Here is a 115,343-nt window from a genome sequence, read left to right as displayed (position 1 = left end):
GGAGAAATCAGTTGCAGTGAATTGGAAGGCCACTTTACGCTTTCTCAACCTACCATTTCACACCACTCTAAAATACTGTTTGATTGCGGACTTATCCATGCAAAAAAGGATGGACAACATTCGCTTTTATCGGTAAATAAGAAGTTGTTAGAAAAATACCTCACATCCCTTAAAGAAGAATTGGTCAAGTAATTTTTTTTATTCAATATATAGATATATTTCAATATATCTTTTAATTTTGATTAAGTTTGTGAAAACATCTACCAACTAATTTAAAAACAAAAAATTATGATATTAATTACAGGAGCCAACGGGCATTTAGGGGCGGCCACTATCGAATCTTTATTGAAAAAAAATCCTAAAACCCCAATTAGGGCATTGGTAAGAACCGAAGAAAAAGGAGCTCCATTCAAAAAAAAAGGAGTGGATATTGCCATAGGAGATTACTTTAATTATGATTCATTGCTTGCGGCTATGCGGGGGGTAGATGTCCTTTTACTGGTTTCATCAAGTTCCATAACCGGACGTTATGAGCAGCATTCTAATGCCATAAAAGCGGCAAAAGAGAGTGGCATAAAGCATATCGTTTACACCAGTGTGCTGAAATCTTCCCCTGATTCCAAATTCAGTGGAGGTATGGATCACGTAAAAACAGAAGCAGAGATTAAAGCATCAGGAATTCCTTATACCATTATGGGAAATACCTATTATGCTGATTTTCTACCGATGTTGTTAGGAGATTTTACCAATACAGGAGCTATTTATTACAGTGCTGGTGATGCAAGGGTAAATTTTGCGTCACGAAATGATATGGCAGAGGCCAATGCAGTTGTACTTTCCAACCCTTCTGCCCATCAGAATAAAGTGTATAATATCACCGCATTAAAAGCATATACCTTTACAGAGATAGCTGTTATGCTTTCGGATATTGTAAATGCCCCTGTAAACTATGTAGATATTCCACTGGAAGATTTGAAAAAGGGCATGCTGCAACATGGTTTGCCGGAAAATGTTACGGGTATGATGGCAAGTATTGCCGAGACCATGAAAGCCGGGGAGTTTGATTATGCCGATGATACATTAAAGAAATTAATTGGTCATCCTCCTCTTGATTTAAAGGATTTTCTAAAAAGTGTATATGGCACAAAATCCTTGTAGGATAAATAAAACCTTAAATAGTAGAAATTCATAAATGAAACCAATATGGGAAAATTAGAAAACAAAGTTGCAATCATTACAGGTGGTGCCGGCAGTATCGGCCTGATTACCGCCAAACTTTTTTTACAAAACGGTGCGAAAATAATGCTTGTTGACGTAAATGAGGATTCGTTGAAAAATGCTGCAACAGAATTACAATCACCAAATGTTGATTATTGCGTAGCAGATGTTACCCAAAGTTCTGATGTTGAAAAATATGCACAGAAAACAGTAGATAAATTTGGCAAAATAGATGTGTTCTTCAATAATGCAGGGATCGAAGGGGTGGTAAAGCCAATTACAGAATACCCGGAGGAAAATTTTGATAAAGTTATTGCTGTCAATGTGAAAGGGGTTTGGTTGGGCATGAAGCATGTGTTACCAAGAATGAATGACGGAGGAAGTGTTATCATTACATCTTCCGTAGCAGGGCTTATTGGCATCTCAGGAATGACCGCCTATAATGCAAGTAAACACGCCACCATTGGTATTATGCGAGCCACAGCACAGGAGGCTGCCCCACGAAAAATCAGGGTAAATACAGTTAATCCGGGGACCGTTGATAACCGGATGATGCGTTCTCTGGAAGAAGGAATGGCTCCAGGACATGCAGAGGCAATAAAAGCGGAATTTATAAAAGGTATTCCCTTGGGAAGGTATGTTCAGCCCGAAGAAGTAGCCAATGTAGTTTTGTATTTAGCTTCTGACGATAGCCAATTTATAACTGCAACCATTAATGTGGTAGATGGAGGAATGGCGGCATATTAGATTCTCTGTTTATTCAACATCGGCACTTACATAGTTATCTGCTCTAAAACCGAATTTATTTATACACGAAAAAATATCAAACCATGAACATCAAAGAAAAAATCGAAGACCTAATCAAGCTAATGCTGTCGGGCAAACAAATGGATGCTTTTGAAAAGTATTATCATGAAGATGTAGTAATGCAGGAAAACTCCAAACCCCCAATGGTTGGCAAATCAGCCAACAGGGAAAGGGAAATTCAAGGGATGCAGATGATTGAAACGTTTCACGGAGCAGAAGTAAAAGCAGTTGCCGTGGGCGACAATGTGACTATGGTAGAATGGGAATTTGATGTCACCTACAAAGGCGCGCCCCGCATGAAAATGTGCCAGGTGGCCGTGCAAAAATGGAAGGACGGCCAAATTATTCATGAACGTTTTTATTATTCAACTAACTAAAATCAAAACAAGAGCAATTTCACTCGATCAAGCCATTGCCTTTATGTCATCGTTTAATGAAAATAATGGAAGCAACCCTTCCAATGAAAAATATATTCCCGGAACCTGCAATATGGGGAGAGAGGAAATCAAAAGGCGAAAAGCAAGTGGATGGACAGGGTTGGTACTAACGGTAATTACCATTTCTCTCTTATTATGGTTCAGTGCACCTCACTGGATGCGACTTGTAGTTTTCATTCCGGCAGTAATGGGAGCAACAGGATTCATACAGGCGTACAATAAGTTCTGCGTGTATTTCGGATTTGGGCACATGTTCAATTTAGGAGAGGTGGGGAAAACAGATACCATCGATCAAAAAGAATTCAGGGTGAAAGACAGAGCAAGAGCCTGGCAATTGCTTGCCTATGCTTTTGGTACAGGATTGATTATTACTGTAATCGTTTATCTCCTGCCCTGATTTTGATCGGATATAAACCAGGTAAGTGAACTACTTGGCAGTTCTTGCTTGAGCATCATGCTTAAGTATAGAATTTATGGAAATGAAATTCATTTAGTAAACAAAACCATCATGGAAAAGCAAACAAAGAGTAAAACAAGAAAAATTGCCGCATGGGTGATAATTGGACTAGTGGGTGCGTTGGTTATTATGAGCGCCACCATGAAACTGACACACGCTGAAGAATTGGTAACTAATTTCACTAAATGGGGATTGATTGATAACCTCACGTTTATAGGAATTGGCGAATTGATTTTCATCATTTTATTTATTATTCCCAGAACATCCTCCCTTGGGTTTCTTTTGTTAACCGCCCACTTTGGTGGAGCCATTGCCACTCATCTACAACATGAGGAATCGTTTATAATGCCTGCCATTATTTTGACTGTGATCTGGATTGGTAATTACCTGCGCAATCCCGAAATGCTGGCAAGTTTTACGAAAAAATAATGGACATAAAAGCAATAGCCGTATTAGGCGCCAATGGCCGAACTGGAATTGAAATTGTAAAACAAGCCCTGGAAAAAGGTTGGGTTGTAAAAGCATTGGTTCGCGACAAACAAAAAATCAAACTTGCAAATCCCAATCTACAAGTCATTGAAGGAAATCCTATGCGTATAGATGATGTGAGGAAAGTTATCAAGGAAACACATGCCATCTTTGTTGCGCTCAACATTGGAAGGAAATCTGACCTGCCTTGGGCAAAAGTGACTTCGCCACTTGATTTATTGTATACAAGTATGAAAAATATAATTTTCGCAATGAATGAAAACGGTGTAAAGCGGGTGATAACTGTTTCAGCCTGGGGAACAGGCGATAGCTACAAAGAAACAAATTGGATATTTAAATTTCTTATCAAAAAGACCAACGTTGGTGTAGCCTACGCAGGTCATGAAGATCAGGAAAGAGTACTTCGTACAAGCGGACTGAAATGGACATCTGTTCGACCGGTTGGCCTTAGCAGCAGTGAAAAGCAGAAGCAAGTTCGGGTAAGCATTAAAGGCGATAAAAAACTAAACATGACCATCAGCCGAAAAGATGTTGCCCGCTTTATGCTGGACATTGTTGATGATGAAAAGTATTACCAGCAAGAACTTTCTATTTCATCAGAATGACTTTATCCGGTAGCGGAGTAACGTGCGTCCGATTTAAATTCCCTTTTGAATTGTAAAATGAACCGATCAGACTTTATAAAAATAATGGGAGCAGCAACAATAGGTTTTGGGACTTCAAATGTAAAGAGCTGGGCCAATTCGATAACCGGCTTACCCGAACAGGAAGTAACCCTTCCGGTTCTTTTTACTTCGCACGGAAACCCAATGGACATACACCTTCCTCATAAAGCGAATCCTTTTTTAACTTATCTTTTTGATTTAGGTGTTGACTTACGAAAAAAATATCCAAAAGAAATTAAAGCCATATTGGTAGTATCAGCACACTGGTGTACCAAAGGCACATACGTAAATGTTTCTCCGTGGCCGGAAACGATTTACGATTTTTACGGTTTCCCTCCCGAATATTACACTATAAAATACATGGCTCCAGGTGCTCCGGAATTTGCCAAAAATGTAGCAGAAGCCATCCCTGCAATTAGAACTACAACCGAATGGGGTTTCGATCATGGCAATTGGCCCATGCTTCGTCATCTTTTCCCAGATGCCAATGTACCGGTTTTTCAGATGAGCATTGATTATTATCAATCTCCTCAATACCACTATGAGTTAGCAGTTCAACTGAAGAAATTAAGAACGAAGGGTGTTTTGATTATCGGCAGCGGTTCCGTTGTTCATAATCTTCAATTGGCAAGTTCCAGACTTTTCAAAGGCGATAAAACCTTGTATGGATGGGATAAGGAATTTGATGAATGGATAAAACAGAGAGTGGTGGACCGCGACATAAAAAGTTTGATGAATTATGAAAAAACAAAATTTGGAAAAATGGCTGCCCCGACTCCCGATCATTATGTGCCGCTAATTTATTCTATGGCTATGCTGAATACCAACGATACTATAGAGCACACCTATGAAAGTCTTTTGCCTGCATTTAGCGACCGTAGTTTCATCATTGAATCAACCCATTAAACAATAGTATAACATGACCTTACATTATGATTTTGAGCTTCCAAAAAGAACAGGAGCCAAACCAACTACCACACCGAGCAATCCTCACATGCAATTGGATCAACAACCAAAAGACAGAAAGCTGGTGGATGAACTCATTGGTTGGGCATTCTCGCTTCCTGATATTTCAAAGGAGTATAGCAAAATCTCTGTACCCGGAGCACAGGCCATGTGTATGTCAGAAGAAAAAATGTGCACACATTGTAATGCTTTTATGGTTGAAACGGAATTTGCGCATTTTCATCCTGCTCCGGATGGCAGTATGCACTTAGGCCTCCCGCAGCGTGATGTAAAAAAAGTAATTGAACTGGGTTGGGGCGAATTGCATCCTGTAGTGCATAAAGGATGGTTGCCGCCAAACTTCATAATGGTTTACGCGCCCAGAAACGAAGAGGAGGCCGATGAGATTAAAAAAATTATTTTTCGCTCCTACCAATTTGCAATAGGTGAAATAAGCGATTAATGAGGCGAAGTTTGGGTCAGTAAAAATAAATTCTACTAAAAAAAAATTAACCATGCACGAAAATGATTTTCAAATATTGAAGCACGCCATCGAAAACATGATGCCTGCTAACAAAATACTCGGTTTAAAAATAGTTGAGATTACAGCAGGCTCGGTTCATATTCATGTTCCATTCAAAGAAGAGTTTATTGGTGATTTTATACAAGGCCGCTGGCATGGAGGTATTCTGGCCGCCATTGCCGATACTGCCGGAGGAGTGGCCGGGGCAACGGCTTTACATTCACCCAATGACAGGCTGAACACCATTGATATGCGCATTGATTATTTACATGCAGCCGTTAAGGCGGATGTACAAGCAAAAGCACGAATAATTAAACAAGGGAAGACAATCATTAAGGTTGATGTAGAATTGTTTCAGCCCGATAATAAAGAACCGGTCGCCCTCGCAAGATGTGTGTATAGCGCATTAAGGAGTGAATCTTAACATGAGCCGCTCAAATTTATGCAAAAATCAGCTTGTTTGAGCTAAACTCCCCAACCGAAAGAATTCTTAAAAGAGTGGGTTTAAAAAAAATGTATATCTTTGCACTCGACCAAAAAACTAATTTGGTCGATAAATAGTTTGGGAAGAAACAATGGAAACAACAATGGACATTAAAGACGATGTAAGTGAGGTCATCCTAAATTCCGCTAAAACCATCTTTGCCAGATATGGTTTTAAGAAAACCACAATGGATGAAATAGCTCATGCTTCAAGAAAAGGCAAAAGTTCCATCTATCATTACTTCAAAAGCAAAGAAGATATTTTCAAGGCAATCGTTGAAAAGGAATCGGATGTGTTAAGTGCTGCCATAGCAAAAGCAATCAATGCAGAAACTACCTCTGAAAAAAAAATACGGGCTTATGTTTTAACAAGAATGAAAGTTATTAACAAATTAACCAATCTATACAGTGCTTTAAAAGATGAATATCTGGAGCATTACAGTTTCATTGAAAATGTCAGAGTGAAGTATGACACCGAAGAGGTTAACACCATCAAAGGAATATTGAAGACGGGTGTTGAAGAAGGTGATTTTAAAATAGAAGACATCAACCTCACCGCCTTTGCCCTGGTCACAGCACTGAAGGGTTTAGAATATCCTTTATTCATTAAAAACAATTATGCAAAAACAGAAAATCGGTTTGAAGGATTGCTGAACGTGCTTTTTTATGGAATCATAGCGAGGTAATTTTTTTTTAACCCATTATCGACCAAAAAACTAAAATAGTCTAATTGTAATTAATAGAACTAACAATGAATATGAAAGTCAATAAACTGCACATCGCTCTTTGGTTTTCCGTTATCCTGGCCGGATGCTCGTCAGGAGAGAATACATCATCGGAAAGTGCGAAGCACATTTCCCTTAATGTTAAAACAGAAGAAGTAATTCAATTTAAAGGAAGCCATACAGTTGGGTATTCCGGGGTTGTGGTGCCAAAGAAAAATACACCACTCAGTTTCTCGGTGCCGGGAACCGTTTCGAAAATAGCAGTAGAAGAAGGACAGCAGGTAAACAAAGGCCAGTTGCTGGCACAACTAAATCCATCGACTATGGAGAACACCTACCAGATGGCATTTCAAAAATTACAACAGGCACAGGATGCGTATAACCGGTTAATGCCGATGCATGAAAATGGTACCCTGTCTGAAATAAAATGGGTGGAGGTAGAAACAGGATTAAGTCAGGCAAAATCGGCTACAGCCATTGCAAAAAAAGGACTTGACGATACAAAACTATATGCTTTTACAGCGGGTGTGATAGGTAAAAAATCGATTCAGGAGGGAGAGAATGTATTTCCAAATATTACAGTTTTTGAATTATTCGACATCAGTAAAGTATATGTAAAAATTCCCGTACCAGAAGATGAGATCAGTTCGTTCAAAAAGGGAGATCAGGCCATCATTACTGTTGGAGCTATCTCTAAAACAATCACCGGTATTGTAAGAGAAATTGGTGTTTCGGCTGATATATTTTCACACTCCTATCCGGTAAGACTTGAAGTTGACAATTCTGATTTAGCCATTAAGCCGGGTATGGTTTGTACAGTCAACTTTGCAACCCAAAACAAGGCGACCGGTGTTCTTATCTCTAACAAAGCAATGCAGCAGGATTTACAAGGGACGCAGTTTGTATATGTGATAGAAAATAACACGGCTCAAAAGCGAGCGGTGAAAACCATTGCTTTAATCGACCAAAAAATTCTGGTCAGCGGAAATTTGAAAGAAGGTGATAAAATCATTGTGGCAGGGCAAGACAAACTTCGCCAGGGCTCACAGGTAAACATTATAAAATAGCATCATGACGACACATAAGTTTAATGTCATAGAATTGGCTATGAGGTATAAGCAAATAGCCATTACCATAACAAGTCTGTTGGTGTTGTTTGGTATATTTTCTCTTTGGGTAATGCCCCGAAATGAATTTCCTGAGTTCATCATTCGACAGGGATTGATCATCGGTGTATTTCCGGGGGCTACTTCCGAACAGGTGGAAGACCAATTAGCCACCAAAGTGGAAAGTTTTCTTTACGGTTTTAAAGAAGTAAACCGGGAGAAAACGTATTCCATATCCAGAGAAGGAATGTTGGTTGTGTTTGTGGAAGTAAACAACAACGTAAAAGACCCTGATGGCTTTTGGGATAAAATAAAATTCGGCCTCAGCGAATTAAAATTACAGTTGCCACCGCAGGTACTTGCGCTGATTGCCAACAATGATTTTGGCGATACAGCCGCTTTGCTACTTACCATACAATCAGAAAGCAAAACCTATAAAGAGCTGGAGAAAGAATTGAAAATTATCGAAACGGAATTGCGAAAAATAAAGGCCGTTTCTAAAGTAAAACACTACGGAATTCAACAGGAACAGATAGCCATTTATCTGGATAATGCTAAACTGGCTTATTACGGTGTGCGTCCTATTACGGTGCTTGCCGCCATGCAATTGGAGGGTGCTGTGTATTACGGTGGCGAACTCAATAATTCAGAATTGATTACACCGATACATATTCCAGCAAATTTCAAATCGGAAGAAGACATTAAAAACCAAATCGTGTATGCCGATCCTGCTGGTAACATCATCCGGATGAAAGATATTGCTACTGTAGTTAGAAAATATAAGGAACCTGACTCTTTCATAAAAAACAATGGGGCAAAAAGCTTGCTGGTGTCATTGGAAATGCAACCTGGCAACAACATTGTTGATTTTGGGAAACAGGTGGATCAATCCCTCGCTTCCATCCGGACTAAAATTTCTTCTGATGTAAATCTGGATAAGATTGCTGATATGCCAACAGCCGTAGATCGTTCCATTATTCATTTCCTGAAAGAATTTTTCATTGCTATTATCGCTGTGATCATCGTTACGATGTTGTTATTGCCTTTACGGGTAGCTGCGGTTGCCGGCGTAACGATCCCCATTACCATTTTTATAACCGTAGGCATTTTATATTTATTAGGTGTTGAACTACACACCGTTTCGCTTGCAGGATTAATCGTTGTATTAGGCATGGTGGTGGATAATGCCATTGTTGTTATTGATAGTCATGTAGAAAAATTAGATCATGGCGAAACGCCCTGGGATGCTGCCTGGAAAAGTGCGACAGAACTTTTTGTTCCGGTATTTTCTGCTACCCTTGCCATTATCGCTACCTATGTTCCTTTGGTATTTTTCTTATCTGGAATGACCGGTGATTTTGTTGGTTCTCTGCCTGTTACCATTGGTGTGGCCTTGTTTACGTCTATGCTGGTGGCCTACTTTCTGGTTCCTTACATGAGCTATGTATTTATCAAAAAAGGAGTCAGGAAAGGAGAAGCGGAAGAAGCAAAAGCCGATAAGAAGTCACTACTCGATTGGGTGCAACAGTTTTATAATAGCACACTCGAAAGTGCCTTCAGAGGACCAAAGCTGACCATGCTGGTAGGCTTACTCTCCATTTTATTAGGCGGAGCAATCATGGCACTGTTGCCACGACAGTTATTTCCAAAAGTGGAGAGGAATCAGTTTGCCGTAGAAATTTATCTACCGGAAGGATACACACTTGCCCAAACAGTTGCTGTTGCCGATAGTATGGAGGTATTGCTCATGAGTGATAGTCGGGTGGTTAATGTAGCCTCCTTCATGGGTACCAGCTCACCACGTTTCCACACTACCTACGCACCTAATTTCCCATCAAAAAATTATGCGCAGTTGGTAGTCAATACCATAACAGCCGACGATGCCGTGGCAATATTGGATGAATATGAAGCAAAACGCAATATTTTTCCAAATGCCTATGTGCGCATGAAACAATTGGATATGCTGAGCACAACCGCTCCGATTGAAGTACGGATTTCCGGTAACAACATTGATTCCATAAAAGCCATCGCTGAAAATGTAAAAAGTATAATGCAACAAAACGATGCTGTTATATGGGCGCGTACGGATTATCTTAATAAAAGGCAGGGTGTGCGTGTAGATGTGAATGATGAACTCGCCAACCGGTTAGGGTTGACCCGAGGACTAATCGCCTCTTCAATAGCATCTGGTTTCTCTGGGATACCTATAGGTACAGTTTGGGAAGGAGATTATCCGGTAGATGTGAAGGTCATTAATCCAATCGATAAAAGAGATGGTTTTGATGATATCGAAAATCAAAATGTAACATCCCTGTTTTTGAGTGCCACAGTTCCTGTGCGACAGGTAACTACCATAACCACCGACTGGAGCGAAGGGCAAATTATCCGCAGGAACGGTGTACGAACTATTACGGTGCGAGCGGATGTAAAAAGAGGGGTGCTACCTTATAAAATATTAGCTGAACTAAAGCCGGAACTCAAAAAAATAAAAACAGGTTCCGATGTTCAACTCACGTATGGCGGTGAGGAGGAAAGTGAATTGGAAAATTATACACCGCTGAGCAAAGCCATGCTGGCAGGCGTAATGTTGATTTATTTTATTTTGCTTTTCCAGTTTAAGCGATCGAGATTAGTCTTTTTAGTGATGCTGACCATGCCTTTAAGTTTTCTGGGTGCGGCTATGGGTTTAGTACTTACCGGTTATCCTTTTGGGCTTACCTCCTTCCTCGGAATAATGAGCCTTATGGGTATCGTCGTGCGCAATGGCATTATCCTGATTGATTATGCTGAAGAGCTCCGCAACAAGAACGGAATGTTATTGGCGGAAGCAGCGGTGGCTGCCGGTAAGCGTAGAATGCGCCCCATATTTCTCACTTCTTTTGCGGCTGCCGTTGGCGTGGTGCCGATGATTGTAAGTGGCTCATCTCTTTGGGGGCCTTTAGGTGCTGTAGTTTGCTTTGGACTGCTGATATCCATGATACTTACCTTGTATGTGCTGCCTGTGATGTATCATCAATCACTTAAGAAATCAATTGCTTAAAATTCTTTAGAATGAAAAAGATAATTATCATAGCTGCCACTTTATTTCTCATAACAGAAGGATACAGCCAGACAACGCTGAGCCTACAAGAAAGTAAAGACTTGGCGATTAAAAATAATGTACACATTAAAAACAGTGCATTGGAAATGGAGATGGCTCAGGAGGTAAAGAAAAATGCTTTTACCAACTACTTTCCTAAAGTAAGTGCAACAGCATTTGCTATGCGTGCGATGGACCCCATCATTAAATTCAATATGCCGGGAGGAAATTTGCCGGTATATGACGGCAATCCGGCTAACCTCGCAACGGCAACAGAGTTTGCTTATTTTCCAGGTTTAAACCTCCAGCTTTTAGATAGAGCAACGGTTGGATTACTCAATATAACCCAACCCATTTTTGTTGGTGGAAAAATCAGCAACGGAAATAAACTCGCCCAATTGGGAGTTGACGTAAAAGAGAAGCAACAACAATTAAGTTTAAATGAAACGCTATTAAAAACAGAACAACAATACTGGCAGATTGTAGTGCTTCAGGAAAAAGAAAAGACCATCGCACAATATGAAGCGTTGTTAAACGATGTAAGCAAGCAAGTAAAGGATGCCTTCAAATCAGGGTTAATTATTAAAAACGATGCGTTGAAAGTACAGATAAAGCAAAGTGAACTTAGAACCAATAAAAGCAAACTGCAAAGCGGCAAGCAGTTAGCGATTAGGCAGTTCTGTCAAACCATCGGTATAGTGTATGACTCAGCGCTGGTATTGCAGGAAGATTTGCAAAACATACAATTGCCAAACACTTATTACACCGATATCGAAGCTGCATTACCAAACCGGGCAGAATATCAGTTGTTGCAGCAATCGGTAAAAGCAGAGCAGTTACAAACTAAAATGAAAAGGGGCGATTATATGCCTCAGTTAGCTGTAGGTGCTGCTGGTTATTCCTTCAACAGCTATTACGAAGGAACTAATACTACTACCAATGGTTTGGTTTATGGAACAGTGTCTATACCCATTTCCGATTGGTGGGGAGGCTCGCACGCCATCAAGGAACATAAAATCAAGGAACAAATTGCCGAGAACACTTTCAATGATACCAAAGGTTTATTAAAGCTTCAGATGGAAAAAGCCTGGACTGATGTAAACGAATCTTATCGTCAAATTATAATGATGGAAGAAACTGTAAAGCAAACCGATGAGAATCTGAAAGTAATGCAGACCAGTTATAACAGTGGTGTTGTCACCCTTTCGGACTTACTGGAAGCACAAGCACTGCAAACAGAAACTGCTGATAAATTGATTGAAGCCAAAACTCAATATCAACTGGCAATATCAACCTATTTACAAGTTACCGGTACCAGTAGAGAGGTTAAGAACATGCGTTAAAGCAATGCTATTTGTACTCAAAAGTAGAAATGGCTAACCATCTGGATTAAATGATAGAATAGAAATTAATGAATGAATTTTAAAAGATGAAAAGGAAAGTATCATTAGTATTATCAAGTGGCGGCTCAAGAGGGCTGGCTCATATTGGTGCTATTAATGAATTGGAGAAACAAGGGTTTGAAATATCCTCTATTTCGGGATCTTCTATAGGCGCTGTTATTGGCGGACTCCACGCGATGGGTAAATTACCCGAATACACCGATTGGGTAAAAACAATAAACCGACAGGTAATCTGGGGACTTTTGGATTTTGCTTTGTCAACCTCCGGGTTACTGAAAGGGGATAAAGTATTTGACAAAATGAAAACAATTATCCCCGACATGAACATTGAGGAGATGCGTATTCCTTTTGCGGCTGTAGCTACTGATCTGCTGAACGAACGCGAAATGATTTTTAAATCGGGTAGTTTTTATGAGGCCATTCGGGCATCGGTAGCAATTCCAACCGTTTTTATACCGGTTATGTATAAGAACTTATTGCTGGTAGACGGGGGGGTGTTAAATCCGGTTCCCATTGAGTATGTAGAACGTAAACAGGATTACATTCTTGTTGTGGTAAATCTATACGGAGATAAAAAAAATGAATTAAACAAAAATGTTTTGCCAAATAACAATTCGAACGATAACCAGCTTAATGGCCTCATGAAAAATATGGCCAAACTGGTTTCATCAGGAGATAAAGGAAGTTTAGGTTATTATTCTATGTTAACCACAACCACTGCTGCTATGATACATAAAATTGCCAGGCAGCATATTGAAAGGTACAAACCGGATATCTTAATCAATATCCCTAATGATTCGGCCAATACCTTCGACTTTCATAAAGCAGATGAACTGATAAAAATAGGGGAAATGGTTGCCAGTGAACAAATAACAAAGTATAGAATATTATAATTATTAAGAGATGGGAAGCTATTCTAAACTCCGTAAAATTATTCATGTTTTTCATCTCTATGGGATCAATTTATTGGGAAAAAGAAAATATGACAACTTCTATCAAGAGCTAAAAATGGATAAGGTTTTTGTATTAGGGCTAATCTTCGAGTTGGAACTTGTTACCAAAAATCAACTTAATGATGAAGATGCGTATTCAGCCCAGGTTCCAGCTTATATTATAGAAAAATTGATTAAATAATTAAAACACATTGACATGAGTGCACAAAAGAAATACAAAATGTATGAAAATCCGATAATGGAATTTCTATCGATCGAGTGTGTAATCTTAACTCTGTCTAAAGCTTTGAATTTTAAGATAGAGCAGTATGAAAGAACAAGAATCAGCATTCAAGAAAAAAGTATTAAAACAGTTTTTATCAGGTGACAACCTGTTCCGAAAGGACGGAGCCTTAGCGCCGATACTCAAAGAGTTTTTGGAAGAGGCGCTCCACGCAGAGATGGAAGAGCATCTTCGGGATGAAGAAAATGGTTGGTCATCGGGCAACAAGCGAAACGGCACGGGCAACAAGATTGTCAAGAGTAACCTGGGAGAAGTAACGATCGAGACCCCACAGGACCGAAAAAGTGGCTTTGAGCCTAAAATAGTGAAAAAAAGGCAGCGCATATTAGCCGACAGTCTGGAAGACCAGATCCGCCCTGTATGGCATGGGAGGCAGTATGTGGGATATATCAGCCCATATCCGGGAGATGTATATACAGAGGTCTCCACCGAAGTGATCAGCGGGATTACAGACCGGGTGGTCCCAAAGGTGAAAGAATGGCAGAGCCGTCCTTTAGAGGATGTATATTGTATCGTATGGCTTGATGCGATGCACTTCAAGGTGCGGGAAGATGGTAAGGTGAGGCATAAGGCCCTGTACAATGTTTTGGGTATCAACAAATAAGGGAAGAAAGAGCTGTTGGGCATGTTTCTTTCTGAAAGTGAGGGGGCCAACTTCTGGCTCCAGGTCCTAAGTGACCTGCAGCACCGTGGGGTAAAGGATATCCTGATCGCCTGTACAGATAACCTGACGGGATTCCCTGAAGCAATCCATTCTATTTTCCCTAAGGCTGAGGTACAGCTCTGTATCGTCCACCAGATCCGCAACAGCCTGAAGTATGTAGCTAGTAAGGAGCAGAAGGAGCTTGCCGCTGACCTGAAACTTATCTATGGGGCAGATACCAAAGACGGGGCAGAGTCTGCCCTGTTGGACCTGGAAGAAAAGTGGGGGAAGAAATACCCTGTGGTGGTCCGTTCATGGAACAGCAACTGGGAACGTCTTAGTGCCTATTTTGCCTATACCAAACCCAACAGAAAGATCATTTATACCACCAACGCGGTTGAAGGCTATCACCGGCAGGTTAGGAAAGTCACCAAAATAAAAGGGGCTTTCACAAGTGATATGGCACTGCTGAAACTGGTGTATCTTGCTGCAAAGAGGATCGAACGGAAATGGACGGCCCCTATCCATAACTGGGGGTTGACAGTCCAACAGTTTGCCATTAGATTTGAGGGGAGGTTAGTTTTGGACGCGGAATAAAATAATTATTTAGTTCCCTTCTCTTGGGTTACCCCAAGAGAAGGGAAGGACAGAGTTCGGCTAACACTCCCCTCCCACATTGTATAAACGTAATTAGGGCTGAAGTGCTTGATTAGCCTTTTTCTACAAATTAATTTTTTACATGTGCGTGTCTTTGTTCAAAAAACCGTATTAAAATCAAGCAAAACGTAAAGTCTTTCATAAGAAACAAAGCCATCCTTTCAGGTGGCTTTAATTGTGCAAAAAGGAGTAACCTTTTCCTAAATCCCATAATGCTTAGCAACCGCCGTCAGAATCATATCTCTCATTGAAGCCTTGGTTTCCCTACCTATCTCATATTTTAACTTATCGAACATATCAGTTGGAATCCGGAGTGAGTAGATTTTCACATCTTCTGTGTCAAACTCTTTGCTTGATGATTTTTCTTTTTGTTGTATCTCAGATTCAGGGTTGATCAGCATTCCGAGACCTCTTTGTTTTGCGCCAAGGTTTTTGTTTCCCTTGCTAGGATCGTTCAGTTTCTTCGCCATATTTTTATCAGTTTAACTTGCTTAAAATTTCATCGACCAGCAGTTCATAATCCTTAGCTCCGTTCGAGTCTGGTGCATAGTCAAATATGCTTTGTCCCTGCAGCTGTGCTTCGGCCAATGCTACGTTGATTCGGATTTTGGTGTCGAACACTTTATCCTGGAGATCCTCGGTGAGTTTCTCCACAATGGTTTTGGTCAGGATTCGGTTTGGGTTGATTTGGGTAATAAACACTCCACCGATTTCCAATTTATCGTTTAGGTTGTCCCGGACTTCTTTCACTATGCCCAAAAGCCGGTCCACTCCTTTGTAAGCAAAGTACTCTCCTTGTAATGGTAGCAAAATGGTGTCACTCGCTACCATGGCATTGACGGTCAATAACCCAACCGAAGGAGGGCAGTCAATGATGATGTAGTCGTATTCTGAGCGGATAGGCTTTAGGAGTTTATGGAGGATTTGCTCTCTTCCAATTTTGGATACAATCTCCATTTCAGCTCCCAACAGATCGATGGAGGAGGGAACCAAGTCCAGGTTTTCGGAGACATTAAGGATCGGTAACTTTTTATTCTCCCGAATGGAATCATAAACAGATAATTCAGGATCACCTTTTCCCAGTCCCTCAGTCAGGTTTGCTTGGGAATCGATATCCAACAACAAAACTTTGAAACCTTTTTTGGCAAGCCCAGCACCGATGTTTATGGAGGAGGTGGTTTTACCAGTTCCTCCCTTGTGATTCATGATGGAGATTGTTTTCATGGCTCTTTGGTTTTAACTAAAGATATGAAAACATTTTTCCATAAAAAAGTATTTATATAAATATGTATTTACTTTTGATTAATTCTGGTTTCCAAGTTCTCGATGATCAGGTTCTTTGATCGCACCAATTCACTGTATGAGTTATTCTCAGCAGCTAGGCGTTTCACTTCATTTTGAAGTCTTTCGATTTCTGCTTGGAGCCGGTCAAAAAAGTTTTGCTCGCTCCCTAGTTTGTCCGAGTCCATTTCACTATCCTCGATGGTGGTAATAAACATTTCTCCCTCACCCGTAGCTAACCAACTTAGGTTGATGTTATGTTCTCGCTTTAGGAGGATCTTAATCTTTCCAGAAACGTTGTTCTTGCCTCGTTCTATGTCTGAATATCCTGCCTGAGTCAAGCCCAAAGAAGCCCCGAAATCTGCTTGGGTTTCTTTTAAGAATTTCCGGATGATTTTTAGGCGTTGATTTTCAGTCATTTATGAGTGATTCTTATTTTTAAACGATAAATTTTTTTAATAATATAGCAAAACCATATATTTTTAAAAATAGATATATTCAAAAGGAATTATCCGTTGGTCTTTTCGGATTGTTCGATTGGGATGATCTTCCAGACCTTTTCATTAGTTGATATCTTAAGTTCAGAGCCTAAATCAAGAAAGTGTTATCTGTGAAATTGAATATAGTCCTTTTTCTGTTTTGCAGATCATAACTTGATCCTCTAAGGCAAATATATACATACAAATGTATTTTGTGAGGCAATTATTGGTTTTCTGAATATATACATATCTGTATATCTATATATAGATATGTACAGATATAGGAATATTTCGATGTCTTTTTTCAAGTGATAAAAGCATCATTCTGGTTTTGAAAAATGGGCTTGATTTAATCTCAGGCCATGAATTTTAGCACCTTTTTTTCCTCGCGGGAAAGTGGTGGGTTTGAGGAATGTTGAAGAAATATCTTTGCTTTTTTCAGCATGTAAAATTGAAAGAGCGTGTTGAGGAACCTTTTGCGTGTTCCTTGCAAGTTGTGTATTTGTGACACAAATTCTGCCGAATTTTTTTCACAAACACGCACTTGCCATTCCGATGTTTCTTTGCTGAATCATTCAAAATGGAGGGATTTAACCTCGCAACTCGGTAAAATTTAAATTGACTGAACCATGAGAAAATTCATTGAACAGGATCGAGAAAAAGTCATTACTATTTTAGTGAATTCTTTTGAAGGCAATAAATCGGTTGATTTTGTGGTTGGTAATTCGGCCACTTCCAGGAGAATTTTGATGGAGTACAGTTTGGCAAACTGTCTGGAAAACGGAGAGGTGTATATCTCCGAAAGTGGAAAATCATGCGTCTTGATCAAGTATTCTAACCGAAAGCGAAAGTCTTTTAATCTATGGATTTGGGACTTAAAACTGGCTCTCCAGGGAATTGGAATTTCAAAAATTTCGAAGGTGCTCAAAAGGGAATCAAGCATCGAAAGGGTCCAACCAAATGAGCCATTTCTTTACGTTTGGTTTATCGGTGTAGAGCCAGAGAACCAAGGTAAAGGAGAAGGATCTATGCTTCTCAAATCTGTACTCGAGTTGGCGAAGAAAAAGAACCTACCTGTCTGCCTGGAAACTTCCACCGAGCGAAATTTCAGATGGTATGAGAATTTCGGATTCTCAGTTTATGCATCTTCCGATGAATTTGGTTTTCCATTTTACTTCTACAAAAAGGATTTGCTATGACAGTGTTTGGAACTGACATGCATCTGGCGACATTTATTTTTGTCGTGTGCGAGGTGCTATTTTTTGTTTCTCAGTTGGTTTTATATCTCCAAAATCCTGCTGAAAAGAATCGACAATACTATTTGATCCTTTTGGGATTGTTGATCATCTACAATATTGCAGGTGGCTTGTTCCCAGATCCAGAGCTCCCTATTTCATTGAATCTTCAGATCAACTTGGCTTATGGAACCGGGTTTGTAATGGGAGCATATTTTCCATACTATTTTTATCGGGTTTTCGAACTGGATGATTTGAGGTGGAATGCGCGAATTGGGGTCTGGATATTCTTAATAGCTCCATTCCTGCTTTTCTTTTGTATTGGGCTTCCATTACTGGGTGATCTTCCCGCAACCATTTGGTATGGATTGGCGATCCCTTTGGTTTATGCGATTTATCTGATCGTGATCATTTTTCTGAGTATTAGAAAGAAATTTGAGGGGTCTCAAAATTCACTGGAAGCAATTTTGACTTATTCTGCGGCGGTGCCTTGGGTATTGCTGCCAGTTTTTAGCTATGTCGATGCTTCCCAATTTGTGGAAGTAATTTGCACAAATGGTGGCTTTATCATCATTACTTTTTTGTTTATCCGAAAGATGATCTTCGAAAACAGAAAGGTCTTCGCAAAACTCAATGATTCCGACCTGAGACTACCGGTTGATCCCAGTGAATTTTTTGGGCAAAGATGCGCTGAATTTGGTTTGACCAAGAGAGAGTGCGAAGTGGCTGAGAAGGTTGCCCAAGGCCTTACCAGCAAAGAAATAGCCCAGGTACTTTTTATTTCAGAAAGAACAGTCAACAAACACCTTCAGGCGATTTTTAAAAAAGCTGATAGCAAAAACCGAGTTGAGCTGATCAACGTCCTGAATTCCTACTCATAACCCTGATTTTCTAGGCTTTACCCTCTGACTAAGTATATCTGCGTATAGGGATTTCTTTATACGCAGATATACCAATTTATCCTAATTACGCAGTTTTAGGTATTTTTTTTCATCTGCGGAATCCAATCCTTTACCCCCATCAACATGTCGCCATGAAGGAGAAAAGAGAAAATCTCTCTTGGGTATCGGTCCGGTTAAAGCCGGATGTTTTTGCCCGATTGAAGGAGGAAAGTAGATCCCTTGGAGTGTCTTTGAGTCACTTGATCAGAATGAAGCTTAGCGCTGACACGATCAAGATTATTGACACCAAGGGAATCCTAAATGCGATTGATAAGGTGGTTGCCGAACAAGCTAGGGTCAATAATAATATTAACCAGCTGGCCAAGCACGCCAATACTTATCGAGACAAAATTTCCCCGGAGATTTTTCTGAATCATACCATTCAGATGGCCAAGCATCTTGAGCATCGGGATTTCATGAACAAATTTTTGAAACAGATCTACCAGGCAATCAAATGAGAGTAAAAATCCTTTCCAGCGCGAGTTCATTCAATGGGGTGACCTACAACACGAACAAAACCCAAAATGAAAAGGGAGAGCTGACCAGGCTCCGAAATTTTGGGTATTTGCAGGACTCCAAAGATGTGGGACCGAATGAGGTTAAAAATTACCTGATAGCTCATTCGAATCGAAATACCCTAGTCAAGGACAAGCAGTTTCATGCCATGATCAGCTGCAAAGGAAGGGAGTATTCCAAAGAAGAGCTGACGGATATAGCCCATGAGTGGATTGATAAAATGGGCTATGGAGACAATCCTTTTTTGATCGTTTTTCACAAGGATACGGCAAATAACCACGTCCACATTGTGTCATCGAGGATTGACCGGGAAGGCAAAAAGATCAGTGATTCTTTTGAGAAGCTCAGAGCACAAGAAGCAAGTAACGAGATCATGAGACTTAATCCCAAGCATGAAGCAGTGAAGGCTGCGGATAGCTTAATGGAGTTTCGCTTCAGTACCAAAGCCCAAGGATTCCTGTTCCTGGAAAACTTGGGATTCAAAGTACGGGAAAAGGGTCAGCAGATCGAATTGATTAAGTATGGTTCGGTGCAAGGTCAGATTCCTGTTTCAGAATTCAACCAAAAGATACAGTCCTATCAGTTGGATAAGGATCGGGCCAAACAGCTGAAAGCGATTTTGGATCGGTATTCCAAGGTTTACCAGACCCAACCCACCTGTCTTTTTGAACCTAAACCCGGCGGCAAAAAAGGAAACCAAACCGGGTATCGCTCGGATCTTGGTGATTTTATCCGGGAAAAATTTGGGCTTCAGCTCGTATTTCATGGCAAAGATGGAAAAAGACCCTATGGCTATTCCCTGATTGATCATGCCAACAAGATCATTTTTAAGGGAAGTGAGGTATTTCCGATTCAGCGATTTTTTGAGCAGAAAGGCGAACGCAAAACCTATCAAGCTCAGCAGCCTGGCAAGGATAAACCGACCGATTTGATCGAGGCAAAAGTAAAGCTCCAATCTGCCCTCAATGATTTTTCGACCGTTCGGCAAGGCTTGGAGCACCATGCTTTGAAGCTGGAGAATCGGGATGGGTATTCTTACCTGAAAACAGCCCAAGGAGATATCGCAGCCAGCGACATTCTTTCTGCTGAGCAACAGCTGGCATTACGGAAATACTTCCAAGAAAGCGAACCCCATAAGGAAGGACAAAGCCAAACGATTTTTGACCTCGCACCGGTACTCAATATCGCCGATGACATCGATGATGAGTCGGTTCACGGCAGGAAAAGAAGCAAAAAGCGCAAGGGAGAAAATGAAATCACCAGATAAAGAGAAGGCCATGATTATTCTATTCGCAAACCAAAAAGGCGGAGTGGGAAAAAGTACCCTCGCGGTGCTATTTTCAAATTTTGCCGTCCAGAAAAGGGAAAGAAAGGTGAAAGTCTTTGATATGGACTTTCAGCAGTCGCTTTACAACAAGTACCTCAATTCGGACCTCTTGGAAAATGAGAAGTTGTATGAAGTCGAGCTATCGAATATTCCAGGATTCAAATCCATTAAGAAGCGAGCTGCCCAAGATCCCAAAGTCCTCACTGTAATTGATCTGGCCGGGAAAATGGATGACGATAATCTGGTCCCGGTACTCAAGGAGTCTGAATTGATCATTTGTCCATTTTGCTACGATGAATACAGCGTCACGAGCACCTTTGAGTTTTGCTACGTGGTCAAAAAGGTGAATCCTGATAGCCGGATTATCCTGATTCCCAATAGAGTCAAAACATCGGTCAAGTACGAAACCATGGAGAGTGTCAATCAGGCACTTGGCCAATTCGGTGAGTTGACCTCCCCAGTATCGGATCGGATAGACTTCCAAAGACTGACTACCTCTTACACTCCGGAATCCCTCGTGCCTATCCTGGATCCCATTTTCAACAAATTATTTGATGACCATATAGAAGCAGACCAGCCATGGCAAACGGAGACTACATAAGCAAACTTGTCCAAGGAGTAAGGGCAGATTTGGTATTGCCCGAACATGAGGTAAAGCCTTTGAAGGAGTCTCAAAGTAAAGAGACCTTCAAAATCGGAAGCCAAGGAATCCAAGAGCTGATAGAGGCCATTAAGAATTTTGAAGTAAACGGAGAATCCAAAAGGCTGATTCGGATGGACGCTCGAACAGAGGAAGTCCTGAAGCTAATCAATCCCACTTTTGGAGTGGACGTGACCTCCTTCGTGAATTTCCTGTGTTGGGACTTTCTGGAAAACAATCCGGAACTGGTCCATGAAATCAAACAATCCATACAAAAACTATAGCTATGAGCTGGACAGACTTCTTTCTATACCTATCCCTTTTCTATGTGGTGTATTATGCGGTAAATGTCGTCATCGATGTTTTGCGCAAGCCACAGGTTTCAGAAGTGTCGGCAGGGAATGCCTACACATTCCAGACGGACCTCAATGAGTTTGACGAAAGTCCGACAGTGATTGAGGATAATGAACCGATGCTTGAACCTGTAAAGCCTAAAAAGGAATCGGCTTCAGAAGTATGGGTCCACAGCGAGGAGGATTCTGAGGACATCGAATTTGAAATCAACGATCCCAGCCCGGTCAAATCTACCGGAGGAGTGACCACACTCAATTCCCTCTTTGTACTCGCCAAGGAAGGCAGTATTGAAATGAAAAAGAAAGTCGTGTTCTCATGAAGCTTTCCTATCGCTTAATCCTATGCGCTATTTCCCTCCTTCTCTTTTTCTCGGCAACGGATACTTATGGCCAATCCCCTCCGGGAGTCTCAAAATTTCAGGAGGTGGAGACCGATATGAAAAGTTTCTATGTGGCTCTTTCCCGACTCTCATTTGTCGTGGGGGCAGTCTCGGGATTACTTGGAGGTCTTCGGGTTTACAACAACTGGCAAATGGGAAGACATCAGATCGATGTGCAGGTAGTCAGTTGGTTCGGAGCCTGTTTATTCTTGGCCACGATGGGCTTTTTTCTCAGCGGATTGTATGCTGTTCCACTGACTTGATACCCCAAAAAAAGCAAAATCAAAATCAATATTTTCTCAATAAACTATGAAAACCATGTTCAACAAAACCAAAAAAATGATCTCAAGCGCATTGCTTGTTACGCTTGCAACGACAACCTCCAGAGCCCAAGGTGTTCAGGGAATCACCGCAGCCGAATCCTCACTACTCGCCTATGTGGATCCCGTAGCCAGTCTTTGTCTGGTAATTGGAGCGGTAGTAGGGCTGATCGGAGGGGTAAGAGTTTATATTAAATGGAACTCCGGTGATCAGGACATCAATAAAGAATTGATGGGATGGGGCGGTTCCTGCCTGTTTTTGGTCTTGGTCAGCGTGATCATCAAAGCGTTTTTCGGTGTCTGATGGCTAAGCAATTTCCGATATATAAGGGGCTTCAAAAGCCTCTTATATATCGGGGCTTTCAGGGAAAATTCATTGGATGGGGAGTCGCTTCCTTAGTCATCGCGGTCGTCTTAGGAGGATTAATCGGAAGCTTAACCAGTATGGTTTTAGGTGGGGTGATTACCCTATCCGTCATGACAACCGGACTTTTCATCACCTCTCAGCAACAGAAAAAAGGCTTGCATAGCAAAACAAGGTACAAAGGGGTATTTCAGATCGCTACATCCTTAAAATCGAAGTAAACATGTTTGGGAAAAAACGGAATGAATTTAAGCTTCCCTATCTGGGGATTGAAAATCAGATCCATGGTTTTCATTGTCTATTCAATCTGAAGGGTGATTTTGGTGTCATCCTTAGATTGGATAATCCTGTCTTGCAATATTCAGCGGATTCTTCCAAGTACGACTCATTTCACCAGCTATACACCAACCTGATCAAAATATTGGGTGAAGGGCATTTGATCCAAAAGCAGGACATTTTTTCAAGAAAGACCTACAGCGAAAAATTCTCAACAGAATATCTACAGCGAAAGTATGATGACCATTTCCAGGGGCGGCCATACACTTCGCTGAAGACATTTTTGGTGATTACCAAACGGGTAAAAGGCAGATATAGTCAAAAGTCAGTGATGGATTTTATCCAGACCTTGGGGAAGGTATCCGACCTTTTTGAACGTGCGGGAATTAAGATTGAAGCACTGTCAAGAGTGGAGACTGACCGATATGTGAAACGGATTCTCAGTATGAATTTCCTTGAGGAAAAGATTGTACTGGACAACCTACTTGCCGAAGAAAGTCAAGTGGAAAGCGGAGAAAGAGCTTTTCGGTCGATCACCTTGGTGGATACCGATAAGGTTGAACTTCCTGAGAAGGTTACCACTCACTTGGAGCGTAACGACAAGGATAGCCTGAAAGGGTTTCCCGTGGATAATATGGCCTTCCTTTTCGATGTTCCTAATTTCCAGACGATAGTTTATAACCAAGTCATTGAAATCATTGAGCAGAAAGCAACGCTGAACAAGCTGGAATTGAAGCGAAAGCGCCATTCTGGGATACCTGATCCAGCCAATAACATCTGTGTTGAAGATATCGACAGGCTATTGGAAGACGTGGCCAGACACAATCAGCTTTTGGTTAATTGCCACTTCAATGTGGTTGTTTCTGCCAAGAAGGAGCATATCCAAGGAGCTTGCAATTATGTAGAATCCTCGCTTTTCCAACAGGGGATTGTGGCCAACAAAAATTCCTATAACCAACTGGAGCTTTTCAGGACACTGCTTCCCTGCAATACCGCTGAGTTGAAAGTTTACGATTACTTCCTAACCACCTCCGATGCGGCCTTATGTTTTTTCCTGAAGGAATCACTGAACAAGGATGAGATAAGCGGATTTCAGATTCGATTTACGGATAGGCAAGGAATCCCTTTGAAGATTGATCCGGCTGATTTGCCGATGCAAACCAATCGGATCAACAATCGAAACAAGTTTGTACTGGGGCCTTCCGGTTCGGGGAAATCATTCTTTATGAATGCCCTGATCGAACAGTACTGCATGTGGAATAAGCGGCCCAATCCGAAATGGCTGATGGATGTGGTCATAGTCGATACCGGCCATTCGTATTCCGGACTTTGCCAATACTACCAAGGGAAATACATCACTTACACCGAGGAAAAGCCTATAACCACCAACCCTTTTTCCATTACCGAGGAGGAGTACAACATCGAGAAGAAAGACTATCTCCTGACCCTAATTTCCCTTTTGTGGAAGACAGCGGAAGGAACAGTCTCTCAGGTCGAAGCGGATGTTATTTCCAGTACGATCTCGGCTTACTATTCCTCTTTTTTCTCCCAGGAAAGCACGATCGACCGACTTTGCTTCAACAGCTTTTATGAATTCGCTTTGGAGAAAATCCCCGAAATCAAAGAGAGTGAAAGCATCGGATTTGAACTTGAAGAGTTTCGCTTTGTGCTGAAGAAGTTTTACCAAGGAGGTGAGTTTGAGAACCTGCTCAATGAGGAGGTTGACCAGTCTTTGTTTACCGAATCTTTTGTGGTTTTCGAGATTGATAGCATCAAGGAACACAAAGTGCTTTTCCCGATTGTCACACTTATTATCATGGATGTTTTCATCCAGAAAATGAGGTTCCGAACCAAATACCGGAAAGCGCTCATCATCGAAGAGGCTTGGAAGGCCATAGCCTCTCCGCTAATGGCAGGCTATATTTTATACCTCTATAAGACCGTCCGGAAATTCTGGGGGGAAGCCATAGTGGTAACCCAAGAACTGGGAGATATCATCGGAAACGCGGTGGTCAAAGACAGTATCATCAATAATTCGGATACCATCTGTCTCTTGGATCAGACCAAGTTCAAAGACAATTATTCTCAAATCGCCTCCCTGCTTTCGATCAATGAAAATGAAAGGAAGAAGATTTTCACGATCAATCAGCTGGATAATCATGAGGGTCGGGGAAGATTCAAGGAAGTCTATATCCGAAGAGGATCCGCCGGTGAGGTGTATGGGGTGGAAGTGTCTTTGTATCAATACCTAACCTATACCACGGAAAAGCCAGAAAAGTCAGCTATCGAAATCTATATCCAAGCCTTCGGAGGATACCAAATGGGATTGGACGCTTTTGTCGAGGATTTCAAAGCTTCTGAGCTAACCCTACATGAGTTTTTCAGTGAAGTCAACAAGCAAGGGGCTCCGACAAGAGAAACACTAACTGCAACTTTTTAACCAAGACCATGATGAAAACATTGAACCTACTCGCATTTCTGATCCTCTCGGGATCTGCTTTTGGGCAGACTGTCTATGTGGATCCTGCGGTAGCAGGAGCAACGGCGGCACATTCTGCGGTGATCAATTCCCAGCTGAATGCCACCAATGAACGATTGACTTTGATTGAGCGGGGACAGCTCGCGATTACAGGAAACCTGACCATTGTCAATACGATGCAGGACAAAATCTACAAGGGACTTTCTGAGGTCAGTTCGATATTAACCAATCTTTCCAACGTTCAGGAAATCGCACGAATTGCTACTGGGATTTCCAGTGACCTCAGTCAGGTGATGGACTTGGCAGGGGAGAATCCCGCTTTACTCCTGTTTGCCGAACGGAATGCTACCCTATTTCAGCAAAGGGCAACTTCCTTGGCTTTGGAGGTCAGCTCTTTTGTGCTGAAGGGAGGAGAGAATAACCTCATGGATGCCGGAGAACGGTCTAAGCTGATCAATCAGATTTTGACTGAGATGGTCATTCTGCGATCCAATTCTTATGGAATGTATCGAGCCATGTATTTCGCTCAGATGAAAGGATTTGTAAGAGCCTTAAATCCTTTCCAAGGTTACATCAATGTGGATATCCAGCTTGCGCAGGATATAGCCAGAAAAGCCAAAACCCTGCAACCATGAAATCATTTTGGCTTTTACTCTTCGTTTTGTTTGCAAGCCTTGGGATGAGTGTTGCCCAAACCAATGTGGCTCTTCTCCACCAGCTAGTAGAGGAATCCAAGTCTGAATACAACCTTCAAAAAGAGGCGAAAGAAAATCAGGGAAGGAACGCGGTCAACGAGGAGGTCAATGCCAATTTGGTCAAGTCGGTAAAGGAGAAATACCGAGCCGTTCAAGACAGATTCGCCAAACTCTCGATAGTTATCGATGCTTTTGGAATTGGTGCTGCGGCTGAGCCCTTGGTCAACTCCATTATTGATAACCAACAGCAAATTGTTATCTACTGTAGCCAAAATCCGGAGTTAGTACTTTTTGCGGTAGAGTCTGAAAAGGTTTTCGTCGATAGATCCTATTCACTTTTGAATTACCTCTTTGGCCTATCGGCAAGTATCGGAGTGGTCAATCAGATGAAAGTTTCGGAAAGAAGAATCCTTTTCCAACACATTCTGGATGAGCTGAGGGAGATCAACGGACTTTCCTTCACCGTTTCCAAATCACTTCAACACTATCTGGAAAGGAAGCGAGGAGTCAATCCCTACCTACAGTATGTGGCAACGGAAATGGCTTTGGTAGAAGAAATCATTCAAAACGCCAAAACCCTAGCCCGATGAAAAATCTCCTTTGTCTTTTCATTTGTTTCATGGTGGTTGAATCTTATGGGCAGACCGTAGTATTTGACAGAGAGCATTTTTCGATAGTCAATGCCAATGCAGCAGTAAGAAATGCCAACGAAATAGGATATCACCAAACCTTGAATATCATCAGGCAAAACACCGATGATATCATTCTCAATTCATCAAGCCTGGCACTGGTTCAAACCATGATTGTCAACTCTCTGACCCAGATCAATGAGGGCCTCAAAGATGCAATTCAGGTAAGGATGATCGCTGAGACGGTCTTGGATATCAGTTCCATTTCCGCAGAGGCATTCCAGTTGGCGGGCGATAATCCCATCCTTTTTCTTTTTGTGGAAGAATACACGGCTCAGGCGAAAAAACGAAGTCTCAATCTGGCCACGGAAGTTTCTTCCCTGATTCTCAAAGAAGGCGATAACCTCCTGATGAATTACAATGTCCGGGATGAGCTACTTGATTCGGTTCAAAAGGAATTACAGGTAATTCTTGCCTTGGTACTGGCTGCAAAGAACAGCATCTACTGGGCCAAGACCAATGGGATAATCCGATCTCTCAATCCTTACCAGACCTATATCAATCGGGATTTAGGATTGATCAATGAAATCATCATCAAACAGAAAATTCTTAGCCGATGAAGCCAGTTCTCTCATTTTTGATCCTTTTTTCTGTTTGTATTCACAGCTATGGACAGACTCCCATCCATGATAGAGCGATTGTCGCTCAGCAGGAACGCATGGTCTTTAAGCAATGGGATGAAGATAAATTCTATCCCGAACCCAAAAGATTCCTTGGAATCCCAACGAATCCGATTTGGTATATCACCTGGGGCTTGCATCCCAATTACCCTGATCTCGACAGAAGGCCTTTGTCTTCAAGGGGAGAACAAACTCAAAGACTGGGATTGGCAGCGGCCATGCAGATTTCATCCAACTACTATAAGCAGCACTCAGATACGGTCAAAAACTTGGCAGCAGCGGAGATGGCCCGCATTTCAGGTGCTTTTTCATCAACAGATCCGCTTTACCAATTCTACTATAAGCGAGAGCTGAATCCTTTGGAAAATCCTGAAGCTTCAGCTTTTCAGGGCGTTTCGCCAGAAGTAATACAGTATATGACTGATCATGGGGCATACCAATGGTATTTAAACAACATGGCGTCGCTTTCAGAACGATATGAGTTTGCCAAGAGCTTGGACATGGAAAGAGGGCAACGGATTCTGATGTATCACAGAATCATGCTTGAAATGAGAGATGTCCTTAAAAAGTGGCAATACAAGCTAGACATGTCTTCCAATATGCTTGCCTTCCGAAAGCTCAATCAGCGAAAAATCAGCGGGGAAATTATCCTTTCAGATCCAAATAGCGAAGAGGAAAGAGCCAAGAAGATTGTTAACCAAACCCAAGTCCTAAAATGAAAAAGCTGATCACAGGACTTTCAATTTTCCTTGGGGTATCCATCTCCGGAATTGCACAATCGGCTAACCATGACCAGTACAAGGAGACCATAAGCTATTTGCAGGGAAACAGCATTTACGACAGGGGAGTGATGACCTTCTTTGAAGAAATGAGGGATTATGGCTTTGCTCACTCCGATCCTTTCATGAGAGATGCTCAGACCTTGGCCTGTATTTTTATGCTGATTTTTTTCAGTCTGAAATGCTACGAAATGATGGCTGGGGACAAGAAGCTTGAAATTATGCCCCTGCTGAGGCCATTTGCTTTGGTAATTCTTTTGATGTGGTGGCCAATTTTCTGTCAGATCATCGCTTTTCCTACCGATTTGATTGCCGCCAAAACAGAAGCGCTTTTTGGAACTCAAAATGACACCAACAATGCCTTGCGACTTGACCGGGCGGCTTACATGATCGAGATGGCCGATCAGCTGGTGGAATATCAGGCGGTGACCGAGATGGCTTCGGATCAGGCGCAGGAATCCGATAAGGATTTGGGGACAGTAATTGTTGATGGGGTGAAAGGATTTTTCTCCGATCAGATTTTAGCTCCTATTGTCCAAATGCGAATCAGGATGCAAACCAGCCTTCAACTGCTTGCTACCCAAATTATAGAATTGGTGGCCATCTGGATTCTGAGGGTGTGTGTCTATATCATTTTCATGTTACAAATCATCTACTCAACGGTGTTGGTGATACTCGGACCTTTTTCAGTGGTGGTGAGTATCCTTCCGGCTTTTCGGGATGCGTTCACGACTTGGATAGCCAGGTTTGTTTCTGTCAACCTTTATGTGGGAGTGGCCTATTTGATTCTCTACATCACAGGAAGACTCCAGCAATACGCCTTGGAGGTCGAAATTGACAAGTACGAGTACCTGCTTTCAACCGGTGGCGGAGCGGATCGACTTGAAAAAATGGCTTGGCTGGCATCCAATGGCTTTTTGAGTTTCGGGCTGGTGATAGTTGCATTTTTTGTCAGTGCCATTGCCATTACTACCGTGCCCTCCATTTCCACTTGGATCATTTCCACTTCAGGAATCTCCTCGGCAGCAACCACCGCCGGAAGGATGGGGTCTTCTGCTTCAAAATCAATTTCAAGAGCTAAACTAATCTAACCATGATCATCCAAAATATTGAGTCGAAAATCAGATTGGCTACGGTTCTTTCCTTGGGAAGCCTGCTTACCTCAATCATTATCTGTGGATTTGTTTCGGTTTACGCTTATAAACAGGTAGCCAATGCTAGGCAGTCCATTTATATCCTGGATAATGATATTCCCATTTTGGCCAAGCAGGCCAATATGCAAATGAATAGGCCAGCTGAGTACAAAGCAGCCGTGGACTTATTCCATAGCCTTTTTTTCAACCTGACTCCCGATGATAAGCACATCGAATATCAGATGAGCAGGGCCATGTATTTCGTGGATGAGACAGGAGTCGGCCAATACAATAACCTGAAAGAAAAGGGCTACTTCAATTCCATTCTTTCTTCAAGTTCTGTGCTTTCCATCCAGACGGATTCCATTGTCCTGGATCAGAATAGATTCCGGTATTACGGTAAGCAAAAGATAGATCGAAGGAGTGCCACAATCACCCGATCGATCATCACTGAAGGTGAATTGATCGATATCCCGAGAAGTGAAAATAACAGCCACGGGGTATTGATCACGAATTGGAAAACCATTGAAAATAAAGATCTGAGCAATGTTTCGAAAACCACCTTTTAAGGATCGGGAAACTACCATTTTCCAAGAGCTGAAAAATGAGCTTTATCCTCACCTGGTTGGGGTAAATGGCCAGATGAAAGGCTTGATGGATCGTCATGCCAAAATCATTTTTTGTGGCATGCTCCTTCTTATCGTAGCATCTTTCATCCTGACCTTTTTTGTGCTGAAGCCTGACTCGGAGAATCAGACTAACAATTTCAAAAAAGAGCTAAAGGCCATCCCGGGAGAGCTGTCAGGCGAATTTTCAGCATTGCAGGATTTGACCCTAAGGGCTGCGAAAATGGCAGAGTTAAAAGCTGAAATCGAACGGATTATCGCTCAGGATTCCATATCAAAAACGGATTCCGCCTATCTGGAAAAAGCAATTGAGCAACTGCAATACTTTAACAACCACTCTAATGAAAATTGACTTCAAACAACCCAAATACATCCTGCCAATAATCATGCTCCCGTTTTTGTGCTTGCTGTTTTACGGGTACAAATCCTTCAGTAAAGACAGTTCGGATGAGCCTGTTCAGGGGCTCAGTGGAATCCAATCCGAGATTGGCAAAGTGTCGGAACAGATCCAGAAAAAACCGCTTGATTCCAAATTGGATGCTTCCAGAGAAACCTATAAAAGGGCAAATGATGGATACACGGCAATCAAAGGCTTGGAACTCGAGGTGGAAGAATCCAGCCAAATCAAAACGCTGTATAACGAGGAAGAAAAAAGGCTGCTGGATTCCATAGACAACGCTTTAAAAGGTGCAGGTCTCTATTCGGGAAAACCCGATGTGCCAAATGTTTTTCCTTCTGTTATACCAACACCTTCCAGACAGCAAAGCTTTTCCAAGGAAGATGAAGAATTGCTGAATGCCATCAATCAGCTGGAAGGAAAAAAGACCCAAGTTCCCGCCAACAGATACGAAGATCCCATGGATCTATTCAAAGCTCAAATGGCTGTGATAGACTCCATTTCCAAAGCGAATGATCCGGCTTATCAAGAGCTACAGCAAAAAGAAAAGGAGAGTCAACCCGTAGCAAATGAGACCGAAAACGTGGTTTATCGAGTCCAGAAGTCAGAGGGGGCCGCAACCTTATTCAATACCGTCACTAGAGAAAAAAAAGGAAAGTTCATCGAGGCAATCATTGACCAGGATATCAAGAGTGGTACCCTAGGAGCTAGATTGAGAATCCGACTTTTAGATGATATCCTGATCGGAAATGCCATTGTGGGCAGAGGAACTTACCTCTATGCCTTGATTTCCGGATATGAAGCTCAGCGGGTGAAACTGACCATTTCTTCGGTCATGATCAATGATCGAATCTTCCCGATTAAACTCTCCATCTATGACGTTGATGGGATGGAGGGTCTGTATGTCCCGGCCAGTGCCTTTCGGGAATTCTCCAAAGAACTCGGAGGAAATACCACCGGGGGAATGAATCTGACCATGCAGCAAAACTCAGATGCTTTGAGTCAATTGTACATGTCAGCCCTTCAACGAATGTTCACCTCAACTTCCCAAGCCGTTTCCAAATCCATCAAAAAGAACAAGGCCAATATCAAGTATGGGACTTCTGTCTATCTGATCGATACCAACGAATTGCAGGAAAACGGAAAAATGATCCAAAACCAAAACTGACCTACCATGAGACAAAAGATTATAACCCTTATCCTTTGGGCGATATCCGTTTCGGCCTATGCCCAGCAGAATGGTACCTTATTGAAAAGCCAACTTCCCAAGATCTATATCGATGAGGAAATCTCGCTACACTTTCTTTCCCCCGAACCTATCCAATACGTGGATATCTCGACCGATAATATGATCGGGGATATTCCTTTGGAGAGTGTTTTTCGGGTAAAAGCCATCCAGGACAGTGTTTCCAACCTCAATGGATACAATAAGTCTTTGGGCGTAGTTACCATTATCGGGCAGAAGTTCATCGCTCAGTACGATTTATGGTATGCCCATGATGAGCGGCAGCTCAAGACTCAGATCGAAATTCTTCCTAGTCATACCAGTCCTTTGGAGGTCGGTAAAATCTCCTTGAGCGACCAAGAGCTTCGGTATTTTTCAATAGAGGCATTTAAAAGGAAAGAGAAGGACAACATCGCCAAGAGCAGTCAGTACGGGGTTTCCGGTCAGGTGAACAGTATCTACACGGTGGACGATTATATCTTTTTGGACATCTCCTTTACCAACAAGACCAATCTCAAATTTGATCTGGACCAGTTGAGGTTTAAGATCGAGGATAAACGAATTGTCAAAGCAACAAATGTCCAGTCCATTGAGATAGAACCGGAATACCAGCTTTTCGCCCCGAAGAGCTTTGAAAAGAAATACCGTAATATCTACGTGTTCAAAAAGTTCACCTTCCCCAATTCCAAGGTTTTTACCATCGAGCTTTCGGAATCCCAAATCAGTGGAAGAACGCTCTCATTAGAGATCAAGTACGCAGACCTTTTAGCGGCAGACACACTTTAAAAATGATTTTTCCCTTTAACTGAGCCTTTGCCATGAATGAGAAAAGAGAATTAAAAAGCCTTCATGCGACCTTTCAATTCATTGTTTACCTGATGGTGTTTATGGACATTCTGATGTATGTCTATGCCCCACAGTTGTTGGCCATGGATTGGATGGAAAGGTTTCTTTTTCCTCTTTTTGAAAAGCTGCAAAACCTGAAGATTTACAGTAATGTGCTTCTTGGAAAAGTAGCCATTTTGATAGCGATTTGCCTTTCAGCAATCGGGACGGTTGCCAGAAAGAACCTGGATTTAAATCCGAGAAATCAGATCATTTTTCCTTTGGCCATCGGGTTGATACTGTTCTTTGGCTCAATCTACTTCTACACGATGGAAGATTCATTTTTGGTGATGGACTTCACTTCCATTCAAGACCTCGGGTACAGCCTGTCACTATTTATTGGTTCTGTTTTGATCCATACTTCCTTGGACAATGTGTCGAAACTGATCAAATCGGGACTGGGAAAGGATGAATGGAATATCGAAGGAGAGTCCTTCATGCAAGACATTAAAAAAGTCGAAAACCCCTATTCGGTCAACATTCCCATGAAGTTCTATTATAGGGGAAAAGTCCGAAAAGGTTGGATCAATTTGGTCAATCCATTCAGAGGGACTTTTGTAATTGGAACCCCCGGTTCCGGTAAGTCTTTTGGGGTGATCAATCCCTTTATCCGACAGATGATTGGCAAGGGATTCACCATGTGCCTTTACGATTTTAAGTTTCCTGATTTGGCTCAGATTGCCTACTTCCACTATCTGAAAGCTCAGGACAAAAAGAAAAAACCAAATTTCAAATTCCATGTGATTAATCTGGATGAGGTTGAATATTCCAGAAGGATCAATCCGATCAACAGAAGGTATTTGAGGACAGTGGCCAATGCTTCTGAAACCGCAGAGGCTATTTTTCAATCCCTTCAAAAGTCCGATTCGACTGGAGGTGCAGACAAGTTTTTCGAGCAATCGGCCATCAACTTTCTCTCCGCCTGTATCTTTTTTGTGTCTCGATATGAGGAAGGCAAATATTCTACCTTCGCCCATGTGCTGGATTTTCTCAACAGAGACTACGAGGATATTTTCAACTGTCTGACCAAATATCCCGAACTCCGATCCATGGTGTCTCCTTTTCGAAGTGCCTTTGAAAAGAAGGTTTACAAACAGCTGGAAGGGCAGGTCGGTACCCTGAAGATTTTCCTTTCTAGACTGAATACCAAAGAAACCGCTTGGGTCTTCAGTGGGGATGATTTCGACCTTAAGATCTCGGATCCCAATTCTCCTTCCATTCTGGTTCTTGCCAATAGTACTGAAACGCAGAGCATCACAGGCACCTGCTATTCGGTGATCATCAACCGGCTGACTCGATTGATTAATACCAAAGGGAATTTGCCAACCGCTTTAATAGCGGACGAAGCGCCTACTTTTTACATCCATAAAATCGAAAACCTGATTTCTACTGCCCGGAGCAATAAAGTAGCGGTTTTGCTCGGCCTGCAGGAACTGCCCCAGTTAAACCAGCTTCAGGGAAAGGATACGGCATCGACAATGACCTCGGTGATCGGAAATGTCCTTTGTGGCTCAGTCCGCCATAAGGATACGCTGTCCTGGTTGGAGATGATGTTTGGAAAGCGAAAGCAATTGGGGCAGAGTGTTTCGATTGATCGGGACAAAACCTCGATTTCATATAGTGAGCGATATGATCCACTGATTCCTGCTGGAAAAATTGCGTCCATGCACACCGGGGAGATTGCTGGAATTATCGCCACGGAAGGGACTCAGTTTGACGGGAAATACAAAACATCCAATGTCCATTGCCGGGTTAATCTCGATATGAGAGAGATCAAGCAGGAGGAAATCTCCTATCGGACCACTCCGAAATTCTATGATTTCCAAGGCAGGAAAGAAGAGATCCTGACCAAGCACTTTGAAAAAATCCACCGACAGGTTACTGAGATTATTGAAAAGCACCGGGAAATGGCGACGATAGATTAATTCATTGAAATCATGCTAAAGAACCTATCGATTATACTTCTTTTTTTTGTCGGTCATCAGGCTTTTCCTCAATTCAATTCTATTGAATTTCGAAAGGAATTGGCTTCGGTAAACGTGATCAAGTCCGCTGAATTAAAGCAAGAAGCGAAGAGATCTGAAATTCCTCCTTTGGCCCAACAGGAACTAGCCGTGGAACATGGGGAGGAGCTATTGTTGGCATCCCTTCCCCTGGAGGATTTTTTTCTGACTTCAGCGTTTGGCTACCGATCCGATCCATTTTCCGGAGAAACGAAATTTCATCGGGGAATCGATCTTAAAACCAAGCGATCGAAGGTACTTTCTATGCTTCATGGAACTGTAGTTTCGGTGGGCAATGATCCGATATTGGGAATTTTTATCAAAGTCCAACACGGCAACTATGAATCGATCTACGGTCACCTTTCTCAGTCCCTCGTAGCAAAGGGCGATCGTGTCTTACCGGGAACTATCCTGGGGATTTCCGGAAGTACGGGAAGAGCTACCGGCGATCATCTGCACCTGAGTATCAAAAAGGGAAAAGAATATGTCAATCCTGTCTTATTCATTCAATTGATTTCAAGACTATCGACTAAAGAAGAGGCAATCACTTATTTATCAAAACCATAAAGCAAACATCATGCAAAGCCAAAATGGATTACCGATGAAGGATCTGGAGATTTTTGGAGTCATCAAAAACGGAAAATTCACCATACCTGAAAAAGAAGTCAACGCCCTGAAAAATGGAGGAATGACTGATATCGTGGAATTGACCGACCTGAAAGGGAAGGATATTTACATCGATAAATTACCGGCAAGACTTTCCATAGTCAGAGGAGAAGATGGGAATCCTGCCTTGCGGATTGATCCGGTTTATAGGGAACCTAACCAACATCCCAATTTGAATGAAACTGAAAGGAATCAGCTGGTCCGAAATGAATTGGCTAACATCAAGAAAAGCTATGTGGACAAAGAAGGGAACATTCAGACCGAAATCATCGAGTACGATCACCGAACTAGACAATTTCTTTCCTACAATCCCCGGGACATCAAAGCTCCTCAATCCGTCAATGGGCAAGAACTCGATCCACAGCAAAAGAAGAAATACAAAGAAGGGGAAACGGTGCTGTTGGCAGATGGGACAGCTTTTCAACTTTCGCCATCTGCTCCAAAAGGCCTCAGATCAAGTAAGTCAGGGTTAGTCCTTTCGGTTTTGCTGGATGGAGGGGTATCCTACTTACTGATTACCGGTGTTCAGAAATTGCTCGGAAAGCAAAGCAAGGAGGATAAGGCATATACCGAAGGATACCTTCAAGCCATCAAGGAGGTTCAAAAACAAGTAGAGCGCCGAATTGCTAGATACTCAAAAGACAGAGATGCAATTCGTGATTTGAACAACATCAAGGAGGAATACTCCAAAATTTCGGCTGATTCCTCACTCCCAAAAGGTATTAGGGATGAATTCGATATAAATGCCATCAAACGGCTAAACAGCATCGATACGGAGGAAGGGAAGAACCCAAGAAAACGTTCCGAACAAGACAATGGCTTTGATAGAGACCTTTGATATTTTGACTTATAAAGGGGTGAATAAGGCTATCCAAGGTCTGTTTTCCAAGTTTGCCCATCAGGATCAAACGGGCCAGATCATATTTGACTTCTTTGATGAGCAGGGCGAGAAAGTGGATTGTGAAATCCTGAGCCTTTACCGGAATAAACCGGCTTCCAGAGGGATTTCTGTCCTTAATCTTTCAGAACATTCTCGGTCAATTTTTGTCTCTGATTCCTATGCTTCCCTGATCTGCTTTGCCAATCAATTCAAAGCCAGAATTTCATTTGACGAAGCAGGCTTCTTGATCATCGGGGCTGAGTTTAACTTGAGCTTGTTGAACCAAGCATTCAAGAAACTTTCAAAAAAGGCCAAGATCAATACGGTTTTTAGCACCTCGATTTTGGGGAGGGTCATGGATTGTAAGGTTCAGGATCTGGTTTATGATCGGGACTGCCGGTATTATTTGTCTGATGATTGGGTTCAGCTTAAAAATCAAAAGAGGAATAAAGTCTCGAAGGAATCGATTTTTACCTTTTCACTTCGAACCTACTGCATCTCGCAAGCGATCACTCAAACCGTCCGAACATTTAAGCCTAAGCAAAAGGGGGTTGAGTCCTTTTATCAGCTAAATCAAATTTAATCATTTTGGGCCTTATGTATCTAGTTTAAAATCACATATAAACTCAACGGTTTACTTACAATAAGCTTTGAAATCAACCTACTAAAAACTCCATCCAAGCCCAATCCCAGCATGAACAGGTTGGAATGTTATATTTTCTTCAGAATTTCCTGTAAACTTAAAAAAAGGCGTGTACCCTAATCTAAAAAAAAAGCCTTGTTCTGGTTTTTGATATCGGTATCCAATTCTGAAGGGCAAAATGGCACCTAAGTCTCTAGATCCCTTCGTTTGAACTAATTCTCCTGATTCAAAAGATGAAATAATTTCTGCTTCCAGAAATGGAGTTATGCCAAAACCCAGTTCAAGGTGATGTCTATTCCTTCCTAACAATGAGGTTAATTCCAAAGGTAATGCAGGATTCCAAACTGTTGAGCCATCAATCTTTTCTGCCCATAAAGAAAATCCTGAAGTTGCTGTTAACTTAAAAGCCTCTTTTTGATAAAAAATTCTACCATAATTAAAAGCATATTGACCAGCATTTCCTCCAATCTCAATGAAAACTGTATTTCGAGCATTTGAGGATTGATTGACTTTTTGAGCAAGAAGTTGAAAAGGAAGTGCAAATAAAGAAACACTTGCAAAAAAAATAGCTAATTTATTATTTCGTTGAAACATGGTGTTTTGGATTAATTTGTAAAGACTCTTTATTGAACTAATATCTGTTCTCTTATAATTTCTTTATCATAAAAGATATGAAGAAAGTAAGAACCTGGCCTCAGTCCACTAATATTCAAATGGACCTTTCCACCTTTTGACTCACCAGAACTAACCACTTTTTCTGCATTGTCCAGTACCTCGACTCTAAATATTCTATATTCTATACGGTTTTCTTTTTCCCGATCATTAAATTCAATATTGTTAGTTAAATTGCCTTCCTCACTGAGGTATTCTATGTTGAGTTCTCCTTGAGTTGGGTTGGGATATACATTGAAGTTCCCTGAGGACACCATATAATTACAAGGGAAAACTGTTACTCCTGTAAAGGAGGAAGCTCCACAACTATTATTTACAGATACTCTTACAGTTCCGTAGGACGAGTTGTTCGAGGGAACATAAAGTCTTATTGTATTTAATGATGTAGATTCTACACTCCATCCTGACGGATAAGTCCAATTGTAGCTATAGCCGGTTTTATGTCCTCCAGGAATATTTGCTGTGTATGTGTATGAATTGCCATTACATACCGATAAAGTCCCAGTGACTGAAATTTGTGATGTAGAGAACGCTCCTATTTGTACAGTATAAGTTCTAGGTGTACTGTACCAATTGTTATTAAGAATTGGATTAGGTATTGAGCCTTGAACCGATATAGTATAGTTGCCAGCTGGTGTGTTTACCGGGGCCGAAATACTAATACTTTCGGAAGGAGTAAGAAGACTATTTCCTCCTCCATTAATCGACCATCCAGCAGGGGCATTCCATAGATAATCAAAATGATAATAGCATTCAGAGCCCACTGGATTTTGACTTGGCAAACCAGGACTTGTTGTGAAGGAATAGGATTGACCCGCGAAGCACATCACCGGGCCGGAAATTGGATTAGGTTGGATTACCCTTGAAACAACTGGAATTGTAGTACTCCCATTGAAGTATGGAGAACATTGGGATGCCACCACACTCAACTCGTAATTTCCAGTATCTTTAAAAGTATATGTTATGGACGTGCCGCGCACCTCATCAATTAAAATGCCATCCTTTCTAATTCCCCATAAATAATCCCCACAGGTATTTACATTCCATCCAAATGGAATTTGATAAGTATTAACAGTATAGGTGATCGGATTATTTGGACAAACAGTGGTTGAACCTGTGATAACCACATCAACCGCATTTGCATTAATAATCGAAAGAAACATAGATGTCAAAAAAATGGAAATTACTCTGGTTAACCGAAAGGAAAGAGTTTGGGGTATAAAATGGATAAATAATTTCATTTTGGTTTGTTTATCGGTTAAAAATCACTTGTAAACCAAGTTAATTGAAGTTTTTAAGACAAACAGAACTTTTGAGTGATTTTTCATTCCAATTTTTTAAAACCCAAGCTTGGCTTAATTTTTAGAATGTGTATACCTATGATTGTACGTTACCGGCTTAAATTAGGTTTTGAGGTTCCAAATAGGCGGATTTCCCTTTACCAAGGGGGTTAGGAGCTTGTCCCGGTGAATGACGGAGTATTTTTTATTACGGAAAATTCGCTATTCAGGATCTACGAGTATTGTTCTAGATACACATAAATTTTAATTACGAAAAAAGGGTTTCTTCAATTCTCACATTTCATCTTTTAAAATACGGTTTTGCTATATTTAAATGCTTGTCACTCAAAATTATGGAGAATAATAATCTTGAATTCCTCAAAAAGAACCTGAAATTCCTTGGCTTTGGTACTTCATTAAATGCTGCCCTGGAAGCTAAAGTTTCTGAGCGACAGGAGTCCTTTAAAATCGGAGTTTCAGCCGATTTTAGTGCCAGACAAAAGAATGGAAGCCTAGGAAAGGACAAGGTTAATTATGAGCTGAATTTCTCGAGATCTTCGAAGCCTTATAATTATTCTCTGGATAGCATAAAAGTCACCCTCAACGATCAGACCCATAACATATTTTCGTATGGAAAGGGAAATGACGTGACAGCAAAGGAAGCCTACAATTTGCTTAGAGGGGCATCTATCCATAAAAAAGCTATTCTAAATAGGCAAATGGATAATAGGGTATTGGCTTCGGGAGAAGTCGGTCAGATGAAGGAAGGCTCAGGAGAAAAGATTGATTCCATCTGGATCAAACTGGATTTTGAAAGGCGGAATGAGCAGGGGAATTTCTCCTACAAAAAGTTCTATCCTGATCATGGATTCCACCTGGAAACTGAACTGAGCAGATTCCCGATTAAGGAGCTTGAAAATTTTCAGGAAAAAGAAATGCTGCTCTCCAGCTTAGGACGGGGTAATACCCAAAATGCCACTTTGGAAAATGGTCAACCCGTATTTATCGAAGCAGATCCTGAATCAAAGAAAATCCAGTTTTATGACATGGATTTTAGGAAATTGGACGTTTTACCTACTCAGACGCAAGAAATGGGTAGGTGAATTTAAGTCTGCCAAATCATTTATTTTATTCATATCAAGTCTTTTACATTTGACTATTCCAAGTCTTTAAACTAAACCATTTTAATCCATGAGAAACCTGAATTACCTGTTTTTAATCGCAATTACCATTTTTTTTGTTAGCTGTTCTTCGGAGAATGAGGTGCCTAAATTGGTTGAGAAAATTGTCACCATTGAAGTAGAAATGGAGGGGAATTACACCGACTATCTGGTGACCTTTTCAGTTCATAGTATGCTCAGTGGCACCTCAACTTTTGTTGCTCCGGTGTTGGATCAGCCGAATGAACTCAACTGGACCCAAGTGATCGAACAAGGCAATTCCTATACGCTTTCTTTTGAGCCTGAAGTCCCGACTATTTCAGCCACTTCTTCAGCTCCGATTCATAGTTTAGGTCTAGTTTTTAATGCCGTTTATTTGGGAGGAGAAACCGATGATTCTTTCCAGCCACTTTCTGCGACCGTCAATGTTTTGGCTGATGGGGAGGTCTATCGACAATTTGAATATGAAGCCTTGGCTCCTGGAGAGGTTTCTGTGCCGCTGGCCGAGGAGATTACATTTTAATATAAGTAGGAACTCTTGTTTTAAACAATCGAAGGAAAGCTTGCCTAGTTTTTTTAACTGCAAAAAGAGAAAGTATGGTAAATCGACAAATTCAAATCAGGCTTAGAGCGCTAAAAATAGCTTTGGACGAAATCGATATTGCATTCCGTGAAACTAAAAAAGATGCATTTTTAGAGATAGGTTTTAAATACGATGTTCCTTATCCGGAAACGTCACAGAATAGAGCCCTTCATAAAAAGGTCGACTTAATTAGAAGGGAGCGTGAGGATATTTTGTACTACCGTATTTTTTGTTTCACACAAGTTGTTTACTCCTTAAAGGATTATTTGAAGAAAATTTATCCTTTAAAAAAACGGGAAATTGAAAGCTTTTTTTCAGATCAAATTGATGGATCAATTCCTAAGAAGGGCCTGGCTAATGATTTAAAGCATAATCCCGATAAGGATATGAAATTTGGGTTTGTGGAAAAGAGCAAAAAAACTGAAATCGTCAATCGATCAAAAATCACAACGATCAATTTTAATTTTAACTGGAAATATCAGGGCTTGGATACAATTGATCATTGTAAAACTGTTTTCAAAGAAATTCATCAATTTGTAAGAGATGAGATAGATTCTGTGTCCTAAGCGAATCAATGTGATCTCTTCAAAATTCTTGATTTCCCCTCTTGTTTTCTGATGATGCCCTATTCCGGTTTTATCCAATTGTATGCACAAAGGTCGGATAGCCTGTCAGTTTCAAAAAATTGGGGCTTGCAGCAGATTTCTAAAAACAGGGTTTCCTACGGACTGCCTCCCAGTTTTTAAATTCTAATTTTTTGGCACTTTCCCGGCCATCCTAAATGACCTGCATAAATTTTAACTAAAACCAAAATACAATGGCATTCTCAAAAAAGTACATCGGTAAAGGAAAGCAAGTCGAAAACATGGAAATTGTTGAAGTGAGCCTGAACATGGCAGAGCTTCAAAACCACACCTTCGAATATGAAGGAGAAACCTTCCTCAAGTTCAATGTCGCCAAGCTAAAGGAACCTGACCAGTACGGAAAAACCCACACGGTTTACGTTTCCGTCAAAGAACCGGATTCGGAAGAATCCTGAGAAAAGCCCGAAAGGGCTTTTTTCATTTTAATTCGAAATTAGCCAATTGCTTCATATAAGTATTTAGTCATTTTCGACTCTCTAGCTAGGTTCAGCCACTTTTTTTCGAGTGTCCAATATTTATCTCCGGGCTGGACATAAATCATATTTCTTATATCATTTTCATCATTCCCGTCTGCCTTCATCCATGAAACCATCATTTTTCTCAAATAGGCTGACCCAATAGCCGTGTAAAATTCAAACTGCTCCCAAGGGATGGCGTCATCGGAGTATTCTCCGAATTCCCTTTCGTTTAATTTGTGAATAAACCACTTTTTAAAATCAAGTAAATTCCGATTTCGATCTGAATATTTTATTAGGGCTCTTTTTACATCATTCTGGAGATTATTAAGGTCATTTAAGAAATTAGCCCATTCGCCAAAGTTTTTCCTTCTAATAGATGAAATTTCTTCAAGTTTTTCTTTAAAACTATTCGAGATCAAGCCTTCTTTTGGATGCTTTAGCAGGATTCTAATAAATGCAAAAGTCAAATTTGATTCTATATCGAATTCTCTTTCAAAATCCTTGTCAATTAGTGATTGAGCATGATCCCATGGGTAGTGTAAAATTATTTCTGGTTTAAGACTAAAAATCTTATTTATCGCAGCCTGAACCTCGGATAATTTGTTCAGATTATTAGGCGAAAATGCCAATTCCATTAAGGATAAATAAGTGCACACCAGCGTGTATTTGTTCGGGTCGGGAACTTGGAGATTATTTTTACTCAGCCCATACCAGATCATGGTATCACAGATTATTCTTGTCATTTAGGTGGTGGTTTTAGTATTTCAGATGGAATAAAATTAGCTTAATTCCTCCATCTCAGACTTCTACCGCCATTAAATGAATTAGAAATAGTTGACACTATTTGTCATTTCTTATGACTCAAATTGAATCATGTTTTTTCAATATCTAACTTTTGATCAGAATAGAATTTGAAGTATTTCTTAATTGTTTTATCTCAAAAAATGAGATAATCCATTTATTTTTCTATTTTTAGTTTCAGTCTTTTTCGGGAATGAACAGAATCAAAGAAGTGCTTGAGGAAAAAGGGATTACCCAAACTTGGCTTGCCGAACAACTCGGCAAAAGCTACAATATGGTCAATGGCTATGTTCAAAATCGGAACCAACCACGATTGGAAGTGCTTTTTGAAATTGCCAGAATCCTAGGTGTGGACCCTAAAGATTTAATCCAATCTAAACACTAATAATTTTTAATGAATGAAAATAGTCAGTTTAACAATCGAAAACTTCAGGAGTTACAGAAACCCAACTACCATCACTTTTAATGATTTGACGGTTTTAATAGGTAAGAATGATATCGGGAAATCCTCAATTCTAGAAGCCTTAGATATTTTTTTCGACAATAGGAAAATGGAATCTGATGATGTAAATATCATCGCTAGAAGAAATGGGGAGTCTGCAAAAATTTCAGTTGTTTTTTCTGGAATTCCGACTGAATTGGATATTGACTCTGGAGGGAAAACTAACTTGCACGAAGAATACCTACTAGATGTTGATGGCAATCTCCATATCAAGAAGGATTTTTCAAGTATTTCTAAGCCAAAAACATATATTCTCTGTAATCATCCTTCTAATGAAAATGCCAACGATCTTTTTTACCTAACAATCGCACAATTACAAAAGCGTGTAAAAGATCTGGGTGTGGAAGGTGATTTTAAGGCCAATACAAAAAATGAAATCCGAAAAGCTATTTGGAATTCTTTGGGGGACGCCATTGAATTATTGCCTGCTGAATTGGAAACTGGGAAGGATGGAGTGAAGGATATTTGGGAAAAACTGACTCCTCATTTACCATTGTATGCCTTATTTCAGGCCGATAGAAAGAATGATGAAAAAGACAAAGAGATTCAAGACCCTTTGAAAGTTGCAGCAGAGCAAGCTCTAAAAAAGCATCTTGTTAAACTTGATGAAATTAAAAAGGAGGTCGAAAAGGAAATTGAGGAAATAGCTAATCTCACCATAGAAAAGCTGAAGGAAATGAATGCTGAGGTTGCAGAGCAACTAAAACCGCATTTTGCTCCTGAATTGAAATGGGCAGATCTTTTCAAGCCAACACTTACCAGCGATGATATTCCAATGAATAAACGAGGAAGCGGTGTGCGGCGACTTTTGCTCATTAACTTTTTTAGGGCTGAAGCAGCTAGGAAACGAAAGGAAAAAGGTGTTCCAAATATTATTTACGCTATCGAAGAGCCTGAAACTTCCCAACATCCAGACTGGCAGATCAAATTAATGGATGCTTTGAAAACGCTTGCCAATGAAGAAGCTGCACAGATTATCACCACTACTCATAGTCCGGCACTTGCGGGATTGGTTGAAGTCGAGAATATTCGATTTATCTACAAAGAGATGGGCGAAAACATAATTGAAATAGGAACGGAAGAGAACGTCCAAAAAATTGCAAATACTCTTGGGGTATTGCCCAATATCCCTGACGAACTGGATAAATTAAAGGTAATTATCTGTTTGGAAGGACCTACGGACATCGCCTTTATGTTTAACATCTGTGGTCATTTTGGTATTGATCTTAAAAATGACAAAAGGATTCTTACCATATGCATGGGAGGAGGCACTTTGGCATATTGGGTGACGCACAACTATTTGAGTAAACTGAATCGACCTGAGATTCACATCTATGATAGTGATGTGAAAAAGTACCAGAAATTCATTGATATGGTCAATAAAAGAGGCAATAATAGCTGGGGAGTCCTGACAATGAAACGCGAGATAGAAAACTATGTCCATCCAGATATAATCACTTCTCTATTGCAGCTTGAAAAAGCCTTGCATGATACATCCATATCTGGATGGCAATCTAGCTGGGATGTACTTGATGTGGAAGTGGAATTAGTCAAGCACAAGAGAAATAATATAAAAGGCTCAATCTCAGAGCATGGGGCTTCGAGAATGACTATTGACCTATTTAAAGACCTTGACGCCTTCGATGAGGTAAATAAATGGTTTGAAGAGATAAAGAATAGACTAAACTAAGCAATGCCTACACTACACTGGATAGGAAAGGAAAAAGTAATCAATCACCACCTAGACGTGCCCTTTAAGGTACTGGAGCATAGCTATGGATTTGATAATGGAACACAGACCAGCACCGAAACACAAAGCGGGAACAAGATAATCCATGGGGACAACCTGGAAGCCCTTAAAGCGCTACTTCCAGAGTATGAAGGTAGGATAGACTGTATTTATATAGATCCCCCATATAACACAGGAGAAGAGAGTTGGATTTACAATGATAACGTCAGTCATCCTAAATTAGCTAAATGGATTGGACAGGTAGTTGGAAAGGAAAGCGAAGACTTAGGAAGGCATGATAAATGGCTATGTATGATATACCCGCGTCTTCAATTGCTTTCAAAATTGCTCAAGGATGCAGGTGTAATATTTATTTCAATTGATGACAATGAATTATTTAGCTTAAAAATACTACTTGACGAAATATTTGGCCGAAACGCATTTGTCACAAATTTCATCTGGGAGAAAAGAACAAATCGTGAAAATAGAAAAGTGATATCGTCCCGGCATGAATATATTTTATGCTATTCTAAGAACAACAGTGATCATAGTCAAAGTATTAACCAACTCTCTATGACACAAGAAGCTTTAGATAGATATAAAAATCCAGATAACGATAAAAACGGACCTTGGAAATCTGATCCCGCAACCGCACAGGCTGGACACGCGACAAAAAGTCAATTTTATGAATTGCTAGCACCAAACGGTAAAAAGCATTCGCCTCCTAGTGGTCGCTGTTGGTTGTTTACAGAGGACGTTATGCAAGAAAAAATAAGCAAAAATGAGATTTGGTTCGGAGAGCATGGGAATAACGTACCACGAGTTAAGACTTATTTAAATGCGAAAGAAAGAGGATTAACCCCTGAATCAATAATTTTTGCTGAGATAGGTTCGACAAATGAAGGAGCTAAAAAAGAAATAAAATCTATTTTTAATGGAAAGGCTTCTTTTGTAACACCTAAACCCAAAGATTTAATAAGTCATCTATTAACGATAGGAACATCAAAAAACTCGATTATCCTCGACTCCTTTGCTGGCTCAGGCACCACAGCACATGCAGTGCTTAATCTCAACAAACAAGATGGAGGTAACCGGAAATTTATCTGCATAGAAATGGAAGACTATGCTGAGACAATTACCGCAGAGCGGGTGAAGCGGGTCATCAATGGCTACGGCGAAGACAAAAAGGCGGTGGAAGGCACAAGAGGAAGTTTCGATTTCTATGAATTAGGCGAGTCACTATTTGATGAGAATGGAAATCTTAATGAATCTGTAGGGCTGCCAAAAATCCGAAATTATGTGTGGTACACTGAAACGAAAACTCCTTTGAAAGAAGAGAAGCACGAGGACAATGCCCATTTTCTTGGGAAGCATAACGATACCTCTTACTACTTCTATTACGAATCAGAGGCCATTACTACACTGGATCATAGCTTCCTGGCAAGCGTCAAGACTAAAGCGGAGCAATATGTGATCTACGCCGATAATTGTTTGCTTACCAAAGAGTTTATGGTAAAGCATCATATCATTTTTAAGAAGATACCTAGAGACATTACCAGATTCTGACCATGAGTGAACAACAAAATAATTTCCTACTCTATACCGCACCTTCTGGGGAAGTGCGCGTGCAGGTTTACCTTCAGGATGAAAGTGTTTGGTTGACACAAAAGGCAATGAGTTTGCTATTTGACACCACAACCCAAAACATTACCATTCACCTCAAAAACATTTTTGAAAGTGGTGAATTGGACGAAATGGCAACTTGTAAAGAAATTTTACAAGTTCAGCAGGAAGGTGATCGTCAGGTCTCAAGAAAACAGAAATTCTATAATCTGGACGCAATTATCTCAGTCGGGTATCGAGTCAATTCATCCAAAGCAACCCAATTCAGGATTTGGGCGACCCAAACCTTAAAAGAATTTATCATCAAAGGGTTTGTGTTGGATGATGAGCGATTAAAGCAGGGGACTACCGCTTTTGGTAAGGACTATTTTAAGGAGTTGCTCCGCAGGGTTCGATCCATCCGTGCCAGCGAACGAAGGATATACCAGCAGGTGACAGACATTTTTGCAGAATGCAGCATCGATTATGATCCTAAGTCGGAGATCACCAAGAATTTTTATGCGATGGTTCAGAATAAATTTCATTTTGCCATCACGGGTAAGACGGCCGCTGAAATTATTCATCTCTCAGCTAACGCCAAAAAAGAAAACATGGGCTTAACCACTTGGAAAAATAGCCCCGATGGCCGAGTGTTAAAGTCGGATGTGATCATCGCCAAGAATTACCTTCAGGAAAAAGAGATCCAACAATTGGAAAGAACCGTGACCGGATATTTCGATTACATCGAAGGGCTGATCGAGCGTGAAAACACCTTTACCATGGAAGGCTTGGCAGAAAGCGTCAACAAATTTTTGACTTTTAATGAATATAGAGTCCTTTCGGGTAAAGGCCGGATTTCTAAACTACAGGCAGACAAAAAAGCGGTGAAGGAATATGATGAGTTTAACAAAACGCAAAAAATCATCTCTGACTTTGACAAGGAAGTGAAAAAATTGAAGAAAAAGTAATGGAACTGAAGCCCTATCAACAAGAAGTCATCAATGATTTGTCTCTATTCCTGGAGAGCGTACAAGAAACCAAGGACACTGCCCTGGCATTTCATAATTTTTGGTCAGCCCATCCCAAAACGCCATTGATGCCTTTCCCCGGAACAGCCATTGAGCCTTACAAAAACAATGTGCCTCGGGTACCCCATATTTGTCTGAAGGTACCCACAGCAGGAGGAAAGACTTTTATTGCCTGCAATGCCATCAAGACTATTTTTGATGCCTTTAACTATGACAAGCCAAAAGCTGTGGTGTGGCTGGTTCCATCGATTACCATTCTTGAGCAAACCATCAAAAATCTTAAAGATCCATCTCACCCTTATCGGCAAAAAATCAATTCTCACTTTGGAAACAAAGTTGAGGTTTTTGATAAATCCACCCTGCTTCAGGGTAGTGGATTCAATGCCACCTCGGTGAAGGAGCAATTGAACATTATGGTGTTTAGCTTTGATAGTTTAAAGGCCAAAAACAAAGAAGACAGAAAGGTTTTTCAGGAAAATGGTAACCTCCAATCCTTTGAGAGCCTACTGGATAAGAATGAGGAAATCACGCTGGGGGCGGTCATAAAATACCTTAATCCGGTGGTGGTGGTAGATGAAAGTCACAACGCAGAAAGTGACCTGAGTGTGGATATGCTGAAGGAAATCAATCCATGCTTTATCCTGGACCTGACTGCCACACCTCGAAAAAACAGCAACATCATTAGCTTCATAGATGCACTGGATCTGAAAAAGGAGAACATGGTGAAACTTCCGGTGATTGTGTACAATCACCAAGATAAGACTGAAGTGATCAACTCTTCCTTGCAGCTACAAAGGCGACTTGAGAAACAGGCACTGGATGAAGAGAAAAACGGAGGGAAGTACATTCGTCCGATTGTGCTTTTTCAAGCCCAACCCCGAAATGCGGATGATAACACAACTTTCGAAAAATTGAAGGAGAAGCTCATCGAGTTAAAAATTCCGGAGGAGCAAATCAAAATCAAGACGGCCAATCTAAATGAATTAAAGAATATCGACTTGATGAGTCGGGACTGTGAAGTACGATTCATCATTACGGTAAATGCACTTAAGGAAGGGTGGGACTGTCCCTTTGCCTACATTCTGGCTTCTCTGGCAGACAAGAGTTCGGCGGTTGACGTGGAGCAGATTTTGGGTCGTGTTTTGAGACAGCCCTACGTAATGAAGCACAAATTCCCCTTGCTTAATGTAAGCTATGTTTTGACCGCATCTTCCAGATTTTTAGAGACGCTGGACAACATTGTAAAGGGGCTGAACAAGGCAGGATTTAGTGACAAAGATTATAAGTTGGCTGATTCTACTGCCGTCGAACCTGCTAGACCGGCAGATCCTTTACAACAGCTTACCTTAATTCCATCTCTTGGTGTGACTCAAAATCAGCCGGAATCAGACGAGGATATCACTTCAGATATTGATGTGTCAAGAATTTTAGTTTCTGACGATTATCCGGAAGTGGAATCGGTGTCTGAAATAGAAAACACGGCGATTGAACAAAATGAAGCTTTTGAAAAAGCAGTCACTGAAATGGAATCCAGTGGCATTCCAGTTCTGCCCAACGAAATCCAAAAATTGGTGAAAAGATATACGATAAAAGAGGTTTTTAAAGACGAGGTTGAGAAAGTAAATCTCCCTCAGTTCTATCTCAAGGTGCCTTCCAACGATTTATTCAGCTCAGGCTTAGAAGAGCTTCCTTTAGAAAAGGAAAACTTATTGGAAGGCTTTGCCTTGAGTAAAGCAGATACCAACATCGCTTTTGACACCATCACTTCGGAGCTTTACAAAGTAGATTTGGATGAGACTAAAAAAGAACATACCCCTACTTTTGTTCGCTTAGATGGAGTAGTCAAAGAAAGTGTGATGACCTATCTACTTGATCCAGCCAGAAAGCAGAGTAGGATTAAGAATTTTACAAGGAGGATCATGGATTTGATTGGGAACATGTATCCTATCGCTGACAAGGAAATAGAGAAATATATCAACCGGATCTTAGAGGACTTTACTGATGAGCAGTTTTCTGCTTTCGCAAACAATGAATACACCTATAAGGATAAGATAAAGCAAAAAATTACTGCGCTTTCTGAATCTTACGCTGAACAAAAGTTCAAAGATTTTTTGGATACCGATAAAGTCTTTATCAAATCATCCTACTCACTGCCCAAAAGCATTTCGCCTGGGGATACGGCCAAGGATATCACCAAATCCCTTTATGAGAAAGAAGGGAAGATGAATGGATTTGAAGAGCAGGTAATCAATGAAATCGGAAACATGAGCAATATCGCATTTTGGTCACGCAATATTGACAGAAAAGGCTTCCGGATTAATGGCTTTATAAACCACTATCCTGATTTTATCATCCAAACGAAGAGCGGCAAAACCGTTCTTTTGGAGACTAAAGGAGACCATTTGGATGCTGAACAAAAAATCCGATTAGGAGCATTTTGGGCAAGTAAAGCGGGAAATAATTTCCGGTATTTTATGGTATATGAAAGGCGTACGGTTGATGGGGCCTACAAGCTTGAGGACTTTCTAAAAATCATTAAGGATATATAGGCAAAGTCCCTAAAAGCCGAGTCCTAGACTTCGTGGACAAATTCCAATACCAGCGAATTTTCTAAGTATTGGTCGGACGGTTAAGTCGATGAAGGAGATTGATGGGGCGGGTAACGATTTGGTATAAAGTAGATATGAATAAATAGGGAAGCAATTATAAATAAATATGAAAAAGCTCATTTTCTTTTGGCTGTCATTTTCCTGTCTTTCAGCCCATGCCCAAGAAAGATTTTCAAACGTACAGTTTCAAGGCTCGAAGAAGCAGATTTTAGAAGCTTTTGAAAAAAATGTTTATGTCTCTGGGAAACTAACTTCAGGAGAAACAATAAAATCTACTTGCTCTGGAGGATCATGTTCTATAGTAATCGAATATAATGGTAAATCCATTGAACAACCCGTTGGGGATGATATTTCCCATTTAACAATTTACGAGTATGACTTTTCAGGTGATGGGGATTCTGAGATTGTTGTGGTGAACGATTTTATGGACACTTCTTTCCTTTTTGTATTTAGTTATTCAAAGGGGTTGATTCAGAAAACATTTCAATATGAATTATCATATTATAAAACGGAGATAGATAAGGATTATATTATCTATTACCTGCCGAGTGGACCTGAAAACATTTGGCACTATTATCAAGGAGGTTTCTGGGAATTGAATCCAATGGAAATTGAGTGGTAGCCTTTCAAGGTAATTAAGGCCCAAAGTCCGATGCCTCGATTTCAAAAACATCATTCATTATTAAATAATTATCAAAGCCATTACCGAGATGGATAGTACGTTGAAGGAAATTGATGGAGTTAAAAATTTACCAATATGAATAGAAATCAAATTCAAAGAATTTTAAAGAAAAATGGCCTTCAAGGAGATTCTTTGGTTGATGTTTGGTACTCAGATCATTCGAAAGCAAGAGATCTTTTGGATAGAATAATTCCTGGATATGGCCAAAAAATCGAGAAGCAGATTAGATGGGAGACTGAACCCGGGATAAAGGCGCTAGAAATAATCAAATCAAAAATTAATATTCTTCAAAAAGAAACAGCTGCTCAAAATTCTGAAAGAGTTCGAAGTGGAGATTATCAAATAGAAAAAACTATAATCGATTTTAATCAAATTTTAATTGATGGAATTTCCATAAGTCAATTTATGTATACCAACATTCCTCATACCTACAGTACTGGAGGTTGGATGGATTTATTAGGTATACCATTGAAATGGATTCGATTGCAAAATTGCATAATACGGAATGCTCAACTTTCTTGTGGGATATTTGATAATTCTGAATTTTATAATGTCGAGTTTCTGAACTGTAATCTTAATGATTGCTCATTTAAAAACTGTAGAATTGGCTTCATTAGATTTGGAGATCAATCTGGCTCTTTCACAAATGCTGATTTGAATAATGCTTTTGTAAATGCTATAGATTTTTCATCTAAGATGTGGGGAGGGGCAAAAATTAATGAGATCTCGTATTTTGGTTTATTGAAAATCTCAATTTTCGGAGAAAATAGTTTTAGTAAATACAATAACTATACTTCATTTTCTGCCTGTAATGTGTCAGTAGATAGCGAGCAAGAACCATATAAGGAATTATCCGAATATGTTATATGGTTTCAAAATACAATTAGTAAATTTTCAAAAATCTCAAGTGAACCTAGAATTTTTCCTCGGGAATTACACAGAATGAAAAATGTTTTACTGGCATTTTCAACAAAAAATTGGAGTTCTATTTCTGCTATTTTCTTTTCTGCTGCATTGATAGTTTTAACTTTTTCTTTTTCATTTCTTTTTTTGAAAGAAAATTTCTTGAATATTTCTAGTTTTGGCGATTCAATTAATTTTAGTGTCCAAATTTTTACTGGTCTAGGTTATGCTGATATTAAGCCTGATCTAACAAAAGGTTCCTTAGGGAACACAATTGTTTCAATAGAAAATATAGTTGGATATATTTGGATTTCACTTACTCTTGTGGTTATCGGAAGGAAGATTTTAAAATAGAGAGCTATATTAATAAGAAAAATTAAGATTGGATTTGGGATTTAATTTGGGAATCTTGAAGAAATGAAACTCTTTTTGGAAATCAGTTTCATTTTTCTTTCATTCTTAATTGAATCCCCTCCATTTGAAAGTATTTCGTTAGTCCGATACCTAGACCAATCCCGCCTAGAACCCCTAAAAATGTAAGACCTTTATTTAGAATATTATCTTCTTCAAGATTCATTTTTTCCTGAATCATTATTATAAGGCTGATTGAGAAAACAAAAATTGATATTCCAAAAAGCCATTTTGTCCAGAAAATTAGTGGTTGTATTCTCGAATTGAATATATTGTTCTCAGCAAGAGTTTTTGATTCATCATCAATATATTTTTTAGTGGTATCATATTTTAGATTGACTTTTCTCCAAAGAAAAGAAAATATAAGCGTACATAGAAACGATATTAAATAGCCCATTTTGAGAATATTATTTAGTAATGTAATTTCGATTAGTGGTTTTTGACCTATTATTAAATTAATAATACCCCTTTATCTTTTAAAATGCAATTCCTTATTCTTCCTTTTGCTTACGATTTCGAGGATGAAATCAACTTTGGATTAAATTCTTTTCTATTTCTGAAAAAAGAAGAAAAGTTTCAAAGTACTCGGTAATCTCTGTGAAGGGAGGCATTTGCTTTTGAATTTTTTCAAGAATTGTGCCTGAAATCCACCGTATCATTCTATTGCTAAATCTACAATTATTTCCAAGAAGAGAATTTACATTGCTTAAAAGCAGTCTAGGATAGCTCAATTCCCCCCGTTTCGCCCACTCCTTTCGTTCCGATTCATTCGTGCCATTTTCCAAATGACAGCTCTTTTCTCTCCACTCTAGGAAAGGGCTTTCACTCCCCACGGCTACCGCTTCATTCCACTTACCCTTCTCCCGAGTCCCGGCAAGCCTGGGACTCGGGAAGGCCGTTTTGTGAAGCCGTAGCATGAGCCTCCTCCCCAAGTGCAAGCGATTAACCAATAAAGCCGTCAAGTTATCGGACAGATAACTGCGCACCATCAAAACAACTGACTGTCACACAAGAACCTGGGAAAAATTCTACTCAGAAAATAAAGTTTTTATCATAAAAGATATGTGTTAGATCAGTCTAACTTATTACTTTTACCATTCTAATAATAAGAATGTGAAGAAGCTGATTCTGATACTACTAGGCTGTCTGGCCTTCGCCTGTGAAAATATCATTCCCGAGCCACCGGCAGTGGATGAAATTCTAGACGGCCCAATTGATGGGTTAAACTCAAGCGAGCAAGCCCGATTTCTGGCCGGGGATTTTGCCTTCAATGATGAGGTATTTTCCTCCGGAACAGGTCTGGGGCCTACATTTGTGGCTACTTCCTGTGGTAGTTGCCATGCTGGTGATGGAAAAGGCCATCCGTTTACTACACTGACACGCTTTGGTCAGACGGCTCCAAATACGCCTCCCAACCTGCTTATCGGAGGTCCTCAACTCCAAAATAGAGCTATACCAGGATACACACCGGAAATACTTCCGGAAGGAACACCATTTATGAAGCTAACCCCACCTGCCGTCACGGGCTTGGGTTTGCTGTCAGCCCTTACAGATGAGCAGATCCTGACTAATGCAGACCCTTATGATCTTGATGGAGACGGAATTTCCGGGGTGCCCAACTATGTAAATCCTCCCGCTTATTTTGTTCCTAAGTGGTTTCATCAAGATGCAAATGGGCGCTATATGGGGCGCTTTGGCAAAAAGGCAGCTACCATCGATCTGCTCCAGCAGACCGTATCAGCGTACAACCAGGACATGGGCATCACTTCTACATTTGAACCAGTTGACCCTTTTTCAGGATTGGAAGTGGATCAGGAAGTGAGCGACCAGACCGTCAGGGATGTGGTTTTTTACCTCCGTACACTAAAAGCACCTATCCAGCGCTCACAAAATGACCAACAAATAATTCAGGGTAAGACTTTGTTTTCCCAAATCCAATGTGGGGATTGCCACACCCCAGAATGGACCACCCCAACCTCTGATATTGTAGCTTTGTCCAATAAAACCTTTTTTCCCTATACAGACCTGTTGTTGCATGATATGGGGCCGGGATTGGATGACGGTGTAACCGAAGGCTCTGCTGAAACTTTCGAATGGCGGACACCTCCCCTTTGGGGTTTGGGTCTTTCTCCAAATTCCCAAGGAGGCAGCTACTTTCTCATGCACGATGGCCGGGCCAGCAGCATTGAGGAGGCAATTTTACTGCACGGAGGTGAGGCAAATAGCAGCCGTACCAAGTTTGAGTCGCTATCTGCCGAAGATAGAACTGCTTTGATCCGTTTTTTTGAATCCTTATAATCTTCCAAATCCATGAATAGAAATGAGTTTATCAAAACCTGTGGATGGGGGTGCTTTGGCATCATGACGGGAATTTCCGGCTTAACATCCTGTGCGGGCACCAGGTATTTTCAGGCTAGCCTTGAAGGGGATTATATGATTGTTCCGCTGGATGCATTCGTGAATTCGAAGGATGATCAATCCAGCTTCCGGCCAAGTGTGATAGCGCATCACGAATCACTTCAATATCCGATTGCGGTTTTCCGGCTGTCTGAAACAGAATACCAAGCCTTATGGATGCGGTGCACCCATCAAGGCACAGAACTTCAGGTTTTTGGCGACAGGCTCCAATGCCCGGCCCATGGTAGTGAATTCACCAATACCGGTATGGTGCAAAACGGCCCGGCAGACGACCCCTTGCGAACCTTTCCGGTTCGGATTGAAGCAAACACCTTGAAGATCGACTTGAAATGAAAAAATATTTATTCCTTCCAGTCTTCTTGTTTGCCTTGGTTGCAAATGCCCAGATTGACAGTACGCTGTTAAAAAGAGTACCAGTCGATACTTCATATACCAGAGCCATGAACATGGATGCAGTGTACAACCGTCCTTTTCTTCAGATAGGGAATTTACCGGCTTCCATTGGCGGGTACGTAGAGGCCGATTATCAATACATGGGCCAAGATGGGATCACTGAGGGCCACAGTTTTCGTATCCCCCGCTTTACGCTCTTTGTCGCCTCTTCGATTCACAGGAAAATCAAGTTCCTCTCTGAGATTGAGTTGGAGGAAGGTGGAAAACAAATATCCATCGAATTTGCTGCATTGGATTTAACTTTTCATCCACTACTAAACCTCCGAGGTGGAGTGGTAATGAATCCCATCGGGGCATTCAACCAAAATCATGACGGTCCAAAATGGGAATTTGTGGATCGGCCAATTGCCATGACAGAAATGCTGCCAGCCACCTGGAGCAATGTCGGATTTGGTCTGTATGGTAAATATTATTCAAAGGCCTGGGCTTTTGGGTATGAAGCTTACCTGACCAATGGCTTCGACAACAGCATCATCAGCAATAATCAAAACAAAACTTTCCTCCCGGCAGCAAAAGAAAATGCCCTGCGCTTTGAGGAAAGCAGTAATGGGCAACCCTTGTTTACGGGCAAAATAGCAGTCAGAAACAACAAGGTGGGAGAAATAGGACTTTCCTACATGGGGGGGATTTATAACCGATTTGAGGAAGATGGTCTCGTTTTGGATGCCAAAAGACGCCTGGACGTATTAGCGGTGGATTTCAATACTACCATTTCGGCAACAAAGACTTATTTGGTTGGCGAATGGGCCTGGGTACTGGTTGATGTACCGGAGACTTATAGTCAGCAATATGGTGAACGGCAAAAGGGAGGGTTCGTAGACATTGTACAACCTATCCTGAGAGGAAAACTGGCAGGTTTTGATAAAGCAGTGTTCAGTCTGGCCTGCCGACTGGAATATGTGGACTGGAACGTGGGAAGTTTCGAGGAAACCGGAGGAAATATTTCTGATGATTTGTGGGCAGTAGTTCCGGCAATCAGTTTCAGGCCGGTATCACAAACCGTCATCCGACTTAACTACCGGTACATGCAACAACAGGATATCTTGGGAAATCCACCGGCTAAAATCGGGGGAGTGCAATTTGGGTTATCAAGCTACTTTTAACTGCATTGTATTCCAAAGGGGTAATTTCAGTATTTAAGGCTTTGCTTAAATAAGTTCCACTCCATACCTTTGTTAAGCAAATGCTTAAATACAAAGTTATGAATACATGCATCCGTGTCTTTGCCGATAGCGACCAGATCAATAGGTGCAGGGAAGACTTGAAAAGCAAGGGGGAAGGTTTTTTAGAACTGGCAGATGTACTGAATCTTGCCGGTAATGCGGTTCGCCTCAAAATCCTGTACCTCCTGAATCAGGAAAATGAACTTTGTCCGTGCGACTTATCAGACATTTTGGGTATGACAGTTCCGGCCGTCTCCCAACATTTGAAAAAGCTGAAGGATGCAGGAGTCGTGACTACTAAAAAATCGGGGCAAACCATTTTTTATTCAGTAGAAGCGCAAAGTCAGCGAATCATTTCGTCAGTGCTCGATTTGTTTAACCTCCCAAATTCAATTGCTACGTTATGAAAAAATCCCTTTTAACCAGCGGCCTTATAGCCGCTTTAGTGAGTTCCCTTTGCTGTATCACCCCGGTGCTTGCTCTAGTGGCCGGTGCGAGCGGGATCGCGTCCACTTTCTCCTGGCTGGATCCAGCACGGCCTTTTTTTGTAAGTATCACCGTGATTGTGTTGGGATTTGCCTGGTACCAGAAGCTTAAAGCCAGGAAAGCAGAAGACATCGAATGTGCATGTGAAGATGATGAGAAACCAAGCTTTTGGCAGACAAAAAAGTTCTTATCAATAATCACGGTTTTTGCAGCCCTGATGTTAACATTTCCGCTCTATGCTCACATTTTCTACCCCAAAGCCGACAAGCAACTGGTCATCGTAGAGAAGTCCGATATACAGACCGTAAATTTTGAAATCAAAGGAATGACATGTCAGGGCTGTGCAACTCATGTCGAGCACGAAGTAAATAAGCTCGATGGTATACTAAGAGTAGCTGCTTCTTATGAATTGGGCAATGCCGTTGTAGAATTTGACAATACAAAAACAGGTATTCAGGAAATACAACAAGCCATCAACTCAACGGGATATTCCGTGACCAATAAAACAGAGAAATAAATGGAAATCATATTAGAATCAACCATCACCTGCCCTAATTGTGGCCATCAGAAGGAAGAAACCATGCCCACTGACGCCTGTCAGTATTTCTATGAATGTGAAAACTGCCACAAGGTGCTAAAACCAAAAGAAGGAGATTGTTGCGTGTATTGCAGTTATGGAACGGTCAAATGTCCGCCAATACAGGAAAATGGCGGTAGCTGTTGCTAAAATCTTGTTCGATTTGCAATACCCTTGCGTCCTATTATTGTGTTCCTTTGCAGGCAAATGAAATTCATTCTTTCCATATCGTTAGGTTTTCTGTTCCTGATCCAGGCATTGGGGCCTACTATGGATTTATGCTGTGAATTGCCAAAGCTTCCAGTACTTTTTGAACACTACGAGGAGCAGTCTGAACACGACGGAACTTCATTTCTGGAATTTCTTGATTTCCATTATGGAGACGGTCAAAATGAAGAAGACCACCACCATGATGACGAGCATGACAAGAACTTACCCTTCCATGACCAGCATCAGTGTTCCCATGGCTCCATTTTTATTACCCCTTTAATGGAAAAAGTGGAAATACCCACCCAATCCTTTTTCACACTTACTCAGACAGGTTTTTACAGCTTCTCACTCTGCTCTGAACACCCCGAATCCCCATTCCAGCCGCCCAAGGCCTGATTTTCCGGACATTTAAATTGAAGTAGTTATTACTTCCAAGCTGTTGCATGGAGGTGATCCTGCATTTTCAATTTACTCCCCCAGCTCAAAATTCAAGGGCTTTTTCTGCCCTGTCTATCCAAAAAATCAGATTCATAAATGCTAAAAAATGCTGGATAAAATCATTCAATTTTCAGTCAAAAACAAACTGATCATAGGCCTGCTCACGCTTGGTTTGATCATTTGGGGAGGCTACTCCCTTTCGAGACTTCCCATTGATGCCGTACCGGATATTACTAACAATCAGGTTCAGGTCATCACCTCCTCCCCATCTCTGGCAGCTGAGGAGGTAGAACGTTTAATTACATTCCCCATCGAAATTACCATGGCAACCATCCCGGAGTTGGAGGAGATTCGTTCCTTTTCCCGCTTTGGTTTGTCTGTGGTGACCATCGTGTTTAAAGAAGATGTGGATGTGTATTGGGCTCGTCAGCAGGTAAGTGAAAGGCTGACCGATGTACAAGCACAAATCCCTCCGGGTGTAGGTCAGCCGGGCATGGCTCCCATCACTACCGGACTCGGAGAAATCTATCAATATGTGGTGGGAACCGAGAAGGGTTATGAAGATCAATACGATGCCCGTGAACTTCGTACGATTCAGGACTGGATTGTCCGAAGGCAATTACTCGGTACTCCAGGGGTTGCGGATGTGAGCAGCTTTGGCGGTTACCTTAAACAATATGAAATCGCCATAGACCCGGATAGACTAAAGGCCATGAACGTTTCCATTGCCGATATTTTCCAGGCACTGGAAGAAAACAACGAGAATACCGGAGGGGCTTACATTGAAAAAAACCTCAGCGCCTATTTTATCCGAAGTGAAGGCCTGGTGAGCGACATGGACGACATCCGAAACATGCTCATCAAAAATAATCCGGATGGAATTCCGGTTCTCATAAAGGATGTGGCTGAGGTAAAGCTTGGTAATTCAGTGCGGTATGGAGCCACTACCCGAGACGGTGAGGGTGAGGTGGTGAGTGCCATTGTGATGATGCTAAAGGGAGAAAACTCCGCGGAAGTAATTGAGAATGTAAAGAGTCGAATTGCTGAGATACAAAAAACATTGCCGGAGGGAGTAACCATCGAGCCCTTCCTGGACCGAACAAAATTGGTAAACACTGCCATTGGTACGGTGAGCAAAAACCTGGCTGAAGGTGCCTTGATCGTGATCTTTGTTTTGTTGCTGCTCTTGGGAAATCTCCGTGCAGGTTTGATTGTAGCCTCGGTCATTCCCCTTGCGCTCCTTTTTGCTTTTGGAATGATGAACTTCTTTGGCGTGTCGGGTAACCTGATGAGCTTGGGCGCTATTGATTTTGGGTTGATCGTGGATGGGGCGGTCATCATTGTAGAGGCCACGTTGCATCATTTGGGCTTGTTGAAACTGGGAAGAAAGCTGACCCAGAATGAAATGGACGAGGAAGTGTACCAGTCGGCCAGCAAAATCCGGAATTCCGCCGCATTCGGAGAAATCATCATTTTAATCGTGTACCTCCCCATTCTTGCTTTAGTGGGGATTGAGGGAAAAATGTTTGGCCCTATGGCACAGACGGTGAGTTTTGCCATTCTGGGAGCATTTATCCTTTCGCTAACCTATGTGCCGATGATGTCAGCACTGGTTCTGAGCAAGAACACTGATTACAAGCCCAATATTTCGGACAAGCTCATGGCTTTTTTCCACAGATTGTACGATCCGGCTATCCGTTGGTCAATGCACAAAAGGCCGCTGATCTTAATCCTGACTGCGGGCTTGTTTCTGGCTTCCTTTTGGGTCTTTTCCAATATGGGTGGGGAATTTATTCCAACCCTAGAGGAAGGAGACTTTGCTGTAGAAACGAGGGTGATGACTGGCAGCTCGCTTGAAAACACCATCCAGGCAACGACTCAGGCAGAAAAAATTCTACTAGAACAGTTCCCGGAAGTAAAGCAGGTAGTATCTAAAATTGGTGCAGGAGAAATCCCAACTGATCCCATGCCGGTAGAAGCTGCTGACATGATGGTGATTCTGGAAAACAAAGATGAATGGGTCTCTGCCTCTAACAGGGAAGAATTAGCCAACAAAATGGCCGAAGCTCTGGAGGTCATTCCGGGAGTTACTTTCGGATTTCAGCAACCCATCCAGATGCGCTTTAACGAACTCATGACTGGGGTTCGGCAGGATGTAGCGGTTAAGATATACGGAGAGGATCTCAATGAGCTTTCGGAATATGCCGAACAGATAGGACGGCTGGCTTCCGGTGTGGAAGGTGCTCAAGATTTGTATATAGAAGAGGTAACCGGTGTTCCGCAGATTGTCATTAATTACAAACGGGATCAATTGGCCAAATACGGCCTGACCATCCGGGATGTAAACCGCTCGGTCCAGGCTGCCTTTGCCGGAGCGTCTGCAGGGCTGGTTTACGAAAACGAAAGACGCTTTGACCTGGTGGTCCGATTGGATAAGACCAATCGGGAGGATGTAGAGTCCGTTCAGAACCTTTACATCGCTAGGAAGGATGGACACCAAATACCGCTCTATCAGGTGGCCGAAGTGGAAATCCAGGAAGGTCCTTACCAAATCCAACGAGACGACACCCGCAGACGGATCATTGTAGCATTCAATGTACGTAACCGGGATGTGGAAAGCATAGTAACAGAGCTTCAGCAGAAAATTGAAGAGACGGTCGTATTTGCACCCGGCTACACCGTGTCTTACGGTGGGCAGTTTGAAAACCTGGTTGAAGCCCGTGAACGACTCTCCTTAGCTGTGCCTCTAGCCCTGCTATTGATATTTGTGTTACTCTATTTCACTTTCGGTTCCATTAAGCAGGGCATCCTCATTTTCACAGCCATCCCACTTTCTGCCATTGGGGGAATCTTCGCTTTATGGCTCAGGGATATGCCATTCAGTATTTCTGCAGGCGTTGGTTTCATTGCTTTATTTGGGGTAGCAGTGCTGAATGGCATTGTCCTCATTGGTGAATTCAATCACCTGAAAAAAGAAGGTGTATCTGATATTTTCGAACGGATTTACAAAGGCACGAGTGTACGTCTGCGACCGGTAATCATGACGGCTGCCGTGGCTTCCATGGGCTTTCTGCCGATGGCTCTGTCCCAGTCCGGTGGTGCAGAAGTCCAGCGTCCACTGGCCACTGTAGTGATTGGCGGTTTGATCACGGCTACCTTTCTGACATTGGTTGTGCTGCCTATCCTGTACTATTATTTTGAAAGAGGGATAAAGATGAAACCAGGGGCAATTGTTCCACTTTTGGCTATCGGCTTGCTTTGTGTTCAGATGCCTAAAGCCAAGGCGCAGGATTCTCTGGTCAGCTATCAGTCATTGGATGAAGCCATTCAAGTTGCGATCCAAAACAATCCAACCCTGAAAGCAGCAGACTTGCAAACCCAGCAGGAAAGGGAGCTGAAAGGGACCAGCTGGAATATGGCTAAAACCAATTTTAGCCTCACTCACGGACAGTACAACAGCATTTACAACAATGACAATCAGTTCAACATCTCCCAATCCATGGAATTTCCCACGGTTTATGCCAATCAAAAGAAATTGGCCAAAGCACGGATTGAAGCGAGTGAATGGATGCATTCGGCTACCCAAAACGAACTGGTTCAGCAAGTAAAGGTTTCCTGGTATTTGTTGTGGCTGGAAAAAAGCAAACAACAATTACTGCAGGAGCAAGATGAAATTTACGAGAGATTTGTCCAAGTGGCCAGTCTCCGCTATCAAACCGGGGAAACCAATTTGCTTGAAAAAGCAACTGCGGAGTCCCAAGTAGCAGAACTCAAGGCCATGCTTCAGCAAAACCAGTCGGATATCGAAATCCACAGGACACAGCTGCAAACCTTGCTTAATCTGGATAGTATTGGGGATATCGCCATGGGCTATCTGGAAGCAAGGGAGAGCAATGTACTTCTCGATACGCAAGGAATTGCCAACAATCCTACACTTGCCTGGTTTCGCCAACAAATGGAAGTAGCCGAAAAAGAGAAATCGGTGGAGAAGGCAAAGTTCTTACCCGACCTTTCGGCAGGGTATTTCAACCAGTCCCTCAATGGACCTAATCAGGATTTGGATGGTAACCCCGTCACTTTTACCTCCAGCGACCGGTTCACCGGATTTCAAGTGGGAATGGCCATCCCCATTTTTGGGGCGAAGTCCCAAGCATCGGCCATCAAAGCGGCCGAATTGAAAAAGCAGGAAAGCGAAGCACGGCTGCAAGCGGTGACAAACCAACTTCAAGGCAGGCTAAACTCACTCATTCAGCAGTACCAAAAATTTCAGACCAGCCTTGAGTATTATGAGCAAAACGCACTGCCTCAGGCAGAGCTAATTCTTAAACAGGCTCAAAAAGGATTTGAAAGCGGGGAAATCGGCTACGTGGAATACATTCAGGGACTTAACCGGGCATTGGCTGTCCGGTTTAATTACCTGGACATTCTCAACCAGTACAATCAGACTGTTATCCAGATCGAGTTCATTTCAGGCGTTCAATAAAAAGACATTCAACAATGAAAAATATATTCAAATACATCAGCAAAACTTCAATGGCTCTTCTCCTGGGGTTGACCATTTCCTCCTGCGGACCACAAGATGAGGAAGTCATTGAGGTGAATCATACAGAAAGTGAGAATACAGTGGAACTTACCAAAGCGCAGTTTGAGCAGGCAGGCATCAAATTCGGAAGCCTTGAGAAGCGGGTTATTGGTTCGGAACTCCGGGTCAACGGGGTGATTGACGTGCCCCCGCAAAGCAATATTTCCATCCATATGCCCTATGGAGGCTTTGTGAAATACACTGAAATGCTGCCTGGCACAAAGGTTAAAAAAGGTCAGTTATTGGTGGTAATTGAAAATCCGGAGTTCATCCAGTTTCAACAAGAATACCTGGAGAGTCTGGCCAAACAGGAATTTCTGAAAGCCGAATTTGACCGTCAGAAGGAGCTGTTTGATGAAAAAGTAGCTTCTGGTAAAACATTTCAGCAAGCCAAAAGTGACTTTCTGGCTAATGAAGCCCGGATTAAAACTATGGAAGAACGATTGAAGCTCATTGGCTTCAATCCGGCAAAAATCCGCGAAGGAAATATCTCGGCTTCTGTAAATATTTTCGCTCCGGTTAACGGTGCCGTTCGGGAGATTTATACCAATGTGGGCAAATACATCAACCCGCAAGATGTGATCATGGACATTACCAATGCCGAAGACCTGCATGTGGAACTTACCGTGTATGAAAACGACATCCCCAGAGTGCAGGAAGGACAACGGATCCGCTTTGCATTGGCGAATTCTCCTGAAGAATGGCGGGAAGCAGAAGTATTTCTGATAGGTAGCGGAGTGCGGGAAGACCGGTCGGTGACTGTACATGGCCACTTAGAAAAGATGCACGAAGATTTGAAGCCGGGAATGTATATAGCTGCAAGGATCGAAACCGACAGCAACGAAGTGTTGGCTATCCAAGAGGAAGGAATCGTTCGGTTTGGTGGAAAACAATATGTCTTTGCCTATACAGGAGAAAAAACAGAAAACGGTGCAACCGTTCATGATTTTGAAATGATGGAAGTCATCAAAGGATATACCGAAGATGGCTATACCCAGATTTCTTTGGCCGATTCAGAAAAGGACCTAAGTGCCCTTCAAGTGGTCACCAAAGGTGCTTTCACCTTGTTGGCTAAAGCCAAAAATACCGAAGAAGAAGGAGAAGGACACGCACATTAAAATGAATCATCCTTATGATCAAAGAACTCGAAGATAAACTCAAGCAGAAAGACATCCGACCAACAGCCATGAGGCTGTTGGTGTTGGAAGCACTGGCAGGTCAAGAGACGGCCATCAGCCTTTCCGACTTGGAAAAGGCCTTTGAAAAGTCAGACCGGGTGACACTATTCCGCACCCTGAAAACCTTTCAGGAAAATGGACTGGTGCACAGTATCGATGACGGTACCGGAGCGCCTAAATACGCCCTATGCGAAGAGGGATGCGAGTGTAATATCGAAAGGGACCTGCATGTGCATTTTCATTGTCGGGTGTGTAGCGAAACCTTCTGTTTGCCCAAGTATAAAATCCCGGAAATTGAACTGCCAAGCATGTTCAAAGGGGAAGAAGCCAACTTGGTAGTAAAGGGGATTTGCGGGAAATGTGCAGGATGAATATTGCAAGTACTATGCATTGGGTTTACTAGTAATTTTAAGTCAAACATCCAATGAAATGAAACCATGCATCATGGAAAACCTCACAACTTAGGATGATTAGGAGCATATGAAATTTAATACCACCATGCCGAAAGGCTTAAAGCCACATTATCAAAAAGAACTGGATGCATATCGGGATAAACTGGGGAAGTGGTTTTTACGGGAAGCTTGGCAGCATCTGGAAAGGGCCCACATCCTTGGTCAGCCCTATCCTTACCAGCACTCTGAAGTGCATTGGCTCATGCTTCGGTTTGGTTTTAAAATCAAAGACTGGAAGGAAATACGGGGTCAGATTCTCAGGCTCTTTGTAGGTGGAGTAAAATCCTTTGTAGGGAAAATACCTGTAGGTAATACTGGAGGCGCCAATGTTCCGCCTCTCTTGCCTATGGAAATACCAGCAGATCTGAAGGCAATAATAAATCAGTTCAAAAAATAAAATAGTCCTAAAGAATGACCGCTCTACTCACCGGTACCATTATGCTCAGTCTCCTTCATGGACTGATTCCCAGCCATTGGCTGCCGGTGCTGGCCCTGAAAGAAAAGTTTGGATGGGAGGGAATCAAGACGGTTCGCATTGCAGCGATGGCAGCTTTGGCTCACTCGCTGAGCACCTTTTTGTTAGGAGTGTTTTTGGGTTTGTTCAGCTTGTCACTTTCTGAAAACCTACACACTTACACCCGTTGGGTCATTCCTGGATTGCTTATAGCCATCGGCTTTTATTTTGTCATTCAACACCACCGTCACCACCACTTTCACATTGCTGAAAAACAAAAGCTGGAAAAAGCAGGAGCAGCGCAGGTTGTGACTTTGCTGGTATTTACCATGTTTCTTTCGCCCTGCCTGGAAATTGAAGCCTACTTCCTTATGGCAGGAACTCATGGCTTTCCAATGATCCTAGCTGTGGGACTACTCTACACCATTGTTTCTGTGTTCGGGATTACTTTTTGGGTTTACCTGGCCCAAAAAGGGCTGCACCGATTCAACTGGCACAAATTGGAACATAATGCAGGACTGATTTCCGGTGGCATACTTATTCTCACTGGCATCATTTCCTTTTTCACAGATTAAAACAGATTAGACGATGACAAATACAAATCACTTAGACGATAAAGCCTGCTGCAGCACTGACCAGCATCCAGGCAAACCAAAAAAGGAAGAGGAAAAAACCTCTCCAACTTTTCTGCAAACTTGGGGAAGTGGTATGGTGAGCTTTGTCATGCTACTTGCTGGAATTGCCGCTGACCAGTTGGGACAGCCTGCAATTTTCCAGGGATGGATTCGCATTGGCTGGTATGTGCTGGCCTATTTGCCCGTGGGATGGCCGGTGTTGGTCAAAGGCTGGAAGTCCATCTTAAAAAGTGATGTGTTCACTGAATTTTTCCTCATGGGCATAGCCACATTGGGGGCTTTTGCCATAGGGGAATATCCAGAGGCGGTTGCGGTGATGCTTTTCTATGCCATCGGTGAGTTGTTTCAGGATGCGGCCGTGAACCGGGCCAAGCGAAACATCAAAGCCCTGTTGGACATCCGCCCCGATTCGGCTTCGGTTTATAGAGGTGGGCAAACGGTGTCCGTACACCCCGAGGAAGTACAAATTGGGGAAACCATCCAGGTTAAACCCGGAGAAAAAGTACCCCTCGATGGGGAAATGATCAGTGAAAAAGGCAGCTTTAATACCTCGGCCCTAACTGGCGAAAGCAAACCTGCGACCTACAACAAAGGAGAAAATGTGCTTGCTGGGATGGTGAACCTCGATAGGCTGATTGAATTGAAAGTTATCAGACGGTTCAATGAAAGTTCAATTGCCCGCATCCTTGAGCTAGTCCAGAATGCCACCTCACGCAAGGCAAAAACTGAACAGTTCATCCGTAAGTTTGCACGGGTCTATACACCCATTGTCACCTTTCTGGCCATCGGCCTGGCCTTCTTGCCTTATTTCTTTTTGGAAGACTATATGTTTGAAGCATGGCTTTATCGGGCCTTGATCTTTTTGGTGATCTCATGCCCCTGTGCGTTGGTTGTTTCTATCCCACTTGGTTATTTCGGAGGGATTGGTGCAGCCTCCCGAAAAGGCATACTGTTTAAAGGTTCCAACTTTCTTGACCTCATGACCAGCGTTACTACCGTGGTGATGGACAAAACAGGCACACTTACAAAGGGAGTGTTTGAAGTTCAGAAAGCCGTGACCATGGAGGGAATTACACTTGATTGGCTTAGTCTGACAGCAGCAATGGAAAGCAAATCCACCCATCCCATCGCAAAAGCCATTACAGAGTATGCTAAAAAGCAAGGAAGAGAAATTTCAGAACCCGAACAACAGGAGGAAATTGCCGGGCACGGACTGAAAGGAATTGTAAATGGCAAGCATGTGCTGGTAGGCAATCAAAAACTGCTGGATAAGGAAGGGATTGTTACCCATACTGATGCAGCCAGGGAGGTCAATACCGTTATCCATGTAGCAGTAGACCAAAAATATGCGGGATATCTAGTGATCGCGGATGAACTGAAAGAAGATGCTGTTCAGTCCATCAATGAACTACACAAATTAGGAGTTCGGGAACTGATCATGCTGTCAGGAGATAAGAATGCAGTGACCCAACAGGTGGCAAAATCACTCGGAATAGATAAAGCCTTTGGTGATCTGCTGCCTGAGCAAAAGGTGGAAAAGGTAGAAGAACTGAAAAAAGATGCCAGCCGGGTCATTGCTTTTGTGGGGGACGGTATCAATGATGCTCCTGTCCTTGCTCTGGCCGATGTGGGAATTGCAATGGGTGGTTTGGGTAGTGATGCAGCCATTGAGACAGCTGATGTTGTGATTCAGACTGACCAGCCCTCAAAAATTGCTACTGCTATTCAGTTAGGCAAGCAGACAAAACGGATCGTATGGCAAAATATCAGCTTGGCTTTTGGAGTGAAGGTTATTGTACTGGCACTTGGAGCCGGAGGTATAGCCACCATGTGGGAAGCAGTCTTTGCCGACGTTGGAGTGGCATTGCTGGCAATTTTGAACGCTGTAAGAATACAGCGCTCTTAACCCAAAGTTCAATCAGGTGTACTTGCAATCCTCTTTTTCTTTAGCTGAAGGTTGGCATTCCTAAGGTTGGGTTACTTTTTCAACCGGTTGAAGTTAAAGACTCGTTTTCAAATGGATTTTCAATTCCATCCCTAAGTCATTTCCCCCGTTTCGCCCACTCCTTTCGTTTCGATTCATTCGCGCCATTTTCAAATGACAGCTCCTTGCTCTTCACTCAAGGAAAGGGCTTTCACTCCCCACGGCTACCGCTTCATTACACTTACCCTTCTTTCTAAGTCCCGGCAAGCCTGGGACTTGGGAAGGCCGTTTCGTGAAGCCGTAGCCCGAGCCTTCTTTGGGGGGCAAGCCTTTTTCCGATTTTTCTTCCAAGTACATCGAGATTTTTATCCGTTTCGGTCGGTCAGCGCTCCGTTCCATTTTTTTCTTCTCAATCCCCCGGTCTTCGGTGAATGACACGACGATGCAAAGGTTGAGTGCGAACCTGCAACAGTCAAAAGTGCGCTCCGCCCTGATCTAAAAAAACAGGGTCTCCTACGGACTGCCTCCCAGTTTTTTATCCCAGGCTTTTGCCTTATGCAGAACCACACTCTATGGGTTGCATGTCGGTCAGAACCTCAATACCAGTGGATAAAAAAATGTCACTTCACGCCCACATATCGCCCTTCACTTCCAAAAATTTACCCCTTGTACTCGGGAAAAATCTTGGATTAAGTGTCGGGTCGATCTTCCTAATATCCTTGGATATAACTGGGCTTTATGTGGCTGATAAACAAATCAATAATCGCTTTATCGATCCTTTTTTGTCACACTTTAAAACTCTACAACCATGAATGCTTGGGAAAATTTTAACCAATTAGCGGAAACCGTCACCAACGAAATCATCAAAGGTATCCAAAATGAAAACCTTACTTGGGAACAAGTTTGGAGTCCTAAAAACTCTCCGAAGAATTATGCTTCCAACCGTCCTTATTTGGGATTCAATGCACTTTGGCTAGCCTGGGTGACCATATCCAAGAAATTCAAAAGTCCCTATTTCCTTACTTATAATCAGGCAAAGCACCTTGGTGGAAATGTCAAGAAGGATGAAAAAGGTTCTAAAGTCGTATTCTGGAAGATTTCCAAGTTTGTAAAAGGAAAGGCTACCAATGAAGAAGGGGAAAGCGAGGATCTTTTTGGGAGGAAGTTTACTCCTTTTATCTGGACGGTTTTCAATATCGATCAAATAGAAGGTATCAATTTTCCCATTGAAGGTGCCGAGGAAAGGGTTTTTTCCCCAATCGAAACTTGTGAATCCATCATTGCAGGCTACACCACTTGTCCGAATATTATTCATGAAGGAGACGAGGCATTTTACAGCCCTTCCAGAGATTTTATCAATATGCCGGAAAAGGAATCCTTCAATGGAGACGAGCAATATTATTCTGTTCTTTTTCATGAAATGATCCATAGCACAGGCCATTACAGCAGACTAGGAAGATTTGCAGAAAGACCGGCTTTGGTTGGCTTTGGTTCTGTGGAATATTCAAAAGAGGAATTGATTGCCGAAATGGGAGCCAGTTTTCTGAATGCCCTTGCCGGAATAATGGATGCCAATTTCAAAAACTCCTTAGCTTATCTGAAAGGCTGGTTTAAGCCACTAAAGGAAGATCCAAAAATGCTGATCTATGCAGCTCAAAAGGCACACCAAGCAGCCAATTACATCCTTGGAATTAACCAGGAGGGGGAGGAGTAATCCCCCTTTCTAGGACTTTGATCCCCCTGTGAGTTATTCCCCAGTTGGGAAGCCATAGTGAAAATCAGTTTTTATCAATTCTTTTTTTTGAATATGGAATCACTTATACATCACGGAAGAAATATTAAACGACTTCGGGAAATGATTGGAATGAAGCAAGAAGTTTTAGCCTTCGAACTTGGTGCTAATTGGTCTCAGAAAAAAATAAGTCTTTTAGAACAGAAAAAGGAAGTTGGAGAAGAAACCATTCAAGAAGTAGCTAAAGCTTTAGATGTTCCTTCAGGTATGATTTATCAATTCTCAGAAGAATTTGTTAGGTATCTTTTTTGTCAAACCACTAATCAGCCAAAGGAGCAAGAGCTAATCTCCCATTTCGTTGAGAGGTGGTTGAAAGCTACAGAAGAAAATCAAAAGCTATACGTTAAATTATGGAGAACTGAAAAAGAGAAAGTGAAAATACTTAAGAAGTCTCTGAAGGTTTTAAAAGCCTTTCACTTCAATTCTATAAAGGGATGAGATTTTCCTTGATCTTGAGGACACTTGCTCTTTTTTGAATCAATTTTTTAAGATATTCTTGAATTGACCCAGAGTTTTATGTTTAAGCCTTTCGTTGGTGCCTTTAATTTTTTAATTTAAGAAAGCCCCCCTCCGGTATAACTACTGAGAAATACAAGATTTCTTTCCGGAAGTTTAATGCTTCACCAAATCAAAATACTATGATTTATAAAGCAAGAAATTGGGAAAATTTATGGTTTGAGATGCCTACTAGGAATGAAGTAAAAAGGTACTTCATTACAAATAAGTTTGACAAAGAAGAAGGAGAGGTTTTTTATTATTGCTTGCGAATAAAAAGTTGGCGTTGGGAATCAGGAGAACATATCGGTGATTGGAAAGCTGCTGCCGACAGCTGGATGTGGAATCTGGGAAACTAATAGGTTTTCAGTTTTGATCAGAAATCTCCATTGCTTCAAAATTGAAAATCTTCTCACTTTTTAAAAAGAGAAGGGGCCTTGCAATAGCGAAATTATGTGTTTAAAATATTGACATGAAATTGTCAATAAAATTAACACCAGAAGAAGAGCGACTCAGAGAGGAGATGGTGACGTTGGAAGGGCGTATTCGTAGGAAGATTCGGAGAATTTGTGTCACTAATTTAAAGTTACCCTATGAAAGACTTGCAGCTGGACGCCACCTAAAGGAATTGTGTTTGTTAGCGATTTCTGCACTTGACGATGGAGACTCAATCAAGCTAGCGGAGTGTTTGAGGGAATTAAGAGAGAGGGAAATGCCTATTTAAATTTTTGCTGTATTTAAAGCTTATCCAAAATTTCCCGGATTAGTCGTTCTCTGTCCAATTCCTTTTTTCTTTTTGTCCGTAGACATACGATATAGAGTATCCAAATCCCCCAGGCAACCGCAAAAAGCGGAAAAGGATTCTCTGCTCCTAATGCTCCAATCATTGCAATGAAGCTGATGAAAAGGGTTCCTAAAAATTTGATGGTTGACCACATAGTTGAATTATTTGATAATCAATTTATTAATTTACGAATTAGAATTGAAGTTGTTGCACTTAATTGTGTAAATAAATAAAGATAGATTTATATAAAAGAGTATAATTCTTTCTGGAGCTTGTTTAGAAATTTAAAAATCAAATCGTTATGAAAAAATCTACAGAGGCAATATTGTTCTTCCTACTGCTCTTTAGCTTCAATTCTGTTTATTCGATAAATCCCGATCGAGAATATATTCGTACTCCAGATTCAGTCAAATGGAATTATCAGCAACTAGATATCAATACCCGTGATGGCTTTCGTCTCAATACTTGGATTTATGAAGCCAAACCGGAAAATGATAAGGATACGGTTTTGATTCTTGCTTATCCTGATGCTGGGAATATGTCCTATTTTGTTTACCATGCAGCCATTCTGGCAAATGCTGGCTATACGGTAGTCACATTTGACTATAGAGGATTTGGGAAAAGCCAAGATTTCGAGATTCAAAAAGAATTTCTCTATTACAAGGAATTTGCTTGGGATCTGGAAGCTGTGGTCGAAACCATTTCAAAAGAAATCCCAAACAAGAAATTGGGAATATGGGCCATGTCGATGGGAACAACCATAGCCTCAAGAGCCTATCCACAGATTAAAGGTCAGATTGATTTTATTATTGGGGAAGGATTCGTCACCGATCCTGATGGAATTGTGGATTATTATAAGGAAAAGGGTAAAGAGATTCTACTTCCGGAGAGCAGTGATGAGTTTAAAATTTCCCTTGAATCTATCGATTGCCCACTTCTGATTTTAACTGCATCAAATGACAAGGTTACGACTCATGGGTCCGCCATTATACTTCAGAAGAAACTAGGAGACAATTGTGAAATTAGCAGATATGAAGGTGAACACCTAACAGGATTTCAGGTGGACTATGACAATCTGGGATTTGGAGGATGGTTTTTAAGTGAACTAGAGGAATTTTTGCAGTATAAGTCCTAACGATACATTATACTCTCTTCTTTTTCTTCTATGCTTCCCAGAAATCCTTTTATTCATTGTAGCTATCTGACCATCAGATCCGTTTGAGAGATAGAATTTGAAGCCGGGAAGTTTTCCTTATTGAGAAAGCAACTAGAAAAGAAATCATCTACCCCTCCCCCATCAATTTGTGATGTCAAAGCAGAGTAGTAAAACCTGATAAAATGAGAAAGTCTTCATCTAAATATCTATTGTTTTTTGCGGTATTAATTACGTTTGGTTGCCAAGATGATTTGGTGCCCGGTGAAGAGTTCACTGTTAGAATTGAAAGTACTTCTGATATTTCTTGTGGTCTTCCAGTAATCCTTTTTTTGGAAAAAAGTGATCAAGTGAGGGCCAAAACAAATGAGGAATCCTTGGAATATAATGCTTATGGACTCGATGAATCACTTAATGTTATCGGAAATGAACTCGTAATTACTTTTGGTAAAGTTAAAGAAGAGGATTTTCGAGTTTGTAGAGCAATTGGGATACCTTATCCGGCGGTTTCGATTCTAAGTGCCAGATTGAGAGATTAGATATTGAATATCAGGCTATTAATTTATTCTTAAGAATCCCATTTCTTTTTCCAGGCAGTAAATTCGGAAGGTCTAATTCGAAAGCGGACAAAATTTCCTTCATGAAGTCCTAGGAGTTCGGTTTCTACTACTTCAGTGAACCTGGATTGGTCTGGTTCAGGAAATTTATTGACTTCAGATTTTATTGCTTGGGATGCTGCTTCTTTATCCATTGCATTGGTCACGATGTGGCTGACGATCGCTCGTATTTCCTCCCGGTATTTTAAGCGGAAAGGATCCGGCTCGCCAAGAGATTGACGAATGGCCGCATACCTTAAGGCAGACCGCTCATAGGCCCACAAAAAAACATCCTTGAATAACTCGACACGGTTTAATTCATAGATGCCAAGCATTCCTTTGATATAGCTTTCCTCCGGTACATCTATAAATGAAAGAGGTGCAAGGTTGTGTCGGTTCAAAGGAATATTGGCAGCCAATCTGGATACTCGCTTATTGACATCATCAAATGGTTGGAGATAGGGAAGCTGAACCAATACAAAAAAAGCCTGCTCAAAGGGATTTTGGATTTGGCTTGCCTTTGCCAGTATTAGGTCAAAAGATTCTTCGATAAGTTGTGGAATTCCCAACGGAGTAAATACCGAATTGGTGATTCCCACGCCAAATGTTCTAAGCCTGCCGGATGCAGCCGGATTTGGCAACAGGTTGTTTGAAAGCAGGGCATGGAGATTAAGAAAAGTGTAGCGATTGAAGCCCACCTCATCAGACGATTCTACCAAAAACTCGATAGCCTCCTTGTGATTGAGAATCATCTGGGTTTCCATCGGAGACTTGTTCGAGGGGGTTTTCCCGTTATGGATTAACAGCTCCGTATCCAACAAGGAATAGGTGTTTCCTTCCAGTCTGCTTGAATTCCAAGATAGGTCGATCAACAGGCGATTTAATATTTCTCTGGCATAGGTCCCTGCTGGCTGTTCTCCATTCCTGGTATTTCCCCATTCAGCCAGTTTTTGTTTTTCTTGGTTGCTGAGAAAGCTGTCGATGTTGGGACGGTAATTTTCCAAAAACCTCCGTTCGTATCCGACAGGTTTCCGTTGTGCTACAGGACGGGTGACCAATGCCCAAACGTCTTTGCCTTCTTGTGAAAGCGGAATGGTCGATTGTAGCTCCTCTTCTGATTTTATCTTTCCAGAATCCTGAGTTTGTTCAGTGACATTTGTATAATACTTTGTGGATCGAGCTTCTCCTTTTATTAGAATCAGATTCTTTTCTCTGAGGCTTTTTAGTCGTCTTTGAAGAGCTCTCTTTTCAATTTGAAATGGGAGCAATCTAAGGAGTTGTTCTATTCCTAAGCCATCAGATGATGATGCAATTATTTCTTTAATCAGTTGTAGCTCATCTCGATTTTCCATCTTCAATCCCATTTGTATCGCGACAATAATAGCATATAAATGACGCAATAAAAAAGAATTGTGTCACGATAATTGACGCAATAGTTAAATCGCGTCATTCTTTGGAAAGAATGTCGATTCTTTATTTCTCCGCTTTTGTCGAGTCGTTTTGAAGAATTGTAGTTGAGTTTAATTGCTGAGTTTTGATTGTGCATTCGCTGTATGCACAATTTGATAGGTGAAGTGCAAAACAAACGGGTTGTGATTTTCTTCTCCATGAAAGAGGTTCAAACAGCAAAAAGAAAAAGCAATCCAGAATTCGTACACCTCGTACGGCTCGTACATTTCGCACGGTACGAATTGTTCGAGGTTTAAATTCGAAATCACTCAAATAGATTTGGAATGGCTAAGTTGCAGGGTCACAAAAATTCGTTTTTAGATTTAAGTATTTGAAATTCTCTTTGAATACTGATTTTAACAGCAAAAAAGAAAAAATTTTAATTTAAGATTCAACCTCTTTATACGGCTCATAAGCCTTGATTTTGTCAGAAAATTCCAAGACAGAATTAAAATCAATTCAAATGAATTTGAAATTTTTGGCTTAAAATGAACCTGTCCCCCTATTTGTCCTCCTTAGGATATAAGAATCTAAAAATCAATAAATTAAAACAGTCCTGTTCCCGCTACTACGAAGCCGATCAGAAATGATCGGCTTTTTTTGTTTTAAGGTTTAGAAACCGGTATAGAGTTTTTTTATAAATGCTATTTTATCAAATCATTTAAGTCCTGAAATATCTATTGCTTTAACAACTCTTTTCCTATAATTTCAATACCATACCTTCTTACTAATCAAAAAACCTCTCTCAGTTAATTTCCGAGAGAGGTTTTTTTGTTGAATAGCGAGAAACGCTCTTATTTTTTTAAATCAAAGGCACTGATGACTCCATTTCCGGATAGGTAATACAAATAGCCTTCTATATCATCCACTTCATATACCGGTTTTTTATCTTTCAGGATGATTTCCTTTTCGGTTTTTCCAGAATCTTTGTTCACTTTGACCAAACCTACTCCGTCGCTCAAATCTGTTAGGATAAACTGATCATTAGCCGTTGCCATGGTGGCTTTAAATCGTTTGGTCATTTCTCCATAGGATACGGAAGCTATATTTGCAAAAGATTCTGCTGCAGCCGCATTGTTTTTAGCGCGCATGGCATCTGCACTATTATATTCTCCGATATAATAGGAATAGGTGGATTGGGAAGCTGCTGCCGCTGATACTGCTGCAGAAGCTACCGATAAAGCTCCCAATGCAACTTTTGCAAAGGTGCTTTGGCCCGGGGCCTTATGAAATACATGATAATTCTCTTTTCCCTCACTATTCAACAACATCATATTTTGATCAGATGCTAAATAGATTCCTGAGGAGCGAACTCCCATCGTGTAAGGACTTTCTTTTCCATCAAATTTGAATTTGGCAAGTGTGCTGAGATCTCCTGTATTTTCATCAATAGCTAAAATTTCCTCTCCTGTGCTGATCAAATAGCGTCCCTTCGCAGCATCATACGCGCTGGTAACAGCTGTTGCTTTCTTGTATTGAATTCCTTTTTTCCATTTAGAATCACCGGTAGTGAGGTTGATGATATTTGCATCGGTGTCGGTGATATAGATCATGCCTTGAGGAGTGGTAGCCATGGTATGGATATTTGCTCCTGTATCAATGGGCTTTTTGAAAAGTGGAGTGCCGTCAAACTTGATTTTATTAATTCCACCTTCTGCAATACCAAATAAAATTCCATCCTCCATTACATAAAAGTGCTGTACATATCCCTTGGTTTTAGGGGCTTTCTCCCAAAGATCTTCTCCATTGTTGGCATCAAGGAAAGCAATCTTGGATTCACCGCTTCCACCTATCTGGCTTACCAAGCTGCTTCCTCCTTTGAACACATCACTTACGATTGCCAGACCTTGGGGTAAAATCTGAAACCTTGTAATTGAACCTTTGATTTTTCGCTCTTTATCCCAAAGTTCTCGCCCGTCTTTTCCAAATTTGTGAATGCGGGTATCTCCATTACTTCTCTCTTCGAATCCGTAAATTTCATTTCCGGTATTATCTGCGATCATACTGGTGACATTTTTGATTTCATTCTGCCAGATAATGCCTCCATCTTTCACATTGGCGCAGATTACCCCTTTGGTTGTAGGAACAAATACTTGATTTTGAAGTAAAAATGGCGCTCCAGAACTCATAGGAATAGCAGCGCCACTTCTAACTTTCCCAATATTGGGATCGAGCTTTGCAAATCCCTCTTGTTTTCCAGAAGCTAGATCATAAATACCAACCGCTAGTACCTCTTCTTCACGCTTCTCACGGTTTCCCACCACGACAACCTTATTTTCCGGAAGGAAAATTTTTAATTGAGCTATTTGCTTCCAGCCATTTTCTTCAGTGACAAATACCTTCTCTCCGGTAATCACATCGATCACTGTACGTTTGGAGTTGGCGAAAATGGTTCCCGGAATTTGGGAAGCTCCGCCTTGGGTTAGAATTATGTAGGGGCTTAAAGGCACGAGTTCCATTTCTTCTTCTTTGATTTTACCATATTCGGCAAAACTGAAATGCGGGCTACTTGCTCCGGGTCTTATTCCGGATAGCCCGCTGCTACCATTGACTAATAGGACTCCTGCGTCTGTGAGGGTCATTTTTTCGATTTTCCCACCTATTTCATATTTAAATGTGGGAGCTGTTTGACTCCAGGCATTCCCTGCCAGGAAGATTACAGCCAGTAATAAAAAACTTAATTTTTTCATCTTTTTGGGAGTTGTGAGGTTTTCAAATTCTACACCCTAAAGAAAAAATAGCCACAGATGGATTACCATACGTTATATGGCGTATTTATATTGTAAAAAGCCTAGGAATGAGGGAAAAGAACTGATTTTGAAATGCTTAAGAACCCCAAAAAGGAAGATAAGCTGATTTTTTAAGCAAGGGGGCAACCTTGGATTTTACTTTTTAAAAAAAATACTGCTGACTTTATTGATGGAATGGTTGGATTTTATTTCAAGATGATCTGCTAAAAAGTAATCTGATAAGTGCTGAAACATTAGAAAAGCGAAGAAGAGATTTATCACTGCGATAAATCTCTTTTTGATTGTAAACAATGCGTATTCGCTGATTGATATTGGCTTTTGGGAAACTTCTTAGAAGCTTAAAAAGTCTCCAAGTGGAAATTCCTAAGTTGGGCATCCCATTTCCATTGATGGCAATTCCTATTTCCTCTGAATCACTCAAGACGATTAACTCATGAGTTTCGGAGGAAATAGTTAAATCAGCTGCAATTGTTAAGCTAGATGCCATCTTACTTCTCGCTGGTTGAGATTTTCAATTTGCCGTTGACTTTCCAATTGGTAAAAGTGGAAATGTCGCCAACTTCCTTCGGTACGCCCAACGTAAAATCTTCGAAATCATAGGAAATCACTGCACCTTTTCCTGTTAGCTTTTCATACAGTCCAATGGCCAAATCAGGCCAGGTTTGAATACTTTCTTTTTCTTTTGTCATGGTAATTAAAATTGGTTTATGAATACCTAACAGATTAAAAAAGGGATTGTTATGGCATTTAGTTAATTTCTGCGTTAAGCCACCTTCTCTTTTTACTATGAATTATTTCTTCTTTAGTATTTTTAGTGGTATTCTTAAATAATCAAGTCTGCTCGAGTTAACCTTTGAACTAGTAGGCAATAAACTGGCTTAATATTATATGGAAGAAAAAATTTATCAAATCAACCTGTATTGGTTCAGGAAACACCTCAGGAAAATAGTCCTAGGGTTTTTGTTGCTCATAGCCCTTTTCACTAGCATCCGAACCGTAGGTCCGGAAGAGGAAGGAGTGGTTATTCAACTGGGCCAATACAATCGTACGGTCAATCCCGGTCTGAATTTTATCATTCCATTTTGGATAGAGCGTATGTATAAAATTCCCGTTCAGCGTCAATTGAAGCAGGAATTCGGATTCCGAACTACCCGGGCAGGGACTCAAACTGATTATACCAAGACAGGCTTTGGTGATGAAAGTATGATGCTGACAGGTGACCTCAATCTCACCGATGTGGAATGGGTGGTACAATACCGGATTACCAATTCGTATAATTTTCTATTCAAAGTGAGAAATGCAGAAAAAACCCTCCGGGATATGTCGGAGTCAGTGATGCGGAAGGTGGTCGGAGACCGCACGGTGAATGAAGTTTTGACTGTAGGAAGACAGGAAATAGCCACGACGGTGGAGGGGCTGCTTCAGGAACTTTGTGACGAATATGAAAATGGAATCAGAATAGACCAGGTAGTGCTACAGGATGTAAATCCCCCAGAGCCGGTGAAGCCATCCTTCAATGCCGTAAACCAGGCTCAGCAGGAGCGGGAAACTTTGATCAACCAAGCTGAAGCGGAGTATAACCGTGTGATTCCTAGAGCTAGGGGAGAAGCGGAAGAGACCATCCAATTGGCAGAGGCTTTTGCCCTTAATCGGGTCAACCGTGCCAAAGGTGAAGCTGAGCGATTTAATGCTTTATATGAAGCGTACATCAAGGCGCCAGAAGTTACCAAACAACGAATTTACTTGGAAACCATGGAGAAGATTTTGCCTAAAATCGGCAACAAAATTATCGTAGATGAAAAAGGCAACAATGTCCTTCCTCTATTAAATATTGATAAAGCTAAAAGTCCTCAACAATGAGCAAGAGAAAGATAAGTTCCATCGTGATAGTGACTTTGTTGGTCCTAATGACCTTCAATAGCTATTTTGTTTTGGATGAAACGCAGCAGGCTATCGTTACCCAATTTGGGAAACCTGTCGGAGATCCTAGAACCTCTCCGGGCATCAATTTCAAAATTCCATTTTTGCATAAAGTGCAGTTTTTTGACAAGCGCTATTTGGAATGGGACGGAGACAGAAATCAGGTTCCTACTAAGGATAAGAAGTTTATATTCATCGACACCTATGCAAGATGGGAGATTACTAATCCTTTGCAGTTTTTCATTCGCTTGAGAGATGAGCGTTCTGCACAGTCTAGACTGGATGATATTCTGGATGGGGAAACCCGAAATGCAATTGCCAGTCATGATTTATTGGATATCGTGAGGTCAAGCAATCGGGAACCGGAAATCACAGAAGACTTTCTGGAGGAGATTGAGGTATTGCAGGATATTTCCGTCGGAAGGGATAAGATTGAGGAGATTGTTTTGAAAAAAGCCAATGAGAGAACCACTGATTTGGGGGTAAGAATCCTGGATTTTCGATTCAAGCGAATGAATTATGTGGATGATGTTCGGGACAGAGTATATGACCGAATGATTTCTGAAAGAAACCGAATCGCAGATCAATTTAGGTCTGAAGGGCAAGGAAAGGCCCGTGTCATTGAAGGGAATAAAGAGCGGGATTTGGCTGAGATACAGTCGGAAGCTTTCCGCCAGGCAGAGGAAATCAAAGGGAAAGCAGATGCGGAAGCTACTGCTATTTATGCGGCGGCTTATAATCGTAGTAGAACCTCTGTGGAACTCTACAAATTTCTTCGAACGATGGAGAGTTTCGAGAAGTCCATGGATGAGAAAACCAGTATCATTTTATCCACAGATTCTGAATTTTTCAGATACCTGAGGAAACTGAATTGATATCAGTAACCATTGAATAAAATGCCTTTGAGTTTTTTGCTCAAGGGCATTTTTTTTGAAAAAGATTTGGCCTTATCTCATTTCCCCCAAAGTCCTTTTCCTTTGGTTCGTGCCTCGCGCTGTAGTTTGATAAATAAAGATTCGTATTTGACATTGGGAGGGAACGTAGCTACTGTAGCATAGCCTTCCTGAACCAATAGCGCATTAAAAAACCTTCCATCTTCCAGGTAGACGTAGGCTAAAGTTCTTTGATACCTATCATAGCGCTGAACGTCATATTCCAGTCTCACTTTTTGGCCTTCCAATATGCGCTTTGCATAAGCTGAGCTCTCTTTTCCAAAGTACTCAATTCTTTTCCTTCCCGAATTACGTGCTTCCGGTGAGTCCACACCAATCAATCGAATTTTTTCCTCCTGACCTTTACTATTTAGAACCCAAAAAGTATCACCGTCAACCACTTTGGTGACAGGGAGGAGTGCTGTTTTTTGTTGGGAAAAAGCATATTGCTGAACCAATGCTAGCCACAGAAAAAGGATAAAAAAGTTTTTTGCTCTCATGTGATTGATGAATAATTCCAAACCTAAGAAAACAGGAGTAAAAGACCTGTCAAAAGATAAAATATCTTCAGAGTTACGACAGCTATTGTCTTAATTAGATAGGCTCGCATTGAAAATTACTTGGTCATTTCTGAGAAACTAGAGAACTTCAAGGTTCACTTAATTCTTTTTCCCATGGATTTTTATCTCAACCAAGTGCTTACTGCTTTTTCAAAAATGGATATAGATTCTTTGTGGGAATTAATGGATGAAAGTCGCACCTATTCGGATGTCCCTTTGGAGTCTTTTCTAAGAAGCTTGAATACATCTTTCAAACAATTTAGGGATGCTGGAGATGAAGAATTGGAGCTTCTTCCGGGATATTGTCATGAAATGTCCTGTAATCCCGATCAGATTAGAACTGGATACAGGCTACTTGGAAAGCAGTCTAAAAGTTATTTGGATTTAAGGTTTGTACTAGAACTCACCCAAGACAGGAAGGACCACGAAATTGCGGATATTTACTCTTGCTCTTGTTTTTCATGCCATCAAGAAGAGTTTGGCCTAGGTGCACGAGTTAATCTGAGAATTCATGCGGATGAGCATTTGAGATTTCTAGGGAAATCAGACCTGCAGATTTATGCCCATAAAGCCAATGTGGAGCTGAAATTATTAAAGAAGGAGCCCAATCCTTTAACCTATGATTGGGTGGAGGCTTGGCTGATCTTGACTCAGGCTACTTTTGATTATTTGGCAGAAGCCACGGAAGACCTGCCCTTTTATGAGGATTACAGCTGGGAAGAATATCTCCAAACTCGAGCACAGCTGAATAAATATTGGAATGTGGTTAGGGATTTATATGAAGAGGGACTATTGACTTGGGATTTTTCTCAGAAAATAAATGAAGAAGAGCTAATAGAAAAAGTGATTCAGGCAGAAACGATTATGGATGATTATTTCTGCGAATTTCTTTTCCAAAACACCAATCTCGATGAAGACTTTTTTATCAATTGGAGAGGCCATTCCTTCAGAGAGGGATATTTTGATCTGTTCCCAATCTTTTGGAAAGGATTTATTCCTATTCGTGCTCAATTAGTCCAAAAGTATTATGCGCTATCAGAATATGAGACTGAGGATTTTTTGGAAGATGAGTATTGCTTTAATCAGGAAGAAACTTTGGAGAGTCTTTACTTTCATATGAATATTAGAAAAGAGGCTAAGGAAAGAGGAGAAGAAATTCCCTTTTATTCAAAAGTTTAATCGATTCATGCTTCAATTGTGAAGCTATTTATTAGCTATATAAAACCCTGAAGCCTTAAAGCGGTTAAATAATTAAAAGTGCTTCCGGCTTTCATCTATTAACCACTAAATTTTTCATTTTCCTATGTTCCAAAAAATTTCCCGAACCCAAAGTCCTCCTTCTAAACCATTGATGATATGGGATGGAAACTGTGGCTTCTGTGCCTATTGGATTCAGGTTTGGGAAAGGAAATCTTCGGGTATAACTTTTAAAACCTATCAGGAAGTAGCGAATCAATTTCCTGAAATTCCTCTCAAAGAATTCAAGAAGGCTTCCCGGTTTATTGAACCAAACGGCCAAATATTCAGTGGTCCTGATTCAGCTTACAGGAGCTTTTTCCATTTTAAAAGGCCTTTGAAATTTCCGCACCGCTGGTATCAGAAGTCCAGATCTTTCAGATGGATGAGCGATCATGCCTACAATTTCATGGCTAAAAATAGGCCAGCCATGATGAAAATTACCCATGCTTTTTGGGGCAAAAATCCAAAGCAACAAAAGCCTTATTATTTAATTTGGCTTGCGCTCATTTTTGGAATATGCTTTATTGGTATAAGTATCCTTTTTTGAAGTCTAAGTTTTAGCCTTTCAGGAAATTATGTTTCTTTAAAATTGCCGGGTTTTAAGTAGAGGTTTTAAAATTTTCTAGCCTTTTAGAATTGAAAAAAGCCAAAATGGGCATAATGATTAGGTAAAGCATGTAGCTAAATCCGGAAATGATAAAGGTATAACTGCCACCCAGATTGAATAATGAAATAGCTACTGAAATAAGGGGAATCAGCCCCATTGCTAAATTGATCCTAACACTGTTTTGGGTGAGAAGTATTTCTTGTTGAGAAAGTAGTAATTGTTTCTTTTTCTTCAGTGATCGAACATTAAGCCATACGAAGACTAAAAATATTCCAGATGCACCTAGCCCGTAAATGACCATCAATTCTGAAGTGTCTTCAGGTCTGATTGTTTCAGTGAAAATCCGATTAAATAGCTCCTTATTATCAGTTAATAAAGCAGTGTAAATATCTACTAATAGCCTGATTAGAAATTTTAGGGGGTAGGTATAAAACAATACTAAAAAGAGGAGAATAGTATTTATGGCGGTGGTTCCAGAATCCCTGAGACCAAAACGGATAAAATATAGATAATGCTGGTACCATATCAACATCAAAATTGAAATAGAACCAGCGAAAGGAATAAAATCTTTGATGAAATCTCTTAACTGCTCAAAGTTTTCAGGAGGACTACTGGATAGTAAAAGAAGACCGATGGCTATGGCAAATACTCCGTCGCTCAGGGATTCTATCCGAGTATTTTCCAGCCCCCTTAGTTGAAAGCCCAGCTTTTCTTGAGAAGTTTGAATTTTTTGTTTCAATTAGAGTTTATTTTTGATTCAATGAAATTTCAGAAATCTAGTTCAATTGAAAGGTTTTGGACATGAAAATGAATTAAAGTCTAATTGCTCTCGCAATCACTGCTGCCATAATCCCCAAGCCTTCTTTATTGGGATGAACCCCATCAGGCAGCAACTCAGCTTTGTCCATCAAAGGGGTATACAAATCAATCAGCTCTGAAGCGCTGGATTGAGCAATATCCATGATCATCATACGCTGCTCGTTGTTCATAACATTGGCAGTAATTCCGAAATTATCCTTGGTAACCGGTACTGGCATGATGACATATACCTTTCCATCCACAGGCATATTCTGACGAAACTCTGCAATCATATCCAAATAGTCTTTTCTGAAATCGGCTTTATGGACCCAATTCTGTGGTTTGGAATCATTGGTGCCAAGCATGATTACCAAAATGTCTGGAGCAAAATCTTTCACTTCCTGAAACTGTGGTTCATTCCAATAAGGGAAATCTCCTTTTCTCAATAGCGTTCTGCCACTTACTCCAAAATTCTTTACTAGATAAGCTTCTCCCAATAATGCCTGCATTTGTAAGGGATAAGAATCCGGATTATCTCTACCGGGTCCTTGTGTGATTGAATTTCCCACACAGGCAATTTTGATAGGTGATTGGGCGTATGCCGATAGGCTGAAAAGAAACAGGCATAGAAAACTGAAATAGGTTCGCATAAAGCTGAAAGGTTTGATTTTTGGGTTTTATGAATTAATTGAATGTAAAATAGAAAATTCAGTCCATTTATTTTCCACTCCTTTTACCTTCCCCTATTTTTAGAAGATGAAGCCTATCAAAGCTCTTTTGCCTTTCATTTCTTGGCTTTCCATTGACGTGGTTTTAGGAGCCATGGCAGGGATGTTATTTTTTTCTCAACTCCTCCACGTGCAGCTAGGGTGGGAAATTTATGCCCTGTTGGGTCTCTGTGTTTGGGTAATTTATACAGCCGATCATCTGTTGGATTCCCGTAAAAAAGTACAGATTGACCTGAGTCCCAGGCATCAGTTTCATGCAAGAAATCAGAAAACCCTTTTGTTTAGCCTGGCTTTAGCTACGCTTTTAGGCTTGCTGGGAGCGATTTGGGTCTTAGGCTGGACCAGGGAGTTACTTTGGTCTCTGGTTCTTGCGGGGGCAATAGGCGGAAGTATGACCTTGATACGCTTAGGAGGAAATGCCGGGAATGGACTTAAGGAATTGAGTACGGCAGTTTTTTACGTTTTGGGGATTGCCTGGATCCCTCTTCTTCGAGCCGAAGCATTGGATAGAGACTGGAGACTGGGAGCCTTTTTATTAGTATTTACGCTGTTGGCCTTTTTAAACTTGCTAATGCTATCCTGGATGGACAGAAAAAAAGATGAAATAGCTGGTTTTCCCTCTGCGGCGCAGTTGATTCAGCCTACACAATTATTGGACTGGATTCGAAGACTTGCTCTGCTATTGATTATAGCTTCGCTTGCACTCTTTATCGCTTTGCCCTCTTTCTTCCGCATGTATTCCTGTATTTTGCTGATAATGGTTATCCTCCATTTCTTGATTTTTTTCAACAAAAATCTCAACGAAAATCAAATTCGGACTAGGATGGAGGCGGTTTTTCTATTGCCTTGGATATTATTGATTTTTTGAAATAAGATAGAAATCCCGTTCCTAAATGTATACCTAGAAACAATCCTCCCTTTTACAAAGTCGGCAAGAGCTTGTCCCGATAAATATCGGGACGGTTTAATTAATAAATTAATTCCCCTCAAAAGGATATAGAGGGGAATTAAAATAACTCTAAATGATCACAAAGTTCCATGCCTACAGCATGGCTAAGCTATTGTGAGGTCGTATTCTACCGAACTTTAATCCCTCCGGGATTGACTAGACTGCACTTTTTTGAGGATAGATGATTGTCAGTTAGGATAAATGTTGTACATCAATCTATCCAATTTCATCTGGAACCGTAATTTATGTACTACACAAAAGCACTGTGTCCGGTAATAGCTCTCCCTACAATCAAAGAATTGATTTCTTTGGTGCCTTCATAGCTGTATACTGCTTCTGCATCTGCCACAAATCGGGCGATATCATGTCGCAGCAAAATTCCGTTGCCACCAAATAGTTCTCTTGCCTGATCCACGATGGATCTCATTCTTAAGGTACAGAATACCTTGGCCAAAGAAGCATGTTCATCCAGCAGATCTCCTGCGTCTTGCATTTGGGAAAGCCTAAATACCATAGTTTGCATGGCTGTCAAATCTCCCAACATGGTGACTAAAAGATCCTGAACCAACTGGAAGGATGCGATCGGTCTTCCAAACTGACTTCTTTCATTACTATAAGCCAATGCGAGTTCATAAGCGCCTCTCGCACAGCCTACTGCCTGCCAGGCAACTCCAGCTCTGGTCATTCTCAACACTTTGGCAGTATCTCTAAAGGAATTCGCCTCTTGCAATCTATCGCTTTCCGGCACTTCGCATTTGGTCAAAGTGATCAGGGCGTTCTGAACCGTCCTTAAGGCCATTTTGTCTTCCAGTTTTTCAGCAAAAAAACCTGGATTATCCTTCCTTACAATAAACCCTTTCACCTGATTATCATCCAGGTCTCTTGCCCAAATCACAGTCATATCTGAGAAAGTGGCATTTCCGATCCATTTTTTCTGGCCATTCAAAATCCATACATCACCCTCTCTTTTGCAGGTAGTAGTTAAGCCTCCGGCAACTCCCGAACCAACTTCTGGTTCAGTAAGCCCAAATGCTCCGATTTTTTCCAGTTTCTGCATGGCAGGAAGCCATTCTTGTTTTTGAGCTTCCGACCCACATAGGTACACAGATCCCATTGCTAAGCCACTCTGCACCCCGAAAAAAGTAGAAATTGAGGTGTCAATTCTTGCCATTTCCATAGCGATAAATCCTTCCAGTAAGGCGGAATGTCCAGGACAACCATAGCCTTGATAAGTTAGCCCGGCTATATCCAGCTCGGCCATTTTTGGAATGATGTGCATAGGGAATTCCCCGCGGTTCCAGTAATCATTGGCAATGGGTTTGATTTCACTTTCCATAAATTCCCGTACCCTCAGCTGAATATCCCGCTCGTGTTTGGGTAAGCTTTTCCCCAACTCGTAAAAGTCTCCGTTGATCGGTGGAATTTCTTTAGGTTTACCTCCTCCTTTAAGCATTCCCATCATTTTGGATATGTCTGATTCGCTCATTTGTGACACCAATCCTACCATCTTGGGGAGGTCAACTTTCTGGGAAAGTTTAGAGATTTGGTCTAAGTCTACAGATTTGAGTAGTTGGCGAAGGCCTGAGATATTCTTAAAAAGATTTTTCATACGATTATGTTAGGTTTATTGGAAAGGATCTGAAAAAAGAAATACTTAGATTTCTAATTCTGAGATATGAAAGATAATTATCGTTGGTTGACTCCTGTTTACGAATTGCTCTCCAGTCTGGTTTTTGGCCAAACTTTAAAGCAATCCAAAACTTGTTATCTTTCTAATATACGCAACAAGCATCTTTTAATCATAGGCGGAGGGACTGGTTCTGATTATCAGTCTGTTCAAAGGGATATGAAAGGGGACTTTGTGGAGGTGTCAGTTAGTATGCTTCGCAAAGCCGAAAAAAACTTAGAAAGCTCAGAGCTTAATTTTCATTTAGGAGAAATTCCTCTAGGTAAAACTTATGATTTGATCCTGTTGCCATTTGTATTGGATACGCTAATCGATGAAGAATTAGAGGAGCTTTTGATGAAAATAAAAGCTGTTTCCAAGCAAGGGGCATTGATCTATCTATCAGATTTTTTCCCGCAGAAAAATAGACGGAATAAGCTTCTTCAATCTTTGATGATACGGTTCTTCAGAGCTTTCACTAAGCATCCAAGAAAGGATTTGCCTGATTATAAGGAGTTTTTAGAGAAGGCTGGATTCCGCCTCTTGAAAGAAAAAACATGGTCTGAAGATTGGGTACGGGCTCAGCTTTGGCAAAAAGCTTAATTCCCGGCTTTTTGGATTATTCGAGTAATCAGCTCATCAAAGTATTGTCCATTCCCCGGGCCGTACCAATTCATCTCCCTTACCTCATGAAAATGCTCGTCATAGAGTTCATCTGGCGTGATGTAGCCAATATATCCTCCATTAAAAGTGGTTATAATTAAATTGAGTCCTTTTTCCTGAGCCAATTGATCCCATTTTTCATAAAAAACACCTGAAATCTCCCCGCTTGAAGAAATGATTAGCGTATTTCCGATTTGAGTGATACCCATATGTGGATTGGTTTCGCCTAGTAGTTTTTTAAATAACCATGGTCTAATCCGGATATCATCTGAGATCCTTAAATGGGGTTCTCTAAGCGATAAGTCCAATCTTGCATTTCGGATTCTTGGAAGTTTGACTGTGCTATACCGGGTCATTTTTAATTGACTGATGGAGTCGAGGGATAGGGCATATTCTTGAACTGCCGGTATATCATTCCCTGAACGAAGAGGTCTATGAGAACCAACCGTGCCTGCTGCAAAAAGTGCAAAATCAAAGTTGGACTGTTCCATTTTTTTCATCAGGTAAAAAGGGTAATCACCTGAAAGCCCCATAAACTTAGTACTCAAGCAAGTGGCATGGGCAGAATAGGTGAAGAGTGTGGCAGACTTCCCATCTTTCTTGGTAAAAATCAATTGTCTGGTAAATGGGTCAATCGGACCATCTTTTACGAATCGATTGGCCACCAATTCATTAGCGTCTGCTTTCCTAAAATGGATGCTCACAGTATCTAGGCTTGCTTTGGCTCGCTCAATGGCCTCCAAACTTTTATCTGCAATTCCAGCTACAATTTCCTCCTGAAAGCCTCCAAATGCCAGTTCTCCCAAAGGCCCGGGCATGTAGCCTCCCATGCCTGAATGCGTGTGTGTAGCTGTAAATAGGAGTTGAGAGATCTGAGGATACTTTTCTCTAATCTTCTTTTCAATTTTTTCTGCTAAATACGGGTGAACAATCAATAGCTCGTAATTCAACCAGGCTATTTCCTGTTTTCCATTACTCAAGACGATACTTTTTACATAACTGCTGTCGGCTACAAATTCATAGTTTCCTCTGGGAGCATAGCCTACCAAATCCACAGGCTTTTTTGGAGTCATATTACTTTTTCCCCATCCGGCCATCCAGCCATCCCCTATGCTTTGCTCAAAACTCAGTTGGTCCAGTCTGGTAAAGGTTTCTTGGTAAAAATCCTGTTCATCAAGCGGACTGCGGTCTACAGTTGTGAGAGTAAATAATGCAATCAGCAACAAAAACAGAAAGATCCCGAGCAGGATCTTTCCAAATAATTTAAAAGCTGATTTTAGGTCCATAGCTTAATACTCAAAAGTGCCGTGTGGACTTTGAATAGTTACTTTTTTTCCCTCAAATGGCTCTACTCTTCCGATAATCTGAGCTTCAACTCCATGAGATTCAGCTATATCAATGATTTCTTCCGCATGTCTTTCATCCAAATAGACCTCCATGCGATGGCCCATGTTGAAGACTTTGTACATCTCTTTCCAGTCGGTTTTACTTTCTTCCTGAATAATTCTGAAAAGTGGAGGAGTTTCAAAGAGATTGTCTTTAATCACATGCACATTATCAACAAAGTGCAGGACTTTGGTTTGCGCGCCTCCGCTGCAATGAACCAAACCATGAATATGAGGTCTTAAATAATTTAAGACATCCACCATTATTGGCGCATATGTTCGGGTAGGAGATAGAACCAATTTTCCAATATTTACCGGAGCGCCTGGAGCTGCATCAGTTAGATTGTATTTGCCAGAATAGATTAAGTCATCCGGAACAGCAGGATCAAAAGATTCTGGGTATTTGGTTTTTAAAACCTTGTTGAATACATCATGTCTGGCAGAGGTCAATCCATTGCTACCCATGCCTCCATTATATTCTGTCTCATAATTGGCCTGTCCGTAAGAAGCCAAACCTACGATTACGTCTCCGGGCTGAATTTTATCATTGGAAATGACATCTTCCCTTCGCATTCTGCAGGTAACGGTGCTGTCTACGATCACGGTGCGAACCAAATCTCCCACATCGGCAGTTTCTCCGCCTGTTAGCACTGCATGAACTCCTTTGTCCCGTAGCATTTGAAGAACCTCCTCAGTACCTTCTATGATGGCAGAGATTACTTCTCCCGGGATCAAGTTTTTATTTCTACCAATAGTGGAGGATACAAGGATATTATTGATGGCTCCCACACAGAGAAGGTCATCCGTATTCATAATGATCGCATCCTGTGCTATTCCTTTCCACACACTTAAGTCTCCTGTTTCTTTCCAATAAAGATAAGCTAGAGAGGATTTGGTTCCTGCACCGTCCGCATGCATGATATTGCAATAATCAGGATCAGAGCCTAAAGTGTCTTCTACGATTTTGCAAAATGCTTTGGGGAAAAGTCCTTTATCCAGCTTAGAGATTGCATTATGGACATCTTCTTTGGAGGCGGAAACACCGCGCTGCATGTAGCGCTCGTTCATGGTTTTTTGGGATTGGTTACCAATGGACAAAGTTAAGTATTCCGAAGCATTGAAGAAGGAAATATTTGGGAAATATACTCTCATTCGGCGAGATATGCTTAGCGAAATACAGCTTTGCTGAAATATGCTCTCCTACGTCGAGCGAAATACGCCTTCGGCGAAATATTTGGTTCTTGGTAGAGCAAAATCAGCGTTTATCAGCGAATTAATCCGCGAAAATCTGCGGGAAAAATCAAATCAATCACTTTGCCTCTTTCATTCTTTGCGGGATTATTAAAAAACTCTGCGCCGCCGCGCCGCTGCGAGAGATAATTGATATGCTTCGCAATATACGCTTTGCTGAAATACGCCTTCGGCGAAATATTGGGTTCTGGGTAAAGCAAAATCTGCGATTATCAGCGAAGAAATCCGCGAAAATCTGCGGGAAAAATCAAATCAATCACTTTGCCTCTTCTATACTTTGCGGGAGTCAAAAGAATCGTTGCGTCGCTGCGCCGCTGCGAGAGATAATAGATATGCTTCGCGAAATACGCCTTCGGCGAAATATCGGGTTTTGGGTAAATCAAAATCAGCGATTACCAGCGAATTAATCCGCGATAATCTGCGGGAAAAATCAAATCAAATAAATCACTTTGCTTCTTCTATACTTTGCGGGAGTCAAAAGAATCGCCGCGCCGCTGCGAGAGAATCTTTGCACTTTCAAAATTACACAAACATCTCCTCAATCAACTGGGTATAAAAGTCCTTTACTTCCATACCAATTGCCCGGATCTGCTGAGAGATTAAGCTGGTTTCTGTTTGGCCAGGCACCGTATTGATTTCAATAAAAAAGAATTTCCCGGTTTCTTTTTCCAAGAAATAATCAATTCGAACAGCTCCTCTACAATTGAGTTTTTCATACACCCTTGATGCCACCCTTGAAACTCTTCCTATTTCCTCCTCATTCATTCGGCCTGGAGTTATTTCTTCGCAAACTCCAGGGATATATTTTGCTTCGAAATCAAAGAACTCCTTGCTGCTCACAATCTCCGTAGCAGGAAGTACTGTGATCTCGCCTTTTCCTCGGAAAACTCCCACAGAAAACTCCCTTCCTGATACAAATTCCTCAACCAATACCTGTTTGTCTTCCGCGAAAGCTTTTTCCAAGGCCTCAGATAACTCCTCCCAGGTTTTGACTTTACTCATTCCGATTGAGCTACCACCATTATTCGGTTTGATAAACAGTGGAAGGCTTAATTCTCCCTCAATTCGCTTTCTATTCTTTTCAGTATTTTCAAAAAGTTGAATGGACTGTGCAATATGTAATTCGGGGATATCTTGAACAATAGCTTTGGTATAGCCTTTATTCATAGTGATAGCTGAAGTCAGCTGATCGCAAGTGGTATAAGGGATTCCCAGCATATCAAAGTATCCCGCCAATTTGCCGTCTTCACCCGGGGAGCCATGTAAAATATTGAAAACTCCATCAAAGGTGATTTTTTCGTCTCCGATGGAAATACTGAAGTCATTGAGATCAACAGGGATTTTTTCTCCAGACTCGCAGACAAAATGCCAATCCCCTGGATAAATCAAGATTTTGTACACGTCATACCTGTCGCGGTCTATGGTTTTTTCGACAACAGCAGCGCTTTTTAGGGAGATGACGGATTCACCGGTGAATCCTCCGGTTACCAAGGCAATTTTCTTCTTCATGGCTGGGAAAAATCAATATGCGAAGTAGCTTAATTTCTTTTTATAGTCCAAGTTATTGCTACCCTCCAACGGTTTTTTAATAGGTTCTATTTTCAAAAAAAACTTAGAAATTCAAATGGGATGCTAGATCGAGGCATTTTTAAAATTTTCCTACTATAAATTTAATAAGCTTTTAAACCGCTCCAAGGGACTTAAAGCCCTTGGAGGGTTCTGTAACTTTTCATCCAAATGGAACAAAAATGCTATCGAGAGTTTTTTTATATTCGCCGTCTATAAAACTTGCAAATACCCAAAAATACGACTGATATGATTGAAAGTTTGAAAAAAGCATCTTCGCTTTTTCTGATCTTGTTTTTGGCCTCTGTCTCCTTGCAGGCTCAGGCTCTCAAAAAGGTAAGTCTTGAAGATGTTTTCAAGAAAAATACCTTCGCCCAAAAATCCGTTTACGGGATCAACTGGATGAAAGACGGGAAATATTACAGTTCCCAAGTAAACCGTGGAGGATTTCCCACAGTAGTAAAAATCAATGTAACCACAGGTGCTGAAGAAGCAGTCCTTTTGGACGGAAGAGCTTTAGGACTCAATTTTTCTTCTTATTCCTTCAATTCCGACGAATCAAAAGCTCTGGTAGCTACCGATGTTGAATCTATTTATCGAAGATCTACCAAAGGGATTTTCTATGTAGTCGATATGGCTACAGGAGAAAAGCAACAGTTGATGAATGGGGAGAAGATCTCCTATGCGACTTTATCTCCTGACAATGACAAAGTAGCTTTTGTAAAAGATAATAACTTGTACCTAGTGGAGCTGGCTACTAACCAAACCACTCAGATCACAAAGGATGGTGAGTGGAATAAAATCATTAACGGTGCAGCAGATTGGGTATATGAAGAGGAATTTTCCATGTCTCAGGCATTTTCTTGGTCACCTGACGGAAAGAAAATAGCATTTATCAGATTCGATGAAACAGATGTGCCTGAATTTAATATGCAGTTGTGGGGGCCGCTTTATCCTGCTGATTACAGATTTAAATATCCTAAAGCGGGTGAGCAAAATGCAGAGGTAAGCATTCATGTATATGATTTGGCTTCAAAAAATATTCAAAAAGTAGATGCTGGGTCAGAGAAAGATATTTACCTACCGAGAATCTATTGGACCAAAGATGCTAATCAACTTGCTTTCATTCGCTTAAATAGACTTCAGAATAAGTTGGACCTTTTCCATGCGAATGCTACAACTGGCTCCAGTAAACTTATTCTATCTGAGGAGTCTGAGACTTATGTGGATTTAGATTATAATGACAATTTACAATACCTAAGTGACGGAAAGAGCTTTATTCGAACTTCTGAAAAGGACGGGTATAAGCATATTTATCACCATGCGATGGATGGAAGCTTGATCCGTCAAATTACCAGCGGAGATTGGGAAGTGACTGAGTTGGTAGGAGTGGATGAAAAGAATAAAAAAATCTACTTTGTGTCTGCAGAAGCTTCTCCTTTGGAGCGAAACTTTTATGTGATTGATTTTTCTGGGAAAAATAAAAAAACATTGACTCCATTGGCAGGAACTCACAGAATCAATATGAGTCCGGACCATCGTTTCTTCATTGATTATTATTCCACCACAGAGATGCCTCAGGTAGTGACCTTGCATGAATCTAGCGGGAAATTGCTTAAGTCTTTGGAAGAAAATGAAGAGTTGAAGGAGCGATTGAAAAGTTTTGCCTTAGGTAAAAAAGAGTTCTTCACTTTCCCAACTGTTGACGGAACTGCATTGAATGGTTATGTCATCAAACCTGCGGATTTTGACCCGAATAAAAAATATCCTGTGCTCATGTATGTCTATGGAGGTCCAGGCTCTCAAAATGTCTTAAACTCTTGGGGTGGAACTCGTGATTTTTGGCATCAGGCTCTTGTTGCAGAAGGGTATATCGTAGCCTGTGTGGACAATAGAGGTACTGGAGCCAGAGGACGTGATTTCAAGCATGCGACTTACGCAAATTTGGGCAATCTGGAAACCATAGATCAAATCGAGGGCGCTAAGTATTTTGCGAAGCAATCTTATGTTGATTCATCAAGAATAGGAATTTGGGGTTGGTCTTATGGAGGCTATATGTCTTCCCTTTCTTTGATGATTGGCAATGATGTCTTTAAAACAGCAATAGCAGTTGCCCCAGTAACTACCTGGAGATATTATGATACAATCTACACTGAGCGCTATTTGCAAACTCCACAGCTTAATCCTTCAGGTTACGATGATAATAGTCCTATCTCACATGTCAACAAACTGAAAGGAAACTTCCTGTTAATTCACGGAACGGGGGATGACAATGTGCATTTCCAAAACTCGGTGGACTTGGTAGATGCTTTGATAGCTGCGGATAAGCAGTTTGAGACTTTTTATTATCCCAATAGAAACCACGGCATTTATGGGGGGAATACGACATGGCATTTGTATTCCATGATGACGGACTTTTTGAAAAGAAAGCTATAAAAAATGAAAACCGCAGAATGAGAGTTCTGCGGTTTTTTTATTGTCTCCCGCAAAGAGGAAAAGGAGCAAAGCATACTTTAACGCTAGGGGGAGTTATGGACTTGATTGTTCTGATCCTTTGCGACTTTGCGAGAGTCTAAGCCAATTTAATCTGATCAAGATAAAACTTCATCCGGCTATGATCCCGAGGTAAAAAGTCAATTTTATCGATTTTATCTTCCTTGTGATTGTAAAAAACTTCCACGTATTCATTCTCCAGCAGGTACAAATTAACCTTATGACGATAGTATCTAATGGCCACGACAAAAGTAGCCTCCATGTAGAGGGTTTTGATTTTTAGATGAAGGGGAAGTTGTCTGAACTCTTCTTTACTCATATCACATCTCGCAGTCTGATAAAGTTAACCAAAATTGTTTGGGCTTTTGTTCAACCGGGTGGGAAAGAAGTAAGTAAATGATCAAAAAAATACCCTTAGCAAACTTACCAAGGGTATTTTAAATTTTAATTGAGATTCTTACTGAAAGTTTTTGATCTCTTCACTAAAGTCAAAAACTTCAACATTTTGTTTTTGACCTGCCACAATACTGCTTCCCGCTGCAGACCTATATCCGCCTGCACAGTGTACCAAGATGGGTTTCTCATCAGGTATTTCAACTGTTCTTTCTCGCAGTTCCTGCAAAGGGATATTCATCGCTTTCTCGAAAATTGGTGAGTTGTGATTTTCATCTCTGCTTCGGATATCTACAATGGTAAATTTGTCTGGGTTAGTTTTAAATTCATCCACGTTGAAGCTTGATTCTCGGGCACTCATACCTTTAGGGTTGATTACCGCAGCTTTGATCAATTGCTCATATCCTATTTTCGATGCTTTATTTATCAAATCTTCCAATTCGGCAATTGAGTCAGAGACTAAAAAGAAATGTTCTTCCGGTGCTACAATTGAGCCTAACCAAGTTTCGAATTTTGCCCCATTCATAATATTAATCGAACCGGGAATATGCCCTTCGGCAAAGGTTTCTTTTTTTCTGGCATCTATTATCAATGATCCTTCGGAAATGGATGCGCCCTCTGACCAAATGCCTACTCTAGAAATAGATCTTTGATAGGCAGGAGCTCCTGTCTTATTCATATCTACATCATAGCTGAAATATTTGGGGATATAGGGTTGACCTTCCAATAAGGAGTCGACGAAACTTTTTTCATCCAAATCTCCAAATGCCCAATTGTTTTCTCTTTGCTCTCCAATAGTAGATTGGCGTTCATCACTGAGATTTTTTCCGCAAAGAGACCCCGCTCCATGAGCAGGATATACAATTATATCATCTGAAAGTGGTTTCAACTTAGTTTGAACCGTCTTATACATCATTTGAGCAAGTTCCTTCCTTTGAGCTTTCATGTTTCCTGCTTTTTCTCTCAAATCAGGCCTGCCCACATCTCCTATAAATAGTGTATCCCCGGAAAACAGCGCATAATCCTTCCCATTTTCATCTTTCAAAATAACACTGATAGAATCGGGAGAATGTCCTGGGGTATGCAAAGCATGAAAACTTAGTTTTCCCAATTTGAATGAATCCCCCTCATCAAATGAGCTGTGGGGATAGTCAGCTTCCACGAGTTTAGAAACGTAAATTGTGGCATCCTCATTTTGATGAAATTCTAAATGTGAACTCACAAAATCAGCATGCGGGTGAGTTTCAATTACCGCGACAATTTTGCCTCCGCAGGTTTCTGCAAAGTCGTAGTAAGGATTGGGATTTCTCCCAGGGTCCACCAAAGCGATCAGGCCTTCACTTTCAATAGCATAACTAGCGTGGGCCAGACCTTCATCATAAAATTGTTTGATATTCATAGATTGATTAGTTCAAATTGATGGTACAAAAGTACAGCTTAATGCAGCCTAGTTCAGTGATTCAGATCACCATCCCTTTCTAACAACACAAAATGAGAAAAATTTGAATAGGTTAAATCTTGCTTCTGATCCAGAAGAGAAGTAAAATTGATCAACTAAACCAAACGAGTTCCAGTGTTTTTAGAGAAAACCTATTTACGAAGTTTATTCTTTTTGATTGTTCTGGCGGTTCTGACTGCTTCCTGTAAATCTAAAAAAATCAGTAGGGAAGACCCGGTATTCACGGTAATTTCCACAGCAAAATCTTTTACCGGAACTCCTTATAAGTACGGGGGTACCACTCGGGCAGGTATGGATTGTTCTGCATTAGTATTTCACTCCTTTTATGCTGTAGGGATCACTATGCCCAGGATATCAGCGGATCAGGCCAAAATGGGGAAAAAAGTCAGCCCCCGAGAGTTGAAAGAAGGTGACCTTTTGTTTTTTGCAACAGGAAGAAGGAGAAATCAAGTGACGCATGCAGGAATAGTTACCGAATCAAAAAAAGGCGATATTCGATTTATTCATGCTTCAACTTCTTTGGGGGTTACCGAGGATTTTTTAAGTAATCGATACTGGAGCAAGGCCTTCCTTTTTGGGAGGAGACTTTTGGAGTAGCAGTTCAGAAAAAAAAAAGAGCGACTGAGCGCTCTTTTTTGGATTAGTGATTAGAAATTTTTACTTCCGTCAGTCTGGAGTACGTAGCGGAAAGTATAGTGCCCGCTTGGAGTGGCTCTTGGGTCAATTTGATCTGCCGGAGGATTTCCTTTGTAATAGCTTAGAATTTCGATTTTGCTGTAGTTACCCCCGGTGGTTTTTACCAGGATCACTCTGCCTGGGATCGGAGTCACTGTGAAAGTTGCTGAATTGTAATTATACCAGCCATTTCCACTACCTGTAGGAATCGCAAAAGTAGATTCGCTATCAGTGGCGAACGTAGCGGAAGTTGGCACTTGGTTGATTTCCTCAAAAATACCGCTTACAATCGCCGCCTTTACGTTTTTTGAACTGTTGGTTCGGATGGTGGTTCCTTTGAATGCCAAGTCCCAATCATCTGTTTCGCTGACAATGGCATTTTGCTCCAAACTGAAATATTGAAAGGGATTCACTTTTTCGACCTCGCCTGTATTTCGATCGATGACATCATTGGGAGCGGCTAAATCTGCTACAAGAATGGCCTCCAGCTCAACTCTAGGTTGAGCATCATCGGTAGTATCGCAGGCAAATGCTCCAAAGAAGATGAGAAGATAAAAGATGGATTTTAGGTTAGTTTTCATAGATGTATAAATTGAATTTAGTTTTTGATAAAGTTCATGAGGGGTAATTGAATTCCTGTAAATAGCATTCTGCCTGGATTATTAGGCTGGGCAGGAGTTTCTATGTTGAGAAGATTGGTTCCTCCCAATTCCAGTTGAATGCCGTTGGAGAATGTTTTGGTGAGGTTGATATTGAGGCTCATCCAGCCTGGTGCATATTCTCTCTTGTCGTCGAGGATGAGATTTCCATTCAGATCGGCAAAACCAAATTCGCCTCTGTAAATTCCTCGTAGGGCTAAATCAATCCCGGTCTTTGGATGATGATAATTGATTTTCACATTGCCACTGTGTCGACTTCTATTGAAAAGTCCTCCATAATCTGCCCGTGTTACTCTGACGGTTTGGTTTTGGGAGTTTCTTTGAAATAGTTCTCCTGATGCTATCCTTTCTAAAACATCCAAATCCCGAGAATCCAGGAAGGAGTAGCCGATACTGAAGGATAGGTGATTGTTCCATGCATAATTGAAATCCATTTCAAGCCCTTGCGTGACTACACTTCTTATGTTGAAATAGGAAAATGCATTTTGTCCACTTTTGAGCTGGGCTATAGGCGCTGTTTCAATCAGGTTGGTGATTTGGTTTCTAAATAAGTTGCCCTGTACTAGTATTTTGGAACCAATTTTCCACCTGAGCCCAGAATTGATAGCCCATGAGCTTTCCGCTTTTAGCTCTCCTAAGTTTTCAGGAGCGATTAATACTCTTGCTATTAACCCTTCGTTTTCCAAGCGTCGGATTCCTTCCTCAGCCAGGTTAGATCCAAATACATAGTATCCTGAGGAAGCGTTATTGAAGTTGAGAAGGATTTGACGAAAGTCCGGTGCCTTAAAACCGGCTCCTATGGATGCTTGCCAACTGAAATTTTCAGAAAATTTGTATTGTCCGGCAATTTTTGGGCTGAGCCTTCCTCCGTATTGAGAATGCAAATCTCCACGAAGTCCTGTTACCAGATTGACTTTTGGTTTAGGATCCCATTGATGTTGCAGGAAAAAATACCCTGCATCAAACCGATTTTTATCTTCATACCGGGTGGCATCTACTGTTTCGATCAGTTGTCCTAAGCCCAAAGTGATCAGGTGTGTGGGTGTAGCCTGAAAATCAGTTTGTACTTCTGTGCGATGATAAAATTGATCAAAATTCTGAATATCAAAAAAGCTTTGATCGGATTGGAATCTAGTCACCGAATTGGTGGAAAACCAACTGCTCATGCCTCTCAAGGATATTAGAAATTTTTGAGAAGGCTTGAATCTCAAAGTAGGGTTAATATTCAGGTCGCTTCTTGAATTATTCATATCCAGTATCTCGTTCCCAGACGACTGCATCTCTCCGGTAGAATTCTCCTGATAGGCACGGACGAATAGGCTCGATTGCCATTTTTCTGATAGGTTACCTGAGACTTTGACTTGAGCAGTATGTGCCTGATAGGGGTTCTGGGTCTGACCGATGGTTTCGGGTCTGAGATCAAAACCTCCGGTCTCGAAATAGTCATAAAATAGGCTTGTATTCCATTTTTTGGATCCCAAGTTCAAATTCCCAGTTGGATTCCAGGTGTTGAAGGAGCGGTGACGCAAGCCAACATCCAGCTGATTTTCTCTCCCGAATGACTTGGTGATAATATTGATCACTCCTGCCATGGCTTCACTTCCATAGATAGCGGAAGATGGCCCGCGTAGAATCTCAATTCGCTCGATATTAGAAATGGAGAGGCGGTTCAAGTCAAATGTTCCGGCTGTTCTACCGATCAATGGTTCTCCGTCAAGTAGGATAAGGATATAGTCAGAGTCCAGTCCCTGCATTTGAAGCCCGGTGCCATGTTGAGACACGATTTGCAAGCCTGTTTGCTCTTGAAGAACATCAGAAAGACGTAGTCCACCTGTTTGTTGGATTTTTTCGGAATTCAGCACTGTGACGGGTAAGGGGAGGCTTTCCACGGTACGGTCTGTCCTAGTAGCCGCGACTACCACTTCATCCAGAATCCCTGATTTTTCCTGCAATACTATTTTTTCGCGTTTTTGCCATTCCTCCCAGCTTAATTGCATAGTTTCAAAACCTAGGGCAACTATTTTGACGACTGTTCCCTTCGTTTCAGAACTTCTTACAGTACCGTCTTCTTCAATTGGAAGGTGTAGTTTTCCATCGACCCAAATAGAGGCATGGAGAACGGGCTGTCCATTTTGATCTACTACTTTTTTTGGCTGTGGACTAGCTAGGACAGCAATAGTAAATAAGACCATGCAAAAGGAAATAACTACTTTAATTAGATTAATTCTAAACATAGGTTTAAAATTTTGGCGGAGAATTATCCCTCCGCCTGTTGTATTATTTCAAAGAATCGATTAACGTTTTCCATTCTTCTTTTTGAGGGATTCCGGGTTTTCTAAGTCCGAAAAACTGTGCTACCATTTCCCCCGAAGAATCAAACAGCTCTAATGCAGATACTAGGCCTTCGGTTGTATTTTTATGAACTACAAATGCCCTTTCGACTTCATCCTCGTTCAAATGCATGTTGAAGTCCGGGTCCAATACATTCAGCCATTGGTCTAATTGTCGGATGGTGCGAACTTTGCCTTGATGGATTTGGATATTTCCGTTATTTCCGGCGAAAATCATAATTGGAAGCTGGCTTTTTGCTGCTTCATTTAATACCATGCGAGCTGAGAGTCTATCTACTTCATAGGCCCATTTGTCATCTATCCATTCCACTGCATTGAGCCTGTTCACCTTGTATTTTCGAAGCATTCCAAAAAAGTCATGAGTATCTTTCATATTTTCCCAATCTGAAGTGAAGGACTCGTAGTCCAGTTCCTCTCTCGATACTGTAATTGGTTTTTCGATACTCGTAAATTCCAGCTTTTCATGTTGATCGGTTGCTGTATGTTCGTTGACTAGCTGTTCTGCAGCATCATAATCTGACTCATCCTGTAAAAAAACCTTAAGAATTGCTTCTCCGGCGGAGTCAAAATATTGCAGTGAAATCATAGTGCCTCTAGGCGTCTCGTTTGACACAGCAAATCCAAATTTCCAGTTTTTAAAAAAAATACGTTGCTCAATAGGGCCAATGACTGTGGCAATTTGCTGAGGTCCGGCCTGATGGATTTCGATTTTTTGAAAAACCCCATGATGTTCCAGCACGCATCCTTCATTTCTTGTGAGTGCCATAACCTTTTTTAGTTTTGGAAATTTCTTTACCTGTTCGGTAAAGTCATTCGTCAGGCGAACTGCATTTTCTCCAATTCCTGTGGCAAGCAATTCTGCCTCACTTACGCCCAGTTGACTGGCAGCATTTCTTATCCTGAGTTTAGGATTTTCAGACTTTAATTTTTCCCATGCTGTTTTCAGTTGAGATTGAGTTTCAAATAGAGTTTCCATAGTAAGCTTTGTTAATATTTTGTGATGGATTTCGATAGAAATGGTCAGTACTGATAATTTTTCTTCCGGTAATTGGATGAATCATAACCGTAACGGGATGGTCAAACACTTTAGAAAGAGTCTTCTCTGTCAAGACATCTGTTGTCGGACCGCATGCTTCGATCATTCCGTTTTTGAGCAATAATACTCTGTCTGCATATTGAGCAGCCAGATTGAGATCGTGCAGGATCACAAGGACTCCAATATTCCGATCTTTGAGCTGCTGTAATATTTGTAACACGGTGTGCTGCTGGGCAATGTCCAAGGCTGAAGTTGGCTCGTCGAGAAGGAGGTAGCGCGTGAAAAGCTTCTTTTCCCAGATTTGTACCAGGACTCTGGCCAGTTGGACCCTTTGTCGTTCTCCCCCAGAAAGATGCTGAAACTGCTGATTTTGCAGGCTGGTGGTTTGAGTGAGCTCCATCACATCCTGGAGTAGTTTCTGAGGTTGAGAAGACCTGCTGGCAATGAGTCCCAGCTCAATAACTTCTTTGGCTGTAAAAGGAAAATTGACTTCACTGTGCTGAGGCATCACCGCCCGGATTTGGGCCAATTGTTTGGACTTAAGTTGGTGAAGAGGGCAGCCATTGTACCCGATTTCCCCTCTTTTACAGGGTACATCTCCGGTGAGAATTTTGAATAAAGTAGACTTCCCGGCACCGTTTGGTCCTAAAACAGCCAAAATCTCACCAGCTTCTAGGGATAAACTGGCCTGATCGACGATGGGTCTCTGTTTGACACAAAAGTGAATTTCGGAGGCAGAAAGCATCAGGATTTGGTTTGATTGAAGGTGGAAATAAGATAGATGAAGAAAGGTGCTCCCAATAATGCAGTGATTACACCTATGGGGAGTTCTGCAGGAATAGCGATTGTCCGCGCTACTAAGTCTGCTAGATTCAACAGGATTGCCCCGACCAAAAAAGAGGCGGGAAGTAAAAGTTTATGGTCCGCCCCAAATGAAATGCGAATCAGGTGAGGAACTACCAATCCGACAAAGCCTATCATGCCGGTGAGAGAAACTGAAACCCCTACAATGAGAGCTGTTAGAATAAGAAGTTTGATTTTCAATTGGGAGACATTGATGCCCAAATGAAAAGCTTCCTGTTCGCCAAGTGACATTGCATTGAGATGGGTGCTTTGATTCAATAATAAGGCCGCAGGAACTAAAATCAGCAATATTGCTGTGGGAATTTTTTGCCAGGTAGCACCCCCCAAGTCTCCCAAGCTCCAAAAGGTAAAACTTCTTAAGGCTGCATCGTCCGAATAAAACAGGGTCAATCCTATTAATGCGCCAGCCAGGGCATTGATTGCCACTCCGGCTAAAATCAGGTTGCTTGTTCTGGCTTTTCCGGAACCTTTTGACAAAAGGTAAACTGCAATCACATGAATAAACCCTCCAATAAAAGCAAATAGAGGTAGTCCCACTTGTTGGGTCCAAGAGATGGATGACAAGCCTGGCAATAAGACCAAATAAATTACTGCAAACAAAGCCGATCCACTACTCACCCCGATTAAACCAGGCTCAACTAGCGGGTTTCTGAATAAGCCCTGCATTGCCGCTCCTGCTATTCCCAAGCCACCACCAACTAAGGTGGCAAGGATAATCCTGGGGAGTCTTATTTGTAGCAATACATTGGCTTGTTGATTGGTGTAGGCTTCAGCAATCCAACCTGTATCAGATAAAAGAATGGCTAAACTTTGTAGAGGAGAAATTTCAAAGGCTCCTTTGGAAAGAGAAAAAACTACAATTACCAATAAGAGCATTCCCATTCCTCCAAGCAGAATAGCTTTGGATGTCGAGAGCGCTATGGACTTGCTAAATGAGCTCATTATTCACCGCGTACTGCTTTGGCCAAGTCCAAGGCTGCTTTTCCAACTCTAGGTCCAAAACCAGAGAGATAGTGACCGTCTAAACTGATAATTTGATCTCGGTTATAGGCTTGTGTCTGTTGGATACCCTGGATAGAGGAAACACCTTTTTTTCCACCCAAACTTTGAATACCTGAGTCAAAAAATACCAGGTAGTCCGGATCGATCTGAATCAAAGATTCCGGTGTTAGCGGAACAAAATCTTCAAAACCAGTTGCTGCTGACTCTATTTCAGCCAATTCAAACATTTTTTCTGCAAAAGATCCTTTTCCTGCAATAAATAAACTTTCAGGGCCTCTTGCCATAACAAAGGCAGCTCTTGGCTTACCTGAGGTGTTTGATAGGTAATCTTTCAGTACCTGTAAATCCTGATCGATTGCTGCAGTTATGGTAGTAGCCTCTTCTTTTTTATCAAAAAAATCCCCCAGCTGAACGACTAATTCCTTGGTTTCTTCCGGTGAAGTAGGTTTCTTGAATAGCTCGACTTGCAGCCCAGTGCCTTTCAGTTGGGCCACTACATCATCCGTAAGATATCCTTCTTCGATCAAAAGCAAGTCTGGTCCAAGACTTAGTATGCCTTCCGCTTTGATTTGATTTCTGTACCCGATACTAGGCAGTTCTTGCATGGATTCCGGATAAGTAGAGGTACGGTCGGTAGCGATAATTTGGTCTGCCATTCCAAGACTAAAAAGGACCTCAGTAATAGTACCTCCTGCGGTAATGATTTTTTGAGATTTCTCGGAAGTATTCTGACGTACTTCAGATTGCTTCTGCTCCTTGCAGGCCTGAAATAGGAAAACAGTGGAGATGAGCAAGGCAAATATCTTTTTCATTTATTTAGATTAATTATCAATAGTGATGCAAATGTATATTTAATTAGATTCAGTCCAAATAAAAATTAATAGAATATTTTTATGGTTTTCATAAAAAAATAGAAAGGGAGGAGGTGTTGGAGTATTTAATACAGTGAGGGGGGGCTAGCTATTAAAAAATTTTTCAGAGGTCTATTTCAGAGCTGCTTTCGGAGTCTCTTGAAATTGAATGGATTAATTTTCCAAATATCCTTTGGTATTAGGCTTTATTGATTAATTTTGCGGTCGAATTCAAAAAGCATATCCTTTTTACATTTCATTCAATCAAATGGCAAATATTGGAAAGATAACGCAGGTAATCGGACCCGTAGTGGACGTTTCCTTCGAAGGCGGCAAGCTGCCAAACATCCTTGACGCGCTGGAAGTAACCAAAGAAAACGGCCAAGTGGTCGTAATGGAGGTTCAGCAGCACCTTGGAGAAGACCGAGTTAGAACAATCGCAATGGACTCTTCCGAAGGGATGGTTCGTGGTATGGAAGTTAAAGACATGGGTCAGCCTATCTCTGTTCCTACCGGTGATGCGATCAAAGGTCGTCTTTTCAATGTGGTAGGTGAGGCAATTGACGGTCTTCCTCAGGTTCCTGCAGGAAAGCGTCTACCTATTCACAGATCCGCGCCGAAATTCGAAGATCTTTCTACTTCTACCGAAGTACTTTATACAGGTATCAAAGTAATTGACTTGATCGAACCTTATGCAAAAGGTGGTAAGATCGGTTTGTTTGGTGGTGCCGGTGTAGGTAAGACGGTATTGATCCAGGAATTGATCAACAACATCGCAAAGGCTTACTCTGGTTTGTCCGTATTTGCCGGTGTGGGTGAAAGAACCCGTGAAGGAAATGACTTATTGAGAGAAATGATCGAGTCTGGTATCGTAACTTACGGTGAAGACTTTATCCACAGCTTGGAAGAAGAAGGTGGATGGGATCTTTCTAAAGTAGATTTGAAAAAATTAGAAGACTCCAAAGCAACCTTCGTGTTTGGTCAGATGAACGAGCCTCCTGGGGCGCGTGCTCGAGTAGCCTTGACAGGATTGACTTTGGCAGAATACTATAGAGATGGTGATGGAGAAGGTGCTGGTAAAGATATCCTATTCTTTATTGATAATATCTTCCGATTCACTCAGGCAGGTTCTGAAGTATCCGCCCTTTTGGGCCGTATGCCATCTGCGGTAGGTTACCAGCCTACTTTGGCTACAGAAATGGGTGCCATGCAGGAAAGAATTACTTCTACTAAGAATGGTTCCATTACTTCTGTACAGGCAGTTTACGTACCTGCGGATGACTTGACTGACCCGGCTCCGGCGACAACCTTTGCTCACTTGGATGCTACTACGGTATTGTCTAGAAAGATTGCCGAATTAGGTATTTATCCTGCTGTGGATCCTTTGGATTCTACTTCCAGAATCTTGGACCCAACTGTATTGGGTGAAGAGCATTATGGATGTGCACAGCGAGTAAAAGAGATCTTGCAGCGATACAAAGAATTGCAGGATATCATTGCGATTTTGGGTATGGAAGAACTTTCTGAAGAAGATAAGATGGTCGTTCACAGAGCTCGTCGAGTTCAGCGATTCTTGTCCCAGCCATTCCACGTTGCAGAACAGTTTACAGGTCTGAAAGGTGTATTGGTAGATATCAAAGACACCATCAAAGGCTTTAACATGATCATGGATGGTGAATTAGACCACCTTCCTGAAGCAGCTTTCAACTTGGTAGGTAGCATAGAAGATGCAATCGCTAAGGGAGAGAAGATGTTGGCTGAAGTGAAATAATACAATTAGTTACTGGTTATTAGTTATTAGAGGGTTTCCACTAATAACTTTAACCTAATAACTCAATAACTAATCAAAATATGCAATTAGAAATCGTAACGCCGGATAAAAAAGTTTTTCAGGGTGAGGTGTCGGAAGCAAGTTTTCCGGGTGCATCCGGAGCTTTTCAGGTGTTGAATAATCACGCTCCTATCGTTTCTGCATTGGCCAAAGGAACAGTTTCTTTCACCACTGCAGAGGGTAAACAATCCATGGTTGTGGATGGAGGAGTTGTGGAGGTGAAAGATAATACGATTGTGGTGTTGGCTGAAAAAGTGGTCAGCTAACCATAGAAATAACTTAAAGTAAAAAGTCCAAACGAGAGTTTGGACTTTTTTGGTTTATATCCTTGAATAAAAGAAGTATAATTTATAATAAAATTCTGATTTAGAATTAATTTCCTTACCTTTGCAGTCGCGAAAGGGGGTGTATACTTATGATCATTGTAAACGTAAAAGAAAACGAATCCATCGAAAAAGCGCTTAAGCGTTTTAAGAAGAAGTTTGACAAAACAGGTGCTGTCAGAGAATTGAGAGCGCGTCAGGCATTCACCAAACCTTCCGTAAAAAGAAGAGATCAAGTTATCAAAGCTGCTTACAAGCAAAGACTCCAAGAGGAGGCTAGCAAATAAGCGCTAAGATTACATTCATAGCAAGACAGCTGTTCGAAAGAGCAGCTGTTTTTTTGTGCCTTTTTGTAAACCATATGTGACATTTGTCAGTGAAAAGTTGTCTTTTTTAGCTTAACTTATCTTTTGAATTAGAGCTTATGATCAACTCCTTTGTCAATTATCTGGAATATGAGAAGCGAAGTAGCCCACATACGGTGGAGGCCTACGAGCGGGACCTGAGGCAGTTTGAAGACTTTGTCAAGCTTTCCTTCGAGTTGAACAAAATCAGTGAAGCCAGTCACAGTGAGATCAGAGCTTGGGTAATAGATTTGGTGGAGCAGGGTCTCAGTAGTACGTCTGTGAACCGAAAGATTGCTACTCTTAGATCTTATTACAAATTTCTCTTGCGAACCGAGGTCATTACTCAAGATCCTACCTATAAGTTAAAGAGTCTTAAAAACCCGAAAAAACTTCCCGAATTCGTACAGGAAAATAGCATTGCTTCCGTTTTAGAAGAGAGTGTCTATGAAAGCGGATTTGAGGGACAAAGAGATCGCATGGTGATGGAGTTTTTGTACCTCACCGGCGTTCGACTTTCGGAATTGATAGGTTTGAAATGGGAGGATATTCATCTAGGACAGGAGCAGGTAAAGGTGCTCGGGAAAAGGAAAAAAGAACGAATAATTCCCATCACAAAAGGCCTCAAACAAAATATTCTTTCTTATCAAAAAGTATTTGAGGAAAGATTTCCGAAAGCAGGACAAAGTCACTATTTTATTGTGAGTAATTCAGGAGCCAAGAGTTATCCTATGATGATTTATCGCATTGTCAGACAGTATTTAGATAGGTTTGCGCAGACATCCAAGCGTAGCCCTCACATACTGAGACATACTTTTGCGACTCACCTGCTCAATAAGGGAGCGGACCTGAATGCTGTCAAAGATCTGCTAGGCCATGCTAATCTGGCCGCCACTCAGGTATACACACATAATTCCATGGAAAAACTGAAGGCTGTGTTTGAACAGGCACATCCTAAAGCGTAAATAAATCAATTGTTCAACCATTAAATGCAAATCAATATGAAACTGCAGATGCACTCCATCCACTTTGACGCCGATCGCAAATTGATCGATTTTATTCAGAAAAAAGCAGATAAGCTGGATACCTTTTACGACCGAATCATAGACGGTGAGGTCTTCATGCGTTTGGACAAGAATGAACGAAATGAAAATAAAATTGTGGAAATTAAATTGAATGTGCCCGGAAAACAGTTTTTTGCGAAGCATCAAACAGATTCCTTTGAAGGAGCTGCTGATGAGGCTATTGAAGGTCTAAGAAGACAAATCAAGAAGTACAAAGAAAAAGTAGTGCTGGCAAAACAGTAAACCCAAGACGGTTTTTACGTATAAACCCTCAGGAGACTGAGGGTTTTTTCATTTTTAATACTTTTCATGAAAAGCAAATTCAACTATATCGCCGCTTTTTGGCAGGTTCAACTTAGCTTGGCGATCATCAAAATTATATTCACACTTCGCCCTGAAATCAATCTTTTCACCGAAGAGGCTCAATACTGGCTCTGGTCTAAGAATCTAGCCTGGCACTATTATTCCAAGCCCCCTTTAATTGCGGCGTTTAATTATATAAGTACCTCCATTTTAGGGGATACAGAAATAGCCGTTAGAATCAATGCTATACTATTTGGTTTGGGTACAGCATGGGTTGTTTTCAAGTTTACTGAGTTCTTATTTCACTCTAGAGAAATGGCTTTTTGGGCCAGCCTGATACTGAGTGCGATGCCATTCTGGATGCTCTTTTCCACTTTCCATATGACCGATTCAGAGTTGACATTTTTCTGGATTCTCTCTTGGTATTTACTGGCTAGGGCGCTGGTGGAAAAAAGGACGCGTTGGTGGATATTGGCAGGAGTGGCAGCTGCTTTTGGGCTGATGTCAAAAAGTATTATGGTGGTCATAGTACCTATACTGGCTATTTACCTATTATTTACATCGAATTTCTCCACCAACAGAAAGGGCTTTGCCTTCTTTCTTATCCTTTTCTCAGCGGGTTTTTTACCAAGCTTGATATGGAACTGGCAAAATGGCTTTAGTACCTTCAGGCATTTGGCAACTCTGGGAGGTGTTTCGGGTGGATCAAATGGAATAGACTTGGGAGAGAGTCTATGGGGGCTGTTGAGTTACTTGGGCGGACAACTGGCCATGATTTCAGTTTTCTTTCTTCCTTTCTTATGGCTGAGCTTAAAAGTGATATTCCATAGATCTGGCGTCAAACTTGGATTTTTATTTGTTCCTGTCTTATTTACTTTTTTCCTTTTTGCCGGATTGAGTTTGTTTACCAGTATAGAGGCAAATTGGCCTGCATACGCTTATCCTTCATTGGCTATAATATTTGCCTATGTACTCGAGCGTGATTATAAGAATTGGAAAAGGGTAAAAAGCACTCTGATAGCTTTGAGTTTTGCAATTCCTTTGGTACTCTTTTTACCTGATGTTGCAAGCTGGAAGTCAAAAGTCTATTTAGATCAAGCAGAAAAGGTTGCATTTAGAAGGCTTTCCGGCTATAAAGATCTTGCAGGAAGAATCCTGTATCTCAAAGACAGTTTGCAAGTGGAGGAGGCTTATTACTTTTCTGAAAGTTACCATATGGCATCAGAACTGGCTTTTTATCTTCCTGAAGTACCACAGGTTTATGTTGCCGGCATGGGTTCCAGAAAAAATCAATTTGATTTATGGAAAAGCCTTGACCAGGAAATTGGTTTAGAGAGAACTGGTATGTTCGTATCTTGGAATGAGTCTTCGCCTGAAAATGTAGCTCAGTTTGGGGAGCTGATTTATGAGGAAAAATATCCGGTATATTTCAAAGGAAAGCAGCTTAGAACTGCGACTATTCAGGTTTGGAGGGATTTAAGGTATTATCAAGCTATACAAACTGATCGCTATTGATTTCTTTTCTCTAATAAATAGTACTTCTTTCCCTTTTCTTGCAGAAGATCTTCAAACTCAGGTTTACCATAATTCTTTAAAAGCTCCGGGATCGCTCTGGAATTCCAATTGACTGAGGAATCTCTGACTGAGTAATTGCCTGATCGATAAAAAACAGAGTCTAGATAGCTGTCTTCTACTATGACCTGATCATACTGCTCGAATTGCACAGCCCAGTTAGTTCTGCTCAAATCTGTCAAATGAGTCTCTGGAAAAAGCATTAATCGAATTTTACTTCCAACATGAAGGTTTCCCAAAAAACCGACTTCAGATTTACTTTCAGTTTTTATTTTTTGAGAAAATTGCTGACCCTGATGTGGGAAAGAAATATGACTCGTTATCAGACTAATCCCTAGAAAAAGTGACATCATACTAAAGGCAATGACTTTAGGAAGCTTATTCCCCCGAAATAATAATAGTCCTAGATAGAGTAATACAAGGAGCAATAATGATAATTGCATCCAAGGCATTACTCCAGAAAAAGCCAAATATGCTCCTACAACCAACAGAATTAGATTCAAGGAATAAAAAGCAAGACTGCCTGCTTTGAGTCCTCTCCGTTGCGATTCAAATTTTGCTTCTACCAATAACCAGGCAATGCCAACTGCCAATACCGGAGCTACGGGTAATAGATAACGCTCGTAAAACTTACTGGTCAAGGCACCCATTCCCAATATAGCTAAGCCCCAAAGGATGGCGAAGCCGATGAATTGTGGATTTTCTTTCCAGCAGGTTTGAGCCGATTTTTTCAAGTTGGGGAACATGAAAAATATCCATGGTATGAATATTACCACCAGTAAGAAACTGGCCAATAATCCATTTTTTAAAATCAAAGCTATCCTTGATGCTACCCGGATTCCAACTTGATCTTCTAGGAAATTATCCAGGTAAGTAGGACCATGGATTTTCCACATGGCTGCAAACCAAAAGAGGCCAATGAAAACACTGATCAGTATGGCTGGTAAATGGAGTAGTTTTTTCCAGGAAATACGCTGCCAGGGATTAATTAGCAAATAAAGAATCCCGATCCCGCCTAAAGCAGCTGCCGGAAGTCCTTTCACTTCAAAAGCCAAAGCCAAACCCAGGTACAAAGCCCATGGGGACCATTTGGGTGCTTGATTTCCATATTTTAAATAGCCGGCAAAGCCAATGGCACTGATGGTCATTGTCAAAACCAAAAGCACATCCGGGATGGATCTGGATGCTGACAAAATCAATACCGGGTTGGAAGCCATAATCAGGGCTGATATTCCCGCGATTTTTTTCTTTTCAAATAGAATAATGGAAAGCTTATATGTCAATCCTACCGTAGCAGCTCCAGCCAAAAGAAAGAAAATTCTAGAAGCAAATGCATTGACTCCAAAGAGCTTAAACCCGGCTAAAACTGCCCAATAAGTCAGGATTGGCTTTTTGAAGCGCAATTCTCCACTTCCCAAATAAGTGGTCAGGTAGTCTCCATTTTCCATCATTTTGACTGCTGCATCCCGATAATAAATTTCATCTGGGTAATGCATGTGAAAATCCAAGGCAAATGGACCAACCAAAAGGCAAAAAATCCCCATCAAAATCCAGGGGTTGATACGAAGCTCAGTTGAAGGAGATAAAAGCATGCCCAAAGATATTTGAAATGCCTTGGCTAGCCCAAATTTAATTTGTGAAACGATGTTATTCGTGCTGATTTTTGACCCCCGAATTAAATTCCTGTATTTTTGACGAAATTTTATAGCATGAACAAGCCACTTTTGTCCGTTGTAGTGACCGTTTACAACGAGGAAGAAAATATACAGCCTCTATTAAAAGCTACCTATGAAGCGTTAGAAGGTATCGAATATGAGTTGATTTTAGTAGAAGATGGAGCTACTGATGGAACAGTAGCAGAGGTGAAGAAGTATGCCAATGAACGGACTAAGCTGATTATTTTTAATAAAAACTACGGACAAACCACCGCATTGGCAGCTGGGATTGATATGGCGATCGGAACTTATATTGCCACCATGGATGGAGATTTGCAAAATGATCCTACCGACATTCCCACTATGCTCCAAAAAGCTATGGATGAGGATTGGGACGTGGTAGCTGGAAGAAGAGCGAATAGAAAAGATGGATTTGTCTTGAGAAAAATTCCTTCTAAAATCGCAAACTGGGTAATCCGAAATACCACCAAAGTCTATCTCAATGATTATGGCTGTACGCTTCGTGTTTACAAGGCGGAAATCGCACAGGGCATGGGCTTGTATGGAGAATTGCACAGATTCATTCCGGTTTTGGCTAAGGAGCAAGGAGCTAGAATGACCGAAATGGACGTGAAGCATCATCCAAGAATTCACGGGGAGTCCAAGTATGGCCTTAGCCGTACTTTCAAGGTCATGGCAGATTTGATTTTAATGCTCTTCTTTCAAAAGTACTTTCAGCGCCCCATCCATTTGTTTGGGGGGATTGGTTTGATTGCTTTTTTGGTAGGGGTGGTGATCAACTTTTATCTTCTAATTCTCAAATTGATTGGAGAGGATATTTGGGGTAGACCAATCATGATATTGGGTTTTATCTTAGTTCTTGGAGGCATTCAGTTTATTACCACAGGGATTATTGCCGAGATCATCGTACGAACTTACTTCGAGTCTCAAGATAAGAAAACCTACACTGTTCGTTCAGTATTTGAGGGAAAGGCAGTGAAGTCAGAAGTATAAAGTGAGAAGGCTGAAAAATGTACATTGTACATCCCTAAATAACGTTGACCGTTTGGTTCAATAACCAACAACTAATAAGGATTAACCAATAACCAATAACAAATCCCCCAATTTGACCCGATATAAAAACCAGCTCAAAACTATCCTCAAACTGATTCTAACAGGATTGGCTTTGTATCTGGTTTTTCGAAAAATTGATACAGCACAGCTTTTTGAAATCCTGAAAACCATTCAATGGATTTGGTTGGTGCCAGCGGTGATACTTTTTGTATTGAGTAAAGTTGCTACTGCTGTTCGTCTCAATCAATACTTCAAAAACATCAGCCTTCAGCTTTCAGAATGGAAAAACTGGAAACTCTACCTTATTGGAATGTTTTACAATTTATTTTTGCCAGGTGGAATCGGAGGGGATGGCTATAAGGTATACTTGCTCAATAAGCACTTTAAACTGCCTGTCAAAAAACTGCTTCAGGCTGCTTTGCTGGACAGATTAGGTGGTTTGGTAGCCATTGTTTTTTTGCTATTCGGACTTTTCTTGATAGTTGAGGTGGAATTGGATTTTTTGGAAAGTGAGCTGTGGAATGGCTTAATGGTCGCGGGATTGATATTAACTGTTCCGGGGTTTTGGTTGGTTCAGAAACTGTTTTTCAAGGATTTTCTACCTTCATTTTGGTCTGCCAATGCTTGGTCCTTTGCAGGACAGCTTGCTCAGCTGATCTTCGCATGGTTTATTTTAATGGGCTTGGGAATTCATAATAATATCTTGGCCTATCAATTGGTGTTTTTGCTTTCATCAATTGTGGCAGTACTGCCCTTGACTATTGGGGGAGTGGGGGCCCGTGAACTGGTTTTTGTCTACGCTCATCAATATGCAGGGATAGAGGAAACGGCTGCAGTAGCTTTCAGTTTAATCTTTTTTCTCATTTCGGCGGCAGTTTCTTTGATGGGAGCTCTAGTAAAGGTGGATTTGGATAAAAATCATAAATAACTGAAAATCAACAAATATTCAATTATTTAACCTTGCATATTTAAAATATGAATTTAAATTTACAAGGATGATTAAACGATTTCTTTCCCAAAAACTCGAAGAATTATTACCGGATTTCCCGGCCATAGCCATTTTAGGAGCAAGGCAAGTGGGAAAGACTACGCTTGCACAAGCTTTGGCTGAAAACTTTGATCAGGAGTCCATTTATCTTGACCTAGAAAGTCCAAGTGACCAGGCCAAACTTGCAGAAGCAGAGCAATACTTTAATTTGAATGAGAGTAAACTCATTATCCTAGATGAAATCCAGCGTATGCCGGATCTATTCCAAGTTTTGAGAGGAGTCATTGACCGTAAAAGGAAAAAAGGCTTTCGCTCTTGCCAATTCCTGATTTTAGGGTCGGCTTCTCTCGAGCTGATTCGCCAATCATCAGAGAGCTTGGCAGGACGAATAGCTTACGAAGAATTGGGTGGCTTCACCATCCTAGAAGTGGAAAATAATCTTGAAAAACTCTGGCTTCGAGGAGGGTTTCCAGACTCATTTTTGGCAAGTTCGGACGAGTCCAGTATGACTTGGAGGCAAAATTTTATCACTACTTATTTAGAAAGGGATATTCCTCAGATTGCCCAGTTTGTACCTACCAATCGACTAAGAAGGCTTTGGACCATGCTCGCACATGAGCAAGGACAGCTGATCAACTTCTCCAAGTTCGGGGCAAGTCTAGACCTTAGTTCGCCCACGGTCAAGTCTTATGTGGAGCTGTTGGAAGATCTACTATTAGTCAGGTCCTTGCAACCTTGGACTGTTAATGTGCGCAAGCGTTTGGTGAAAACTCCAAAAGTGTATATTCGGGATTCAGGTATTACCCATGCACTTCTTCAAGTCGATACCTTTGATAGCCTACTCGGCCATCCGATACTGGGTTTCAGTTGGGAAGGATTTGTGATTGAGAATATTCTATCCGTTTTGCCAAAAAATGCAGACTATGGATTCTATCGTACATCGGCAGGAGCGGAATTGGACTTAGTCATCCAGTTAGGAAGTGAACGTTGGGCTATTGAAATAAAGCGAACGCTCAGTCCTAAACTTTCAAAAGGATTTTCGATTGCAGCAGAAGATGTGAAAGCAACGCATCGATTTTTTGTTTATGCAGGAAAGGAAGAATTTCCTCTATCTGAAAACACCAATGCTATCGGATTGGCTGGTTTATTGGAAAAGATTAATTAATAATTTTAAGTTTTTTGGACATGCAAAGAGGGACATACTTGCTATTAAGTAGGCCCCTCTTGAGTTTCAATGATTAGTTCAATATTGTGCCTTACAATTTCCACCTTTATTATTATAGTCTAAGTCGTATTTAGGTTTTGACCTCTCCAACATCCTAGGTTCTATAAACTAATTTTCGGACTGTTCTGAATTTTGTATTTTTGCAAACAACAGCAAACCCCACCCATGAATCGCTCCCAACTCATTGCCCAGATTGAATATAAGTCCTCATTTCTTTGCGTAGGTCTTGATCCAGATCTGGATAAAATCCCTGCCCACCTTAAGTCTGAACCAGACCCAATATTTTCATTTTGTAAAGCAATTGTGGAAGAGACGGCTGATTATGCAGTGGCCTACAAACCCAATATCGCTTTTTTTGAAGCCTTAGGACCCAAAGGCTGGGAGAGTTTGCAAAAGGTCCTGGAGATTATTCCCAAAGAAATCTTCACCATTGCAGATGCTAAGCGCGGAGATATTGGAAATACCTCCAAGCTTTATGCAAAAGCTTTTTTTGAATCAATGGATTTCGATTCTATTACCGTGGCGCCTTATATGGGAGCAGATTCGGTAACTCCTTTCTTAGAATTTGAAAATAAGTGGGTCATCCTTCTAGCCTTGACTTCGAATGCAGGGTCTCAAGATTTTCAGACGATTGAGGATGGACATTGCAAACCTCTTTTTCACTCCGTAATCGAAAAAAGTCAGGAATGGGGGAGTCCTGAAAATATGATGTATGTGGTTGGCGCCACCCGAGGAGAATTAATCGGTGAGGTGAGAACATTAGCTCCGGATCACTTTTTCCTAGTACCGGGAGTTGGAGCTCAGGGTGGAAGTTTGGCTGAGGTAGCCAGGTATGGAATGAATTCTAATTGCAGTCTTTTGGTCAACTCTAGTCGAGGCATCATTTATGCTTCCAACGGAAAAGATTTTGCGAAAGCTGCCAGAAATGAAGCAAAAAAGCTTCAGGAAGAAATGAGTGTTTTACTCGAAAAGCACAGAAAGTAATTATGTCCGAGCTTTTGGACTAAGCTTGACTGATTCAGCAATATTTTTTAATTTCCATAAACTTTTAGTCAAAGACTTTTTATGGATTTTAAAGAAGACTTTTTACAGCTGGTCTGGAAGTATCAATATTTTGATCGAAGAGACCTCAAAACTACCGATGGGCAAGAGATTCAGGTAATCAATGTAGGTTTTCATAACCTGACTGAGGGACCTGATTTCAGAGATGCGGCTATTTCCTTAGATGGTCTGATCTTACATGGTCATGTAGAGGTTCACAAGCTAACCTCAGAATGGAAGCAACATGCTCATAATTCAGATCCTGCTTATAATTCTGTCATTCTGCATGTGGTCTGGAAAAATGACCGGGAAGTCAAAAGGAATGATGGGACTCAGATGCCCACTTTGGAGCTCGATGGGAAAATCTATTTAGAAATCTGGCGGAAATATGAGCAGATGCTGGACTATGATCAAAAACTTCCCTGTGCGCATGGATTGCAAAATACTCCTTCGATCATTCGCTTTTCGGCCTTGGAAAAAGCTTTGGTTGAGAGACTTCAGGAGAAATCCACACTCATATTGGCAATATTAGATAAAACAAGGGGGGATTGGGAAGAAACTGCTTATCGATGGCTTTTTCAGTGCTTTGGGTTTAAAATCAATAGTCAGGCGATGCTTGAACTTGCAGAGAGCTTGCCTTACAAATTGATTTTGAAGCATAGAACTCAGCTTCCCGCCATAGAGTCCATGCTTTTTGGTTTGGCTGGACTGCTACCTGAGAGCTCAGATGAACCTTATCCATCGCACTTAATCAAGGAGTATGATTTTCTTCGTCAGAAATATCAATGGAATTCTCCCCTGAAAAGACAACACTGGAATTTTATGGGGGTTCGTCCGGGAAATTTTCCTACTCTTAGAATTGCTCAATTGGCAGCCATATTGTCCCATGCTCCCAACTTATTGCAAGCGGTTTTAGAAGATTCGCGTGATTTTGCTGGGCTTAAGAAACTCCTTCAAATCCCACCATCAGATTATTGGCTGTATCATTATTCTTTTGGAAAAGCCTCATCCAGAATGGCCTCCAAAGGAATTTCCAGTGCTGCATTGGAGCTTTTAATTATTAATTATGTGATCCCGCTTTGGTTTGCTTATGGGCGATATTTTCAAAATCCAGATTGGAAGGAGCGGTGTTTTGACTTATTGCAGGAGATCAATGGAGAAAATAATTATATCATCCGTCAATTTAATGAAGCCGGTTGGAAGGCAGAAAACGCCTTCGATTCTCAAGGGATGATAGGCTTATTCAGAAATTACTGTGAACCCAAAAAATGTTTGCAATGTAAAATTGCACAGAGTTTGATTCGTTCGGAAAACAAATGATGTTTGGGTAAGCCCGTGAATTCCTGTAATTTTGCAGTCCGAATTACAATACATTATGGATAAACCAGTAATTATTCTGGGCGCAAAAGGAATAGCTCACCCAGCTTTAGAGATTTTCAACAGCAATCAGGTGATCGTTTATGGTTTCTTGGAAGAGGATGAAAGTCTGCATGGATCAGAAATCAATACGGTGCCTATATTGGGTCATACGGAAGATGATGGTTTCTTGAAACTAATCGGGAAAAAAACCGAGGCTTTTGTGGCAGTGGACGACACCAAATACCGTAAGTTTTTGGTGGAATTGCTCAATGAAAGAAGAAAAGTACAGCCAATCAATGCGATCCATCATACAGCTTATATTGCAACTGATGCAAGTTTGGGGCATGGTAATTTCATCAATGCTCAAGTTAGTGTAGGTGCAGGAACTGAAATAGGTCATCATTGTATCTTAAACACAGGGGCTACCGTGGATCATAAAGTTAAAATTGGAGACTTCGTGCAAATTGGAGCTGGCTCCATCATCAATGCTGAAGTAACAATCGAGGAAGGAGCATTTATTGGTTCTGGCGTAACGATTGTCTCTGGTGTGACCATTGGTAAAAATGCCAGAGTTGGAGCCGGATCAGTAGTAATCAGCTCCGTAAAAGCCAATGAAACCGTATTTGGAAATCCAGCTGCTAAAGTTAAGTAAGGAAGAATCTAGGTCATTTCCCTTGTCAAGGAAATTAAAGAGAAAAAGTAATATGTGTATCCGTGAGTTTGCATGTCGCCAAATGACAGTTGGTGTCAATGGTTTTG

At 41.2% G+C, this 115,343-nt stretch carries 117 protein-coding genes and 1 pseudogene (1 of these 118 running past the window's edge); 90 read left to right on the top strand and 28 right to left on the bottom strand.

The features are described from left to right. The 17 genes and pseudogenes from B2906_RS13385 to B2906_RS13305 form a co-directional block, all read left to right on the top strand. Nucleotides 1-192 carry the 3' portion of an ArsR/SmtB family transcription factor gene (locus tag B2906_RS13385; RefSeq protein WP_160111209.1) on the top strand. The gene continues 75 nt to the left of window position 1, outside the view, so 192 of the gene's 267 nt are visible here — the last part of the coding sequence; its start codon lies beyond the left edge, outside the window; it ends in the stop codon at nt 190-192. Between the two features lie 96 nt (nt 193-288). Next, nucleotides 289-1,158 (top strand): SDR family oxidoreductase, encoded by an 870-nt coding sequence (locus B2906_RS13380; RefSeq protein ID WP_014773254.1) that lies wholly within the window; start codon nt 289-291, stop codon nt 1,156-1,158. 45 nt (nt 1,159-1,203) lie between these two features. After that, on the top strand, nt 1,204-1,965 hold the full coding sequence (locus B2906_RS13375; protein ID WP_144605546.1) for an SDR family NAD(P)-dependent oxidoreductase: 762 nt from the start codon (nt 1,204-1,206) through the stop codon (nt 1,963-1,965). Nucleotides 1,966-2,048: 83 nt separating this feature from the next. Next, nucleotides 2,049-2,402, top strand: coding sequence for a nuclear transport factor 2 family protein (locus B2906_RS13370; protein ID WP_014773255.1), 354 nt, complete (start codon nt 2,049-2,051; stop codon nt 2,400-2,402). Then, entirely contained in the window at nt 2,374-2,859 is a 486-nt protein-coding gene (locus B2906_RS13365; protein ID WP_014773256.1) for a hypothetical protein, read from the top strand. The genes B2906_RS13370 and B2906_RS13365 overlap by 29 nt, the downstream gene beginning before the upstream one ends. A 111-nt stretch (nt 2,860-2,970) precedes the next feature. Continuing rightward, a complete protein-coding gene (locus B2906_RS13360; protein ID WP_014773257.1) occupies nt 2,971-3,348 on the top strand; it encodes a DoxX family protein in 378 nt (125 codons plus the stop codon). Continuing rightward, a complete protein-coding gene (locus B2906_RS13355) occupies nt 3,348-4,013 on the top strand; it encodes an NAD(P)-dependent oxidoreductase (protein WP_014773258.1) in 666 nt (221 codons plus the stop codon). Before B2906_RS13360 ends, B2906_RS13355 begins: the two co-directional genes overlap by 1 nt. 84 nt (nt 4,014-4,097) lie before the next feature. Beyond that, nucleotides 4,098-4,979 carry a dioxygenase gene (locus B2906_RS13350; protein WP_014773259.1) on the top strand — a complete coding sequence of 294 codons (882 nt, stop codon included), beginning with the start codon at nt 4,098-4,100 and terminating at the stop codon, nt 4,977-4,979. A 13-nt stretch (nt 4,980-4,992) separates the two neighbouring features. Continuing rightward, nucleotides 4,993-5,481, top strand: a complete 489-nt coding sequence (locus B2906_RS13345) for a luciferase family protein (protein ID WP_014773260.1) — start codon at nt 4,993-4,995, stop codon at nt 5,479-5,481. A 52-nt stretch (nt 5,482-5,533) separates the two neighbouring features. Then, nucleotides 5,534-5,965: a PaaI family thioesterase gene (locus B2906_RS13340; RefSeq protein WP_014773261.1), complete on the top strand. Its 432-nt coding sequence runs from the start codon at nt 5,534-5,536 to the stop codon at nt 5,963-5,965. A gap of 151 nt (nt 5,966-6,116) precedes the next feature. After that, on the top strand, nt 6,117-6,710 hold the full coding sequence (locus B2906_RS13335) for a TetR/AcrR family transcriptional regulator (RefSeq protein ID WP_200820542.1): 594 nt from the start codon (nt 6,117-6,119) through the stop codon (nt 6,708-6,710). A gap of 71 nt (nt 6,711-6,781) precedes the next feature. Next, nucleotides 6,782-7,816: an efflux RND transporter periplasmic adaptor subunit gene (locus B2906_RS13330; protein WP_103923946.1), complete on the top strand. Its 1,035-nt coding sequence runs from the start codon at nt 6,782-6,784 to the stop codon at nt 7,814-7,816. A gap of 4 nt (nt 7,817-7,820) precedes the next feature. Beyond that, the gene (locus B2906_RS13325) at nt 7,821-10,895 is read left to right on the top strand and encodes an efflux RND transporter permease subunit (RefSeq protein WP_014773264.1); all 3,075 of its coding nucleotides are present in this window, start codon (nt 7,821-7,823) and stop codon (nt 10,893-10,895) included. A gap of 11 nt (nt 10,896-10,906) precedes the next feature. Beyond that, nucleotides 10,907-12,277 (top strand): TolC family protein, encoded by a 1,371-nt coding sequence (locus B2906_RS13320; protein ID WP_014773265.1) that lies wholly within the window; start codon nt 10,907-10,909, stop codon nt 12,275-12,277. A gap of 86 nt (nt 12,278-12,363) precedes the next feature. Further along, a complete protein-coding gene (locus B2906_RS13315; RefSeq protein WP_014773266.1) occupies nt 12,364-13,230 on the top strand; it encodes a patatin-like phospholipase family protein in 867 nt (288 codons plus the stop codon). Between the two features lie 10 nt (nt 13,231-13,240). Next, complete coding sequence (locus B2906_RS13310; protein ID WP_014773267.1) at nt 13,241-13,471, top strand: hypothetical protein; 231 nt, start codon at nt 13,241-13,243, stop codon at nt 13,469-13,471. Nucleotides 13,472-13,598: 127 nt separating this feature from the next. Next, nucleotides 13,599-14,813: pseudogene (locus B2906_RS13305) on the top strand (IS256 family transposase). 260 nt (nt 14,814-15,073) lie between these two features. Here B2906_RS13305 and B2906_RS13300 read toward each other — a convergent pair. From B2906_RS13300 to B2906_RS13290, 3 genes are all read right to left on the bottom strand, one after another. Then, on the bottom strand, nt 15,074-15,343 hold the full coding sequence (locus B2906_RS13300; protein WP_014773269.1) for a hypothetical protein: 270 nt from the start codon (nt 15,341-15,343) through the stop codon (nt 15,074-15,076). A 7-nt stretch (nt 15,344-15,350) separates the two neighbouring features. Beyond that, a complete protein-coding gene (locus B2906_RS13295) occupies nt 15,351-16,097 on the bottom strand; it encodes a ParA family protein (protein WP_103923800.1) in 747 nt (248 codons plus the stop codon). A 68-nt stretch (nt 16,098-16,165) separates the two neighbouring features. Then, nucleotides 16,166-16,573 carry a helix-turn-helix domain-containing protein gene (locus B2906_RS13290; protein WP_103923801.1) on the bottom strand — a complete coding sequence of 136 codons (408 nt, stop codon included), beginning with the start codon at nt 16,571-16,573 and terminating at the stop codon, nt 16,166-16,168. A gap of 689 nt (nt 16,574-17,262) precedes the next feature. Here B2906_RS13290 and B2906_RS13285 point away from each other — a divergent pair. The 24 genes from B2906_RS13285 to B2906_RS13170 all read left to right on the top strand — a co-directional run bounded on the left by B2906_RS13285 (nt 17,263) and on the right by B2906_RS13170 (nt 36,645). Next, entirely contained in the window at nt 17,263-17,832 is a 570-nt protein-coding gene (locus B2906_RS13285) for a GNAT family N-acetyltransferase (RefSeq protein WP_103923802.1), read from the top strand. Further along, complete coding sequence (locus tag B2906_RS13280; protein WP_286940170.1) at nt 17,829-18,749, top strand: helix-turn-helix domain-containing protein; 921 nt, start codon at nt 17,829-17,831, stop codon at nt 18,747-18,749. Before B2906_RS13285 ends, B2906_RS13280 begins: the two co-directional genes overlap by 4 nt. Nucleotides 18,750-18,901: 152 nt before the next feature. Beyond that, nucleotides 18,902-19,267: a plasmid mobilization protein gene (locus tag B2906_RS13275; protein ID WP_286940168.1), complete on the top strand. Its 366-nt coding sequence runs from the start codon at nt 18,902-18,904 to the stop codon at nt 19,265-19,267. Further along, nucleotides 19,264-20,592 carry a relaxase/mobilization nuclease domain-containing protein gene (locus tag B2906_RS13270; protein WP_286940165.1) on the top strand — a complete coding sequence of 443 codons (1,329 nt, stop codon included), beginning with the start codon at nt 19,264-19,266 and terminating at the stop codon, nt 20,590-20,592. The genes B2906_RS13275 and B2906_RS13270 overlap by 4 nt, the downstream gene beginning before the upstream one ends. Then, nucleotides 20,576-21,253 (top strand): ParA family protein, encoded by a 678-nt coding sequence (locus B2906_RS13265; protein WP_286940154.1) that lies wholly within the window; start codon nt 20,576-20,578, stop codon nt 21,251-21,253. The genes B2906_RS13270 and B2906_RS13265 overlap by 17 nt, the downstream gene beginning before the upstream one ends. Further along, nucleotides 21,232-21,576, top strand: coding sequence for a hypothetical protein (locus B2906_RS13260; RefSeq protein ID WP_286940149.1), 345 nt, complete (start codon nt 21,232-21,234; stop codon nt 21,574-21,576). Before B2906_RS13265 ends, B2906_RS13260 begins: the two co-directional genes overlap by 22 nt. A gap of 2 nt (nt 21,577-21,578) precedes the next feature. After that, a complete protein-coding gene (locus B2906_RS13255) occupies nt 21,579-21,965 on the top strand; it encodes a hypothetical protein (protein ID WP_286940142.1) in 387 nt (128 codons plus the stop codon). Continuing rightward, nucleotides 21,962-22,288, top strand: a complete 327-nt coding sequence (locus B2906_RS13250; RefSeq protein ID WP_286940140.1) for a DUF4134 family protein — start codon at nt 21,962-21,964, stop codon at nt 22,286-22,288. Before B2906_RS13255 ends, B2906_RS13250 begins: the two co-directional genes overlap by 4 nt. Nucleotides 22,289-22,334: 46 nt before the next feature. After that, nucleotides 22,335-22,649: a DUF4134 domain-containing protein gene (locus B2906_RS13245; protein WP_286940139.1), complete on the top strand. Its 315-nt coding sequence runs from the start codon at nt 22,335-22,337 to the stop codon at nt 22,647-22,649. Beyond that, nucleotides 22,649-22,930, top strand: a complete 282-nt coding sequence (locus tag B2906_RS13240) for a DUF4133 domain-containing protein (protein WP_286940135.1) — start codon at nt 22,649-22,651, stop codon at nt 22,928-22,930. The genes B2906_RS13245 and B2906_RS13240 overlap by 1 nt, the downstream gene beginning before the upstream one ends. Nucleotides 22,931-22,932: 2 nt before the next feature. Next, nucleotides 22,933-25,425 carry a TraG family conjugative transposon ATPase gene (locus tag B2906_RS13235; protein WP_286940124.1) on the top strand — a complete coding sequence of 831 codons (2,493 nt, stop codon included), beginning with the start codon at nt 22,933-22,935 and terminating at the stop codon, nt 25,423-25,425. 8 nt (nt 25,426-25,433) lie between these two features. Beyond that, nucleotides 25,434-26,099, top strand: coding sequence for a hypothetical protein (locus tag B2906_RS13230; RefSeq protein ID WP_286940121.1), 666 nt, complete (start codon nt 25,434-25,436; stop codon nt 26,097-26,099). Beyond that, nucleotides 26,096-26,749 carry a hypothetical protein gene (locus B2906_RS13225; protein ID WP_286940117.1) on the top strand — a complete coding sequence of 218 codons (654 nt, stop codon included), beginning with the start codon at nt 26,096-26,098 and terminating at the stop codon, nt 26,747-26,749. The genes B2906_RS13230 and B2906_RS13225 overlap by 4 nt, the downstream gene beginning before the upstream one ends. After that, entirely contained in the window at nt 26,746-27,408 is a 663-nt protein-coding gene (locus B2906_RS13220; RefSeq protein ID WP_286940116.1) for a hypothetical protein, read from the top strand. Before B2906_RS13225 ends, B2906_RS13220 begins: the two co-directional genes overlap by 4 nt. After that, entirely contained in the window at nt 27,405-28,187 is a 783-nt protein-coding gene (locus B2906_RS13215) for a hypothetical protein (RefSeq protein ID WP_286940111.1), read from the top strand. The genes B2906_RS13220 and B2906_RS13215 overlap by 4 nt, the downstream gene beginning before the upstream one ends. Beyond that, the gene (locus B2906_RS13210) at nt 28,184-29,338 is read left to right on the top strand and encodes a plasmid transfer protein (protein WP_286940104.1); all 1,155 of its coding nucleotides are present in this window, start codon (nt 28,184-28,186) and stop codon (nt 29,336-29,338) included. The genes B2906_RS13215 and B2906_RS13210 overlap by 4 nt, the downstream gene beginning before the upstream one ends. 2 nt (nt 29,339-29,340) lie before the next feature. After that, the gene (traK, locus tag B2906_RS13205) at nt 29,341-29,949 is read left to right on the top strand and encodes a conjugative transposon protein TraK (RefSeq protein ID WP_286940101.1); all 609 of its coding nucleotides are present in this window, start codon (nt 29,341-29,343) and stop codon (nt 29,947-29,949) included. Continuing rightward, the gene (locus B2906_RS13200; RefSeq protein WP_286940096.1) at nt 29,927-30,358 is read left to right on the top strand and encodes a hypothetical protein; all 432 of its coding nucleotides are present in this window, start codon (nt 29,927-29,929) and stop codon (nt 30,356-30,358) included. Before traK ends, B2906_RS13200 begins: the two co-directional genes overlap by 23 nt. Further along, nucleotides 30,348-31,571, top strand: coding sequence for a conjugative transposon protein TraM (traM, locus tag B2906_RS13195; protein ID WP_286940092.1), 1,224 nt, complete (start codon nt 30,348-30,350; stop codon nt 31,569-31,571). The genes B2906_RS13200 and traM overlap by 11 nt, the downstream gene beginning before the upstream one ends. Nucleotides 31,572-31,577: 6 nt before the next feature. Further along, entirely contained in the window at nt 31,578-32,414 is an 837-nt protein-coding gene (gene traN / locus B2906_RS13190) for a conjugative transposon protein TraN (protein ID WP_286940090.1), read from the top strand. A gap of 32 nt (nt 32,415-32,446) precedes the next feature. After that, the gene (locus B2906_RS13185) at nt 32,447-34,438 is read left to right on the top strand and encodes a type IV secretory system conjugative DNA transfer family protein (RefSeq protein WP_286940086.1); all 1,992 of its coding nucleotides are present in this window, start codon (nt 32,447-32,449) and stop codon (nt 34,436-34,438) included. Between the two features lie 12 nt (nt 34,439-34,450). Beyond that, complete coding sequence (locus B2906_RS13180) at nt 34,451-35,083, top strand: M23 family metallopeptidase (RefSeq protein WP_286940075.1); 633 nt, start codon at nt 34,451-34,453, stop codon at nt 35,081-35,083. Between the two features lie 10 nt (nt 35,084-35,093). After that, a complete protein-coding gene (locus tag B2906_RS13175) occupies nt 35,094-36,020 on the top strand; it encodes a DUF4099 domain-containing protein (RefSeq protein ID WP_286940072.1) in 927 nt (308 codons plus the stop codon). After that, nucleotides 35,998-36,645, top strand: a complete 648-nt coding sequence (locus B2906_RS13170; protein WP_286940067.1) for a hypothetical protein — start codon at nt 35,998-36,000, stop codon at nt 36,643-36,645. The genes B2906_RS13175 and B2906_RS13170 overlap by 23 nt, the downstream gene beginning before the upstream one ends. A gap of 81 nt (nt 36,646-36,726) precedes the next feature. Here the strand turns inward: B2906_RS13170 and B2906_RS13165 are convergent, their stop codons facing one another. Both B2906_RS13165 and B2906_RS13160 read right to left on the bottom strand, forming a co-directional pair. Next, the gene (locus B2906_RS13165) at nt 36,727-37,299 is read right to left on the bottom strand and encodes a hypothetical protein (protein ID WP_286940065.1); all 573 of its coding nucleotides are present in this window, start codon (nt 37,297-37,299) and stop codon (nt 36,727-36,729) included. A gap of 29 nt (nt 37,300-37,328) precedes the next feature. Beyond that, nucleotides 37,329-38,618 carry a T9SS type A sorting domain-containing protein gene (locus B2906_RS13160; RefSeq protein ID WP_286940061.1) on the bottom strand — a complete coding sequence of 430 codons (1,290 nt, stop codon included), beginning with the start codon at nt 38,616-38,618 and terminating at the stop codon, nt 37,329-37,331. Nucleotides 38,619-39,010: 392 nt separating this feature from the next. Here B2906_RS13160 and B2906_RS13155 point away from each other — a divergent pair, with 392 nt between their 5' ends. The 4 genes from B2906_RS13155 (at nt 39,011) to B2906_RS13140 (ending at nt 41,439) form a co-directional block, all read left to right on the top strand. Further along, nucleotides 39,011-39,760 (top strand): hypothetical protein, encoded by a 750-nt coding sequence (locus tag B2906_RS13155; RefSeq protein WP_286940055.1) that lies wholly within the window; start codon nt 39,011-39,013, stop codon nt 39,758-39,760. A gap of 88 nt (nt 39,761-39,848) precedes the next feature. Continuing rightward, nucleotides 39,849-40,340 carry a hypothetical protein gene (locus B2906_RS13150; RefSeq protein ID WP_286940048.1) on the top strand — a complete coding sequence of 164 codons (492 nt, stop codon included), beginning with the start codon at nt 39,849-39,851 and terminating at the stop codon, nt 40,338-40,340. Between the two features lie 74 nt (nt 40,341-40,414). Next, entirely contained in the window at nt 40,415-40,966 is a 552-nt protein-coding gene (locus tag B2906_RS13145) for a hypothetical protein (protein ID WP_286940047.1), read from the top strand. 251 nt (nt 40,967-41,217) lie between these two features. Continuing rightward, nucleotides 41,218-41,439, top strand: coding sequence for a hypothetical protein (locus B2906_RS13140; protein ID WP_268034917.1), 222 nt, complete (start codon nt 41,218-41,220; stop codon nt 41,437-41,439). 38 nt (nt 41,440-41,477) lie between these two features. Here the strand turns inward: B2906_RS13140 and B2906_RS13135 are convergent, their stop codons facing one another. Then, on the bottom strand, nt 41,478-42,245 hold the full coding sequence (locus B2906_RS13135; protein WP_268034918.1) for a hypothetical protein: 768 nt from the start codon (nt 42,243-42,245) through the stop codon (nt 41,478-41,480). A gap of 251 nt (nt 42,246-42,496) precedes the next feature. Here B2906_RS13135 and B2906_RS13130 point away from each other — a divergent pair, with 251 nt between their 5' ends. From B2906_RS13130 to B2906_RS13100, 7 genes are all read left to right on the top strand, one after another. Then, nucleotides 42,497-42,688 (top strand): helix-turn-helix domain-containing protein, encoded by a 192-nt coding sequence (locus B2906_RS13130; RefSeq protein WP_268034919.1) that lies wholly within the window; start codon nt 42,497-42,499, stop codon nt 42,686-42,688. Between the two features lie 13 nt (nt 42,689-42,701). Beyond that, on the top strand, nt 42,702-44,495 hold the full coding sequence (locus tag B2906_RS13125; RefSeq protein WP_286940032.1) for an ATP-binding protein: 1,794 nt from the start codon (nt 42,702-42,704) through the stop codon (nt 44,493-44,495). A 3-nt stretch (nt 44,496-44,498) separates the two neighbouring features. Further along, a complete protein-coding gene (locus B2906_RS13120; protein ID WP_184496436.1) occupies nt 44,499-46,100 on the top strand; it encodes a site-specific DNA-methyltransferase in 1,602 nt (533 codons plus the stop codon). Between the two features lie 2 nt (nt 46,101-46,102). After that, nucleotides 46,103-47,104, top strand: coding sequence for a virulence RhuM family protein (locus B2906_RS13115; protein ID WP_286940028.1), 1,002 nt, complete (start codon nt 46,103-46,105; stop codon nt 47,102-47,104). Further along, nucleotides 47,104-49,713, top strand: a complete 2,610-nt coding sequence (locus B2906_RS13110; RefSeq protein WP_286940025.1) for a DEAD/DEAH box helicase — start codon at nt 47,104-47,106, stop codon at nt 49,711-49,713. Before B2906_RS13115 ends, B2906_RS13110 begins: the two co-directional genes overlap by 1 nt. A 166-nt stretch (nt 49,714-49,879) precedes the next feature. Continuing rightward, the gene (locus B2906_RS13105; RefSeq protein WP_286940023.1) at nt 49,880-50,395 is read left to right on the top strand and encodes a hypothetical protein; all 516 of its coding nucleotides are present in this window, start codon (nt 49,880-49,882) and stop codon (nt 50,393-50,395) included. 135 nt (nt 50,396-50,530) lie between these two features. After that, nucleotides 50,531-51,712, top strand: coding sequence for a pentapeptide repeat-containing protein (locus B2906_RS13100; RefSeq protein ID WP_103923843.1), 1,182 nt, complete (start codon nt 50,531-50,533; stop codon nt 51,710-51,712). An 88-nt stretch (nt 51,713-51,800) separates the two neighbouring features. Here the strand turns inward: B2906_RS13100 and B2906_RS13095 are convergent, their stop codons facing one another. Next, a complete protein-coding gene (locus B2906_RS13095) occupies nt 51,801-52,166 on the bottom strand; it encodes a hypothetical protein (RefSeq protein ID WP_184496441.1) in 366 nt (121 codons plus the stop codon). A gap of 716 nt (nt 52,167-52,882) precedes the next feature. Between B2906_RS13095 and B2906_RS13090 the strand changes: the two genes are divergently transcribed. The 16 genes from B2906_RS13090 (at nt 52,883) to B2906_RS13015 (ending at nt 69,385) form a co-directional block, all read left to right on the top strand. Then, nucleotides 52,883-54,067, top strand: a complete 1,185-nt coding sequence (locus B2906_RS13090; protein WP_286940017.1) for a di-heme oxidoredictase family protein — start codon at nt 52,883-52,885, stop codon at nt 54,065-54,067. Nucleotides 54,068-54,079: 12 nt separating this feature from the next. Further along, on the top strand, nt 54,080-54,520 hold the full coding sequence (locus B2906_RS13085) for a Rieske (2Fe-2S) protein (RefSeq protein WP_103923847.1): 441 nt from the start codon (nt 54,080-54,082) through the stop codon (nt 54,518-54,520). After that, on the top strand, nt 54,517-55,743 hold the full coding sequence (locus B2906_RS13080) for a hypothetical protein (RefSeq protein ID WP_103923848.1): 1,227 nt from the start codon (nt 54,517-54,519) through the stop codon (nt 55,741-55,743). Before B2906_RS13085 ends, B2906_RS13080 begins: the two co-directional genes overlap by 4 nt. A gap of 98 nt (nt 55,744-55,841) precedes the next feature. Beyond that, entirely contained in the window at nt 55,842-56,210 is a 369-nt protein-coding gene (locus B2906_RS13075; RefSeq protein ID WP_200820543.1) for an ArsR/SmtB family transcription factor, read from the top strand. Continuing rightward, the gene (gene merTP / locus B2906_RS13070) at nt 56,207-56,806 is read left to right on the top strand and encodes a mercuric transport protein MerTP (RefSeq protein WP_077353374.1); all 600 of its coding nucleotides are present in this window, start codon (nt 56,207-56,209) and stop codon (nt 56,804-56,806) included. The genes B2906_RS13075 and merTP overlap by 4 nt, the downstream gene beginning before the upstream one ends. Further along, complete coding sequence (locus B2906_RS13065; protein WP_103923850.1) at nt 56,807-57,016, top strand: GDCCVxC domain-containing (seleno)protein; 210 nt, start codon at nt 56,807-56,809, stop codon at nt 57,014-57,016. Between the two features lie 57 nt (nt 57,017-57,073). Continuing rightward, the gene (locus B2906_RS13060) at nt 57,074-57,472 is read left to right on the top strand and encodes a hypothetical protein (RefSeq protein ID WP_111390975.1); all 399 of its coding nucleotides are present in this window, start codon (nt 57,074-57,076) and stop codon (nt 57,470-57,472) included. Nucleotides 57,473-57,620: 148 nt separating this feature from the next. After that, nucleotides 57,621-61,997, top strand: a complete 4,377-nt coding sequence (locus tag B2906_RS13055; protein ID WP_286940011.1) for a CusA/CzcA family heavy metal efflux RND transporter — start codon at nt 57,621-57,623, stop codon at nt 61,995-61,997. Nucleotides 61,998-62,011: 14 nt separating this feature from the next. After that, nucleotides 62,012-63,214: an efflux RND transporter periplasmic adaptor subunit gene (locus B2906_RS13050; RefSeq protein WP_103923853.1), complete on the top strand. Its 1,203-nt coding sequence runs from the start codon at nt 62,012-62,014 to the stop codon at nt 63,212-63,214. A 14-nt stretch (nt 63,215-63,228) separates the two neighbouring features. Then, a complete protein-coding gene (locus B2906_RS13045) occupies nt 63,229-63,645 on the top strand; it encodes a Fur family transcriptional regulator (RefSeq protein WP_111390978.1) in 417 nt (138 codons plus the stop codon). A gap of 109 nt (nt 63,646-63,754) precedes the next feature. Next, complete coding sequence (locus B2906_RS13040) at nt 63,755-64,123, top strand: DUF3703 domain-containing protein (RefSeq protein WP_111390979.1); 369 nt, start codon at nt 63,755-63,757, stop codon at nt 64,121-64,123. 14 nt (nt 64,124-64,137) lie between these two features. Continuing rightward, a complete protein-coding gene (locus tag B2906_RS13035) occupies nt 64,138-64,755 on the top strand; it encodes a hypothetical protein (RefSeq protein ID WP_146250844.1) in 618 nt (205 codons plus the stop codon). Between the two features lie 13 nt (nt 64,756-64,768). Beyond that, nucleotides 64,769-66,721, top strand: coding sequence for a heavy metal translocating P-type ATPase (locus tag B2906_RS13030; protein ID WP_286940006.1), 1,953 nt, complete (start codon nt 64,769-64,771; stop codon nt 66,719-66,721). 826 nt (nt 66,722-67,547) lie between these two features. After that, nucleotides 67,548-68,453 (top strand): ArdC family protein, encoded by a 906-nt coding sequence (locus B2906_RS13025; RefSeq protein ID WP_286940005.1) that lies wholly within the window; start codon nt 67,548-67,550, stop codon nt 68,451-68,453. 93 nt (nt 68,454-68,546) lie between these two features. After that, nucleotides 68,547-68,969: a helix-turn-helix domain-containing protein gene (locus B2906_RS13020; RefSeq protein WP_286940003.1), complete on the top strand. Its 423-nt coding sequence runs from the start codon at nt 68,547-68,549 to the stop codon at nt 68,967-68,969. Between the two features lie 200 nt (nt 68,970-69,169). Then, entirely contained in the window at nt 69,170-69,385 is a 216-nt protein-coding gene (locus B2906_RS13015) for a hypothetical protein (RefSeq protein WP_286940002.1), read from the top strand. 378 nt (nt 69,386-69,763) lie between these two features. Here B2906_RS13015 and B2906_RS13010 read toward each other — a convergent pair whose 3' ends face one another. Further along, nucleotides 69,764-69,964 carry a hypothetical protein gene (locus tag B2906_RS13010; protein WP_286940000.1) on the bottom strand — a complete coding sequence of 67 codons (201 nt, stop codon included), beginning with the start codon at nt 69,962-69,964 and terminating at the stop codon, nt 69,764-69,766. Between the two features lie 147 nt (nt 69,965-70,111). Here B2906_RS13010 and B2906_RS13005 point away from each other — a divergent pair, with 147 nt between their 5' ends. Both B2906_RS13005 and B2906_RS13000 read left to right on the top strand, forming a co-directional pair. Next, on the top strand, nt 70,112-70,945 hold the full coding sequence (locus B2906_RS13005) for an alpha/beta hydrolase (RefSeq protein ID WP_274670989.1): 834 nt from the start codon (nt 70,112-70,114) through the stop codon (nt 70,943-70,945). Between the two features lie 203 nt (nt 70,946-71,148). Further along, on the top strand, nt 71,149-71,502 hold the full coding sequence (locus B2906_RS13000; protein WP_274670988.1) for a hypothetical protein: 354 nt from the start codon (nt 71,149-71,151) through the stop codon (nt 71,500-71,502). Between the two features lie 29 nt (nt 71,503-71,531). Here the strand turns inward: B2906_RS13000 and B2906_RS12995 are convergent, their stop codons facing one another. The 4 genes from B2906_RS12995 to B2906_RS12980 all read right to left on the bottom strand — a co-directional run bounded on the left by B2906_RS12995 (nt 71,532) and on the right by B2906_RS12980 (nt 76,447). Next, nucleotides 71,532-72,911: a Fic family protein gene (locus B2906_RS12995; RefSeq protein ID WP_286939996.1), complete on the bottom strand. Its 1,380-nt coding sequence runs from the start codon at nt 72,909-72,911 to the stop codon at nt 71,532-71,534. An 891-nt stretch (nt 72,912-73,802) separates the two neighbouring features. Then, entirely contained in the window at nt 73,803-75,698 is a 1,896-nt protein-coding gene (locus B2906_RS12990; protein WP_219956988.1) for a PQQ-binding-like beta-propeller repeat protein, read from the bottom strand. Nucleotides 75,699-75,948: 250 nt separating this feature from the next. After that, a complete protein-coding gene (locus B2906_RS12985; RefSeq protein WP_219956987.1) occupies nt 75,949-76,245 on the bottom strand; it encodes a hypothetical protein in 297 nt (98 codons plus the stop codon). Between the two features lies 1 nt (nt 76,246). Then, the gene (locus tag B2906_RS12980) at nt 76,247-76,447 is read right to left on the bottom strand and encodes a hypothetical protein (protein ID WP_219956986.1); all 201 of its coding nucleotides are present in this window, start codon (nt 76,445-76,447) and stop codon (nt 76,247-76,249) included. Nucleotides 76,448-76,646: 199 nt separating this feature from the next. On the opposite strand from B2906_RS12980, the gene hflK reads away from it, so the two are divergent. Then, a complete protein-coding gene (gene hflK / locus B2906_RS12975; RefSeq protein WP_144607038.1) occupies nt 76,647-77,618 on the top strand; it encodes an FtsH protease activity modulator HflK in 972 nt (323 codons plus the stop codon). Next, nucleotides 77,615-78,553 (top strand): protease modulator HflC, encoded by a 939-nt coding sequence (gene hflC, locus B2906_RS12970; RefSeq protein WP_091652589.1) that lies wholly within the window; start codon nt 77,615-77,617, stop codon nt 78,551-78,553. Before hflK ends, hflC begins: the two co-directional genes overlap by 4 nt. 77 nt (nt 78,554-78,630) lie before the next feature. Here hflC and B2906_RS12965 read toward each other — a convergent pair whose 3' ends face one another. After that, on the bottom strand, nt 78,631-79,110 hold the full coding sequence (locus B2906_RS12965) for a thermonuclease family protein (RefSeq protein WP_091652592.1): 480 nt from the start codon (nt 79,108-79,110) through the stop codon (nt 78,631-78,633). A 174-nt stretch (nt 79,111-79,284) separates the two neighbouring features. Between B2906_RS12965 and B2906_RS12960 the strand changes: the two genes are divergently transcribed. Next, a complete protein-coding gene (locus B2906_RS12960) occupies nt 79,285-80,349 on the top strand; it encodes a hypothetical protein (protein ID WP_219956985.1) in 1,065 nt (354 codons plus the stop codon). A gap of 124 nt (nt 80,350-80,473) precedes the next feature. Further along, a complete protein-coding gene (locus B2906_RS12955) occupies nt 80,474-80,956 on the top strand; it encodes a thiol-disulfide oxidoreductase DCC family protein (protein WP_219956984.1) in 483 nt (160 codons plus the stop codon). A gap of 52 nt (nt 80,957-81,008) precedes the next feature. Here the strand turns inward: B2906_RS12955 and B2906_RS12950 are convergent, their stop codons facing one another. Next, nucleotides 81,009-81,755: a TMEM175 family protein gene (locus B2906_RS12950; RefSeq protein ID WP_219956983.1), complete on the bottom strand. Its 747-nt coding sequence runs from the start codon at nt 81,753-81,755 to the stop codon at nt 81,009-81,011. 73 nt (nt 81,756-81,828) lie between these two features. Next, on the bottom strand, nt 81,829-82,464 hold the full coding sequence (locus tag B2906_RS12945; RefSeq protein WP_219956982.1) for a GDSL-type esterase/lipase family protein: 636 nt from the start codon (nt 82,462-82,464) through the stop codon (nt 81,829-81,831). 106 nt (nt 82,465-82,570) lie between these two features. Here B2906_RS12945 and B2906_RS12940 point away from each other — a divergent pair, with 106 nt between their 5' ends. Then, a complete protein-coding gene (locus tag B2906_RS12940; RefSeq protein WP_219956981.1) occupies nt 82,571-83,410 on the top strand; it encodes a hypothetical protein in 840 nt (279 codons plus the stop codon). Between the two features lie 331 nt (nt 83,411-83,741). On the opposite strand, the gene B2906_RS12935 is transcribed toward B2906_RS12940, so the two are convergent. Next, nucleotides 83,742-85,100, bottom strand: coding sequence for an acyl-CoA dehydrogenase family protein (locus B2906_RS12935; RefSeq protein ID WP_219956980.1), 1,359 nt, complete (start codon nt 85,098-85,100; stop codon nt 83,742-83,744). 66 nt (nt 85,101-85,166) lie between these two features. Here B2906_RS12935 and B2906_RS12930 point away from each other — a divergent pair, with 66 nt between their 5' ends. Beyond that, nucleotides 85,167-85,760 carry a methyltransferase domain-containing protein gene (locus B2906_RS12930; protein ID WP_219956979.1) on the top strand — a complete coding sequence of 198 codons (594 nt, stop codon included), beginning with the start codon at nt 85,167-85,169 and terminating at the stop codon, nt 85,758-85,760. Here B2906_RS12930 and B2906_RS12925 read toward each other — a convergent pair. From B2906_RS12925 to B2906_RS12915, 3 genes are all read right to left on the bottom strand, one after another. Further along, nucleotides 85,757-87,106 (bottom strand): neutral/alkaline non-lysosomal ceramidase N-terminal domain-containing protein, encoded by a 1,350-nt coding sequence (locus tag B2906_RS12925; RefSeq protein ID WP_219956978.1) that lies wholly within the window; start codon nt 87,104-87,106, stop codon nt 85,757-85,759. The two genes, B2906_RS12930 and B2906_RS12925, sit on opposite strands and share 4 nt — an antisense overlap. A 3-nt stretch (nt 87,107-87,109) precedes the next feature. After that, nucleotides 87,110-88,273 carry an AIR synthase related protein gene (locus B2906_RS12920; protein WP_286940254.1) on the bottom strand — a complete coding sequence of 388 codons (1,164 nt, stop codon included), beginning with the start codon at nt 88,271-88,273 and terminating at the stop codon, nt 87,110-87,112. A gap of 705 nt (nt 88,274-88,978) precedes the next feature. Next, entirely contained in the window at nt 88,979-89,965 is a 987-nt protein-coding gene (locus B2906_RS12915) for a D-alanine--D-alanine ligase (protein ID WP_219956976.1), read from the bottom strand. 306 nt (nt 89,966-90,271) lie between these two features. Here B2906_RS12915 and B2906_RS12910 point away from each other — a divergent pair, with 306 nt between their 5' ends. Continuing rightward, entirely contained in the window at nt 90,272-92,458 is a 2,187-nt protein-coding gene (locus tag B2906_RS12910; protein ID WP_219956975.1) for a S9 family peptidase, read from the top strand. Between the two features lie 136 nt (nt 92,459-92,594). Here B2906_RS12910 and B2906_RS12905 read toward each other — a convergent pair whose 3' ends face one another. Together B2906_RS12905 and B2906_RS12900 are read right to left on the bottom strand one after the other, a co-directional pair. After that, nucleotides 92,595-92,834, bottom strand: coding sequence for a hypothetical protein (locus B2906_RS12905; RefSeq protein ID WP_219956974.1), 240 nt, complete (start codon nt 92,832-92,834; stop codon nt 92,595-92,597). Nucleotides 92,835-92,972: 138 nt separating this feature from the next. Beyond that, nucleotides 92,973-94,307 (bottom strand): MBL fold metallo-hydrolase, encoded by a 1,335-nt coding sequence (locus B2906_RS12900; RefSeq protein ID WP_219956973.1) that lies wholly within the window; start codon nt 94,305-94,307, stop codon nt 92,973-92,975. 174 nt (nt 94,308-94,481) lie between these two features. Between B2906_RS12900 and B2906_RS12895 the strand changes: the two genes are divergently transcribed. After that, nucleotides 94,482-94,964, top strand: a complete 483-nt coding sequence (locus tag B2906_RS12895; protein WP_219956972.1) for a C40 family peptidase — start codon at nt 94,482-94,484, stop codon at nt 94,962-94,964. A 50-nt stretch (nt 94,965-95,014) separates the two neighbouring features. Here B2906_RS12895 and B2906_RS12890 read toward each other — a convergent pair whose 3' ends face one another. Genes B2906_RS12890 through B2906_RS12865 form a run of 6 tightly spaced genes read right to left on the bottom strand, consistent with a single transcriptional unit; the run spans nt 95,015 to nt 101,766 of the window. After that, entirely contained in the window at nt 95,015-95,623 is a 609-nt protein-coding gene (locus tag B2906_RS12890) for an HmuY family protein (protein WP_144606999.1), read from the bottom strand. Nucleotides 95,624-95,640: 17 nt separating this feature from the next. Further along, nucleotides 95,641-97,935, bottom strand: coding sequence for a TonB-dependent receptor plug domain-containing protein (locus tag B2906_RS12885; RefSeq protein ID WP_219956971.1), 2,295 nt, complete (start codon nt 97,933-97,935; stop codon nt 95,641-95,643). Nucleotides 97,936-97,978: 43 nt separating this feature from the next. Beyond that, nucleotides 97,979-99,028, bottom strand: coding sequence for a hemin-degrading factor (locus tag B2906_RS12880; protein ID WP_144606995.1), 1,050 nt, complete (start codon nt 99,026-99,028; stop codon nt 97,979-97,981). Further along, nucleotides 99,012-99,833, bottom strand: coding sequence for a heme ABC transporter ATP-binding protein (locus B2906_RS12875; protein WP_219956970.1), 822 nt, complete (start codon nt 99,831-99,833; stop codon nt 99,012-99,014). The genes B2906_RS12880 and B2906_RS12875 overlap by 17 nt, the downstream gene beginning before the upstream one ends. After that, entirely contained in the window at nt 99,833-100,894 is a 1,062-nt protein-coding gene (locus tag B2906_RS12870) for a FecCD family ABC transporter permease (RefSeq protein WP_219956969.1), read from the bottom strand. The genes B2906_RS12875 and B2906_RS12870 overlap by 1 nt, the downstream gene beginning before the upstream one ends. Beyond that, complete coding sequence (locus tag B2906_RS12865) at nt 100,894-101,766, bottom strand: heme/hemin ABC transporter substrate-binding protein (RefSeq protein ID WP_219956968.1); 873 nt, start codon at nt 101,764-101,766, stop codon at nt 100,894-100,896. Before B2906_RS12865 ends, B2906_RS12870 begins: the two co-directional genes overlap by 1 nt. Nucleotides 101,767-102,073: 307 nt before the next feature. Between B2906_RS12865 and atpD the strand changes: the two genes are divergently transcribed. From atpD to B2906_RS12835, 6 genes are all read left to right on the top strand, one after another. Further along, the gene (gene atpD, locus B2906_RS12860) at nt 102,074-103,576 is read left to right on the top strand and encodes a F0F1 ATP synthase subunit beta (RefSeq protein WP_091652627.1); all 1,503 of its coding nucleotides are present in this window, start codon (nt 102,074-102,076) and stop codon (nt 103,574-103,576) included. Between the two features lie 80 nt (nt 103,577-103,656). Beyond that, entirely contained in the window at nt 103,657-103,902 is a 246-nt protein-coding gene (gene atpC, locus B2906_RS12855) for an ATP synthase F1 subunit epsilon (protein WP_219956967.1), read from the top strand. A gap of 149 nt (nt 103,903-104,051) precedes the next feature. Beyond that, entirely contained in the window at nt 104,052-104,246 is a 195-nt protein-coding gene (gene rpsU / locus B2906_RS12850) for a 30S ribosomal protein S21 (protein WP_091652632.1), read from the top strand. Between the two features lie 137 nt (nt 104,247-104,383). After that, nucleotides 104,384-105,268: a tyrosine-type recombinase/integrase gene (locus tag B2906_RS12845; protein WP_286939987.1), complete on the top strand. Its 885-nt coding sequence runs from the start codon at nt 104,384-104,386 to the stop codon at nt 105,266-105,268. Nucleotides 105,269-105,304: 36 nt separating this feature from the next. Then, nucleotides 105,305-105,610 carry a ribosome hibernation-promoting factor, HPF/YfiA family gene (gene hpf / locus B2906_RS12840; RefSeq protein WP_091653053.1) on the top strand — a complete coding sequence of 102 codons (306 nt, stop codon included), beginning with the start codon at nt 105,305-105,307 and terminating at the stop codon, nt 105,608-105,610. A gap of 66 nt (nt 105,611-105,676) precedes the next feature. Then, nucleotides 105,677-107,185, top strand: coding sequence for an ArnT family glycosyltransferase (locus B2906_RS12835; protein ID WP_286939984.1), 1,509 nt, complete (start codon nt 105,677-105,679; stop codon nt 107,183-107,185). Here the strand turns inward: B2906_RS12835 and B2906_RS12830 are convergent. Beyond that, nucleotides 107,179-108,834 carry an ArnT family glycosyltransferase gene (locus B2906_RS12830; RefSeq protein ID WP_219956964.1) on the bottom strand — a complete coding sequence of 552 codons (1,656 nt, stop codon included), beginning with the start codon at nt 108,832-108,834 and terminating at the stop codon, nt 107,179-107,181. The two genes, B2906_RS12835 and B2906_RS12830, sit on opposite strands and share 7 nt — an antisense overlap. 117 nt (nt 108,835-108,951) lie before the next feature. On the opposite strand from B2906_RS12830, the gene B2906_RS12825 reads away from it, so the two are divergent. The 6 genes from B2906_RS12825 to B2906_RS12800 all read left to right on the top strand — a co-directional run bounded on the left by B2906_RS12825 (nt 108,952) and on the right by B2906_RS12800 (nt 115,236). Beyond that, nucleotides 108,952-109,911, top strand: a complete 960-nt coding sequence (locus B2906_RS12825; RefSeq protein ID WP_219956963.1) for a glycosyltransferase — start codon at nt 108,952-108,954, stop codon at nt 109,909-109,911. Nucleotides 109,912-110,023: 112 nt separating this feature from the next. Next, nucleotides 110,024-110,899 (top strand): lysylphosphatidylglycerol synthase transmembrane domain-containing protein, encoded by an 876-nt coding sequence (locus B2906_RS12820; protein WP_219956962.1) that lies wholly within the window; start codon nt 110,024-110,026, stop codon nt 110,897-110,899. A gap of 67 nt (nt 110,900-110,966) precedes the next feature. Further along, entirely contained in the window at nt 110,967-112,124 is a 1,158-nt protein-coding gene (locus tag B2906_RS12815; RefSeq protein ID WP_219956961.1) for an ATP-binding protein, read from the top strand. A gap of 225 nt (nt 112,125-112,349) precedes the next feature. Further along, a complete protein-coding gene (gene pyrF, locus B2906_RS12810; RefSeq protein ID WP_219956960.1) occupies nt 112,350-113,168 on the top strand; it encodes an orotidine-5'-phosphate decarboxylase in 819 nt (272 codons plus the stop codon). 81 nt (nt 113,169-113,249) lie between these two features. Further along, on the top strand, nt 113,250-114,545 hold the full coding sequence (locus B2906_RS12805) for a DUF2851 family protein (protein WP_219956959.1): 1,296 nt from the start codon (nt 113,250-113,252) through the stop codon (nt 114,543-114,545). A 55-nt stretch (nt 114,546-114,600) separates the two neighbouring features. Beyond that, nucleotides 114,601-115,236 carry an acetyltransferase gene (locus tag B2906_RS12800; RefSeq protein WP_219956958.1) on the top strand — a complete coding sequence of 212 codons (636 nt, stop codon included), beginning with the start codon at nt 114,601-114,603 and terminating at the stop codon, nt 115,234-115,236. Nucleotides 115,237-115,343 lie beyond the last annotated feature (107 nt).

Origin of the sequence: Algoriphagus sp. UBA3586, from assembly GCF_002376385.1 — a bacterium.
Taxonomy (GTDB): Bacteria; Bacteroidota; Bacteroidia; order Cytophagales; family Cyclobacteriaceae; genus Algoriphagus; species Algoriphagus ornithinivorans.
This window is presented reverse-complemented; position numbering and strand designations above follow the sequence as displayed.

Excerpts from the sequence above, each read along its gene's own strand:
- B2906_RS12940 (WP_219956981.1), top strand. The coding sequence starts at position 82,571 with ATGAAGCCTATCAAAGCTCTTTTGCCTTTCATTTCTTGGCTTTCCATT.
- B2906_RS12865 (WP_219956968.1), bottom strand. The coding sequence starts at position 101,766 with ATGAAAAAGATATTTGCCTTGCTCATCTCCACTGTTTTCCTATTTCAG.
- B2906_RS12870 (WP_219956969.1), bottom strand. The coding sequence starts at position 100,894 with ATGAGCTCATTTAGCAAGTCCATAGCGCTCTCGACATCCAAAGCTATT.
- B2906_RS13345 (WP_014773260.1), top strand. The coding sequence starts at position 4,993 with ATGACCTTACATTATGATTTTGAGCTTCCAAAAAGAACAGGAGCCAAA.
- B2906_RS13150 (WP_286940048.1), top strand. The coding sequence starts at position 39,849 with ATGAGAAACCTGAATTACCTGTTTTTAATCGCAATTACCATTTTTTTT.
- B2906_RS13255 (WP_286940142.1), top strand. The coding sequence starts at position 21,579 with ATGAGCTGGACAGACTTCTTTCTATACCTATCCCTTTTCTATGTGGTG.
- B2906_RS13050 (WP_103923853.1), top strand. The coding sequence starts at position 62,012 with ATGAAAAATATATTCAAATACATCAGCAAAACTTCAATGGCTCTTCTC.
- B2906_RS12805 (WP_219956959.1), top strand. The coding sequence starts at position 113,250 with ATGGATTTTAAAGAAGACTTTTTACAGCTGGTCTGGAAGTATCAATAT.
- hflK (WP_144607038.1), top strand. The coding sequence starts at position 76,647 with ATGGAAGAAAAAATTTATCAAATCAACCTGTATTGGTTCAGGAAACAC.
- B2906_RS12985 (WP_219956987.1), bottom strand. The coding sequence starts at position 76,245 with ATGGCATCTAGCTTAACAATTGCAGCTGATTTAACTATTTCCTCCGAA.
- B2906_RS12800 (WP_219956958.1), top strand. The coding sequence starts at position 114,601 with ATGGATAAACCAGTAATTATTCTGGGCGCAAAAGGAATAGCTCACCCA.
- B2906_RS12965 (WP_091652592.1), bottom strand. The coding sequence starts at position 79,110 with ATGAGAGCAAAAAACTTTTTTATCCTTTTTCTGTGGCTAGCATTGGTT.
- B2906_RS12915 (WP_219956976.1), bottom strand. The coding sequence starts at position 89,965 with ATGAAGAAGAAAATTGCCTTGGTAACCGGAGGATTCACCGGTGAATCC.
- atpD (WP_091652627.1), top strand. The coding sequence starts at position 102,074 with ATGGCAAATATTGGAAAGATAACGCAGGTAATCGGACCCGTAGTGGAC.
- B2906_RS13335 (WP_200820542.1), top strand. The coding sequence starts at position 6,117 with ATGGAAACAACAATGGACATTAAAGACGATGTAAGTGAGGTCATCCTA.
- B2906_RS12880 (WP_144606995.1), bottom strand. The coding sequence starts at position 99,028 with ATGGAAACTCTATTTGAAACTCAATCTCAACTGAAAACAGCATGGGAA.
- B2906_RS13040 (WP_111390979.1), top strand. The coding sequence starts at position 63,755 with ATGAAATTTAATACCACCATGCCGAAAGGCTTAAAGCCACATTATCAA.
- B2906_RS13200 (WP_286940096.1), top strand. The coding sequence starts at position 29,927 with ATGTTTCGAAAACCACCTTTTAAGGATCGGGAAACTACCATTTTCCAA.
- B2906_RS12815 (WP_219956961.1), top strand. The coding sequence starts at position 110,967 with ATGATTAAACGATTTCTTTCCCAAAAACTCGAAGAATTATTACCGGAT.
- B2906_RS13125 (WP_286940032.1), top strand. The coding sequence starts at position 42,702 with ATGAAAATAGTCAGTTTAACAATCGAAAACTTCAGGAGTTACAGAAAC.
- B2906_RS13360 (WP_014773257.1), top strand. The coding sequence starts at position 2,971 with ATGGAAAAGCAAACAAAGAGTAAAACAAGAAAAATTGCCGCATGGGTG.
- B2906_RS13240 (WP_286940135.1), top strand. The coding sequence starts at position 22,649 with ATGGCTAAGCAATTTCCGATATATAAGGGGCTTCAAAAGCCTCTTATA.
- B2906_RS13295 (WP_103923800.1), bottom strand. The coding sequence starts at position 16,097 with ATGAAAACAATCTCCATCATGAATCACAAGGGAGGAACTGGTAAAACC.
- B2906_RS13220 (WP_286940116.1), top strand. The coding sequence starts at position 26,746 with ATGAAAAATCTCCTTTGTCTTTTCATTTGTTTCATGGTGGTTGAATCT.
- B2906_RS12885 (WP_219956971.1), bottom strand. The coding sequence starts at position 97,935 with ATGTTTAGAATTAATCTAATTAAAGTAGTTATTTCCTTTTGCATGGTC.
- B2906_RS13100 (WP_103923843.1), top strand. The coding sequence starts at position 50,531 with ATGAATAGAAATCAAATTCAAAGAATTTTAAAGAAAAATGGCCTTCAA.
- B2906_RS13225 (WP_286940117.1), top strand. The coding sequence starts at position 26,096 with ATGAAATCATTTTGGCTTTTACTCTTCGTTTTGTTTGCAAGCCTTGGG.
- B2906_RS13210 (WP_286940104.1), top strand. The coding sequence starts at position 28,184 with ATGAAAAAGCTGATCACAGGACTTTCAATTTTCCTTGGGGTATCCATC.
- B2906_RS13080 (WP_103923848.1), top strand. The coding sequence starts at position 54,517 with ATGAAAAAATATTTATTCCTTCCAGTCTTCTTGTTTGCCTTGGTTGCA.
- B2906_RS13105 (WP_286940023.1), top strand. The coding sequence starts at position 49,880 with ATGAAAAAGCTCATTTTCTTTTGGCTGTCATTTTCCTGTCTTTCAGCC.
- pyrF (WP_219956960.1), top strand. The coding sequence starts at position 112,350 with ATGAATCGCTCCCAACTCATTGCCCAGATTGAATATAAGTCCTCATTT.
- B2906_RS13235 (WP_286940124.1), top strand. The coding sequence starts at position 22,933 with ATGTTTGGGAAAAAACGGAATGAATTTAAGCTTCCCTATCTGGGGATT.
- B2906_RS13280 (WP_286940170.1), top strand. The coding sequence starts at position 17,829 with ATGACAGTGTTTGGAACTGACATGCATCTGGCGACATTTATTTTTGTC.
- B2906_RS13300 (WP_014773269.1), bottom strand. The coding sequence starts at position 15,343 with ATGGCGAAGAAACTGAACGATCCTAGCAAGGGAAACAAAAACCTTGGC.
- B2906_RS13315 (WP_014773266.1), top strand. The coding sequence starts at position 12,364 with ATGAAAAGGAAAGTATCATTAGTATTATCAAGTGGCGGCTCAAGAGGG.
- B2906_RS13025 (WP_286940005.1), top strand. The coding sequence starts at position 67,548 with ATGAATGCTTGGGAAAATTTTAACCAATTAGCGGAAACCGTCACCAAC.
- B2906_RS13010 (WP_286940000.1), bottom strand. The coding sequence starts at position 69,964 with ATGTGGTCAACCATCAAATTTTTAGGAACCCTTTTCATCAGCTTCATT.
- B2906_RS13330 (WP_103923946.1), top strand. The coding sequence starts at position 6,782 with ATGAAAGTCAATAAACTGCACATCGCTCTTTGGTTTTCCGTTATCCTG.
- B2906_RS13130 (WP_268034919.1), top strand. The coding sequence starts at position 42,497 with ATGAACAGAATCAAAGAAGTGCTTGAGGAAAAAGGGATTACCCAAACT.
- B2906_RS13290 (WP_103923801.1), bottom strand. The coding sequence starts at position 16,573 with ATGACTGAAAATCAACGCCTAAAAATCATCCGGAAATTCTTAAAAGAA.
- B2906_RS13115 (WP_286940028.1), top strand. The coding sequence starts at position 46,103 with ATGAGTGAACAACAAAATAATTTCCTACTCTATACCGCACCTTCTGGG.
- merTP (WP_077353374.1), top strand. The coding sequence starts at position 56,207 with ATGAAAAAATCCCTTTTAACCAGCGGCCTTATAGCCGCTTTAGTGAGT.
- B2906_RS13275 (WP_286940168.1), top strand. The coding sequence starts at position 18,902 with ATGAAGGAGAAAAGAGAAAATCTCTCTTGGGTATCGGTCCGGTTAAAG.
- B2906_RS13285 (WP_103923802.1), top strand. The coding sequence starts at position 17,263 with ATGAGAAAATTCATTGAACAGGATCGAGAAAAAGTCATTACTATTTTA.
- B2906_RS12875 (WP_219956970.1), bottom strand. The coding sequence starts at position 99,833 with ATGCTTTCTGCCTCCGAAATTCACTTTTGTGTCAAACAGAGACCCATC.
- atpC (WP_219956967.1), top strand. The coding sequence starts at position 103,657 with ATGCAATTAGAAATCGTAACGCCGGATAAAAAAGTTTTTCAGGGTGAG.
- B2906_RS13060 (WP_111390975.1), top strand. The coding sequence starts at position 57,074 with ATGAAATTCATTCTTTCCATATCGTTAGGTTTTCTGTTCCTGATCCAG.
- B2906_RS12980 (WP_219956986.1), bottom strand. The coding sequence starts at position 76,447 with ATGACAAAAGAAAAAGAAAGTATTCAAACCTGGCCTGATTTGGCCATT.
- B2906_RS13120 (WP_184496436.1), top strand. The coding sequence starts at position 44,499 with ATGCCTACACTACACTGGATAGGAAAGGAAAAAGTAATCAATCACCAC.
- B2906_RS13035 (WP_146250844.1), top strand. The coding sequence starts at position 64,138 with ATGACCGCTCTACTCACCGGTACCATTATGCTCAGTCTCCTTCATGGA.
- B2906_RS13350 (WP_014773259.1), top strand. The coding sequence starts at position 4,098 with ATGGGAGCAGCAACAATAGGTTTTGGGACTTCAAATGTAAAGAGCTGG.
- B2906_RS13310 (WP_014773267.1), top strand. The coding sequence starts at position 13,241 with ATGGGAAGCTATTCTAAACTCCGTAAAATTATTCATGTTTTTCATCTC.
- hpf (WP_091653053.1), top strand. The coding sequence starts at position 105,305 with ATGAAACTGCAGATGCACTCCATCCACTTTGACGCCGATCGCAAATTG.
- B2906_RS13180 (WP_286940075.1), top strand. The coding sequence starts at position 34,451 with ATGCTAAAGAACCTATCGATTATACTTCTTTTTTTTGTCGGTCATCAG.
- B2906_RS13020 (WP_286940003.1), top strand. The coding sequence starts at position 68,547 with ATGGAATCACTTATACATCACGGAAGAAATATTAAACGACTTCGGGAA.
- B2906_RS13365 (WP_014773256.1), top strand. The coding sequence starts at position 2,374 with ATGAACGTTTTTATTATTCAACTAACTAAAATCAAAACAAGAGCAATT.
- B2906_RS13045 (WP_111390978.1), top strand. The coding sequence starts at position 63,229 with ATGATCAAAGAACTCGAAGATAAACTCAAGCAGAAAGACATCCGACCA.
- B2906_RS13165 (WP_286940065.1), bottom strand. The coding sequence starts at position 37,299 with ATGTTTCAACGAAATAATAAATTAGCTATTTTTTTTGCAAGTGTTTCT.
- B2906_RS13215 (WP_286940111.1), top strand. The coding sequence starts at position 27,405 with ATGAAGCCAGTTCTCTCATTTTTGATCCTTTTTTCTGTTTGTATTCAC.
- rpsU (WP_091652632.1), top strand. The coding sequence starts at position 104,052 with ATGATCATTGTAAACGTAAAAGAAAACGAATCCATCGAAAAAGCGCTT.
- B2906_RS13250 (WP_286940140.1), top strand. The coding sequence starts at position 21,962 with ATGAAGCTTTCCTATCGCTTAATCCTATGCGCTATTTCCCTCCTTCTC.
- B2906_RS13155 (WP_286940055.1), top strand. The coding sequence starts at position 39,011 with ATGGAGAATAATAATCTTGAATTCCTCAAAAAGAACCTGAAATTCCTT.
- B2906_RS13260 (WP_286940149.1), top strand. The coding sequence starts at position 21,232 with ATGGCAAACGGAGACTACATAAGCAAACTTGTCCAAGGAGTAAGGGCA.
- B2906_RS13175 (WP_286940072.1), top strand. The coding sequence starts at position 35,094 with ATGCAAAGCCAAAATGGATTACCGATGAAGGATCTGGAGATTTTTGGA.
- B2906_RS12945 (WP_219956982.1), bottom strand. The coding sequence starts at position 82,464 with ATGCGAACCTATTTCAGTTTTCTATGCCTGTTTCTTTTCAGCCTATCG.
- B2906_RS13085 (WP_103923847.1), top strand. The coding sequence starts at position 54,080 with ATGAATAGAAATGAGTTTATCAAAACCTGTGGATGGGGGTGCTTTGGC.
- traN (WP_286940090.1), top strand. The coding sequence starts at position 31,578 with ATGAGACAAAAGATTATAACCCTTATCCTTTGGGCGATATCCGTTTCG.
- B2906_RS13030 (WP_286940006.1), top strand. The coding sequence starts at position 64,769 with ATGACAAATACAAATCACTTAGACGATAAAGCCTGCTGCAGCACTGAC.
- B2906_RS13340 (WP_014773261.1), top strand. The coding sequence starts at position 5,534 with ATGCACGAAAATGATTTTCAAATATTGAAGCACGCCATCGAAAACATG.
- B2906_RS13015 (WP_286940002.1), top strand. The coding sequence starts at position 69,170 with ATGATTTATAAAGCAAGAAATTGGGAAAATTTATGGTTTGAGATGCCT.
- B2906_RS12900 (WP_219956973.1), bottom strand. The coding sequence starts at position 94,307 with ATGAATATCAAACAATTTTATGATGAAGGTCTGGCCCACGCTAGTTAT.
- hflC (WP_091652589.1), top strand. The coding sequence starts at position 77,615 with ATGAGCAAGAGAAAGATAAGTTCCATCGTGATAGTGACTTTGTTGGTC.
- B2906_RS12835 (WP_286939984.1), top strand. The coding sequence starts at position 105,677 with ATGAAAAGCAAATTCAACTATATCGCCGCTTTTTGGCAGGTTCAACTT.
- B2906_RS12920 (WP_286940254.1), bottom strand. The coding sequence starts at position 88,273 with ATGAACGAGCGCTACATGCAGCGCGGTGTTTCCGCCTCCAAAGAAGAT.
- B2906_RS13095 (WP_184496441.1), bottom strand. The coding sequence starts at position 52,166 with ATGGGCTATTTAATATCGTTTCTATGTACGCTTATATTTTCTTTTCTT.
- B2906_RS12905 (WP_219956974.1), bottom strand. The coding sequence starts at position 92,834 with ATGAGTAAAGAAGAGTTCAGACAACTTCCCCTTCATCTAAAAATCAAA.
- B2906_RS13110 (WP_286940025.1), top strand. The coding sequence starts at position 47,104 with ATGGAACTGAAGCCCTATCAACAAGAAGTCATCAATGATTTGTCTCTA.
- traK (WP_286940101.1), top strand. The coding sequence starts at position 29,341 with ATGATCATCCAAAATATTGAGTCGAAAATCAGATTGGCTACGGTTCTT.
- B2906_RS13245 (WP_286940139.1), top strand. The coding sequence starts at position 22,335 with ATGAAAACCATGTTCAACAAAACCAAAAAAATGATCTCAAGCGCATTG.
- B2906_RS12910 (WP_219956975.1), top strand. The coding sequence starts at position 90,272 with ATGATTGAAAGTTTGAAAAAAGCATCTTCGCTTTTTCTGATCTTGTTT.
- B2906_RS13230 (WP_286940121.1), top strand. The coding sequence starts at position 25,434 with ATGATGAAAACATTGAACCTACTCGCATTTCTGATCCTCTCGGGATCT.
- B2906_RS12995 (WP_286939996.1), bottom strand. The coding sequence starts at position 72,911 with ATGGAAAATCGAGATGAGCTACAACTGATTAAAGAAATAATTGCATCA.
- B2906_RS12955 (WP_219956984.1), top strand. The coding sequence starts at position 80,474 with ATGTTCCAAAAAATTTCCCGAACCCAAAGTCCTCCTTCTAAACCATTG.
- B2906_RS12890 (WP_144606999.1), bottom strand. The coding sequence starts at position 95,623 with ATGAAAACTAACCTAAAATCCATCTTTTATCTTCTCATCTTCTTTGGA.
- B2906_RS13135 (WP_268034918.1), bottom strand. The coding sequence starts at position 42,245 with ATGACAAGAATAATCTGTGATACCATGATCTGGTATGGGCTGAGTAAA.
- B2906_RS12930 (WP_219956979.1), top strand. The coding sequence starts at position 85,167 with ATGAAAGATAATTATCGTTGGTTGACTCCTGTTTACGAATTGCTCTCC.
- B2906_RS13355 (WP_014773258.1), top strand. The coding sequence starts at position 3,348 with ATGGACATAAAAGCAATAGCCGTATTAGGCGCCAATGGCCGAACTGGA.
- B2906_RS13170 (WP_286940067.1), top strand. The coding sequence starts at position 35,998 with ATGGCTTTGATAGAGACCTTTGATATTTTGACTTATAAAGGGGTGAAT.
- B2906_RS12960 (WP_219956985.1), top strand. The coding sequence starts at position 79,285 with ATGGATTTTTATCTCAACCAAGTGCTTACTGCTTTTTCAAAAATGGAT.
- B2906_RS13065 (WP_103923850.1), top strand. The coding sequence starts at position 56,807 with ATGGAAATCATATTAGAATCAACCATCACCTGCCCTAATTGTGGCCAT.
- B2906_RS13320 (WP_014773265.1), top strand. The coding sequence starts at position 10,907 with ATGAAAAAGATAATTATCATAGCTGCCACTTTATTTCTCATAACAGAA.
- B2906_RS12935 (WP_219956980.1), bottom strand. The coding sequence starts at position 85,100 with ATGAAAAATCTTTTTAAGAATATCTCAGGCCTTCGCCAACTACTCAAA.
- B2906_RS13055 (WP_286940011.1), top strand. The coding sequence starts at position 57,621 with ATGCTGGATAAAATCATTCAATTTTCAGTCAAAAACAAACTGATCATA.
- B2906_RS12825 (WP_219956963.1), top strand. The coding sequence starts at position 108,952 with ATGAACAAGCCACTTTTGTCCGTTGTAGTGACCGTTTACAACGAGGAA.
- B2906_RS13000 (WP_274670988.1), top strand. The coding sequence starts at position 71,149 with ATGAGAAAGTCTTCATCTAAATATCTATTGTTTTTTGCGGTATTAATT.
- B2906_RS13005 (WP_274670989.1), top strand. The coding sequence starts at position 70,112 with ATGAAAAAATCTACAGAGGCAATATTGTTCTTCCTACTGCTCTTTAGC.
- B2906_RS13380 (WP_014773254.1), top strand. The coding sequence starts at position 289 with ATGATATTAATTACAGGAGCCAACGGGCATTTAGGGGCGGCCACTATC.
- B2906_RS13075 (WP_200820543.1), top strand. The coding sequence starts at position 55,842 with ATGAATACATGCATCCGTGTCTTTGCCGATAGCGACCAGATCAATAGG.
- B2906_RS12830 (WP_219956964.1), bottom strand. The coding sequence starts at position 108,834 with ATGCTTTTATCTCCTTCAACTGAGCTTCGTATCAACCCCTGGATTTTG.
- traM (WP_286940092.1), top strand. The coding sequence starts at position 30,348 with ATGAAAATTGACTTCAAACAACCCAAATACATCCTGCCAATAATCATG.
- B2906_RS13160 (WP_286940061.1), bottom strand. The coding sequence starts at position 38,618 with ATGAAATTATTTATCCATTTTATACCCCAAACTCTTTCCTTTCGGTTA.
- B2906_RS13185 (WP_286940086.1), top strand. The coding sequence starts at position 32,447 with ATGAATGAGAAAAGAGAATTAAAAAGCCTTCATGCGACCTTTCAATTC.
- B2906_RS12990 (WP_219956988.1), bottom strand. The coding sequence starts at position 75,698 with ATGAAAAAATTAAGTTTTTTATTACTGGCTGTAATCTTCCTGGCAGGG.
- B2906_RS13370 (WP_014773255.1), top strand. The coding sequence starts at position 2,049 with ATGAACATCAAAGAAAAAATCGAAGACCTAATCAAGCTAATGCTGTCG.
- B2906_RS13140 (WP_268034917.1), top strand. The coding sequence starts at position 41,218 with ATGGCATTCTCAAAAAAGTACATCGGTAAAGGAAAGCAAGTCGAAAAC.
- B2906_RS12925 (WP_219956978.1), bottom strand. The coding sequence starts at position 87,106 with ATGGACCTAAAATCAGCTTTTAAATTATTTGGAAAGATCCTGCTCGGG.
- B2906_RS13270 (WP_286940165.1), top strand. The coding sequence starts at position 19,264 with ATGAGAGTAAAAATCCTTTCCAGCGCGAGTTCATTCAATGGGGTGACC.
- B2906_RS13325 (WP_014773264.1), top strand. The coding sequence starts at position 7,821 with ATGACGACACATAAGTTTAATGTCATAGAATTGGCTATGAGGTATAAG.
- B2906_RS13145 (WP_286940047.1), top strand. The coding sequence starts at position 40,415 with ATGGTAAATCGACAAATTCAAATCAGGCTTAGAGCGCTAAAAATAGCT.
- B2906_RS13265 (WP_286940154.1), top strand. The coding sequence starts at position 20,576 with ATGAAATCACCAGATAAAGAGAAGGCCATGATTATTCTATTCGCAAAC.
- B2906_RS12845 (WP_286939987.1), top strand. The coding sequence starts at position 104,384 with ATGATCAACTCCTTTGTCAATTATCTGGAATATGAGAAGCGAAGTAGC.
- B2906_RS13375 (WP_144605546.1), top strand. The coding sequence starts at position 1,204 with ATGGGAAAATTAGAAAACAAAGTTGCAATCATTACAGGTGGTGCCGGC.